83 protein-coding genes, 1 tRNA gene and 1 pseudogene are annotated in these 95,192 nt (G+C 59.1%); 46 read left to right on the top strand and 39 right to left on the bottom strand.

The genetic code is table 11. From position 1 onward, the window contains the following. Positions 1-273 (top strand): annotated as a pseudogene (locus NIT7645_RS01075) (hypothetical protein); the annotation flags it as partial. A gap of 220 nt (positions 274-493) precedes the next feature. On the opposite strand, the gene NIT7645_RS01070 reads toward NIT7645_RS01075, so the two are convergent. Beyond that, on the bottom strand, positions 494-2,794 hold the full coding sequence (locus NIT7645_RS01070) for an adenosylcobalamin-dependent ribonucleoside-diphosphate reductase (protein ID WP_008561663.1): 2,301 nt from the start codon (positions 2,792-2,794) through the stop codon (positions 494-496). A 177-nt stretch (positions 2,795-2,971) separates the two neighbouring features. On the opposite strand from NIT7645_RS01070, the gene NIT7645_RS01065 reads away from it, so the two are divergent. Continuing rightward, on the top strand, positions 2,972-3,403 hold the full coding sequence (locus NIT7645_RS01065) for a DUF1489 family protein (protein WP_037302698.1): 432 nt from the start codon (positions 2,972-2,974) through the stop codon (positions 3,401-3,403). Between the two features lie 121 nt (positions 3,404-3,524). Here the strand turns inward: NIT7645_RS01065 and NIT7645_RS01060 are convergent, their stop codons facing one another. Together NIT7645_RS01060 and NIT7645_RS01055 are read right to left on the bottom strand one after the other, a co-directional pair. After that, on the bottom strand, positions 3,525-3,842 hold the full coding sequence (locus NIT7645_RS01060; protein ID WP_008561405.1) for a DUF1244 domain-containing protein: 318 nt from the start codon (positions 3,840-3,842) through the stop codon (positions 3,525-3,527). Positions 3,843-3,964: 122 nt separating this feature from the next. Next, complete coding sequence (locus NIT7645_RS01055; RefSeq protein WP_037302699.1) at positions 3,965-4,702, bottom strand: N-formylglutamate amidohydrolase; 738 nt, start codon at positions 4,700-4,702, stop codon at positions 3,965-3,967. 120 nt (positions 4,703-4,822) lie between these two features. Here NIT7645_RS01055 and pyk point away from each other — a divergent pair, with 120 nt between their 5' ends. The 7 genes from pyk (at position 4,823) to pheT (ending at position 12,041) form a co-directional block, all read left to right on the top strand. Beyond that, positions 4,823-6,268 carry a pyruvate kinase gene (gene pyk, locus NIT7645_RS01050; RefSeq protein WP_037302701.1) on the top strand — a complete coding sequence of 482 codons (1,446 nt, stop codon included), beginning with the start codon at positions 4,823-4,825 and terminating at the stop codon, positions 6,266-6,268. Positions 6,269-6,304: 36 nt separating this feature from the next. Beyond that, entirely contained in the window at positions 6,305-6,526 is a 222-nt protein-coding gene (locus NIT7645_RS01045) for a hypothetical protein (RefSeq protein ID WP_008562350.1), read from the top strand. A gap of 177 nt (positions 6,527-6,703) precedes the next feature. Beyond that, entirely contained in the window at positions 6,704-6,904 is a 201-nt protein-coding gene (gene rpmI / locus NIT7645_RS01040; RefSeq protein ID WP_008560811.1) for a 50S ribosomal protein L35, read from the top strand. 15 nt (positions 6,905-6,919) lie between these two features. Then, the gene (gene rplT / locus NIT7645_RS01035) at positions 6,920-7,285 is read left to right on the top strand and encodes a 50S ribosomal protein L20 (RefSeq protein ID WP_008559944.1); all 366 of its coding nucleotides are present in this window, start codon (positions 6,920-6,922) and stop codon (positions 7,283-7,285) included. Positions 7,286-7,516: 231 nt separating this feature from the next. Next, entirely contained in the window at positions 7,517-8,590 is a 1,074-nt protein-coding gene (pheS, locus tag NIT7645_RS01030) for a phenylalanine--tRNA ligase subunit alpha (RefSeq protein WP_008562877.1), read from the top strand. A gap of 146 nt (positions 8,591-8,736) precedes the next feature. Beyond that, complete coding sequence (locus tag NIT7645_RS01025; RefSeq protein ID WP_037302703.1) at positions 8,737-9,555, top strand: CE1 family esterase; 819 nt, start codon at positions 8,737-8,739, stop codon at positions 9,553-9,555. An 89-nt stretch (positions 9,556-9,644) separates the two neighbouring features. Beyond that, complete coding sequence (gene pheT, locus NIT7645_RS01020; RefSeq protein WP_008562662.1) at positions 9,645-12,041, top strand: phenylalanine--tRNA ligase subunit beta; 2,397 nt, start codon at positions 9,645-9,647, stop codon at positions 12,039-12,041. A gap of 65 nt (positions 12,042-12,106) precedes the next feature. Here the strand turns inward: pheT and NIT7645_RS01015 are convergent, their stop codons facing one another. Continuing rightward, positions 12,107-12,985 (bottom strand): LysR family transcriptional regulator, encoded by an 879-nt coding sequence (locus tag NIT7645_RS01015; RefSeq protein WP_008560950.1) that lies wholly within the window; start codon positions 12,983-12,985, stop codon positions 12,107-12,109. Positions 12,986-13,071: 86 nt separating this feature from the next. Between NIT7645_RS01015 and NIT7645_RS01010 the strand changes: the two genes are divergently transcribed. The 4 genes from NIT7645_RS01010 to NIT7645_RS00995 all read left to right on the top strand — a co-directional run bounded on the left by NIT7645_RS01010 (position 13,072) and on the right by NIT7645_RS00995 (position 15,484). Beyond that, positions 13,072-13,710 (top strand): class I SAM-dependent methyltransferase, encoded by a 639-nt coding sequence (locus tag NIT7645_RS01010; protein WP_008562318.1) that lies wholly within the window; start codon positions 13,072-13,074, stop codon positions 13,708-13,710. Between the two features lie 112 nt (positions 13,711-13,822). Further along, complete coding sequence (locus tag NIT7645_RS01005; protein WP_008559067.1) at positions 13,823-14,272, top strand: YtoQ family protein; 450 nt, start codon at positions 13,823-13,825, stop codon at positions 14,270-14,272. A gap of 44 nt (positions 14,273-14,316) precedes the next feature. Beyond that, positions 14,317-14,814 carry a GNAT family N-acetyltransferase gene (locus NIT7645_RS01000; protein WP_008562586.1) on the top strand — a complete coding sequence of 166 codons (498 nt, stop codon included), beginning with the start codon at positions 14,317-14,319 and terminating at the stop codon, positions 14,812-14,814. A gap of 133 nt (positions 14,815-14,947) precedes the next feature. After that, positions 14,948-15,484 (top strand): hypothetical protein, encoded by a 537-nt coding sequence (locus tag NIT7645_RS00995; RefSeq protein ID WP_008559359.1) that lies wholly within the window; start codon positions 14,948-14,950, stop codon positions 15,482-15,484. Between the two features lie 111 nt (positions 15,485-15,595). On the opposite strand, the gene NIT7645_RS00990 is transcribed toward NIT7645_RS00995, so the two are convergent. The 10 genes from NIT7645_RS00990 to iolD form a co-directional block, all read right to left on the bottom strand. Beyond that, the gene (locus NIT7645_RS00990; RefSeq protein WP_008561950.1) at positions 15,596-16,402 is read right to left on the bottom strand and encodes a mechanosensitive ion channel family protein; all 807 of its coding nucleotides are present in this window, start codon (positions 16,400-16,402) and stop codon (positions 15,596-15,598) included. 119 nt (positions 16,403-16,521) lie between these two features. Beyond that, complete coding sequence (gene mscL, locus NIT7645_RS00985; RefSeq protein WP_008562256.1) at positions 16,522-16,956, bottom strand: large conductance mechanosensitive channel protein MscL; 435 nt, start codon at positions 16,954-16,956, stop codon at positions 16,522-16,524. Between the two features lie 277 nt (positions 16,957-17,233). Next, positions 17,234-18,778 (bottom strand): alanine/glycine:cation symporter family protein, encoded by a 1,545-nt coding sequence (locus NIT7645_RS00980; RefSeq protein WP_008563175.1) that lies wholly within the window; start codon positions 18,776-18,778, stop codon positions 17,234-17,236. Positions 18,779-18,795: 17 nt separating this feature from the next. Then, positions 18,796-19,230, bottom strand: a complete 435-nt coding sequence (locus NIT7645_RS00975; protein WP_008562617.1) for a universal stress protein — start codon at positions 19,228-19,230, stop codon at positions 18,796-18,798. A gap of 261 nt (positions 19,231-19,491) precedes the next feature. Beyond that, positions 19,492-20,502: an NAD(P)-dependent oxidoreductase gene (locus NIT7645_RS00970; protein WP_008562005.1), complete on the bottom strand. Its 1,011-nt coding sequence runs from the start codon at positions 20,500-20,502 to the stop codon at positions 19,492-19,494. 208 nt (positions 20,503-20,710) lie between these two features. Beyond that, complete coding sequence (gene iolG, locus NIT7645_RS00965) at positions 20,711-21,697, bottom strand: inositol 2-dehydrogenase (protein WP_008562863.1); 987 nt, start codon at positions 21,695-21,697, stop codon at positions 20,711-20,713. After that, complete coding sequence (locus tag NIT7645_RS00960; protein WP_008562356.1) at positions 21,691-22,530, bottom strand: class II fructose-bisphosphate aldolase; 840 nt, start codon at positions 22,528-22,530, stop codon at positions 21,691-21,693. The genes iolG and NIT7645_RS00960 overlap by 7 nt, the downstream gene beginning before the upstream one ends. Further along, a complete protein-coding gene (locus NIT7645_RS00955) occupies positions 22,527-23,384 on the bottom strand; it encodes a 5-deoxy-glucuronate isomerase (protein WP_008560734.1) in 858 nt (285 codons plus the stop codon). Before NIT7645_RS00955 ends, NIT7645_RS00960 begins: the two co-directional genes overlap by 4 nt. Positions 23,385-23,394: 10 nt before the next feature. Further along, entirely contained in the window at positions 23,395-24,378 is a 984-nt protein-coding gene (gene iolC, locus NIT7645_RS00950; protein ID WP_008559210.1) for a 5-dehydro-2-deoxygluconokinase, read from the bottom strand. Beyond that, the gene (gene iolD / locus NIT7645_RS00945) at positions 24,378-26,252 is read right to left on the bottom strand and encodes a 3D-(3,5/4)-trihydroxycyclohexane-1,2-dione acylhydrolase (decyclizing) (protein ID WP_008562457.1); all 1,875 of its coding nucleotides are present in this window, start codon (positions 26,250-26,252) and stop codon (positions 24,378-24,380) included. Before iolD ends, iolC begins: the two co-directional genes overlap by 1 nt. A 120-nt stretch (positions 26,253-26,372) precedes the next feature. Between iolD and NIT7645_RS00940 the strand changes: the two genes are divergently transcribed. Genes NIT7645_RS00940 through NIT7645_RS00930 form a run of 3 tightly spaced genes read left to right on the top strand, consistent with a single transcriptional unit; the run spans position 26,373 to position 29,562 of the window. Further along, complete coding sequence (locus NIT7645_RS00940; RefSeq protein ID WP_207509041.1) at positions 26,373-27,476, top strand: Gfo/Idh/MocA family protein; 1,104 nt, start codon at positions 26,373-26,375, stop codon at positions 27,474-27,476. Positions 27,477-27,499: 23 nt separating this feature from the next. Then, positions 27,500-28,393: a TIM barrel protein gene (locus NIT7645_RS00935; protein WP_008560991.1), complete on the top strand. Its 894-nt coding sequence runs from the start codon at positions 27,500-27,502 to the stop codon at positions 28,391-28,393. Positions 28,394-28,404: 11 nt separating this feature from the next. Next, positions 28,405-29,562, top strand: coding sequence for a Gfo/Idh/MocA family protein (locus NIT7645_RS00930; RefSeq protein ID WP_008559258.1), 1,158 nt, complete (start codon positions 28,405-28,407; stop codon positions 29,560-29,562). Positions 29,563-29,625: 63 nt separating this feature from the next. On the opposite strand, the gene NIT7645_RS00925 is transcribed toward NIT7645_RS00930, so the two are convergent. Then, on the bottom strand, positions 29,626-30,630 hold the full coding sequence (locus NIT7645_RS00925; RefSeq protein WP_008559904.1) for a LacI family DNA-binding transcriptional regulator: 1,005 nt from the start codon (positions 30,628-30,630) through the stop codon (positions 29,626-29,628). A 229-nt stretch (positions 30,631-30,859) separates the two neighbouring features. Between NIT7645_RS00925 and NIT7645_RS00920 the strand changes: the two genes are divergently transcribed. The 3 genes from NIT7645_RS00920 to NIT7645_RS00910 all read left to right on the top strand — a co-directional run bounded on the left by NIT7645_RS00920 (position 30,860) and on the right by NIT7645_RS00910 (position 33,780). Next, complete coding sequence (locus NIT7645_RS00920) at positions 30,860-31,810, top strand: sugar ABC transporter substrate-binding protein (protein WP_008562773.1); 951 nt, start codon at positions 30,860-30,862, stop codon at positions 31,808-31,810. Positions 31,811-31,871: 61 nt separating this feature from the next. Continuing rightward, positions 31,872-32,993, top strand: coding sequence for an ABC transporter permease (locus tag NIT7645_RS00915; RefSeq protein ID WP_008560969.1), 1,122 nt, complete (start codon positions 31,872-31,874; stop codon positions 32,991-32,993). 1 nt (position 32,994) lies between these two features. Beyond that, entirely contained in the window at positions 32,995-33,780 is a 786-nt protein-coding gene (locus NIT7645_RS00910; RefSeq protein WP_008559754.1) for an ATP-binding cassette domain-containing protein, read from the top strand. 59 nt (positions 33,781-33,839) lie between these two features. On the opposite strand, the gene NIT7645_RS00905 is transcribed toward NIT7645_RS00910, so the two are convergent. The 10 genes from NIT7645_RS00905 to NIT7645_RS00860 all read right to left on the bottom strand — a co-directional run bounded on the left by NIT7645_RS00905 (position 33,840) and on the right by NIT7645_RS00860 (position 45,990). After that, the gene (locus NIT7645_RS00905) at positions 33,840-35,756 is read right to left on the bottom strand and encodes a beta-galactosidase (protein ID WP_008560655.1); all 1,917 of its coding nucleotides are present in this window, start codon (positions 35,754-35,756) and stop codon (positions 33,840-33,842) included. Positions 35,757-35,764: 8 nt separating this feature from the next. Then, complete coding sequence (locus tag NIT7645_RS00900) at positions 35,765-36,637, bottom strand: SMP-30/gluconolactonase/LRE family protein (RefSeq protein WP_008562853.1); 873 nt, start codon at positions 36,635-36,637, stop codon at positions 35,765-35,767. Then, positions 36,627-37,238, bottom strand: coding sequence for a 2-dehydro-3-deoxy-6-phosphogalactonate aldolase (locus tag NIT7645_RS00895; RefSeq protein ID WP_008560283.1), 612 nt, complete (start codon positions 37,236-37,238; stop codon positions 36,627-36,629). Before NIT7645_RS00895 ends, NIT7645_RS00900 begins: the two co-directional genes overlap by 11 nt. After that, complete coding sequence (locus tag NIT7645_RS00890; RefSeq protein ID WP_008559259.1) at positions 37,235-38,203, bottom strand: 2-dehydro-3-deoxygalactonokinase; 969 nt, start codon at positions 38,201-38,203, stop codon at positions 37,235-37,237. The genes NIT7645_RS00895 and NIT7645_RS00890 overlap by 4 nt, the downstream gene beginning before the upstream one ends. After that, positions 38,200-38,970 (bottom strand): SDR family NAD(P)-dependent oxidoreductase, encoded by a 771-nt coding sequence (locus NIT7645_RS00885; RefSeq protein WP_008560725.1) that lies wholly within the window; start codon positions 38,968-38,970, stop codon positions 38,200-38,202. The genes NIT7645_RS00890 and NIT7645_RS00885 overlap by 4 nt, the downstream gene beginning before the upstream one ends. Next, positions 38,970-40,685 (bottom strand): IlvD/Edd family dehydratase, encoded by a 1,716-nt coding sequence (locus tag NIT7645_RS00880; RefSeq protein ID WP_008562609.1) that lies wholly within the window; start codon positions 40,683-40,685, stop codon positions 38,970-38,972. The genes NIT7645_RS00885 and NIT7645_RS00880 overlap by 1 nt, the downstream gene beginning before the upstream one ends. Continuing rightward, the gene (locus NIT7645_RS00875; protein WP_008561822.1) at positions 40,682-42,781 is read right to left on the bottom strand and encodes an alpha-galactosidase; all 2,100 of its coding nucleotides are present in this window, start codon (positions 42,779-42,781) and stop codon (positions 40,682-40,684) included. Before NIT7645_RS00875 ends, NIT7645_RS00880 begins: the two co-directional genes overlap by 4 nt. Further along, a complete protein-coding gene (locus tag NIT7645_RS00870) occupies positions 42,778-43,626 on the bottom strand; it encodes a carbohydrate ABC transporter permease (protein ID WP_008562517.1) in 849 nt (282 codons plus the stop codon). The genes NIT7645_RS00875 and NIT7645_RS00870 overlap by 4 nt, the downstream gene beginning before the upstream one ends. After that, complete coding sequence (locus tag NIT7645_RS00865) at positions 43,626-44,576, bottom strand: carbohydrate ABC transporter permease (RefSeq protein WP_008560057.1); 951 nt, start codon at positions 44,574-44,576, stop codon at positions 43,626-43,628. Before NIT7645_RS00865 ends, NIT7645_RS00870 begins: the two co-directional genes overlap by 1 nt. 163 nt (positions 44,577-44,739) lie before the next feature. Further along, on the bottom strand, positions 44,740-45,990 hold the full coding sequence (locus NIT7645_RS00860) for an ABC transporter substrate-binding protein (protein ID WP_008561523.1): 1,251 nt from the start codon (positions 45,988-45,990) through the stop codon (positions 44,740-44,742). Between the two features lie 134 nt (positions 45,991-46,124). Between NIT7645_RS00860 and NIT7645_RS00855 the strand changes: the two genes are divergently transcribed. The 4 genes from NIT7645_RS00855 to NIT7645_RS00840 all read left to right on the top strand — a co-directional run bounded on the left by NIT7645_RS00855 (position 46,125) and on the right by NIT7645_RS00840 (position 49,752). Next, positions 46,125-46,916, top strand: a complete 792-nt coding sequence (locus tag NIT7645_RS00855) for an IclR family transcriptional regulator (protein WP_008560140.1) — start codon at positions 46,125-46,127, stop codon at positions 46,914-46,916. A 17-nt stretch (positions 46,917-46,933) separates the two neighbouring features. After that, positions 46,934-47,995 (top strand): ABC transporter ATP-binding protein, encoded by a 1,062-nt coding sequence (locus NIT7645_RS00850; protein ID WP_008560301.1) that lies wholly within the window; start codon positions 46,934-46,936, stop codon positions 47,993-47,995. Between the two features lie 164 nt (positions 47,996-48,159). Beyond that, entirely contained in the window at positions 48,160-48,429 is a 270-nt protein-coding gene (locus NIT7645_RS00845) for a DksA/TraR family C4-type zinc finger protein (protein WP_008560034.1), read from the top strand. A 201-nt stretch (positions 48,430-48,630) separates the two neighbouring features. Next, a complete protein-coding gene (locus NIT7645_RS00840) occupies positions 48,631-49,752 on the top strand; it encodes a serine/threonine protein kinase (protein ID WP_008560358.1) in 1,122 nt (373 codons plus the stop codon). An 82-nt stretch (positions 49,753-49,834) separates the two neighbouring features. Here NIT7645_RS00840 and NIT7645_RS00835 read toward each other — a convergent pair whose 3' ends face one another. From NIT7645_RS00835 to NIT7645_RS00825, 3 genes are all read right to left on the bottom strand, one after another. Continuing rightward, on the bottom strand, positions 49,835-51,679 hold the full coding sequence (locus NIT7645_RS00835) for a M3 family oligoendopeptidase (RefSeq protein WP_008562336.1): 1,845 nt from the start codon (positions 51,677-51,679) through the stop codon (positions 49,835-49,837). Between the two features lie 106 nt (positions 51,680-51,785). Continuing rightward, positions 51,786-52,748, bottom strand: coding sequence for an alpha/beta fold hydrolase (locus NIT7645_RS00830; RefSeq protein WP_050685795.1), 963 nt, complete (start codon positions 52,746-52,748; stop codon positions 51,786-51,788). Further along, positions 52,748-53,035: an SCP2 sterol-binding domain-containing protein gene (locus NIT7645_RS00825; protein ID WP_008560314.1), complete on the bottom strand. Its 288-nt coding sequence runs from the start codon at positions 53,033-53,035 to the stop codon at positions 52,748-52,750. Before NIT7645_RS00825 ends, NIT7645_RS00830 begins: the two co-directional genes overlap by 1 nt. Before the next feature lie 98 nt (positions 53,036-53,133). On the opposite strand from NIT7645_RS00825, the gene NIT7645_RS00820 reads away from it, so the two are divergent. From NIT7645_RS00820 to NIT7645_RS00800, 5 genes are all read left to right on the top strand, one after another. Further along, positions 53,134-53,703, top strand: coding sequence for a tetratricopeptide repeat protein (locus NIT7645_RS00820; RefSeq protein WP_008560897.1), 570 nt, complete (start codon positions 53,134-53,136; stop codon positions 53,701-53,703). A gap of 38 nt (positions 53,704-53,741) precedes the next feature. Beyond that, a complete protein-coding gene (locus NIT7645_RS00815; protein WP_008558922.1) occupies positions 53,742-56,753 on the top strand; it encodes a helicase-related protein in 3,012 nt (1,003 codons plus the stop codon). A gap of 6 nt (positions 56,754-56,759) precedes the next feature. Beyond that, positions 56,760-57,134, top strand: a complete 375-nt coding sequence (locus tag NIT7645_RS00810) for an RNA-binding S4 domain-containing protein (protein WP_008562310.1) — start codon at positions 56,760-56,762, stop codon at positions 57,132-57,134. Positions 57,135-57,197: 63 nt separating this feature from the next. Next, positions 57,198-57,536 (top strand): ferredoxin FdxA, encoded by a 339-nt coding sequence (gene fdxA / locus NIT7645_RS00805; RefSeq protein WP_008559821.1) that lies wholly within the window; start codon positions 57,198-57,200, stop codon positions 57,534-57,536. Positions 57,537-57,955: 419 nt separating this feature from the next. Further along, positions 57,956-58,465 (top strand): CarD family transcriptional regulator, encoded by a 510-nt coding sequence (locus tag NIT7645_RS00800; protein WP_008561409.1) that lies wholly within the window; start codon positions 57,956-57,958, stop codon positions 58,463-58,465. Between the two features lie 75 nt (positions 58,466-58,540). Here the strand turns inward: NIT7645_RS00800 and cobS are convergent, their stop codons facing one another. Further along, entirely contained in the window at positions 58,541-59,299 is a 759-nt protein-coding gene (gene cobS, locus NIT7645_RS00795; RefSeq protein WP_008562376.1) for an adenosylcobinamide-GDP ribazoletransferase, read from the bottom strand. Between the two features lie 100 nt (positions 59,300-59,399). On the opposite strand from cobS, the gene cobT reads away from it, so the two are divergent. Beyond that, on the top strand, positions 59,400-60,416 hold the full coding sequence (gene cobT / locus NIT7645_RS00790) for a nicotinate-nucleotide--dimethylbenzimidazole phosphoribosyltransferase (protein WP_008562906.1): 1,017 nt from the start codon (positions 59,400-59,402) through the stop codon (positions 60,414-60,416). An 81-nt stretch (positions 60,417-60,497) separates the two neighbouring features. Here cobT and NIT7645_RS00785 read toward each other — a convergent pair whose 3' ends face one another. From NIT7645_RS00785 to NIT7645_RS00775, 3 genes are all read right to left on the bottom strand, one after another. Beyond that, positions 60,498-62,387, bottom strand: a complete 1,890-nt coding sequence (locus tag NIT7645_RS00785) for a monovalent cation:proton antiporter-2 (CPA2) family protein (RefSeq protein WP_050685794.1) — start codon at positions 62,385-62,387, stop codon at positions 60,498-60,500. 165 nt (positions 62,388-62,552) lie between these two features. After that, positions 62,553-63,773, bottom strand: coding sequence for a PAS domain-containing protein (locus NIT7645_RS00780; protein ID WP_050685791.1), 1,221 nt, complete (start codon positions 63,771-63,773; stop codon positions 62,553-62,555). 61 nt (positions 63,774-63,834) lie between these two features. Continuing rightward, a complete protein-coding gene (locus NIT7645_RS00775; protein ID WP_008562107.1) occupies positions 63,835-64,290 on the bottom strand; it encodes an Lrp/AsnC family transcriptional regulator in 456 nt (151 codons plus the stop codon). 144 nt (positions 64,291-64,434) lie between these two features. On the opposite strand from NIT7645_RS00775, the gene hppD reads away from it, so the two are divergent. Continuing rightward, complete coding sequence (gene hppD, locus NIT7645_RS00770) at positions 64,435-65,535, top strand: 4-hydroxyphenylpyruvate dioxygenase (RefSeq protein WP_008560374.1); 1,101 nt, start codon at positions 64,435-64,437, stop codon at positions 65,533-65,535. 72 nt (positions 65,536-65,607) lie between these two features. On the opposite strand, the gene NIT7645_RS00765 is transcribed toward hppD, so the two are convergent. After that, a complete protein-coding gene (locus tag NIT7645_RS00765; RefSeq protein WP_050685789.1) occupies positions 65,608-68,274 on the bottom strand; it encodes a hypothetical protein in 2,667 nt (888 codons plus the stop codon). A gap of 169 nt (positions 68,275-68,443) precedes the next feature. Here NIT7645_RS00765 and NIT7645_RS00760 point away from each other — a divergent pair, with 169 nt between their 5' ends. Continuing rightward, positions 68,444-69,163, top strand: a complete 720-nt coding sequence (locus NIT7645_RS00760; RefSeq protein WP_050685788.1) for an SIMPL domain-containing protein — start codon at positions 68,444-68,446, stop codon at positions 69,161-69,163. Positions 69,164-69,226: 63 nt separating this feature from the next. Here the strand turns inward: NIT7645_RS00760 and NIT7645_RS00755 are convergent, their stop codons facing one another. The 3 genes from NIT7645_RS00755 to NIT7645_RS00745 form a co-directional block, all read right to left on the bottom strand. After that, complete coding sequence (locus tag NIT7645_RS00755; RefSeq protein ID WP_050685787.1) at positions 69,227-70,519, bottom strand: O-acetylhomoserine aminocarboxypropyltransferase/cysteine synthase family protein; 1,293 nt, start codon at positions 70,517-70,519, stop codon at positions 69,227-69,229. Positions 70,520-70,647: 128 nt separating this feature from the next. Then, the gene (locus tag NIT7645_RS00750) at positions 70,648-71,637 is read right to left on the bottom strand and encodes a GT-B fold glycosyltransferase domain-containing protein (RefSeq protein ID WP_050685786.1); all 990 of its coding nucleotides are present in this window, start codon (positions 71,635-71,637) and stop codon (positions 70,648-70,650) included. Between the two features lie 35 nt (positions 71,638-71,672). Further along, a complete protein-coding gene (locus NIT7645_RS00745) occupies positions 71,673-72,548 on the bottom strand; it encodes a hypothetical protein (RefSeq protein WP_050685785.1) in 876 nt (291 codons plus the stop codon). A 199-nt stretch (positions 72,549-72,747) separates the two neighbouring features. Between NIT7645_RS00745 and NIT7645_RS00740 the strand changes: the two genes are divergently transcribed. The 8 genes from NIT7645_RS00740 (at position 72,748) to NIT7645_RS00700 (ending at position 81,047) form a co-directional block, all read left to right on the top strand. Beyond that, positions 72,748-72,823: transfer RNA gene (locus NIT7645_RS00740), tRNA-Thr, on the top strand. Between the two features lie 397 nt (positions 72,824-73,220). After that, positions 73,221-74,570 carry an ABC transporter substrate-binding protein gene (locus NIT7645_RS00730; RefSeq protein ID WP_008560794.1) on the top strand — a complete coding sequence of 450 codons (1,350 nt, stop codon included), beginning with the start codon at positions 73,221-73,223 and terminating at the stop codon, positions 74,568-74,570. 62 nt (positions 74,571-74,632) lie between these two features. Beyond that, the gene (locus tag NIT7645_RS00725; protein WP_008559814.1) at positions 74,633-75,934 is read left to right on the top strand and encodes a carbohydrate ABC transporter permease; all 1,302 of its coding nucleotides are present in this window, start codon (positions 74,633-74,635) and stop codon (positions 75,932-75,934) included. 12 nt (positions 75,935-75,946) lie between these two features. Then, positions 75,947-76,774 (top strand): carbohydrate ABC transporter permease, encoded by an 828-nt coding sequence (locus tag NIT7645_RS00720; RefSeq protein WP_008559423.1) that lies wholly within the window; start codon positions 75,947-75,949, stop codon positions 76,772-76,774. Continuing rightward, entirely contained in the window at positions 76,774-77,823 is a 1,050-nt protein-coding gene (locus NIT7645_RS00715) for an ABC transporter ATP-binding protein (RefSeq protein ID WP_008558738.1), read from the top strand. Before NIT7645_RS00720 ends, NIT7645_RS00715 begins: the two co-directional genes overlap by 1 nt. Next, positions 77,820-79,250: a glycerophosphodiester phosphodiesterase family protein gene (locus NIT7645_RS00710; protein ID WP_008562555.1), complete on the top strand. Its 1,431-nt coding sequence runs from the start codon at positions 77,820-77,822 to the stop codon at positions 79,248-79,250. The genes NIT7645_RS00715 and NIT7645_RS00710 overlap by 4 nt, the downstream gene beginning before the upstream one ends. Continuing rightward, positions 79,240-80,256, top strand: coding sequence for a LacI family DNA-binding transcriptional regulator (locus NIT7645_RS00705; RefSeq protein WP_008559780.1), 1,017 nt, complete (start codon positions 79,240-79,242; stop codon positions 80,254-80,256). Before NIT7645_RS00710 ends, NIT7645_RS00705 begins: the two co-directional genes overlap by 11 nt. Beyond that, complete coding sequence (locus tag NIT7645_RS00700) at positions 80,253-81,047, top strand: inositol monophosphatase family protein (RefSeq protein WP_008559539.1); 795 nt, start codon at positions 80,253-80,255, stop codon at positions 81,045-81,047. The genes NIT7645_RS00705 and NIT7645_RS00700 overlap by 4 nt, the downstream gene beginning before the upstream one ends. Positions 81,048-81,119: 72 nt before the next feature. On the opposite strand, the gene NIT7645_RS00695 is transcribed toward NIT7645_RS00700, so the two are convergent. After that, entirely contained in the window at positions 81,120-82,958 is a 1,839-nt protein-coding gene (locus tag NIT7645_RS00695; RefSeq protein WP_008558986.1) for a methyl-accepting chemotaxis protein, read from the bottom strand. 929 nt (positions 82,959-83,887) lie between these two features. On the opposite strand from NIT7645_RS00695, the gene NIT7645_RS00690 reads away from it, so the two are divergent. The 4 genes from NIT7645_RS00690 to fdhF all read left to right on the top strand — a co-directional run bounded on the left by NIT7645_RS00690 (position 83,888) and on the right by fdhF (position 89,977). Beyond that, positions 83,888-84,349, top strand: coding sequence for a winged helix DNA-binding protein (locus NIT7645_RS00690; protein ID WP_224834257.1), 462 nt, complete (start codon positions 83,888-83,890; stop codon positions 84,347-84,349). 168 nt (positions 84,350-84,517) lie between these two features. Next, the gene (locus tag NIT7645_RS00685) at positions 84,518-85,417 is read left to right on the top strand and encodes a LysR family transcriptional regulator (protein ID WP_008559894.1); all 900 of its coding nucleotides are present in this window, start codon (positions 84,518-84,520) and stop codon (positions 85,415-85,417) included. 51 nt (positions 85,418-85,468) lie between these two features. Next, positions 85,469-87,199 (top strand): NAD(P)H-dependent oxidoreductase subunit E, encoded by a 1,731-nt coding sequence (locus NIT7645_RS00680; protein ID WP_008561949.1) that lies wholly within the window; start codon positions 85,469-85,471, stop codon positions 87,197-87,199. A gap of 3 nt (positions 87,200-87,202) precedes the next feature. Continuing rightward, complete coding sequence (gene fdhF / locus NIT7645_RS00675; protein ID WP_050685781.1) at positions 87,203-89,977, top strand: formate dehydrogenase subunit alpha; 2,775 nt, start codon at positions 87,203-87,205, stop codon at positions 89,975-89,977. A 62-nt stretch (positions 89,978-90,039) separates the two neighbouring features. Here fdhF and NIT7645_RS00670 read toward each other — a convergent pair whose 3' ends face one another. Next, positions 90,040-90,321, bottom strand: coding sequence for a DUF1330 domain-containing protein (locus tag NIT7645_RS00670; protein ID WP_008559855.1), 282 nt, complete (start codon positions 90,319-90,321; stop codon positions 90,040-90,042). A 105-nt stretch (positions 90,322-90,426) separates the two neighbouring features. Here NIT7645_RS00670 and NIT7645_RS00665 point away from each other — a divergent pair, with 105 nt between their 5' ends. Further along, positions 90,427-91,308 (top strand): LysR family transcriptional regulator, encoded by an 882-nt coding sequence (locus NIT7645_RS00665; RefSeq protein WP_050685779.1) that lies wholly within the window; start codon positions 90,427-90,429, stop codon positions 91,306-91,308. Here the strand turns inward: NIT7645_RS00665 and NIT7645_RS00660 are convergent. After that, positions 91,289-91,948 (bottom strand): TetR/AcrR family transcriptional regulator, encoded by a 660-nt coding sequence (locus NIT7645_RS00660; RefSeq protein ID WP_050685777.1) that lies wholly within the window; start codon positions 91,946-91,948, stop codon positions 91,289-91,291. The two genes, NIT7645_RS00665 and NIT7645_RS00660, sit on opposite strands and share 20 nt — an antisense overlap. A 157-nt stretch (positions 91,949-92,105) precedes the next feature. Between NIT7645_RS00660 and NIT7645_RS00655 the strand changes: the two genes are divergently transcribed. Further along, a complete protein-coding gene (locus NIT7645_RS00655) occupies positions 92,106-94,169 on the top strand; it encodes an NADH:flavin oxidoreductase (protein WP_050685775.1) in 2,064 nt (687 codons plus the stop codon). 1 nt (position 94,170) lies between these two features. Further along, on the top strand, positions 94,171-94,902 hold the full coding sequence (locus tag NIT7645_RS00650) for an NAD(P)-binding domain-containing protein (protein WP_008559432.1): 732 nt from the start codon (positions 94,171-94,173) through the stop codon (positions 94,900-94,902). Positions 94,903-95,192: the final 290 nt, after the last annotated feature.

Genomic DNA, 95,192 nt, shown 5'->3' with positions numbered 1-95,192 from the left:
GCTACCCCACTGGATTCAAACAGTGAATCCATCTCACCATTTGTGCAACAAAGCCAGTTCAAGGGACAAAGCATGGTCGTTTCCGTTTTTGAAGCCCTTCAATCCGACCCAAAGCGCTTGCTACCGACAGACACGTTCAAAAAGTATGAAGCAGAAGGCGATGGCCTGAGGGTGATATGTGACTTTGTAGCAGGCATGACCGACGCCTATTTGTTGAAAACTTATGAGCGATTGTTCGCTCCTCGGCTTGGATCGGTGTTTGATAAACTCTGAAGCAACGCTTCAACTATCTGAGTTTAGCTGAGCCTTGCGAGGCTACGAAGACTTGATGTGAAGCCACTCAACTCATCACGACACATCCCAAAAAATAGAGAGCCACCGCCCCTTTGAGGGCGGTGGCAAACTTTTAGTGGTCAAAATTGCAGTTTAAGCTGGTCAAATTTCAAACTGATGCGAGCTTTCACACGACAGTGCACCTGATTGTCCCGAAGGATCAGCCGCATTTGGAGTGGCCGCAGCTGCGGCAGGTCATGCAGCCTTCGACCATTTGCATGTCGAACTGACCACAGCTCGGGCAGGGTTTGCCGCGCGGTGTGTTCAGGGAGACAACGGCTGCTTTGGGGTCCGATTTCAGACCCATCCCTTCGCCTTCAAGGAAGCCCGTCGCCACCATGTGGGTTTCGATCACGCCACCAATCGCGGCCAGGATGGAGGGGATGTATTTACCCTGCACCCAAGCACCACCACGGGGATCAAAGACCGCTTTCAGCTCTTCGACCACGAAGGAGACATCGCCACCGCGGCGGAACACGGCGGAAATCATCCGTGTGAGGGCCAGCGTCCAAGCGTAGTGCTCCATGTTCTTGGAGTTGATGAACACCTCGAAGGGACGACGATGACCATTGATGATGATGTCGTTGATGGTGAGGTAAATCGCGTGTTCGCTGTCGGGCCACTTCAGTTTGTAGGTATGACCTTCCAGCGACTGGGGACGATCCAGCGGCTCTGACATGTACACGACCTCGGCCGCACCGGTTTCGCTGACATCTGCCTCATGCGGGGCATCGGCGGTTTCACCAGGTGCAGTGTCCGCGCTTTCGCTCACGGAAAGGACAGATCCGGTCACGTCGTTCGGGCGGTAGGTGGTGCAGCCTTTGCAGCCAAGATCCCAGGCCTGCATGTAGACATCCTTGAAGCTGTCAAAGGAAATGTCTTCGGGGCAGTTGATGGTCTTGGAGATCGACGAGTCGATCCATTTCTGTGCGGCTGCCTGCATTTTGACATGCTCTGCCGGGGTCAGCGTCTGCGCGTTCACGAAGTAGTCGGGCAGCTCAGCATCCGCGCCGAATTTCTCGCGGTACATCTGCACTGCGTAGTCGACGACTTCTTCCTCGGTGCGGCTGCCGTCTTTTTGCAGGACCTTGCGGGTGTAGGCGTAGGCAAAGACCGGTTCGATGCCGGACGACACGTTGCCTGCATACAGGGAAATCGTGCCGGTGGGTGCGATGGAGGTCAGCAGCGCGTTGCGGATCCCGTGTTCGCGGATGGCGTCGCGCACGTCCTCGTCCATGTTCATCATGTTGCCGGACGCCAGATAGGCTTCGGCATCAAACAATGGGAACGCCCCTTTTTCCTTGGCGAGCTCCACCGACGCCAGATAGGCCGCGCGGGCGATCGCGTGCAGCCACTCCTCGGTCTGACGCGCGGCTTCGTCCGAACCATAACGCAGGCCAAGCATCAGCAGCGCATCCGCCAGACCCGTCACCCCAAGACCGATACGGCGCTTGTTCTGCGCTTCCTGCGCTTGGGCTTCGAGTGGGAATTTGGACACGTCAACAACATTGTCCATCATCCGCACGGCGGTGGCGACCAGCTCTTTCAGGCCTTCCGGGTCCAGCTCGGACTCTTTCTCGAACGGGTTCTTGACCAGACGCGCCAGGTTGATGGAGCCCAGAAGACACGCGCCATACGGGGGCAGGGGCTGTTCGCCACAAGGGTTGGTGGCTGCGATCTGTTCCACGTAGGACAGGTTGTTGGCCTTGTTGATGCGATCGATAAAGATCACGCCCGGTTCGGCATAATCATAGGTCGCCTGCATGATCTTGTTCCACAGGTCACGCGCCTGCACGGTCTGATAGACCTTGCCGTCAAAGATCAGCTCCCAGGAGCCATCCGCCTTCACGGCTTCCATGAAGGGGTCGGTGACCAGAACAGACATGTTGAACATGCGCAGGCGGGCGGGATCGGATTTTGCGGTGATGAAGGCTTCGATATCGGGGTGATCGCAGCGCATTGTCGCCATCATCGCACCGCGGCGGGAGCCTGCGGACATGATGGTGCGGCACATGGCGTCCCAGACATCCATAAAGGACAAGGGGCCGGAGGCGTCAGCGGCGACGCCCTTCACATCTGCGCCACGCGGGCGGATGGTAGAGAAGTCATAGCCGATTCCGCCGCCTTGCTGCATGGTCAGCGCGGCCTCTTTCAGCATGTCGAAGATGCCCGACATGCTGTCCGGCACTGTGCCCATGACGAAACAGTTGAACAGCGTGACCTGACGCGCGGTTCCGGCACCTGCGGTAATGCGGCCTGCGGGCAGATATTTGAAGTCTTCCAACGCGTTGAAGAACGTCTCTTCCCAGGCGTCCTGGTCTTTTTCAGCCCGTGCCAGATCGCGCGCGATACGGCGCCAGCTGTCCTCGACCGTCTGGTCGATGGGGGTTCCGTCCGCCTGCTTGAAGCGGTATTTCATGTCCCAGATCTGTTCGGCAATCGGGGCGGCAAAACGGCTCATCTGTCGAATCCCTCGTGTCTTGAGTGGCGGCCTGACTACACCAGGGCCGACCGGATCCTCAACGCGTTTTCCGCGCCGAGATCGAATTTTTTCGTCACTCTACCACAAGACCTTGTCGTCGGGCTAGTTCGACCTACAATATAAGGTTGAAGATCTGGACGACTCTGTGGATGCATTGTGGATAAGTATATCAACCTCGTGAAGCTTTCTGTTGGCACAGAAACAGTTGAAGGGCTGGAGGCCTGGCAGGCGGAGTACCGCAAGCAACTGCCCGAAGGTCTGCCGCGCCACGTGACACGCATGTGGCCCAAGCGTGAGGCCGAGATTTTGAATGGTGGGTCGATCTATTGGGTGATCAAGGGGCAAATCCAGTGCCGCCAGCGGATTTTGCGTCTTGATGAGGTGATCGGTGGTGACGGTGTGCGTCGCTGCGCCATTGTTCTGGAGCCTGAAATCATCCGCACTCAGGTCGCGCTGCGCCGTCCGTTTCAGGGCTGGCGCTATCTCAAAGTCGAGGACACTCCGCCAGATCTGCCAAAGGGAAGAGAGGCCGAAAAGCCACTGCCGCCAGAGCTCTCGCAGGCCCTGGCCGAGATCGGGGTAATCTGAACGCAACAGGTGCAGGCTGGAGCTGCGCGTTTTGCGCAATGAAATCTGCTAACCTGACGCGGACAAGAAAGGCGCCGTCTGATCCTCAGATCGGCGCCTCTGTTTTTTGTGGGGCTATTGGTCAGCCGTTTTGCTTGCCCACGTTTTCCTCAAAGGCGACCTGGAAAGCGGCTTGTTTCTCGGCGGAGGCCTCGGTCTGATAATTCGCCTTCCACTCGTCCATGGTCATTCCGTAAAAGATCTCGCGTGCTTCGGCTTTGCCCATGTCGATGCCGCGTTCGTTTGCGGCTTCCTGATACCAGCGAGACAGGCAGTTCCGGCAAAAGCCCGTGAGGTTCATCATGTCGATGTTCTGCACATCGGTGCGGTCTTCCATCAGATGCTTGCGCAGGCGGCGAAAAGCGGCGGCTTCGAGTTCGATTTGGGTCTGGCTGTCCATGTGTTCTGCTCCCTGACTAATGTTGTGCCATGCCTAGCAGGCCGGCCATCCGGCAGCAATTGTGCCGCCCCGGTCACCCCTGCGACTGCAGGCTGCTGCGACCTTTGTGATCTGAGGTGGGGCTAGAGCCCCGAATTTTCCAGTGCGCGCGGCAGGATGTCTGCCAATCGTTCGGCCCAGGCCTCTTGCTGGTGGGCGTCCTCGATCAGATCATTGCGCAACTCGATCAACGTGTTCGGATAGCCATTGGTGGTTGCATGTTTGTCGATGCTGTCACCCGGCAGATAGCCAGTGTAGGGTTCATTGATCCCGACGCAGAGGTCGCGGTCCTGTTGCAGCTCTTGGATGATATGGGGCGACAGGGGTTCGTCCTCCGGCGCGAGAATGCCGATTTGCCAGGGGCGGGGCGCACGACCACGCAGCTGCGGCGTAAAGGAATGGACTGACACCAATATGGGGTCAGGGCGGTTCAGCAATCCGGCCAGCGCAGTGTGGTAAGGGGTGTAACATGCCTCCATCCGGGCCGCACGCTCGGCTGCATCGGCGTGGCGGTTTGCCGGAATGATCGAACCGTCGTACAGTTTCATAAGGAGGGTCGGATCATCCGCACCACGGTTGGGGTCGATCACCAGTCGCGAGAAATTGGAGGCAACCACTGGTGCATTCAGCAGCCGCGCCAGATGGCGTGCTACGCCGTATGCTCCGATGTCATAGGCAATGTGACGGTTCATGTCCTCCGACGGCAGGCCCAGATCTCCGCCGTTCACGAAAGGGGGCACGAAATTGGTGGCATGGTCGCAGCTGATCACCCAGCGCGCAGGGCGCTCAGCGCCTTCCAAGAAAAAGGGTAAATATGTCATCAGTCCGTCGCGTTTTGGTGATGAATGTTTAGGGGAGTTGCGGTGAAATGGGAATTAGGCGATAAGCGCCGCAGCAAATGTTTGCGATAACAGTTTCTGACGACGAAGAGGATGACCCCCATGAGAAGAACGCGCAATGTTAAGATCGTTGCCACCTTGGGGCCGGCATCGGAGACATACGAGACCATTCGTGCCCTGCACGAGGCAGGCGCCGATGTGTTCCGTTTGAACATGTCGCACGGCAGCCATGAGGAAATCGCGGAAAAGCACCGGATTATCCGCAAGGTCGAAGCCGATCTCGACAGCTCCATTGCAATCCTCGCGGATCTTCAGGGTCCGAAACTGCGCGTTGGAGTTTTTGCCAACGGGTTCGAAGAGCTGGTGGAAGGCGCGAAATTCCGTCTCGACCTCGACACGGCAGAGGGTGATCTGAACCGCGTCTGTCTGCCCCATCCTGAGATTTTTGAGGCGCTGGAACCCGGCGCGCATCTTCTGGTCAACGACGGCAAGATCCGCCTTCGCGTGGAAACCTGCGGTGAGGATTTTGCAAATTGCGTCGTGACCACTGGTGGCACCATTTCCAACCGCAAGGGCGTGAATGTCCCCGATGTGGTCCTGCCGCTCGCCGCGCTGTCCGACAAGGATCGCAAAGATCTGGAATTCGTCTGCGGCTTGGGCGTCGACTGGCTGGCACTGTCGTTTGTGCAGCGCGCCAAAGACGTGTTTGAGGCCCGTGGCCTGGCGGATGGTCGTGCGGCTGTTCTGTCCAAGATCGAAAAACCGGCAGCGGTCGACAACTTCGAAGAGATCCTGGACGCATCCGACGGGATCATGGTTGCCCGCGGCGACTTGGGTGTCGAGCTGCCCGTATCGGCAGTTCCACCAATCCAGAAGCGGCTGGTGCGTCGTTGCCGGGCTGCAGCAAAACCTGTGATCGTGGCCACCCAGATGTTGGAAAGCATGATCGAAAGCCCGATGCCGACCCGCGCGGAAGTGTCGGATGTGGCGACTGCGATCTATGAAGGTGCGGACGCCATCATGCTGTCGGCGGAATCTGCCGCGGGCCAATACCCGATCGAAGCGGTCCAGACGATGGACAATGTTGCGACCGAGGTTGAGGTCGATCCGACCTACGTGCAGATCATCGCAGCATCGCGTTCTGCCAAAGGGGATACGGTTGCCGATGCCATTGTGGCGGCTGCTCGCGAGATCGCTGAAAAGACCGAGATCAAGGCGATTTGCTGCTACACCCAAAGCGGCACCACTGCGCTTTTGACCGCGCGCGAACGTCCTGGTGTGCCTATCATTGCGCTCACTCCGCTGGCGCGTACTGCTCGACGTCTCGCACTGAGCTGGGGGTGCAACTGTGTCGTGACCACCGATCAGGATCGCTTTAAGGGGGCTGTTGTCGGTGCGGCCCGCGCCGCCCGTTCCGGTGGCTTTGCGGGAGAGACTGACCAGATCGTCGTGACCGCGGGCGTGCCGTTCAACGTACCCGGAACCACCAACATTCTGCGGGTGGCTCCCTGTGACGAACGTTTGATCTACAGCACCGATCCGGAGTAAGCTGCCCTAAGGCTTTCTGATGAAAGGGGGCAGGTGATGGATACGGATCTGGCATTGGTTCTTGGACTTGTGCTCGGGTTTCTTGCGATCCCCTCTCTTGTCTCTGCAGCAAGTGACCGCCGCACCCCACGGGTGTCGGCGGTTTTTCTTTTGCTTGCCCTTGGGCTTGTGATTTATGCGTTTAGTGCCAAGCCTGGCGGCTATCAGCTGGATGATATCCCCCAAGCCATTTTCAGGGTTATTGGGCGGTTTACCTGAATTGGACCTGCCATTCGCAAGTTGACAGCCCGAAACAGGGCGTCTTGCGGCATTTCCGGACAGAATCTGCTTGCCCTTGGTGGCGGGCTTGCGTAAACGGCAGCCCTGTTCGCGTGGCCGGCCCGATGTGGCATGCCGAGTCGCGCATACACCGAACCCGCATTGAAGGAGACGGAAATGCCCAAAATGAAGACAAAGTCGAGCGCCAAGAAGCGCTTCAAAGTGACCGCGACCGGTAAGGTTCTCGCAGGTCAGGCCGGCAAGCGCCACGGCATGATCAAGCGTCACAAGAAGTTCATCCGCGACGCTCGCGGCACCACCACCCTGTCCGCACCGGACGCAAAGATCGTCAAGGGCTTCATGCCCTACGACCGCTAAGAGGAGATCTGAGATATGTCCCGCGTAAAAGGTGGTACCACAACTCACGCCCGCCACAAGAAGGTCATCAAGGCAGCTAAAGGTTACTACGGCCGCCGCAAGAACACCTTCAAGGTTGCCCGTCAGGCCGTCGACAAGGCGAACCAGTACGCAACCCGTGACCGTAAGAACCGTAAGCGCAATTTCCGCGCGCTGTGGATCCAGCGTATCAACGCTGCTGTCCGTGCGCACGACGAAGCGCTGACATACTCCCGCTTCATCAACGGCCTGAACCTGGCCGGTATCGAAGTGGACCGTAAGGTTCTGGCCGACCTGGCCGTGCACGAGCCCGAAGCATTCGGTGCAATCGTGAAGCAGGCACAGGACGCTCTGGCTGCATAAGCCCAGCATCGCCAAAGTTTCCGGACGGGCCGCTCAATCGAGCGGCCCGTTTTCGTTTGCCAGTTTCGTCTGCCAGAGGGATCACCGTGCCAAATGCCTGCCATCTGCCTGGTCGTACGCGCGCGGCGCGGGGGACGCGGTTGGTGCCGGAATGTCACGCAGGTGCGGCAAACGCTTGCTTTCAGATGCTGCTGTGGTAGCAGAGCCTAAGCTCAAATTCAGGGGACCGTCATGGACGATCTTAAAGCAAAATATCTGGGTCAGATTGCAGACGCCGCCGACGAATCCGCGCTGGAGACCATCCGGGTCGCCGCAGTGGGCAAGAAGGGCGAGGTCGCGCTGAAAATGCGTGAGCTTGGCAAGATGACACCGGAAGAGCGTCAGGTTGCAGGCCCGGCGCTGAATGCGTTGAAAGATGAAATCAACTCTGCACTTGCGGCCAAGAAGGCAGCGCTTGCAGATGCCGCGCTGGATGCGCGTCTGCGGACCGAATGGCTGGATGTGACCCTGCCGTCGCGTCCGACCCGCACGGGGACGCTGCACCCGATCAGCCAGGCCAGCGAAGAGCTGACGGCGATCTTTGCCGAAATGGGGTTCTCGGTCGCGGAAGGCCCGCGCATCGATACCGATTGGTACAACTTCGATGCCCTGAACATCCCCGGCCACCACCCGGCTCGCGCCGAAATGGATACGTTCTATATGCACCGAGCCGAGGGTGACAATCGCCCGCCGCATGTGTTGCGCACGCATACCTCGCCGGTCCAGATCCGCTCTATGGAAAAGATGGGCGCACCGCTGCGCATCATCTGCCCGGGCGGTGTGTATCGCGCGGACTACGACCAGACCCATACGCCGATGTTCCATCAGGTGGAGGGCCTCGCGCTCGACAAGAACATTTCCATGGCGAACCTGAAGTGGGTGCTGGAAGAGTTTGTGAAGTCCTTCTTTGAGGTCGACGAGGTCGAACTGCGGTTCCGCGCTTCGCATTTCCCCTTCACCGAACCCTCGGCAGAGGTGGATATTCGCTGCTCCTGGAAAGATGGTACGCTGAAGATCGGCGAAGGCGACGACTGGCTTGAAATCCTCGGGTCCGGCATGGTCCATCCAAAGGTGATTGCGGCTGGCGGGATCGATCCGGAGGTCTATCAGGGTTTTGCCTTTGGCATTGGTATCGACCGTCTGGCGATGCTGAAATATGGCATCCCCGATCTGCGGGCGTTCTTTGACAGCGACCTGCGCTGGCTGCGCCACTACGGTTTCCAGTGCCTCGACGTGCCCACGCTGCATGGCGGTTTGAGCCGCTAAGCCAAAGGCATAGTCAAAAACACCAGCGCCCGCCTGTTTCAGGTGGGCGTTTTGCATTTTGGTCCAGCGGCGACGTGCGCTGGATCACCACTTGGCCCACAAACATGTGACGTGACAGGGCGGAGGGCTTGGCTAGTGTCAGGGGCATGATGCGTTTTGTACTGACTGTTGCCGTGGCTCTGGCGGCCACATCTGGGCTGGCGATGGGGCCGTGGAAAGGCAATGCCGCCCCGTGTGAGGGGGATGTCGCCTGCGAACTGGGGGAGCGTTCTTACCACGTGATGACGCCTGATGGCTGGGATGGCGAAACACTGTTGCCGGTGCTTTTGCATTTTCATGGCTGGTCCCGCACCGGTGTCCATGCCCAGCGGTCTGAGCGCGTCGGCGCCTCGGCTCGGCGGCGTGGTGTTTTGCTGGTGACGCCAAACGGCCGCGGCAAAAGCTGGAACTTCTGGAATGACAGCACAGAGGATGTCCCCTTTACCGATGCGGTCCTTGCGGATGTCGCGCAGCGGTTTCCTGTTGATCCGGAGCGAATTTATGTGTCGGGCTATTCCTATGGATCCGCGATGGCCTGGCGCTATGTCTGCCAAAGCGGGAGCGACGTCGCCGCGTTGCTGGCAGTCGCGGGCAGCATCGACCAGCGCGAAGCCTGCCCTGAGGCCCCGCAAGAGGTGCGTCATGTGCATGGGTTGGCGGATACAGTCATGGATTTTCCGATGGGGCCGGGGGGTGATGTGACTTACCCGGTTGCGCTCTGGCGGCGGGCATTTGACTGCAATGGCGAGGGCAGGGCAGAAGGTGAGTGGCAGGCCCGCAGTTTTCTGACCTTTTCCCGCACTGGCTGGAGTTGCGCGGGGAAGGACGTGATACTTGACCTGCATCCGGGCGGGCATTTCATTCCACATGGTTGGATTGGTCGGCAGCTGGATGAGCTTTTGGGTCTCACCCCGAGTTATCCTTAGGCCCGGAGGGGTGGCAAGGCTTGCACATGGGGGCAATCTTTGTCATTGCCTGCTGCAACATGCATGGCTTGCCATAGGAAACCGGACCGATGAAATTCACTCTTTCTTGGCTGAAAGATCACCTCGAGACCGACGCATCGGTCGAGGAAATCACTGAAACCCTGACCGACCTCGGCCTTGAGGTTGAGGGCGTGTCCAATCCCGCCGACCGGCTCAAGGAGTTTACTCTGGGCTATGTGAAGCACGCGGAAAAACACCCTGACGCGGACAAGCTGCGCGTCTGTAAGGTGGACACCGACGAAGGTGAAATGCAGATCATCTGTGGCGCACCCAATGCGCGCGAAGGCATCACCGTCGTCGTGTGTAAGCCGGGGATGTACGTGCCCGGGCTGGACATCACGATCGGTGTCGGCAAGATCCGCGGCGTCGAGAGCTTTGGCATGATGGCATCCGAGCGCGAGCTGGAGCTGTCGGACGAGCACGATGGGATCATCGAACTGCCGTCGGGCGAGGTTGGTGACCGTTTTGTGGATTGGCTGGCGGCAAACGACCCCTCCAAGGTCGATCCGATGATTGAAATCGCAATCACGCCGAACCGGCCTGATGCCCTGGGCGTGCGTGGCATTGCGCGCGACCTCGCGGCACGCGGTCTTGGCACGCTCAAGCCGCTGACGGTTGATCCTGTCGAGGGCGGCTACGAGAGCCCGATCAAGGTCGAGATTGCAGAGGATACGCTGGATGGCTGCCCGCTGTTCACCGGTCGCCTGATCCGTGGCGTGAAAAACGGGCAGAGCCCGAAATGGCTGCAGGATCGACTGACCGCGATTGGTCTGCGTCCGATCTCTGCTTTGGTGGATATTACCAACTACTTCACCTTTGACCTGAACCGCCCGTTGCACGTGTTCGATGCAGCCAAGGTGGCAGGCAACCTGCGTGTCCATCGTGCTGCTGGCGGCGAGACCCTGGTCGCACTGGACGAGAAGGAATACACGCTCTCTGCAGGTCAGATGGTGATTTCCGATGACAACGGTGCAGAGAGCATCGCAGGTATCATGGGCGGCGCCGAGACCGGCTGCACCGATGAGACTGTCGATGTCTTCCTCGAAAGCGCGTTCTGGGACCATGTTCAGATCGCGACCACGGGCCGGGCGCTGAAAATCAACTCGGACGCGCGCTACCGCTTTGAGCGCGGCGTGGACCCGGAGTTCACCCGTGATGGTCTTGACCTAGCGACCCGCATGATCCTGGATCTCTGTGGTGGTGAGCCATCGAACGTCGTGGTTGCCGGGGCGGTGCCTGATCATTCGCGCGCTTACAAGCTGAACCCGGAGCGGGTGCAGTCCCTGGTTGGCATGGAAATCCCCGAGGCCGAGCAGCGCCAGACGCTGACCCGCCTTGGCTTCCGTCTTGAAGGCAACATGGCCCATGTTCCGAGTTGGCGTCCCGACGTGCTTGGCGAAGCGGATCTGGTCGAAGAAGTCGCGCGGATTGCCTCGTTGACCAAACTGCAGGGCAAACCACTGCCGCGTCTCACGGATGGGATTCCCGCGCCGGTGATGACACCGCAGCAGCGCCGCCAGCAGATCGCGCGCCGCACCTGCGCAAGCCTCGGCTACAATGAAATCGTCAGCTACACCTTCATCGATCAGGCCTCTGCGGCACTGTTTGGTGGTGGCGATGACGCAACCATGCTTGCCAACCCGATTTCATCGGAAATGTCGCATATGCGTCCGGCCTTGTTGCCGGGTCTCTTGCAGGCGGCAGCGCGCAACCAGGCGCGTGGTTTTGCCGACATGGCGCTGTTTGAGGTGGGACCTGCGTTCCACGGCGGTGAGCCGGGGGAACAGCACAACCTGATTTCCGGTCTTCTGGTGGGGCGTACCGGCCCGAAAGACGTGCATGGTGCAAGCCGCGCTGTGGACACTTTTGATGCCAAAGCCGATATCGAAGCGGTGCTTGCGGCCATCGGTGCGCCTGCCAAAGTCCAGATCCTGCGCGGCGCAGAGCCCTGGTGGCATCCGGGTCGCCACGGCAAGATCTGCCTCGGCCCGAAGAAGGTGTTGGGCGTCTTTGGCGAACTGCACCCCAAGGTTCTGAGCGAAATGGGGATCAAAGGGGCTGCCGTCGCCTTCACCATCTGGCCGGACGAAGTGCCAATGCCGCGCAAGTCAGGTGCAAGCCGTGGCGCGCTGGTTCAGAGCGACCTGCAGGCCGTCGAGCGCGACTTTGCTTTTGTTGTCGATGACACCGTAGAGGCGCTCACTCTCGTGAATGCGGCTGCTGGGGCGGATAAAGCGCTCATCGAAGATGTCCGCGTCTTTGACGAGTTCATCGGCGGTAGCCTTGGCGAAGGCAAAAAATCCCTTGCGATCACAGCGCGGCTTCAGCCGACGGACAAGACGCTCACCGAAAAGGATATCGAAGCGGTGAGCGACAAGATCGTGGCCAAGGTCACCAAAGCGACCGGCGGCACCCTTCGCGGCTAATCGCATCTGCCAGCTGGCGGTGGACAAACGAAGAAACGCGCCCCCGGTCGGGAGGCGCGTTTTTGCTATTTCGCGGCAAAGAACTCTGCCAGCATGTCATAGACCAACCTGATGCGTCTGCTGGTATGCAGCTCTCTGTGGGTGGTCAGCCAAATGGGAAACGTGATCGGTCCGGCATCCTGAAGCACGCGCTCGACCTCCGGGCACTTTGCGGCAACATCATCTGACATCGGCGTAATGCCAAAGCCCTGTTTCACCAGCTCCCACGCGACAAGCCCGCTGCTGGATCCGATGCGAAACTGCTCAGCCGTGACCGGAATGCCCATGGGAACGAGATATTCAATCATTCTGTCTGTATCGCCAAAGCTGACAAAGTCGTGGTCGGCGAGATCGCTGTAACGCTCTGGTCGGCCCCGTTTGTCGAGATAGCCGCGGGAGGCGTAGAAATGGCCAGAGGCCTCTTGCACCAGACGGGCGATCAGATCTGGTTGGTCAGGTCGAACATGGCGGATGGCGATGTCGGCCTCTCGGCGCATCAAGTCACGGATGTCATTGGTGGCGACCACATCGATGGTCAGCCGCGGGGCGCGACGCTGCAGCTGTTGCAGCACCTCGGGCAGTACGTACGCCGACATCATATCGCTCGCCGTGATCCGGATCGTCCCGTCGATAGACTGGGCTTGGCCGGTTGCGGAAAGGGACAGGGCCTGTGCTGCCTGCCCCATGGTCCGGCTGTGATCGAGCAATTCGCGTCCGGCCTGTGTCAGCTCCAGTGACCGGCCGACACGTTCAAACAACAGCAGCCCCAGCTCTGTCTCGAGCGCGGCGACCTGGCGCGACAAGGTCGGTTGCGTCAGGCCGAGTTTGCGCGCGGCCGCCGATAGCGACCCGGAGTCGGCTGTAGCAAGAAACGCGCGGATATGGTTCCAGTCAGGGCTATTCATGCAGATATGTATATCAACCCTGCGAATTTGGGCAATTTCCCATTGGTTTGCGCATGGCTAATCTCGGGCCAGTTAGGAGAGTTGAGATGACAAGTGACGCCCGCTTTTGGAACAAGATAGCCGCGAAATACGCCAAGTCGCCGATCCGCGACGAAGCTGCCTATCGCTATACGTTGGAGCGGACACGCTCTTATCTGAAGGACGGGGACACCGTCGCGGAACTGGGCTGTGGGACAGGGTCGACTGCGATTGAACTTGCTCCGGCTGTGTCCCGGATGGTGGCCACTGATCTGTCCAGCGCGATGTTGGATGTCGGAAAGGAGCGGGCCTGGGATGCGGGGGTAAGCAACATAGAGTTCCACTGTGCCCCAGCCGAACAGATCCCGGATGGCCCTTATGATGCGATCCTTGCTCATAACCTGCTCCATCTGTTGCCCAATACGGACGAGGTTTTGCAATCTGTCGCCGCTGCATTGCGCCCCGGTGGCTTGTTCATCTCCAAGACGCCCTGCCTGGGAGAGGCGCGTGGGAGCCTGAAATACTATCTCTTCAAGATTGCGATCCCTCTGATGCAACTTGTTGGCAAAGCCCCCAGCAATGTTGAGTTCACCCGGATTGCCGACCTTGAGGCCGCGATCCAGAAGGCGGGGTTTGAGATCATCGAGACCGGGAATTATCCGGTGGATGTGCCCAGCCGTTATCTGGTTGCGCGCAAGCGGGCCTGAAGGGCGCGATCATGTGGTGGACGGCAGAGGCTGGCTGGTGAATACTCTGCCCAACTCCATCTGATGAAGCCCTGCAGACACTGATCTGCGAAGCGGCTGGAAAGGACACGACATGACATTCAAGGTTTATCTCTCTGGCGAAATCCACACCGACTGGCGCGAGCAGATCCGCGATGGCGCGGCAGGGCTTGATGTGGAATTTGACAGCCCGGTAACCGATCACGATGCGAGCGACGACTGCGGTGTGGCCATTCTTGGGGCTGAGCCGAATAAATTCTGGCATGACCACAAAGGTGCGAAAATCAACGCGATCCGGACCCGTAAGGGCATCGAAGAGGCCGATGTCGTCGTGGTGCGCTTTGGCGAGAAGTACAAGCAGTGGAATGCCGCCTTTGACGCGGGCTATGCTGCCGCTTTGGGGAAATCCCTCATTGTGCTGTCCCAGGACGAGCATCAACACGCCCTGAAAGAGGTCCACGCCGCCGCACTGGCCGTCGCGCAAGAGCCCGGTCAGGTCGTGGACATTCTGCGGTACGTTCTGACTGGTCACCTGCCAAAGTGAGGGAGACACAGCATCGGGACGCCCCGCGGCTTGAAACAGCCAGATTGATCCTGCGCGCGCATGTTGTCGATGATTTCGAGGATGTGGCAGCGATGTGGGGCGATCCGGAGGTGGTTCGCCATATCACCGGCACGGCCGCTGATCGAGAGGCCAGTTGGGCGCGTTTGCTGCGTTATATCGGGCATTGGAACGCGCTGGGATTTGGGTACTGGGCTGTCGAGCGCAAGGAGGACGGGCGTTACCTCGGCTCTGTTGGTTTTGCAGACTACCAGCGCAGCCTGGAGCCTGTCATTGAGCCCGTTCCAGAGGCTGGCTGGGGTTTTGTGACCGATGCCCAAGGTCAGGGATATGGGCTCGAAGCCGTTCAGCGAATGCACGATTGGGCCAGCTGCGAGACGAACTGGAGTGCCACGGTTTGCATCATGGCGCCGGATCACGACGCCTCTCGCAGATTGGCAGAAAAAGTTGGCTATCGCCCTCATGGGCAGACCACCTACAAGGGTGATCCTACCTTTGTTATGTGGCGCGACGTCAACCGATAGTCGACCTTTTTTTGTGGGCGGGACACGACTTGCAGCGCGCGCCCGCAAGCGACTGTTAACTTCTTCTCCGGTATTCTTGGCGGTGTTGAATTGCGACCATTTCCGCTTTGCTTGGTCGGGACCAGAGAGACCAATGACAAATCGGCGCAGACCACCTTCAGAAATCACACCTCTGATCGAGGATACCGGGCTGTTCAAGCGCGAGGTGCGCGATGTTGTGGTCGAGCTCATTCCGGTCACGAACCGCAGTAGTCGCGGTGACCTGATTGTTCAGGGCATTGTGCGCCCGGAAGCCGAGATTGAGGTCGTCTTTGCCGGTCGTCGCCTGAACGAGGCGGTTGCGCTGGTCGAGAGGATGAAAGTGCTGCGAGCCCAAGCCGTGCGGACCGCAACGAACGGGCATGAAGCGATGGCCAACATCCGGCGTATGCGTTTGCCTGTGCAGGTCCGTGGCGCATGGCGGTTGCGGTTTGAGCGTGATGATTCCGGTTGGGAAGTGAAGAGCTATCAGCTCCTTGCGGCGCAATGGGCATTCACCGATCTTGATGGCTACAAACGAACATGTGGTTGGCCACCGGTCGAGGTTGAAGATCGCGGATTGGAGCGCGAGCGACTGGCCCGCGCCCGGCTCGCGAGCAATCGCACCAGCCAATCCGCTCGTCCTGATTAGCGGGCTGGTTAGCGGGCTGGTGCCCGAGTTGCAGAAATGACAAACGCCCCGCATGACCTGCGGAGCGCCTGAGTGTTTTTGGGACGTATGCGTTTGCTGCGCGCCCTGTGATCAGCCGGCTTTCTTGATTTCCACGCTGTGCGGGTAGGGGATGGAAATGCCTTCTTTGTCGAACGCTTCTTTCACCGCCTGCGTCATGGCGAATTTCAGTTCCCAGTAATCCGCAGCGTTGCACCACAGGCGCGTGGTGATGTCGACGGAACTGTCACCCAGGTTGGTGACACGCACCCACGGGGCCGGATCCGGCAGTACCCGCTCGTCGGCCTCGGCCAGACGCAGGATCACGGCCTTGGCGGTTTCGATGTCGTCGCCATAGTCGATGCCGAACACGATATCCACGCGACGGGTGCTGTGGGCGGAGAAGTTGGTGATGATCGCGCCCCAGGCCTGACCGTTGGGAACGATGATCTGTACGTTGTCGGCAGTGACCAGTTCGGTGAAAAACAGGTTCAGATCCTTGACCGTGCCGGATGTGCCGCCGATGTCGACAAACTGGCCAAGCTTGTAAGGACGAAAGAGCACCAGCATGAAACCCGCTGCCAGGTCGCTTAGCGTACCCTGCAGAGCGAGGCCGATAGCCAGGGTCGCAGCGCCAAGCATCGCGACAAGGCTGGTTGCCTGGATGCCAAAGATGCCCAGTACAGCAACCAGTACAATCGCCAGCAGAACCCAGCGTACGGCGCTGGCGGCGAAGTTACCCAGGGTTTGATCCAGTTGCGGGGTTGCATTGATCCGACGACGAACGGCGCCGCTGATAACGCCGGTGGCAATCCAGCCGATTACCAGAACAACCAGTGCCTTTGTTGCCGTGATGGCAAGCGGCCAGAGCAGGCCGGCCTGTGCGATCAAATCTTCCATGATCCGTAAATTTCCTTGTCAGTGTCGTTTTGCTGGCCTTGCGAGACAAACAGGCCTGTGATCCCCGCGGCTTAGTCCGACTGGCCGCGAGGGAAAAGGGCTCTTCCGAAGAGCGTCAATCAACGGCGCAAAGAGTCACGGATTTCCAACAGCACATCCAGTTCCGTCGGACCTGCGGGTTTTTCTTCGGCGGGCAGCTCTGCCTCCTTTTTGACCGCAGCGTCTTTGATGTTGTTGACGGCCTTGACCAGCATGAACACCACAAAGGCGATGATGAGAAAGTTGATGACGGCCATGATGAAGGCACCGTGGGCAAACACGGCAGCGCCGGCCTCGCGGGCGGCTTCGAGGCTGGCGCCTGCGGGCACTTCACCTGCGAGGACGAGATATGAGTTGGTGAAATCTACCCCACCGGTAAAGAGACCGATGATGGGGTTGATCAGATCGCTCACCATGCTTTTGACAATGGCCGTGAAGGCTGCACCGATAATGATGCCGACAGCCATATCCATGACGTTGCCCTTGGCGATGAAATTCTTGAATTCCTGAATCATGTTTTCTGTCCCTGTTGGTGTGTTGGGTGCGCACAGGAATGCCCGGTCGCAGCCAGTCCAGTTTAGCCGCAGGTCTTGTGCACAGGTCACGGTTTTTTTGCGCTGACTTGACGCATTTTCGCGAACTGCGCAGGACTGGCCTGCGCAGGACTGGCCGGTGGCGCAGTAAGGCAAGCGATTGAATGTCCGGGGGATGGGCCCGCTGCGGGAATGCGCGATTTCGCGTGACTGGGCAGGCGGGGTCTCCCGGCGGCAATGACCGCCAGGAGATGTTTTTTTATTGGAACTTCTGGATTTCGCCCGATTTCAGGCGCGCCAGGTAGCTGTTCAACTCTGCCTTCACGATTGGCATCAGGAAGTAGAGCGCGACGATGTTGACCACCGCCATCGCAAAGATGGCCGCGTCAGAAAAGTCGATCACAGGGCCCAGGCTTGCTGCGGCGCCGACGACCACAAAGAAGCAGAAGATGAGCTTGAAGATCAGCTCAGTCGTCTTGCCTTCGCCAAAGAGGAACGTCCATGCCTTCAGCCCGTAGTAGGACCAGGAGATCATGGTGGAAAAGGCGAACAAGATCACCGCGACAGCCAGCACGTAGCGGAACCAGCCAAAGGCAGAGGAGAAGGCCGCAGACGTCAGCGCAACGCCGGAGTTGCCGTCAACAGTCTGGATTGCACTGCCGGATTCGTTCAGCAGATACAGGCCGGTTTCCGGATCGGCGATCAGCTGGCCGGTGATGATAATCACCAATGCGGTCATCGTGCAGATAACGACGGTGTCGATGAACGGCTCCAGCAAGGACACAAAGCCCTCTGTGATCGGCTCTTTGGTACGCACCGCAGAGTGTGCAATCGCTGCAGAGCCAACGCCGGCCTCGTTTGAGAACGCTGCCCGTTTGAAGCCCTGGATCAGGGCACCTACCATGCCGCCTGCGACGCCCAGCCCGGTGAAGGCCCCGTCAAAGATCTGACCAAAGGCCCAGCCGATCTTGTCAGCGTTCATCGCAAGAATGACAAGCGCAGTCAGCACATAGAGGACACCCATGAAAGGCACGACCTTTTCGGTGACGCGCGCGATGGATTTCAGGCCGCCCACAATCACGGCAAACACGATGGTTGCAAAGATGATACCCGTGATCCAGCCCGGATAGTCACCCAGAACATTGGTCAGCTGCGCATGTGCCTGGTTGGCCTGGAACATGTTGCCGCCGCCAAATGCGCCGAGGATGCAGAAAATCGCGAACATAACCGCAAGGAACTTGCCACCGGGCAGGCCGCGCGCGGCAAAGCCCTTGGTCATATAGTACATCGGACCACCGGAGACGGTGCCGTCGTCGTATTCGTTGCGATATTTTACGCCAAGCGTACATTCCGTGAATTTCGATGCCATGCCCATCAGGCCGGCAAGGATCATCCAGAAGGTTGCCCCAGGACCACCGATGCTGACGGCAACCGCCACACCCGCAATATTCCCAAGGCCGACAGTGCCAGAGAGCGCCGTTGCCAGGGCCTGAAAATGGCTGACTTCGCCCGCGTCATTGGGATCGGAATAGTCCCCTTTGACCAGCGCAATCGAATGCGGGAAGGCGCGGAACTGGATCAGCCCGAAGTACAGCGTGAAAATGGTTGCCGCAATCACCAGCCAGGCGACGATCCAGGGAAAGCTGGTGCCGGGGAAGGGGCTGAAGATGAAGTTGACGAACCAGCCGGTGGAGCTGGCAAACAGCTCGTTCACTTGTTGGTCGATGGACTGGGCCATCAGCGGGCCGGATGCTGCAAGCAAACCCGGCACGGCCAATGTGGCCGATTTGGTAAAAGTACCCATGTTGAACCCTGACAATGTTATGGAACGATGGTGACGGGAACCGGAGCCGCTTGCGCCAGCGTCCCCGCAACCGAACCGAACAGCCGCGATGAAAGTGCGGAGTGGCCTGTGCGGCCGATCACAATCAGATCGGCGTTTTCGGATTTGGCGATTTTCACCAGCACCTCTGCGATGTTGCCGTATTTTACCTCGGCGGTCACATCGACACCGCTTGTTTCCATGTCTTTCAACAGCGGTTTGATGAGTGCCTGCTCTGCGCGCTCAAGTTCTTCGCTGCGCCGCTTGTGGCGTTCAGCCAGCTCTTCAGCAGACAGAAACGAATAAGGCGACCATTCCAGAACATGCGCAACGACAATGCTGCCGCCCTGTGCCCGTGCCACATTCAGCGCAAAGTCCAGCGCAGAGCGCGCACTTGTGCTGCCGTCGTAGCCAACTACGATTTTTGAGGCCATGTGCCCCTCCCATTGTTGCGTCACCCCTGTGACGAAGTGTCCCAGAAGTATATCACAGCGGGTAAGGAGGCATCCCGAAAGGCTTATGTTTCCGAAGAATTAACCATGCACAAATCGCATAATTTGCGGGTCAGGACGGAAAATTACCCGTCTCCTGCAGGCTGGCGACAGGATATTTCGCGCGATTCGGGGAACCTCCGAATCGATTCGGAGGTGATGTTGGATGATTCGTCGGTTGCGGATCCGATGCGGGGCCGCGGCCTAGCTGCCGCGCCCGGCGGGTACGATCTCGTACCCTGGCTCTTCCGGTTCATCATCTGTCATCTCGGCCGGGAAACCGGGCGCACGAATGTCGAGGCCGGTTGCCTCCTCCAGACGTTTGATGATGTTGGGAGACAGTTCCCGACTACCAAACCGGGCTTCACCGTCTTTGAAAATGTCGATCATCAACGGGTTCATCTCAAGCGGGACGTTGTGGCGATCGGCCACTGCCTGAAACAGGCCGATATCCTTGGACACGAGGTCCATGGTGAAAGAGATGTCGCGCGAGCCATTCAAAATCACCTGGCTTTCCGTCTCATGAACAAAGGATGTCCCGGATGAAATCTTGATCGCCTCATATGTGGTGTTGAGATCCATGCCCGCGGCTTTTGCCGTGACCAAGGCCTCGCAGCACGTGATCAGATTTGCGGTTGCCAAGTAGTTGGTGATCACTTTCAGAACCGAAGCAGAGCCCATCTCTCCTGTGTGCAGGATACGGCGGCCCATTTTGGTCAAGAGGGGCAGGATGCGTTCGAAGGTGGGGCGATCACAGCCTGCAAAGATTGAGATGTTGCCGGTGTCGGCACGGTGGCAGCCGCCGGACACCGGGCAGTCCACCGCTGCGCCGCCAGCGGCCAGAACCAACGCTCCAAGTCGCTTGATCTCGGCCTCATCCGTGGTCGACATCTCCATCCAGATCTTGCCCTCGCGCACCTCTGGCAGCATCATCTGCATGACCTGATCAGAGGCGGCAGGTGAGGGCAGGCAGGTGATGACAGCATCACAGTCGCGCATCAATTCAGCAGGACTGCTGGCTGCCGTGGCGCCCCGCTCTGCAAAGCTGGCAACCAAGTCCGGATTGAGGTCATAGACACTCAGCTCCACTCCATTGCGCAAGAGACTGCCGCTCAGCTTGCCGCCGACATTGCCCAGGCCGATAAATCCAACTTTCATGCCGCTCTCCCTGCTGGCTGTTTTTGAAAGGCTTTCCAAGATCGCCTTGGAAGGCAAAGGAAATCGACGCTGATGCACGGAAGAATCTGGTTACACGTGTGACAGGGCAGGCGGCGAAACTTGTTGCGCTGCAGCAAAAGCGTACAAGCGACAGGAAAGGTGGGATTGTCGCCAAGGCATGCTGTCTGTTTCTTGTGTCCTTGCAGTGCGGGGCAGGGCGAACCAGCTGAGTCGCGCAGTCGATCAACCTCTCAGGCGGTCTTGATCAGACCCTGACAGGCGCGCCTGTTTCCAGCGATTTTGCCGCCGCATCCGCGAGGACCTGTGCCCGCAACCCGTCATCGATGCTGGGAGAGAGCGGGGTTCCTGATGTCACGGCCTGCGCGAAGGTTGCCATTTCGATACGGTAAGCGGCCTCGTACCGTTCGAGAAAGAAATGCTGCGCCGGGGCTGTGGTAAAGCCGCTGCTGCCTGCGCTTTCCACGGTGTTTTCCAGCAGGTTCGCTGCCCGCAGCATCCCTTTGGAGCCGTGAACCTCGATCCGCTGGTCGTAGCCATATGTGGCTCTGCGGGAGTTTGAAATCTGACAAATCTTGCCGCTGGCCGTGGTGAGAGTGACCGCTGCGGTGTCCACGTCCCCGGCTGCGCCAATCGCAGGGTCAACCAATGCCGCACCTACCGCAAACACCAGTACGGGCTCTTCATCCAGCAGAAACCGCGCCATATCAAGGTCATGGATCATCATGTCGCGAAACAGGCCGCCTGATGTCTTGATATAGCTGATCGGTGGCGGGGCAGGGTCGCGCGACAGGATCGAGACGATCTCGACATCTCCGATTTCGCCTGCTCGTAGGCGTTTCTGCAAGTTGGAGAAGCTGGGATCAAAACGACGGTTGAGCGCGGTCAGAAAGGGCACGCCTGCCTTGGCAACCGCCTTTTGGCAATCGCGAATGCGGTCGGCGGACATGTCCACGGGTTTCTCGCAAAAGATCGCCTTGCCGGCTGCCGCTGCCTTGTGGATCAGGTCATAGTGGGTATCCGTTGGCGTCCCGATTACAATTGCATCGACATCCTCGCTCGCAATCACGGCGTCGCTGCTGCGCACCTCGGCTCCGGTCTTGAGCGCGAGCGCCTGTGCCGCTTCGGGGTTGGCATCGCTCAGGGCTGTGATGCGCACGTCATCCAGCTGTCCAACCGAGCGGGCATGAACCTGCCCGATCCGCCCGCAGCCAAGAAGTCCAATCTTCAGCATGGTGTTTCTCCCTTGAAGGCCTTCAGAACCTTGCGGGTCGCAGAGACGAGGGGGGCATGCGTTTCAGACAGGATACTGACCCTGTCAAACCGCGCGGGATCTTTGTTCACGGCCTGCCGCAGAGCGGCGCCAAATGCCATGCGCAGCTCGGTCCCGATGTTGAACTTACAGATCTTTGAGTGTTGAGCCAGCATCATACGCTGCGCGATCGGAACGCCGGACCCGCCGTGAATGACCAGTGGTGTATCCGTCACGGCCTCGATGGCGCGGATGCGGTCAATGTCCAGCCCGCCTTCCTTGTCCTGTTGCAGATGGACATTGCCAACCGAAATCGCCATCGCATCGACGCCTGTTTCTGCTGCAAACCTGCGGGCTTCCTCTGGATCGGTGCCCGCTGATCCTTCACCACCAGAATAGCCGACAAATCCGATTTCTCCCTCGCAGGACACGCCAGCGGCCTTCGCCATTTCGACGATTGCAGCGGTTTCGTCGATGTTTTCAGCCAGCGGTTTGCGCGAGCCGTCATACATAACCGAGGTAAAGCCGCTGTCGATTGCGATGCGGCAGTCCTCGACGGTGTAGCCGTGGTCGAGGTGGGCGACCACCGGAACGGATGCGGCCTCTGCCAGATGTGTGAACATCTTGCCAAGGATCGGAAGGGGCGTGTGGAGACGACAGGAGGGGCCTGCCTGCAGGATCACCGGAACGTTCTCTTCCTCCGCGGCGGTGACATAGGCGCGCATGTCCTCCCAGCCAAGGGTGACGAGACCTGCCACCGCATAGCCGCCCTTCAAGGCGGGCTGGAGGACATCCGAAAGCGTCGCGAGGGTCATTTGAACTTTGCCACCATGTCCTTGATGCCGGGAATAGTCTCCACCTGATAGGCGTGGGTGGGCTGGAAAAACTGGACAAGGCTGCGCTGGCTCAGCCCACCAAGAATGGTAAAATAGTACATCTCATAGCCGGGCATGACCACGCAGGGGTGATAGCCTTTGTCGATCACCATGGTTGAGCCATCCATGAGCTGATAGGCATCGCCGGGTTTGCCTTCTTCTCTTTGCAAGACCTGCACCGCAGAGCCATGGTTGGGGCGAAAGCGAAAGTTGTAGGTTTCGTCATGGCGGGTTTCGATAATCGTGCCATCGGGATCTGTCCGGTCGGTGTCGTGCTTGTGGGGGGGGAAACCAGACCAGCCCCCCTGACCGACTGTAAACAGTTCCGACACCAGAAGACGCCCCACCTTGTCGTGCTGCTTCTGGCCAAGGATATGTTTGATCTTTCGGTGGGTTTTGGTGTCGTCAGAACCGTATTGTACCAGATCAATACCGTCGGCCCGCACCTCAAACGGTGTCAGTACCTTGTCATAGCGCGCGCCGGCCACAAAGGTCTCTGTGCTGTCTGAGAGGCAGGTGATGGTCACCTTTGCACCGACGGGAATGTAGACGCCTTCTGGCTCGCCGTCCCAGACGTCTGCGCCGCGGTTGCCAAGATTGGCGTAAGTCAGGCCTTCGACCTCAACCGTGACCGTGCCGGTTGCGGGCACGATGCATGTTTCATAGCCCGGCACCTGATATTCAAAACTCTGGTCCTTTGTCAGTTTGACGATGTTGAAATAATTGAGCGGGACCCGAGCGTCATCCGCATCAACAATGGGTTTGTTCAGATTGTCATGGGGAGCGATGTGCATTGCGGTCCTCTTAGGTTTCTGTGGGCCCCGGGTGCGTTTTGAGAAACGCCTCCAAGGTGGCGGTGTCTGGCATCGCTGGGGCGCAACCCGGTTTTGAAACAACAATCGAGGCGCAGGCGGAGCCGCGCAGGATCGCGTCCTTCATGTCTCGCCCCTCTGCCAGCCCGGCGAGAAATCCCGCCATGAAACTGTCGCCTGCGCCGGTTGGCTTCAGCGCCTCAACTGGGAAGATGCCGGTCGAGATCTCGGCCTCTCCCGCAAAGGTGACCGCGCCCTTGTGGCCCATTTTGTAGACAACAATGGCTGCGCTCTCGTGTGCGAGTGCGCGGGCTTTGCCCAATCCCCGATCGTAGGCGCCAGCCATGAAGCCGAACTCTTCGTCGTTGCCCACGATGATGTCTGCCATTGCGCCTGCGCGCGACAACACATCGGCAGCGACCTCTGCGGAGGGCCAACTATAGGGGCGGTAATCGACATCGAAGATCACTGGCATCCCTGCGTCGCGTGCGCGTTCAAACGCCCGGAAGGCCGCGCCGCGTGACGGCTCTGCGGCAAATACCGTGCCAGCGGTGACCAGGGCGTCGAATGGGGAAAGATCAATTGCGTCGATGTCTTCCACCGTCATCTGAAAATCGGCGGCATTGTTGCGGTAGATGACGCTTTGGTGGTTCTCTACGCGGGTTTCATAGACCGCAAGGGATGTCCGGTGCTCGCCTGTGATGCGTTTCACGTGGCGGCGGTCAACGCCGTAGCGATCCAGCTGAGTCAGGCAGTACCAGCCAACTGCATCGTCAGAAACGCTTGTGACCAACGCTGTGCGACACCCCAGCTTTACTAGACCGGCCGCGATATTTGCACTGCTGCCACCCATTGCGACCATCATCTCTGTGGCGTCTTCGGTCGCGGTTCCCGGCGGTGTCGGAGACAGATCCATCCCGACCCTGCCAATAACCAGAATATTACGTGCGTTCAGCATCAGGGAGCTATCAGCCATCACACCCCCCGCCGCTGACGGCTGCGACCTGCTTCCCAGTCCAGATGGGCAGCCTCCACGTTCTTATCGTCGGTGATATGCGGGGTGCCGACCTCCCACCAGGCGTGACCCTCGGTGGTCCAGCCTTCGTAGGCGTCAACCCGCATGACGATGACAGATGTCCGCTCGCACGCTTGCGCGCGCTGGAACGCTGCTGCCAGCTCTGTCGGGTTGGCAACCGTTTCCGTTTCTGCACCCATCGCTTGGGCGTGGGAGGCAAAATCGACACCAAAAGGATCCGGGATCGTGGGGCAGTCGGACAGCAAGTTGTTGAAGCTCGCATTGCCGGTGTTGTTCTGAAGCTTGTTGATGACGGCGAATCCGCCGTTATCCAGCACCAGAACGATCAGTTTCTTTTGGCTCAGAACGCTTGAGTAGATGTCGGAATTCATCAGCATGTAGGATCCGTCACCAACAAAAACGATGGTGTCATTCTCAGGCTCTTGTTCGCACTGCGCGATGCGGGCGCCCCAGGCCCCGGCAATTTCATAGCCCATACAGGAAAAACCGAATTCCACATCCACAGTGCCAGGGGACAGCGTGCGCCAGTTGGCCGTGACCTCAGCGGGCAGCCCGCCAGCGGCGGCGACGATCCGGTCGCGCGGATCGCACAAGGCATTCACGACCCCAATGGCCTGCGCATAGGAATTGGGGCGGTTGTCCCCATAGCTGACGTTTTCGGCAACATAGGCTGACCATTTGCGTCGCTCTTGCCGCGCGAGCTGTACCCAATTCTCTGGTGTGCGGTAGTCCCCCAGATTGGCTGCGAGGGCACGTATCGCGCATTTGGCGTCACCGACAACCGGCAAAGCGCGGTGCTTGCCCGCGTCATGACGTGCGGCATTCACCGAGATAAAGCGCGCGTCCTGAGCAAATGCAGTCCACGACCCGGTGGTGAAATCCTGCAGGCGTGTGCCGACGGCCAGGATGACATCCGCCTGCGCTGCGATCGCGTTGGCGCTGTCTGAACCGGTGACGCCGATGGGACCGATGTTGAGCGGGTGATCATTGGTGAGATTGGCGCGCCCCGCGATGGTTTCAACCACGGGGATCTGATGGTCTTCGGCAAACTTGGTCAGCTCTTGCACTGCGCGGCTGTATTGAACGCCTCCGCCGGCAATGATCATGGGGCGCTGGGCGGATCGCAGCAGGGCAACCGCGTCGTCTATCTCGGCTGCATCTGGTGTTGTGCGCCGGATGCGATGTACTTTCTTTTCAAAGAACACAGCCGGATAATCGTAGGTCCAGCCCTGTACGTCCTGCGGCAACCCCAGAAAGGCAGGGCCGCAGTCACCGGGATCCAGCATGGTCGCCACTGCTGCGGGCAGAGACTGTATGACCTGGGCAGGGTGCGTAATCCGGTCCCAGTAGCGTGAGACCGGTTTGAAGGCATCGTTGACGCCAAAGGTCGGGTCGCCGAAATTCTCCATCTGCTGCAGCACAGGATCCGGAAGCCGGGTCAGAAATGCATCCCCGCAGAGCATGAGCATCGGCAGACGGTTGGCATGGGCGAGGGCGGCCGAGGTCAACAGGTTCGATGTGCCCGGCCCGGCGCTGGCTGTGCAGAACATGAACCGTTGCCGCAACCACTGTTTGGCATATCCGGCAGCCGCAAATCCCATGCTCTGCTCGTTTTGGCCGCGATAGAGGGGCAGGGCATCTTGCGCCTGGTACAGCGCTTCGCCGAGGCAGGTCACATTGCCGTGGCCAAAGATGCCAAAGCCGCCACCACACAGGCGATATTCTTCGCCGTCGATGTCGATGAACTGGTTGGAAAGCCAGCGGATAATGGCCTGTGCGGTCGTCAATCTGAGTGTTTCGGGCGGCGGCGTCATTCGAAAGTGTCCCTGCAGGTGATCCGTGCTCGCGACGATTTCGTCTTGCGAGATTTCGAATCCCAAGATACAAGTTTTGCAACCGGTTGCAAATTGAATTTCAAACAGGGAGAGGCAAGGATGACCGAGATCGGCATCGGAATTCTTGGTGGCGGCTATATGGGCAAGGCCCATGCTGTGGCCATGTCGGCCGTTGGTGCCGTGTTCAACACGGCACTGCGCCCGCGGTTGGAAATGGTCTGTGCCTCCAGCCCTGAGAGCGCCGAGAAATACAGACTGGCCTATGGATTTTCTCGTGCAACTGACCGCTGGCAGGCATTGGTTGAGGATCCGAAGGTTGAGGCAATCGTGATTGCAACGCCGCAGGAAACCCATAGGCAGGTCGCCGAAGCGGCCTTTGCGCTTGGCAAGCCGGTGTTCTGCGAAAAACCGCTGGGGGCGTCGCTAGAGGACAGCCGCGCAATGGTGGCCGCCGCAACCGTATCTGGTTGCCCCAACATGGTTGGGTTCAACTATATCCGCACTCCCGCCAGCCAGTATGCCCGTTATCTGATCGCGCAGGGGGCGATCGGCGACATCACCTGGTTCAGGGGCGAGCATACCGAGGATTTCTATGCCGATCCGGACGCTCCGGCGACTTGGCGCACGCAAGGAGACGCCAACGGCACGATGGGCGATCTGGCGCCCCATATGATCAATGGTGCAATGGCGTTGATTGGGCCGATTGCTGAGGTGATCGCCGAAATCGAGACGGTTCACCACGAACGGCCCGGCGGGTCGGTCACAAATGACGACCAGGGACAGATGATGTGTCGTTTCGCCAATGGCGCAATGGGCCAGATGTTCTTCAGCCGGATCGCGACCGGTCGCAAGATGGGATATGCCTATGAGATCACCGGCACCAAGGGGGCCATTCGGTTCGATCAGGAAGATCAGAATGCGATTTGGCTCTATCTCGCCGAGGGCGATGAAGCGCAGCGCGGCTTTCGCAAGATTCTGACAGGCCCGTCGCATCCCGACTACCTGCCGTTTTGTCAGGGACCGGGGCATGGGACGGGTTATCAGGACCAGATCCTGATTGAAGCGCGGGATTTCCTCAGGGCGATTGAGACAAGACAACCGATTTGGCCGACCTTTGAAGATGGTATGGCGGTTAATCAGGTCATCACGGCGGCCATGACCGCATCCAGAACGCGCGCCTGGCAGGCCGTATCAGATTTCTGAAATTTCCGAGAAAGATCACCGAAATGACTATCAGAATTGGCAATGCGCCCTGTTCCTGGGGGGTGGAGTTTGCTCAGGATCCGCGCAATCCGTCTTGGCAAACCGTGCTGAAGCAATGTGCTGCGGCTGGCTACAAGGGAATTGAGCTTGGGCCTGTCGGCTTTATGCCCGAAGATCCCGCAGTGCTCTCAGAGGCGCTCGCGGAGAATGGTCTGGAGCTGATTGGCGGCGTGGTGTTTCGCCCGTTCCATGATCCTGCGAAATGGGACGAGGTTCTGGATGCGGCCCATCGGACGTGCGCCGCGCTTAGGGCGCACGGTGCAGAGCATCTGGTGCTGATCGACTCTATTTCAGAGCGGCGCGCGCCAACTGCTGGCCGCGCGTCTGAGGCTGAGCAGATGGACAATGCCGAATGGAGCGCCTTTCGTGATCGCCTGGCAACCATCGCCCGGATCGGATCAGGGGACTATGGGCTGACGGTTGGGATACATGCTCATGCTGCGGGCTTTATGGATTTCGAACCGGAGTTGGAGCGGTTGCTGGACGAGGTCGATGAAGACATCCTGAAGATCTGTTTTGACACGGGTCATCATTCCTATGCGGGGTTTGATCCGGTCGCCTTTATGAAACGGCATATCGGGCGGATCAGCTATATGCATTTCAAGGACATCGATCCCAAGGTGAAGGCCGATGTGATCGACAAGCGGACAGGGTTTTATGATGCCTGCGGGCAGGGGATATTCTGCAATCTCGGGCAGGGGGATGTTGATTTCGCTGCCGTTCGTGATGTGCTTGTCGGGGCGGAGTTCTCTGGCTGGTGTACGGTTGAACAGGATTGCGATCCAACGCTTGATCCTGATCCTTTGGGTGATGCGCGCCTGAACCGTGAATATCTTGAATCTATTGGCTTTAATTGAGGGAGGCGATCATGGCGAAACTGAAATGGGGCATGATCGGCGGCGGAGAGGGGAGCCAGATCGGCCCGGCTCATCGCCTGGGTGCTGGCTTGGATGGTGCGTTTGAATTCGCTGCGGCGGCCTTGGATCATCGCCCTGATGAAGGGCGCGCGTACGGCCAGCGGTTGGGACTGGCAGCGGATCGGGCCTATGGCAGCTGGCAAGAAATGCTCGCAGGAGAGCGCGGTCGCGAGGATCGTGTCGACCTCGTGACGGTGGCGACACCAAACGCCACCCATTTCGAAATAACCAAGGCCTTTCTCGAAGCGGGCTTTCACGTGCTGTGCGAAAAGCCGATGACGATGACCGTGGAAGAAGGCGAAGACATTGTTCGCATCGCGCAGGCCACGGGCAAGATTTGCGCAGTGAACTATGGCTATAGCGGCTACTCCCTTGTGCGGCACATGAAAGCGATGGTCGCGCGGGGAGATCTGGGAAAGATCCGCATGGTCAAGGCTGAATTCGCTCACGGCCACCATGCTGATGCGGAAGATGCAGACAATCCTCGTGTGCGCTGGCGGTATGATCCGGCTCAGGCTGGGGTGTCGGCACAGTTTGCCGATTGCGGAATACATTCCCTGCACATGGCGAGTTTTGTGATTGGTCAGGAGGCAGAGCGCCTGTCTGCCGATACCGTAAGCTGCATTGCCAGCCGTGAACTGGAAGACGACGCGATGGTCAATCTGCGTTTCGATGGTGGCGCGGTTGGCAGGCTCTGGACCTCTTCGATTGCGATTGGCCGTCAGCACGGCCTGACTTTGCAGGTCTTTGGAGAAAAGGGGGGGCTGCGGTGGGCGCAAGAGCAACCCAACCAGCTTTATTGGATGCCCCTTGGGGAGCGGTTGCAGGTGATCGAACGTGGAGAGGCCGGGCTGAGCCCCGAAGCCGACCGCACCACCCGCGTGACCATCGGCCATGCCGAGGGCATGCCGCTTGCCTTCGCCAATATCTATAGTGATCTGGCCGAGGCAATCCGCGCTGATAAAGAGGGGCGTGCGATGGATCCGGCTGCGGATCTCTATCCGCGTGCCGTTGACGGGCTACGGTCTATGGCTGCGGTATTTGCCGTTGCTGAAAGCGGCAAGGCAGATGGCGATTGGGTTGATGCCCGCCCACCGATGTTCCGCTGACCTGATCCGTGCCGGGGGTAGTGTTGAGCTGCCCCCACCCGGCATCTGGATCGGCTTTCCAGCTTAGCTAGAGGGCAACGGGCGCAGGGTGCTGCGCTCAACCACCCGGCAGGGAAAAATCCGCGCCTCGGGGTAGCGATCAGGTTCGTCGAGCATGGCTACGACCAGTTCGATGGATGAGTTGACGATCTGTTCAATCGGCTGGTGAATGGTGGTGAGGCTGTTGCTCTCCCAACGGGCCATTTCCATGTCATTTAGCCCGATGATGCCAATGTCTTCGGGCACCTTCAGGCCACGGTCTTTGATGGCGCTCAGCGCGCCAAGGGACAGAACATCGTCGCCGCAGAAATAGGCCTGGGCTGGCTTGTGTTCCAATAGGCGCAGCATTTCCTTGCGGCCGGCCTCAAACGAATAGGCATCCGCAAAGCTGTGGCTGTGTTTCAGATCCGGGTGTTTCGCCATCTCGGCGCAAAACCCTTCAAAACGGTCCTGGGTAGAGGTCGCATTTTGCGGCCCACCCATGAATGCAACCTCTATGTAGCCGCGCGCCACAAGCGTCTGCGCGGCCATCCGGCCGCTTTCGACGTTGTCGATGCCCACAACATGCACCTGCGGACTGGATGAAGCCCGGCCAAAGCTGTGCACAACAGGGACGCCGGCGTCGCGAAATGCCTTGGCAAAGCCCGTTGGCAGGGTTGACGAGGCAACGACCACGCCATCTACAGAATACTGCCGCAACATCCGAACGGAGTTTTCCGGGTCGGTTTCGTCGCTGAGATTGACCAGAAGCGGGCGCAGCCCCTTGTCCTGCAGGCGACGGGTGAACCGGTCAAAGACCTCCAGAAAAATTGGGTTGTGGAAGTTGTTGGAGACCAGCCCGATTAGTTTTGTCCGCCCGGTTGTTAGCGAGGATGCCAGAGCATTTGGGCTATAGCCCAGCTCCTGCGCGGCTTTCTCGACCTTGCGTCGCATTTTTTCAGAAACCGATGCCCCGTCTGTGAAGGTGCGCGAAACCGCTGACCGCGATACCTTGGCCCGTTCTGCAACATCTTTCAGCGTGACCGCCATTGCTCTGACTTCCTCTTGCTGCGGCCCGACGTCCCGGCGGGCCAGCGCCTTTTTGATCTTCTCAGATTCTGAGATCAGGTTGTTTATCGCGGATCTGCAGTGATTTCAGCAGGAAAATCTTGGCACATTTTGCAACCGGTTGCAAATTTTTGCGATTCGTGTTTTGGTTATCGCTGACGCGCGGGGAACGGCCCGATGCGATCGTGACGAAAAACTTTGGGAGGAAAGAATGACGTCCGTAATCAAGACATTTGTGATGGCCACCGCCGTTGCCGCAGCGCCGCTGATGGCCGCGACGGCTGCTTCTGCGGAGGGTGAGAAATACATCCTTGTGAGCCATGCGCCCGACAGTGACAGCTGGTGGAACACCATCAAGAACGGCATCGCGCTCGCCGGAGAGCAGATGAATGTTGAGGTGGAGTACCGCAATCCGCCGACGGGTGACCTTGCTGACATGGCCCGCATCATCGAACAGGCCGCAGCCTCTGGCCCGAATGGGATCATCACGACGCTGTCCGACTATGATGTCCTGTCCGGCCCGATCAAGGCGGCTGTCGACAGCGGCGTGGACGTGATCATCATGAACTCAGGCACCCCGGATCAGGCCCGTGAAGTTGGGGCGCTCATGTACGTGGGTCAGCCCGAATATGACGCGGGCTATGCCGCGGGTGTGCGTGCAAAGGGTGACGGAGTCGGCAGCTTTCTTTGTGTGAACCACTACATCAGCTCGCCCTCTTCGACAGAGCGGTGCCAGGGCTTTGCCGATGGGCTTGGCATCGAACTTGGCGATCAGATGATCGACAGCGGACAGGATCCGGCAGAGATCAAGAACCGCGTTTTGGCCTATCTCAACACCAATCCGGAAACTGACGCGATCCTGACGCTTGGCCCGACCTCGGCGGATCCGACCATGTTGGCGTTGGAAGAAAACGGTATGGCCGGTGACATTTACTTTGGCACCTTCGACCTGGGTGAAGAGATCGTCAAAGGACTGAAATCCGGTGTGATCAACTGGGGCATCGATCAGCAGCCGTTCCTGCAGGCCTATCTGCCGGTTGTGGTTTTGACCAACTACCACCGCTATGGCGTGCTGCCCGGCAACAACATCAACTCCGGCCCCGGTTTCGTGACAAAGGACGGCCTGGAAAAGGTTGAACAATTCGCGGGCGAATACCGCTGATCACCTGTCTTTTGTTTGGGCGGCCGATTCCGATTGGCCGCCTTTTTTCAGAGAGATTACCATGACTGACGTACAAACTCAGGTCGCGGGAGACGAGCGGATCAAACATCGTTCCCGCTTTCGCGAAGCCCTGATCCGCCCAGAGCTGGGCGGGATCATCGGCACCATCCTCGTCTTTGCCATGTTTCTGATTTTCGCTGGGGACAGCGGAATGTTCAACAGCCAGGGGGTGCTGAACTGGGGGCAGATTTCGGCACAATTCATGATTATCGCGGTGGGCGCCTGTCTGCTGATGATCGCCGGAGAGTTTGATCTGTCGGTCGGCTCCATGATCGGCTTTGCAGGTATGCTGATTGCGATCTTCAGCGTGACGCTTGGTTGGCCTGTCTGGATGGCCATCATCGTTACCTTTGTGATCGCACTCGCGATCGGGGCACTCAACGGTTACATCGTTGTGCGCACAGGTCTGCCCAGTTTTATCGTGACGCTTGCGTTTTTGTTCATCCTGCGGGGCTTTGCGATCTATCTGCCACAGACCATCGAACGCAAAACCATCATCGGTGGCGTGTCCGACGCAGCCCAAGGGGATTGGCTGGCGGCAGTGTTCGGCGGCAAGATCCTGACGGGGCTGTTTCAGTGGCTTGGTGACAACGGCTGGATCGCGGTCTTTGAGCGGGGAACACGCAAGGGGCAGCCTGTCGTCGACGGCCTGCCGATGCTGGTTGTCTGGGCAATTGTTCTGGTCATTGTCGGTCACGTGATCCTGACCAAAACCCGGTTCGGGAACTGGATTTTTGCGGCAGGCGGTGATGCAGAGGCGGCGCGCAATTCGGGTGTACCGGTCAACCGCGTCAAGATCCTCATGTTCATGTTCACAGCTTTCTGCGCCACGGTGTTTGCAGCCTGTCAGGTGATGGAGTTTGGCGGGGCCGGCTCTGATCGTGGGTTGTTGAAGGAATTCGAGGCGATCATCGCCGTGGTTATCGGGGGGGCCTTGCTGACAGGCGGCTATGGCTCTGTCATCGGAGCGGCCTTGGGGGCGCTGATTTTTGGCGTGGTGCAGCAGGGTCTGTTCTTTGCCGGTGTCGAAAGCTCGCTGTTTCGGGTCTTTCTTGGTCTGATCCTGCTGTTTGCCGTGATCCTGAACACCTACATCCGCCGCATCATCACGGGAGAGCGCTGATATGACGTCGTCTCAACCTTTGATCCGGATGCAGAACATCGAAAAACACTTCGGCAGCGTCATTGCGCTGGCGGGGGTCTCAGTCGATATCTATCCGGGGGAATGCCACTGTCTCTTGGGGGACAACGGGGCGGGGAAATCAACCTTCATCAAGACCATGTCCGGGGTTCACAAACCAACAAAAGGGGACATCCTTTTTGAAGGCCAGCCCATGTATTTTGCCGATCCGCGCGATGCAATTGCGGCAGGAATTGCAACAGTGCATCAGCACCTTGCGATGATCCCCCTGATGTCGGTGAGCCGGAACTTCTTTATGGGGAACGAACCCCTGCGCAAGATCGGCCCGTTTCGGTTCTTTGACCACGATTACGCAAATCGTGTGACGATGGAAGAAATGCGCAAGATGGGCATCAATCTGAGGGGGCCGGAACAGGCGGTCGGCACATTGTCTGGTGGTGAGCGTCAGACCGTTGCGATTGCGCGTGCGGTGCATTTTGGGGCCAAGGTTCTGATCCTGGATGAGCCGACATCTGCCCTTGGCGTGCGCCAAACGGCCAATGTCCTTGCCACTATCGACAAGGTGCGCAAGCAGGGGGTTGCGGTGGTTTTCATCACCCACAACGTCCGCCATGCGCTTGCTGTTGGGGATCGTTTCACTGTGTTGAATCGGGGTCAGACCCTCGGAACGGCAAAGCGCGGCGAAATCTCGGCTGAGGAGTTGCAGGACATGATGGCTGGCGGACAAGAGCTGGCCACGCTTGAAGGAAGCCTGGGCGGTACAGTCTGAGGCCAGACCATATTTATTGAAACAAGCCGCCAGAGCGCAGGCTCTGGCGGTTTTTGCGTTCAGCTTTTTCGCGGGCGTCTAAAGACCCCGGCAGGGGGCAGTGTGCCCACCTCGGTGTCAACCGGTTCCGCAAGATGATTGAACCAGAACTCTTCTGTAGCGGTCTGTCGACGCCGCACGCCCTCGGGCATCTTGCAAATCCCAAGACCCGCGCGTGCACAGAATGTCGCAACGAGATGATCAAGGCCGTCGCCATCAAGCCAACCCGCGCAATAGACTTGGTTGGCTGCGGCAACAGCGACGGGTTGACCTGCTGCGGTTTCAACCAGCACCTCTGCCGCGGTTTCCAGTGTTTCCAGATACCCGGTGACTGCCCCGTCTACGTTGGCAAGGGGCAGGGGCATATCAGGGCGTATGCTCTCTACGGCTGCGACAACAACCTCCAGCCCATCCAGTGCAGGGGGGAGGGGGCTGGTCGGGATCTTGAAATCTGCATCGCGCGCACCGGTGCGTGGACCGTAAAGCACCTGACCTTCGGCCTTGGCCAAGGCTTGGCGCAGACTGTCCGTCAGATGCATCAGCCCCGGCGCAAGGATCAGCGCATATCCGGAAAAATCGCTTTGGGTTGGCGCGACGATGTCCACCGACAAACCGGCGCGACGCAGAGCGCGGTAATGTTCTAGGACAAGATCGAAATAGCTAAGCCCGTGACCATGCGGTTGCACCTGCCAGGCCCATTCTGCATCGTAGTCAAAGACTAGCGCGACCGGGGCCTGCGATGGGGCAACGTCCCCCGCATTGGCCAGTTCCTCAGCAACCTGGCGGGCCTCGACGATAGCAGGTGCTTCGGCGCTGTCCGGGCGCAGCATCCCTGCGTGGAGTTGCTCCTGCGCAAACGGCGCTTGCCGCCAGCGGAAATAGCAGACTGCCTCTGCCCCGTGGGCAAAGGCCTCCCAAGTCCAGAAACGCACCATGCCGGGCAAGGGGGCAGGGTTGTAAGGGGCCCAATTTACCGGGCCGGGCTGTTGTTCCATCACCCACCAGCGACCGCGTCCGACCGCGCGATAGAGGTCGTGGTGAAAGGCCTGAAAATCTGGATCGCCCTGCCGCGCGTAGCGGCGCTGCTTCTCTGGGCTGGCCCCGACCCTGTCCTCTAGAAAGCCCAAGGGGTAGCTGTCCCAACTGGCGATTTCGAGATCCTCGCCAACCTTGTAGTGATCGAAATCAGTCACCCGCCCCATGTAGTTATGGGCAATTGGTGCATCAGAATGGGCGCGCAGGATCTCAACCTGATCGCGGTTGAAGCTCACGACCTGATCTGAGGAAAACCGCCGGAACGCCTGTACATGGGCCGGGTTCGGCTCTGTCACCGTGAGATTGGGCAGGCCGATCTGTTCGAAGCGATTGTAGTCCATCGACCAAAAGACATTGCCCCAAGCCGCGTTCAACGCGCCTATGTCGCCGCCGTACCGTGTTTCCAACCACCGCACGAACGCTGCGCGGGCGGCATCGGAATAGCTGACCGTGGTGTCGTGGCAGCCATATTCGTTGTCGGTCTGCCAGGCGGCGATCCGATCGCCCGGTCCATAGCGTTCCGCCATAAGGGTGACGATGCGTCGGGCCTCCTTGCGGTAGCCCTGGTGACTGAAACAATAGTGGCGGCGGGATCCAAATCCCCGGGGTTTGCCGTCTTGATCAAGCGCAAACATATCCGGATGCCGGTCTACCATCCAGCGCGGCGGCGTTGCGGTTGGTGTGCCAAGCACCACTTTCAGCCCTGCTGAGACCAGGGTGTCGATAGCCCGATCCAGCCAGTCCCATTGCAGATCGCCGGGGGTTGGTTCGATCCGGGACCACGAAAATTCACCAATCCGCACCCAAGTGAGGCCAGCCGCAACCATGCGCGCGGCGTCTTGCTGCCAGATGTCTTCGGGCCAATGTTCGGGATAATAGCAGGTGCCAAGTGTGCGCTGCATAGATGTCCTCAGAGAATGACGCGATGTTCGCGTTGGCCTTTGGCCCGTGTTTCAATGCGATAGGTTTTTCCCGCAGCCGGATCATCCAGCCCGTCGGCAGCGGTGGTCACAAACAGATCCGACAGGTCTTTGCCCCCAAAGGCAGGGCAGGAGGCCTGCGCCGTCGGGAGGGGGTAGATCTCGGTCAAGTCACCTGAGGGCGTATAAACCGCGACGCGGCTTGCCCCCCATTGGGCGTTCCAGAACCGACCTGTGGCATCGACAACCGCGCCATCGGGGCCAAAGTCTTCGCTGCTGAGATCAAGAAAGACAGAGGGTGCGCCAATCGGCCATCCGTCGTCTTTCGCCAGCGGCTGGCGCATGATTTTGCCAGTGGCCGTATCCGTAAAATAGGCGCAGGACCCATCCGGAGAAAAGCAGATCGCGTTTGTGATGGTCTGGGAATGAACCAGTTTGCGCAGCTCGCCCCGGAAGTAGCGATATATGGCCCCAAGCCCGGTTTCGGCGTTGTAGCCCATGGTTCCAATCCAGAAACCGCCCCAAGGATCCGCGCGCCCGTCATTTGAACGGGTTAGAGGCTTGTCCGCCTCTAGGTCTATCAGATGCGACCGCACACCGGCTTCGATGTCAAAACGCCAAAGCGCGCTGGCGCTGGCCATGATGAGGGTATGGTCATCGACCCAACCGGCGGCTGAAACGCAGTCATCAAACTGCCAGCGGATCTCTTTACCATTTGCAACACTGAACAATTGCTGTCCGAGGATGTCGAACCAGAACAGCTGCTGGCGGGTTGGGTGCCACAGCGGACCTTCACCCAACGTGCAGCGGGTTTCGCTGAAAATCTCCGCCGTGGAGGGGTGAGTGGTCACGTCACTGGCCATCAAACGCCTCGTCGTAGGCTGCGACCGTCTCTGCGGCAAGGCGGGCAACCTCTTTGGCCGAATGACCGGGTTTATAAAGAGAAGAGCCCATGCCAAAACCGGTGATGCCCGCTTTCTGCCAGTCCGCGAAGTCCGCTGGTCCGACGCCGCCAACAGCATAGGTTTCTGCATCTTTTGGCAAAACGGCCTTCAGCGCTGAGAACCCGTCGAGCCCCAGCTTGAATGCGGGAAAAAACTTCAACCCGTCCGCGCCAGCGCGGAGTGCAGAGAAGCACTCTGACGCGGTGAAGACCCCCGGATAGGACAACATGCCAGCGGATTTTGTGGCACGGATCACATCCGGGTTGCAGTCGGGGGAGACGACCATCTGTGCCCTGATTGCAGATAGCTGAGCCACTGTCTCGGGGCTCAAAACGGTCCCCGCGCCGACTGTCGCGCGCCCTTGGGCCTGATCCAGCATCGTGGCAATACTGTCGAAGGGCTGTGGTGAGTTCAGCGGGACTTCGATCTTGGTGATGCCCGCATCAATCAGGGCATCGGTCATGTCACGCGCCTCTTCCGGGCGCAGACCACGCAGGATGGCAATGATGTTTCGGCTCATGGCGTTTGGCTCTTTTTCAATTGGTCATATGCGGCTGTGAGGCCTGCAAGCGTCAGGGTTTCGGCGTCAACGCGGCGGGCGGTGCACCCCTGTGTAGACAGGGCCGTTTCATAACGACGGGCAAGCTGGTCCGCGCCCAGCAGGGTGACGTGTTGCTCTGACCAGTCGTCTTGCGTCGCTGCGAGCTCAACCCCGATCAGAAGCCCTGACAGGCGAGCACGTCCGGTTTCGGGGCTTTGCCCAGACAAAAGCGCATCTGCACGCAGGCGAAACAGTTGGGCGGCGATCGCAGCTGGATTGGCAAGCGCCTCACAGACGGCCTGTTCAAATGCGGTCTCGTCCCAGCCCTCCTCTGACACGCAGTGCTGCAGGACGGATTGGCCCTGAAGAAGGGCGAACAGCTCTCCTGTCATGAAGGTCGAAAAGCTGGTGACTTCTCCCTGATCAAGTCTGGCCCATTTGCTGTGGGTGCCAGGCAAGCAGATGACTTGCGAGGCGGCAGGGTCTCTGTCTTGTGCGAGGTAGCCCGCAATCTGGGTCTCTTCCCCCCGCATGACATCTGCTGGATCCGTGGTTTTGATGCCGGGCAGCAGATAGACCGCGAGACGTGGATCTTTGGTCGCTGGCTGGGTGGCCTCTGCAATGCCTGGTGGCGGGCAGGGGGTGCTGGCATAGGGGGCCTCGGCCCAGCCCTGACGTGAGCCTGCCATTCCGCAGCAGATAACCGGAAGCGGGCTGTTTCCGCCCGTTGGGAGATGATCGCCCAAGAGGTCCAGAAGGGTGGGCTCATAGTCCTGCGGGCTCAGTCGGGACATGCCCCGATCCGAGGTTATCCGGTCGATCACGGTATCCTCGCGATCCATCACCCACAGGCGCAGTTGACTGGTGCCCCAGTCCGCCGCAATCCACGCAGGCACGGAGGCGCCGGGCATCGTGTCAGGGGAAAGATTGGGATGCGCCGTCATCCTGTCACCACAACCCCGCCATCCACAACCAGCGTTTGCCCAGTGATCATGCGGCTGGTCGCCGAGGCGAGAAAGAGCGTTGAGCCTACGATGTCCTGTGGCGCGAGATGGTCCTTCAGGCATTGCCGTTCCAGATGAGCCGCAAGCGCCTCCGGCGTTGCCCATTTGTCGAGTTGCTTATCCGTCAGTACCCACCCCGGCGCCAGCGCGTTGACCCGGATCCGATCTGCCCCGAACTCACGTGCGAGGCTTCGTGTCATGCCGTTGATGCCTGCATTTGCTGTCGTGTAGGCGGGATAGCCGCTGTTGCCCATCATGTAACTGATGGAGGTGAAGTTGACGATCGAACCACCACCGGCAGCCTGCATCCCCGGCAACACCGCCTGACAGGCAAAGAAATAGGCCTTGAGATTGATCGCCTGCGCCCAGTCCCAAAATTCCTCGTCCACATCCAATGTCGCGTGGCGCTGATCATTGGCAGCGTTGTTCACCAGCGTGGTGATTGGGCCATGCGCCTCTGCCGCCTGCTCAATCGCGGACTTCAGGGCAGGGATATCGGTGATGTCGCATTGGATGAACAAGGGACGGTTGCCTGTCTCAGCCTCCATGCGCGCAGCAAAAGCAGAGGCATCAGACCGTCCGACAAACGCGACCTTGGCGCCCTGACGCAGGAATCCCTCGCTCAGCGCGGCACCAATGCCGGAACCGCCGCCGGTGATGAAAACCGAAGCCCCCTTCAGGTCCGGAAAGATTGCAGTGTCGCTCATCAGTGGCTCTCCCGTGTTACGGGGCGGGTATCTTTGCCCACGAGGAAATCAAGATCAGCCCCTTTCTCTGCCTGAAGGACGCTGTCGACGTAGAGTTTGGCGTAGCCGCGTGTGTAATGCGGCGGCTCTGGCTGCCAGGCCTCACGACGTGCTGTCAGCTCTTCCTGTGAAACCAGCAGATCAAGGGTGCCGTTCTTTGCGCTGACCCGGATGCGGTCGCCGGTCTGGACCAGACCAAGGGGGCCACCGGCCTGGGATTCAGGTGAAACATGCAGGATCACGGTGCCAAAAGCCGTCCCGGACATGCGGCCATCAGAGATGCGGATCATATCTCGCACCCCTTCGCGGACCAGTTTGCGGGGGATCGGCATATTGCCGACCTCCGGCATGCCGGGATAGCCCTTGGGCCCAACACCCTTCAGCACCAGAATGGTGTCCTTCGTGACGGGCAGATCATCGCGATCGATATTGGCTTTCAGATCTTCAATCGTCTCAAAGACATGTGCAACGCCTTCGTGTTCCAGAAGATGGTCGGTCGCGGCCGATGGTTTGACGATGGCACCGTTGGGCGCAAGATTGCCGCGCAGAACACGCAGGCCGGCTGCAGGTTTTACCGGGTTATCAAAGCTCTTGATGACGTCATCGTTGAAACATTCCGCACCCTCGGCATAGGCCGTGATGTCACCGCCCAAAACAGTGGTGTTGCTGCGCAGGTGTCCATTGTCAGCAAGTCGCTTCAACACGACAGGCATACCGCCGGCATAGCAAAAATCTTCCATCAGGTATTTCCCTGAGGGCATGCAGTTGACCAGAAGCGGGATGTCACTGCCAAGGCCGAAATCATCCAGAGACAGGTCAACCCCGACACGCCCGGCGAGGGCCAGAAGGTGCACCACCGCATTGGTGGATCCCCCGACAGCTGCGTTGGCCATGATCGCATTGATGAAAGCGTCGCGGGTCAGAATGTCCGAGGGTTTGAGGTCTTCCTCAACCATCTCGACGATCCGCTTGCCGGTCAGATGCGCCAGAGCCATGCGGCGGGCATCCACTGCGGGCAGGGCGGCATTGGTTGGCAGGCTCATCCCCATCGCCTCAACGAGGGACGCCATAGTGGAGGCCGTGCCCATGGTCATGCACACGCCCTTGGACCGGCTCATGCCGGATTCAGCCGCCATGAAATCCTGCAGCGTCATCTCACCGGCGCGCACCGCTTCCGAGAACTTCCAGACGTCAGTACCTGAGCCGATATCCTTGCCCTGCCACTTGCCGTTCAGCATCGGGCCCGAGCTGACGACGATGGCCGGCAGATCAACAGAGGCAGCCCCCATCAACTGGCCCGGTGTGGTCTTGTCACAACCGCCAAGCAGGACAACGCCGTCAATTCCATAGGCCCGTATCGATTCCTCTACGTCCATCGCGAGGAGATTGCGAAACAGCATCGCCGTGGGCTTCATCTGGGTCTCACCCAGCGACATGACCGGGAATTCCACGGGAAATCCACCTGCCTCCCAGACGCCGCGCTTTACCCCCTCGGCGAGATCGCGCAGGCCAGAGTTGCAGGGCGTCAGCTCTGACCAGGTGTTGCAGATCCCGATGATTGGCCGACCGTCAAAGGCATGGTCCGGAAATCCCTGGTTTTTCATCCAGCTGCGGTGGATGAAGCCGTCTTTGTCCAATTTGCCATACCAGGCGCGATTTCGTCTGTCTTTGGTCATAGGCGTGTTCCTTCAATCACCCAGATCGACTGTGGGAATGTCCAGGGCAGGGTGATCCCTTGGTGCATCAGATATTGGCCGCTGAGTGTCGCGGTCCCGGTTTTCAAAAGAGGCGATCCGCGCGAAAGACCTGGGGCGTCCTCGCGGTTCAGCAAGCGGATTTCATAGTGGGCGTCAGGCTCCAGCCCAGCAAGGCGCAGGGGGCGCGGCAGGATTTGCGCGCTTGGCTCGCGCAGGCCGGAAAAGGCGACAAAGCGGCTGCCATCTTCTGCGCGCTGCAGCTCTGCGATGACGGCAGGGTCATCGCTGTCGAGCCGCAGAATATCCGCCCGCTCCGTCCAGTGGCGGTTGTCTTTCCACCAACGGGTAACCTGGCGCAGAATGTCTGCTTCTTCTTCTGTCAGCTCGCGCGGGTCCATTTCAAACCCCATGTGACGCTGGGCCGCGACCCAGGCACGCAGCCGGATATCTGTCACCCGACCAGAGGTGTGGCAGGTGCGCGGACCAACATGGCTGCCAGTGACAACCATCGGCAGGAAAAGCGCGGCTTCATGCTGGATCCGCAGCCGCTCTATCGGGTCATTGCTATCTGAAAGCCAGACCCGATGGGTGCGCGACAGGATGCCAAAGTCAATGCGCCCACCCCCAGAAGAACAGCTCTCGAATTCCACTTGCGGGAAATCTGCGCGCAGCCGGTCAAACAGCGAATAAACCGCCTCGGCCTGCGCGCTGTCCGGTTCCGGCAGCACGCGGTTATGGTCCCATTTGACATAGTCGATCGGATGATCTGACAGCACGGCTGCGATGTGATCGTAGAGATAGGCCTGAACCTCAGGCAGGGCGATATTCAGAACCATTTGCTGTCGGCCAAGCACCTGATCCCGATCGCCCAGCACCCAGTCTGGGTGGGCGCGAAACAGATCGCTGTCCGGGTTGATCATTTCCGGTTCAAACCAGATGCCGAATGTCATGCCTTCTGCATGAATATGGTTGATCAGCGGCATCAGCCCATCGGGATATTTGCGCGCGTCGATTGCCCAGTCGCCAAGGGAACTGGTGTCGTCATCCCGCCTGCCAAACCAACCATCGTCCAGCACGAACCGTTCGGCTCCCAGTGCTGCGGCCCGGCTTGCAATATCGCAGAGCGTGGCGTGGTCGTGATCGAAATAGACCGCCTCCCAACAGTTGTAGTGCACCGGTCGCGGGCGCGCGGGTGCAGGGGGGCGCAGGATCTCATCGCGCAGGTGGCGCTGGAAGGTGACAGCGCAGCCATTGGTTCCCTGATCCGAGAACACGGCGTAGAGCGGTGCAGTTTCAAATCTGGTGCCTGGATTGCGGCGGCTGCCGGTTGCATGGCCCCATTGGATTTGGCGACGCCCGTCTGGCAGCTCTTCCGCCAGCATTTTGTGGCCGCCTGACCAGCCGTAGTGAAAGGCGTAGGCGGAACCCTGGGTGTTTGTGGCGCCCGTACAGGGTAGGATCAAACCCGGGAAATACTCATGCCCGGTGCGTCCTGTGGGATTGTCCCTGAGACGCGCGCCAGCGCTCCACGGTGTGCGGCTGGTTTGAAACTCCCCGATCCAGCGGCCATGAAAGTCGATCATGTCCTGCCCGTTCTGAGGTGCGGGAAAGACCGGTGCAGACAGCCAGTTCACGCTGATCGGCCGCTCAGAAATGAGCGAGGCCTGCGCACGGATCATGCCGGTTTTGCGTGTCAGCTCGAATTGCGCCTGATAGCGAAGACCGTGTTCCGCATCGCGGTAGTGCAGGCTGAGCGCCTGATCGCTTTCCTCCACGCGATCAAAGGTAAAACGGGGCAGTAGCGCCTTGCCCGTAGCATCTGCAAGCGACAGACCGGGCTGTCCGGGAAAGGTGCGGCGGGCCTCGGGGCAGATCGACAGTGGCGGCACGGCATCCAGCATGCCCCCCGTGACGTCCATGCGCGAGGCTGCGGCGATCATCTCCAGGTCGCTCCCTTGCGGAAGCCGCGGGCCCCAGTAGACGATCTCGGCCAGATCATCCCCGTGGGCGGCAAGGATCAGGCTTTGGCTCTGACCCTCAAGTGCCCAGCAGCGGGTATCTTCGCGTCTGCTCACTTCACCGCCCCCAATGTCAGGCCGGCGATGAAATGGCGTTGCATCAGGAAGAACATGGCAACCGGCGGCAGTGCCGCGACAATGCTGCCTGCGCTCATCAGGTGGTAAGCCGCCCGGTATTGCGCGTTGAACGATGTGATGCCTGCTGTCACCGGTTGGCTCTCGGCGCCCTGTGTCAGGACCACGGCCCAGAAATAATCATTCCAGATGAAGGTGAAGATCAGCACGCTCAGCGCGGCAATCGCAGGTTTCATCAGCGGCAAAACCACGAACCAGAAAATCCGCCACTCCGCGACCCCTTCGACGCGGGCCGCTTCGATCAATTCAAAAGGTAGGGCGCGGATGAAGTTGCGCATGAACAGCGTGCAGAAGCCGGTCTGAAAGGCGATGTGAAACAGAACCAGGCCGGTTTTGGTGTTATAGAGCCCCATGTCCAATGTCAGATCGCGCACCGGGACCATCAGGATCTGGAACGGGACGAAGTTGCCTGCAACAAACATGAAGAACAGCAACAGGTTGCCGCGGAATTTATAAACGCCGAGCGCGAAGCCCGTCATGCAGGACAGCGCGACCGCGCCAATCACCGTGGGCACGGTAATCAGGACGGAGTTCAGCAGATAGCGCGGCATGTCCGAGCCGAAGAAGACCCGGCCGTAGTTGCTGAACCCTTCAAAGGATGACGGCACCCCCCAGTAGTTGCCCGTGGTGAAATCCGCCTCAGGTTTGATCGAGAAGATCGCCACCGCGATCAGTGGCAATAACCACATCACCAGCGCCGCCGGAACCAGTGCCTGATAGGTTGTCTGCCACGCACGCGAGCTGTTTTGGATAGGTTTGGGAAACATCAGCGGCCCCCTTTGTCGTCTTGGTACATGGACCACAGGAAATAGGCGATGAAGCACAGCATGATCAGGAATAGCACCACCGCGATAGCCGCGCCATAGCCCATGCGGAAGCCATATTCGGAAAGTGCCTTCTCAAACATGTAGAACGACAGCACCCGGCTTGAGCCGAACGGGCCGCCGTTGGTCATGATCGAGATGAGGTCAAAACTGCGCAGTGCGCCGATGATCGTCACCACAAAGGCCACAAAGGTCGCCGGGCGCAGCTGCGGGATGATGACATACCACAGCATCTTTGCCCCTTTCGCCCCATCCAGGCGCGCGGCCTCGACCTGTTCGGGGTCAACCGCGTTGAGACCTGTAAGATAGAGGATCATGCAATAAGCCGTCTGTGGCCAGAGGCCCGCAGCAATGATGCCGTATGTCACAAGGGTCGGATCCCCCAGCACATTCAATGGCCCAAGACCGACCCATCCAAGCACTTGGTTGAGAAGGCCGAAAGTCGGGTCGTAGAACCAGCTGAAAACCAGGCCGACGACGACCTGACTGATGACAAATGGGAAGAAGAACAGCGACTTGTAAAGGCGAATGCCAGTCACCGTCTGATTGAGAAACAGCGCGATGAACAAACCTGCCGGGATCGCCAGAAGATACAGCAGAAGCCATTTCAGGTTGTTCCAGAGCGAAACTTCAAACGCACGGTCATCCATCAGCTCTCGGTAGTTCTCCATCCCGATGAACTGCGGATCCCCCAAACCGTCCCAGCGATAGAACGACAGGTTAAAGCTCTGCAGGATCGGAAAGATCACGTAGAACAGGAAAAAGATGACACCGGGAGCAAGGAACAAGAGCGGCGCCAGCGTCTGCCTGTTGCGGCGCAACCAGCTGTCCTGACTGCTGCGCAGGGCGGTTGCGGATCCGGTTTCGGGCCCGTTTCCGGGGGCGAGTTTCATCTCAGCCACGACAGGTCTCCGTCTGTTTGTGCGATTGCGGGATCGCAAGGGCTATAAGGGGTCGGTCCGGCGGTTTTGACGGCACGCGGAACCAGAACCCAAAAGGCAATGCGCGGGGCCGGGCCGATTGGCCGACCCCGCGCAGTTCGTCAGACGCTTGGGGTCAGTAGACCCGCTCGCGTGTTTTTTCCAAACGGTTCAGGATGTCGTCCAGATTGTCCGGGAACACCATGAATTCCTGGAACCCTTCCATCGCAACAGAGGCCATTTCTGCCGGGGCGTCGCGATCAAAGAACTGCGCGATGCCGCCGGGCGCGTTCGAGGACAGCATCTCGAAACCCTGGTTGAGCATCTCGTCGTCATCCACGGAAGAGTTGGAGTTCACCGGCAACTGGCCCAAGGCCGCCCCGCTGTTGATTTTGGTCTGATTGTCAGCCGAAACGACAAAGCGCAGGAATTCGCGAGCGGCTTCCTTGTTCTGGGCGCCAGACGGAATGTGGAAGGTGTCTGTTGGCGCGTCTTCGGCCAGTTCAACATCGGGATTGATGGTCGGGAACTGATAGAAGTCCAGTTGGTCGGTGCCTAGACCTGCTTCACGCAGCGGTGCCACCGCGAAGTTGCCCATCAGATAGGCCGCGGCCTCACCTTTGACCATGAACGGCAGGGCCTCCTGCCAGCTGTAGGACTGGTGGTTGTCGATGAAAGCGCCCATGTCGATCAGTTCGCGCCAGTTGGCAAAGGTCTGCTTTACGCGGTCATCCGTCCAGGCGATTTCGCCATTGGTCAGCGCCATGTGGAAGTCATAACCATTCGTGCGCATGTTGAGGTAGTCAAACCAGCCACCTGCGGTCCACAGGAACTTGGTGCCGATGGTAAAGCACTTGCGGCCAGAATCGAGAATCTTCTGGCAGTTGGATTTGAAGGTTTCCCAGTCCTTGGGCTCTTCCAGGCCGAGTTCATTGTAGATGTCTTCCCGGTAGTAGACGCCCCACTGGTAGTAGGTATAGGGCACGCCCCACTGTTTGCCGTCGAGCGTCATGGCGCCCTTGGTCGAGGCCAGCGCGTCGGCGATTTCGGGCTCGGCCCACAGGTCGGAGATGTCTTCAAACAGACCTGCCGACACATAGGGCCGCATGCGATTGGCTGCATACCAGTTTGCCACGTCCGGGGCGTTGGCCGTCAGGAAGTTGCGGATCTGCGTCTTGTAGGCCTCACGGTCGATTACGGTCAGCTCGACAGTCAGGTTCGGGTGCATGGCGTCGAACTCGGCAGCCATTCCCTCCATCACTGCGCGCGGCGCAGGATTGGACATGTCCGAGAAAATCTTGAGCGTGCCGCTCAGCTCGGCCTGTGCTGCCGTTGCCAGCCCAAGGCTGAGAGCAAGGCTCGCAACTGTTCCTTTCAAAGTCTTCATGACGTCCTCCCTGTTGACGTGTGTCTTTTGGTTTCATATAGTGGAACCAAATTCCAACTATTGAAACTATGAACGCGCTCGGCTAAGGATGTCAACAGTTACGTCGGCCGGGTTCGGTCAGAGAAAGGACACTGATGACGAAACCTGCGCCCCAAACGCGAGACTCTGACGGGACAGTTGGCAAGGCGCTGGCAGTGCTGGATCAGATCGCGGAAGCAGGCCGCCCTGTGCGGTTCGGCGAAGTGCTGGCCGCGTCCAATCACCCCAAGGCGACGCTTTATCGGTTGGTGCAGACGCTGACCAATCAGGGGATGCTGTCTTATGACGAAACCCATCAGACCTATGCGCCTGGTCTGCGCCTTGTGCGCTTGGCGCATGCGGCCTGGCGGCAAAGTGCCTTGGCACCGGTTGCGCGCCCCTTTCTGGATCAGTTGTCGGCGGACGTGGGGGAGACCATTCACTTGGCGCAGCTTGACCGCGGACAAGTGCTTTATGTTGATAAACGCAATGCTGCCACCCCGATTGAAATGTTCAGTCAGGCCGGAAAAATTGGTCCCGGCTACTGCACGGGCGTCGGCAAGGCGATGATTGCCCACCTCTCGCAAGACGCGCAGGAGGATGCGATCCGCCGACAGGCGTTTTTTGCACACACACCGAACACGCTCGCCACACCTGAGGCGTTGTTGGCTGAGCTGGCAGAGATCCGGGCAGATGGCGTGGCATTTGACCGAGAAGAGCACGAGCCAGGGATCATCTGCATCGCCGTTCCGATTCTGTCGGAGGCGGGCAAGGTCATGGGGGGGCTGTCGATCACGTCATCCGTGCAGCGCCAGTCACTGGAGGAGCTGGATGCCCTGCGTCCGGCACTGTTGAAAACCGCCAAGGAGATCGCGGCAGCCGCCGAGACCTGGCAATTTCCGAGTTAATCTGAGGGAGAAGACGTATGACTGGGGTCACATTGGCCAAGGCCGTCAAGAAATATGGTGACGTGCAGGTGATCCACGATGTGGATCTCACCATCGAGGACGGCGAGTTCTGCGTCTTTGTTGGCCCGTCAGGCTGTGGCAAGTCCACGCTTTTGCGGATGATAGCAGGGCTCGAGGAAACCTCGGGCGGGCAAATTCATATCGGGGCGCGGGATGTCACCGATCTCGATGCTGCTGACCGCGGCGTGGCGATGGTGTTCCAATCCTATGCGCTCTACCCGCATATGACGGTTGAGGAAAACATGGGGTTCGGTCTCAAGATGAACGGCCATCCCAAGAGTGAGATCAAGGAAAAGGTGGCCGAGGCCAGCCGGATCCTGAAGCTGGACCAGTACCTCAAGCGCAAGCCCAAGGCGCTATCGGGCGGGCAGCGTCAGCGAGTTGCGATTGGTCGCGCAATTGTGCGGGGGCCGGAGGTGTTTTTGTTCGATGAACCGCTCTCCAACCTCGATGCGGAACTGCGGGTGGACATGCGGGTCGAAATCGCCCGGCTTCACAAGGAAATTGGGGCGACCATGATCTACGTCACCCACGATCAGGTCGAGGCGATGACCCTTGCCGACAAGATTGTGGTGCTGCGCGCCGGGCGGGTGGAGCAGGTCGGCAGTCCAATGGATCTCTATTCAGATCCGGACAACCGTTTTGTAGCTGGATTTATCGGCTCACCCAGCATGAACTTTCTTGAAGGTACAGTGCAGGGTGGCGGTGTGGTTGTGCCCGCCCTTGAAAATCGCCGTGTGGGGACATCCGTTTCCTTGCCTGCAGAGGGCAGCAAAGTGCTGGTGGGTTTGCGTCCCCAGCATCTGAGTGTCGTTGCGGCAGATAGCAGCCTGATCTTGGATCTACGAGAGCGCCTGGGCGGAGTGTCTTACGACTATCTGACCACACCTACCGGCGAAAAGCTGATCGTCGAAACCCGTGGCGATGAGGCGCTGCCCGAAGGTACCGCGGTTGCAATCAATTTCGATGATGCGGATGCGTATTTCTTTGACGGCGCAACCGAACAACGGCTGCGCTGATGGTGGCGCCGGAACGGTTGAGGTGACCTCCGTCTGTTCCTGTGCCCGGCCAAGTGGGCGGTTTTCCCGGCACGATGTCGGAACAGAGACGATGATGTCGGCGTTTGTCTCCTGTGGATTTGAGCGGCGTGCTATGCTGCTTGCTTAGAAGCAGGAGACAGATCATGGCCGGAGGATGGGCCCGAGACGGGGCAGTCAGCGAACAAATCGAAGCATCCATTGGCGATGAACTCGCCCGGATGAAAGCACGCCGGGCCCCTCAGGGAGAGAGCCGCACTCATTGCGCAGATTGCGACGAGCCGATCCCGGAACCCCGCCGCAAGGCTGTGCCCGGTGTGAAACTCTGCATTGAATGCCAACAAGATCGCGACAGCGCCTTTCAAGCGCGCGGTGGTATCAACCGCCGCGGCTCCAAGGATAGTCAGTTGAAATAATCGCCATCGGAGCTGTGCATATCACTGATGCAAAACATCTTCCCCGGTATCGGGGCGGGTGCTATACCGCTTGCGGGCACATGGGCGATGGCGTCGCCGTAGATAGATCTAACTGCCTCTGAACACGATCCTGTACGCCGGGACTTTCAATCGGGAGATTGAAGGCCCCGCCTTGGTCTCCCCCGACAAGAGGGTGCCAAGATGGCCTGGTCGCCGGAAAAAACTGAAGTCAAAAGCTGGAACGAATGGGACACGCTGCGCCACGTCATCGTGGGGCGTGCCGACGACTGTCACATTCCGCCCGAAGAACCTGCGCTGGACGCGAAGGTGCCGGAAGACAGCGATATGCGCGGCCAGTGGGGCCGCCGCCCGCAGGAAACCATCGACCGTGCGAATGAGCTGTTGGACAATTTCGCCGACCAGCTGCGGGGGCGCGGTATCCGGGTGGATCGTCCGGTCTCCATCGATCATTCGCAGCCCGTGACCACCCCGGATTTCCATACCGACAGCCAGTTCGGCTGCATGCCGCCGCGCGATGTGCTGTTGACCGTCGGCCATGAAATGCTCGAAGCCACCATGTCCTATCGTTGCCGGTGGTTTGAATATCTGAATTACCGCCCGTTGCTGAAGCAGTACTGGGAGGAAGATCCGAATTTCCGCCACGAGGCAGCGCCCAAACCGCGCCTGACGGATGCAGATTATCATCCCGATTATCTCAGCGACAAAATCGGCGAGGCCAAGCGGCTGGAATGGGCCGCAGAGAAGTTTTTCGTCACCACCGAGGAAGAGCCCCTGTTTGACGCAGCCGATGTGCTGCGTTTTGGCAAGGATCTGGTGGTGCAACACGGGTTTACCACCAATCTCAAAGGCATCGAATGGCTGCGCCGCCACTTCCCGGACCACCGTGTCCACACGGTGAATTTTCCGGGCGATCCCTATCCGATCCACATCGACGCCACGTTCACCCCACTGCGTCCGGGGCTGATCCTGAACAACCCGCAGCGCCGCCTGCCGGAGGAGCAGCGCAAGATGTTCAACAAAAACGGCTGGGAGATCGTGGACGCAGCCCAGCCCGCCCACAACACCCCGCCGCCGCTGTGCTATTCCTCGACCTGGCTGTCGATGAACGTACTGGTGTTGGATCCCAAAACCGTCTGCGTTGAGAAATCCGAGGTCTATCAGGCCGAGCAGATGGACAAACTGGGGATGGAAGTGGTCGAGGTCGAGCTGCGTGACGCCTATGCGTTCGGCGGCGGTCTGCACTGCTGCACTGCGGATGTGTACCGTGACGGCGACTGCGAGGATTATTTCCCCAAACAGTGAGCGCCATGCTCTGAGCCATGTGCAGAAAACAAAACGGCCGGGAAGGAAACTTCCCGGCCGTTTTTTGATGGATGTAAAGGAGTTAGCTTTCCATCGCCTCCAGTTCGTCGATCATGTCGGAGATCATGGAAAGGCCCTTGTCCCAGAATGTCGGGTCAGAGGCATCAAGCCCGAAGGGGGCCAGCAATTCCTTGTGGTGTTTGGATCCACCGGCCTTCAACATGTCAAAGTACTTGTCTTCAAAGCCTTCGGCCCCCTCGGCGTAGACCGAATAGAGGGCATTCACCAGCCCGTCGCCGAATGCGTAGGCGTAGACATAGAAGGGGGAGTGCACGAAGTGGGGGATATAGGCCCAGAAGGTTTCATAGCCTTCCATGAAGTCAAAGGCTTCGCCCAGTGACTCTGCCTGAACAGACATCCACAGCGCGTTGATGTCATCGGGGGTCAGCTCTCCCTCGGCGCGGGCAGCGTGCAGTTTGCACTCAAAGTCATAAAACGCGATCTGACGCACGACCGTGTTGATCATGTCTTCGACCTTGCCAGCCAGCAGGATCTTGCGCTCGTTCTGGTCTTTTGCCTTTTCCAGCATTTTCCGGAAGGTCAGCATTTCACCAAAGACAGATGCGGTTTCAGCAAGAGTGAGGGGTGTCGAGGACAGCATCTCGCCCTGTTCCGCCGCCAGTACCTGATGCACGCCGTGGCCAAGCTCGTGCGCGAGGGTCATGACGTCTCGCGGCTTGCCGAGGTAGTTCAGCATCACGTAGGGGTGCACGTCGGTCACCGTAGGGTGGGCAAAAGCACCTGGTGCCTTGCCGGGTTTCACGCCTGCATCAATCCAGCCTTTGTTGAAGAAGGGATCAGCGATCTCACCCATGCGCGGATCAAAGGCGTTGTAGGCCTCCATGACGATGTCGCGAGCTTCCGTCCAGTTGACCACCCGGCTGGTTTCCATCGGCAAGGGGGCATTTCGGTCCCAGACCTGCATGCGATCAAGGCCGAGCCATTTGCGCTTTAGCTCATAGTAGCGGTGCGACAGTTTGGGATAGGCCGCAACAACTGCTTCGCGGAGCGCCTCGACAACTTCGGGCTCGACATGGTTGGACAGATGGCGCCCCATCTGTGGTGACGGCATCCCGCGCCAGCGATCCAGGATCTCTTTTTCCTTGGCCTGGGTGTTGTGAACGCGGGCAAAGATCTTGATGTTGTCCGCAAATACATGCGCCAACTCGCGCGCTGCCGCCTCGCGTTTGCTGCGGTCCTGTTCGGTCAAGAGGTTCAGCGTGCCTTCGATGTTGAGCTCTTCGCCATCCACGGTGAAGGACAGGCCGGCGATGGTTTCATCAAACAGCCGTTCCCACGCATCTCCGACCACGCCGAGATCATGCAGAAATTTCTCCAACTCATCGGACAGCTGGTAAGGCTTCATCGCGCGAATGCGGTCAAAAACCGGCTTGTAGCGGGCCAGGTCACTGTTGGCGGCGAAATGCGCCTCCAGCTGGTTGTCTTCGATCCGGTTGATTTCAAGAGTGAAAAAGACAAGCGGCGTGGTGAAGATCGTGATCTTCTCCTGCATGTCAGACATGAATTTGGCCCGGCCCGCATCAGTGGTCAGCTGATAGTAGCGCAGGCCCGCGAACGACATGATCCGCCCGGCAATCGCGTTGATCTTTTCGTTGCGCAGCACACAGGACAGCAGACCGTCAGCGTCGAGCTCTGCCAGCTTGCCCTCGTAATCTGCTGCAAAGGCTGCGCATTCTTTTTCGAGCCACGCGAGATCGCGGACCAGCTCTGCCGCGTCTTCAGAGGTGTAGAGATCGCTCAGATCCCATTCAGGCAGGTTGCCCAGCCCATCCGGTCCGGCCCCGCCTGCGGCATTGGCGTTTGCGTCTCGCAGAAGGTCGCGGTCAAGGAAGGGGGCTTTGAACATCTGAGCACCTCGATTGTTTCTGTTTATGGCAGAACATCTAAGGCCCGTTCAGACGGATCACAAGCGAGCCACGGCGCGCGATGGCGGTTTTCTGGAATGAGAAAGGTCAGCCTGGGTATTGGTCAAACAGCCGAACCATCCTGTCAAAGACCTCTCTGCGGATGTCTGGGCCTTCCATCATCACCTCATGCTGTGCGGTATCCACCATCACCAGTTCGCCGCCAGGCCAGCGGGCCATGCGGTCGTGGATGGCGGCAGTGTTCACGATCTGCTCGTTGGTGCCGAGAAAGGTAACGCAGGGCAGGGCGGGCGAGGCATTGGCAGCCAGGCTTGCGCATTCGGCCATGCTTTCCGTGAGCCACTGAACGGTTGGCCCACCCAGCGACAGATCCGGCTGCGCCGCAAGCTGATCCTGCATCATGCGGTACATATCCGGATCATTGGTCAGCGTGTTGTCTTCAAAGGGGCTGGCTTGGACATAGGCCTCAACCGTCGTTGTCGGGGTGCGCAGCTTTGCCAGCCCGAACCGAGGACCTAGCGCGCCGAGAACCCGGGCAACGGGGCGCAACGCGGCGGGGATCTGAATGCCCCACATGGGGGCCGAAAAGGCGCAGGCATTGACCGGCAAACCGTTGATTGCCGCCCGCAGCCCGATAGCGCCGCCCATCGAATGACCAAGAAGATACCAGGGTTTGGGCAGGGCGAGCCGCTCAGCGAGGCGGACCGCGGCCTCCACATCTTTCTGAAAGTCGAGAAAGGCCTCGACGTGGCCGAGCAGTCGATCGGGCAGCATCCGATCCGCGAGCCCTTGGCCGCGCCAATCAACGCTAAGTGTGGCATAGCCGCGTTCGGCCAAGTCGGCGGCGGCGGGCCCGTATTTCTCTATGTATTCCGTGCGTCCGGGAAACAGCAGGACTGTGCCCTTTGTTGTCGCGTTAGAACGCCAATGGCCCACACGTATCCGCAGGCCATCGCTTGTTCTTACCCAATGGGCCGCTCCACCGGCCGGGCCCTGCGCGATGTCGGCAAAGAACGGGGCGGGGGTCGGCTCCATCAGGGGGGCGTCCATCAGGCCATCGCCGACGCCAGCTTCATCGCGGTGCCCATGTCACCGTCGATGGTAAGCTTGCCGCTCATGAAGGCGGCGGTCGGGTTCAGTTCGCCCTCGATGATGGCCTGAAAGGTTTCCGCATCCGCGGTCATGGTGACATCCGCGTCGTCATCGCCCACCCGCGCGCCGTTCTGGTCCAACACGATGGAACCCATTTCGGTGATCTCGAATTTGGCGGAGCCGTCAAAGCCGCCGTCCATCTTTGCATTCAGCGTTTCTGCTGCTTGTGTCAGCGTGTCGCTCATTGGTCGTCCTCAATTTTGGATCGCAGCCCGCAATTTTATGTGAGGGAAGGGCCCTCTGCTCTGGAAAACGCCGGCTGCGCGGTTACACTCAATGCATCATGGTTGCAAAACTCTCCAAGCTCAAAGCTATCGTGGCGGCAACGTGTTTGACAGCCCTCATTTCGCTTGCGCCGCAAGTTGAGGCCCAAGTCGCGAAAACCGAAACTGATCTGCTTGCCCAGTTGGCAGACGCTGACCCGAAGGACGCGGTTGCAATCGACCGCGCATTGCAGGCCATCTGGCGCAAAAGTGGATCGCCGGCGATGGATTTCCTGCTGCAGCGCGGGCTTGATGCGCTGGAGCGGGGAGAGCCTCAGATGGCGGTGGAGCATCTGACCGCACTAACGGACCACGCGCCGGATTTCGCCAAAGGCTGGTATGAACGCGCACGTGCCTATTTCTCTGTGGGGTTATTTGGTCCTGCAGTGGCGGATCTGGAGCGTGCGCTGACCCTCAACCCAGATGACTACAACGCCATCTTTGCCTTGGGGACGATGTTTGAACAGTTCAACGACCCCGACCGGGCCTATGAGGCCTATCAACGTGCGCAGGCTATACATCCGCACCACGAGCAGATAACCAGCGCCCTTGAGCGGTTGAAAGATACCGTCGAAGGCAAGGAACTTTGAGGCCGGACAGCGGTTCGGCCCGGGTGTGAGGATAAGACATGACAGGCGCGCAGATTTCCGGTGACCGCCGCATTGTTGCGGTGCTGGGGCCAACCAACACCGGCAAGACCCACTACGCGATCGAGCGCATGTTGGGTTATCGCACCGGGATTATGGGCTTTCCCCTGCGGCTCCTGGCGAGGGAGGTCTATGACAAGGTTGTCGCCGCACGGGGGCCTTCGGTTGTGGCGCTGGTCACCGGCGAAGAGCGGATCGTCCCGCCCCGCGCTCAGTACTGGATCTGTACCGTCGAAGCGATGCCTGAAGGCATGGGGTGCGATTTTCTGGCAATCGACGAAATTCAACTCTGCGCCGACCCAGAGCGCGGCCATGTGTTCACGGATCGCCTGCTGCGGGCGCGTGGCACCCGTGAGACGTTGTTCCTGGGCGCTGATACCATGCGCGGGCCGATCTCTGCGCTTGTGCCTGGCGTGCAGTTCATGCGCCGCGAACGGATGTCGGATCTGGTCTATTCGGGATCCAAGAAAATCAGCCGAATGCCGCCGCGCACCGCGATCGTTGGTTTCTCCATCGACAATGTCTACGCCATCGCGGAGCTGATCCGCCGCCAGAAAGGTGGGGCTGCGGTCGTGATGGGGGCGCTGAGCCCCAGAACGCGCAACGCGCAGGTCGCCATGTACCAGAATGGTGAGGTTGATTATCTGGTGGCGACAGATGCCATCGGAATGGGGCTGAACCTGGATATCGATCATGTGGCGTTCTCTTCGCTGAGCAAGTTCGATGGCCGCCGGATGCGTCAGCTCGCCCCCAATGAACTGGCGCAGATTGCCGGACGGGCCGGTCGTGGCATGAGCCATGGCAGTTTCGGGGTAACAGGTGACGCCCCGCCGCTTGATGATGGCGTGGCCCAAGCCATCATGGAGCATCGGTTTACCCCGCTCAAAAAACTCAACTGGCGCAACTCGGCGCTCCAGTTTGGCACCGTAGAGGCGCTGATCCGTTCGCTCGAATCACCGCCGCAGGACGAAACGCTGGTGCGCGCCCGTGAGGCGGATGATTTGATCGCTCTCAAATCCCTTTCTCAGCAGGATGAGATTCTGGCGCGCACAACCAACGCGCAGTCGGTCCGCTTGCTGTGGGATGTTTGCCGTGTTCCGGACTTTCGCGGCATTTCCCAGTCGGAACACTCTGGTCTTTTGGGTGTTCTATTCCAATATCTGCATGGGTCTGGGGTTGTTCCTGACGATTGGCTGGCCCGCCAGATCAAGCGGATTGACCGCGTTGATGGTGACATTGACGCATTGTCGAAACGTTTGGCCTTTATTCGAACTTGGACTTATGTTGCGCAACGCAACGGGTGGGTTCGTGATGAAAGTCATTGGCGTGGCGAAACCCGCGCTGTAGAAGACAGGTTGTCGGACGCCTTGCACGAACGTCTGACTCAGCGATTTGTGGACCGGCGCACATCCGTGCTTTTGCGCCGGCTCAAACAGAAGGAGGCCCTTTTGGCCGAAGTAAATGACAAGGGTGAAGTGACCGTCGAAGGTGAATTCGTTGGTCGTCTCGAAGGGTTCCGGTTCTCGCCGGACAAAGGCGCCCAAGGCGCCGAAGCCAAGGCGCTGAAGTCCGCGTCCATGCAGGCGCTCGCACCGCAATTCCATCTGCGCGCCGATCGTTTTTACAACGCTCCCGATACCGAAATCGACTTTACCGATCAGGGTGGCCTGATGTGGGGTGAACATGCGGTCGGCAAATTGGTTGCCGGCGCAGACCCGCTGAACCCGCAGATCGAAGTCTTCGTGGACGAGGCCGCAGGCCCTGACGTTGCCCAAAAGGTCGAACGCCGCCTTCAGCATTTTATTTCCCGCAAGGTCAATGCGCTGTTTGAGCCGCTTTTGAACCTGCAGCGCGATGAAGAACTGACCGGGCTTGCCCGTGGTTTCGCCTTCCGCATGGTCGAGGCACTGGGCATCCTGCCGCGCGCTGCCGTCGCGCAGGAAGTCAAGGATCTGGATCAGGACGCCCGTGGTGCGCTGCGCAAGCATGGCATTCGCTTTGGCCAGTTCACGATCTTCATGCCGCTTCTGCTCAAGCCCGCTCCAACGCGTCTGCGTCTGGTGCTTTGGGCGCTGTCGCAGGGCCTGAGCGAGTTCCCCGACTCGCCGCCCGCTGGTCTGGTGACAGTTCCCGTGAACGCCGATGCGCCCGAGGGCTATGATACCATGTGCGGGTATCGCAATGCTGGCGAACGGATGATCCGCATCGACATGCTGGAGCGCCTCGCAGACATGCTGCGCAATGAAGACAGCCGTGGCGGTTTCGAAGCGAAGCCCGACATGCTGTCGATCACTGGCATGACGCTGGAGCAGTTCGCAGACCTGATGCAGGGGCTGGGTTATAACGCTGACAAAGGTGAGCGGATCAAAGCCAAGCCCGTTGATGCGGTTGTCACCGAAACGGGTACCCCTGCTGCAGATGTTCCGGTCATGGACGCCGCGCAGCAGGCGGAAAACACACCCGCAGCGGCTCCTGATGAAACCGATACTGCAGCAGTCACGGAAGATAACGCTGTTGCAGGTGTGACCCCGGCCGATGTTCCGGCAGAGGTCGCCAACATCGCTGATGCTGGCGCTGCTCCGGTTGCGGAAACACTTGCCGATGCTGCCGCCTCAGATCCGATCCCGGAAACTGCGGAAATCGAAACCCCTGTGGGTGACGCGGCAGACGCCAAGGTCGAAGAGCAGGAGATGGAAGTCTTCTACACCTTCACCTGGGGCCGTGCTCGCAATGCCAAAGGTGGCCAGCGTGGCGCAGGTCGTCGCGGTCAGCAGGCAGGCGACGGCGAAGGCCGCGGTGGCGCAAAGCGTGGCGGTGACGGCCCTCGTGGCAAAGGTGGAAAACCGCGCGGCGGCAAGCCTGGCAAGAAGGGCGGTCCGCGTCAGGATCAGGGAAGCAAGACCTATTCGGCCCGTCCGCCGAAGAAGGAAAAGCAGATCGATCCGGACAACCCCTTTGCAGCGGCTCTCATGGGGCTGAAGCAAGGCGACTGATCGCTCATGACGCCGCCGTCTGAAAAGATCAGGATCGACAAATGGCTGTGGCAGGCCCGGTTCTTCAAGACCCGGAGCCTGTCCTCGAAACTGGTCAGCGGCGGCCATTTGCGTCTGAATGGCGCGAAGATCTCAAAACCGGCTCAGAACGTCACCATCGGTGATGTTCTGACCTTTCCGCAGGGCAACATCATCCGTACCGTCCGCGTTGAGGCCTTGGGAACACGTCGTGGGCCCGCCCCAGAGGCCCAGGGGCTGTACTTTGATTTGACTGAAAAGCAGGATCCTGTGCCGCGAAATCCGCGATACGAGGGAAAAGGTCGCCCAGACAAGAAAGAGCGCAGGGCGCTTGATCTTAGTCGCAAAGATACAGCGTTTTGACACCTTGAAGCCGGGCGACTTGTGAATTAGCTATTCGCGAAACAGCTACGGGACTCGCCCACCATGACCTACGTCGTTACGGACAACTGCATCGCCTGCAAATACACAGACTGTGTCGAAGTCTGCCCGGTGGATTGTTTCTACGAGGGTGAGAACACGCTGGTCATCCATCCGGATGAATGCATCGACTGTGGCGTCTGTGAGCCAGAATGCCCGGCAGATGCGATCCGTCCTGACACAGAGCCGGATATGGACAAGTGGGTTGAATTCAACCGCAAATATTCCGAGATGTGGCCTGTCATCGTGTCCAAGAAAGACCCGCTTCCCGACGCAGAAGAGCGTGATGGCGAAGAAGGTAAACTGGAGAAATACTTCTCCGAGGCACCTGGCGAAGGCGGATAATCAAAAAATGTTCCGGACCACCCAATCGGGTGGTCTTTGCCATTCCGGCACCGTGTTCGGTGGCTGATCGCTGTGATCAGCCGAGTCGTTTGCGGTGCTGTCTGTCGCTCAGATATCGCGCAATTGGGCAGAAACCTGCCCGATCTGCCCTAAAAACAGGAATTTGCTCCTTGGTTTCGGGGCTGCGTGGCTGGTGTTGGCCGGGCACTGTCTTTTTTCAGGGCGAAAAATGTGATATGGTGATTTCATAATTGAGCAATCAACGGATGCCCGCCTCGGCTGTGCGCGCTGTGCTGCACGGTCTTGTTGGCGGCTTTTCTGCGACATCTCGAACGACGCGGATCGCGTGATCTACGCGCCGTGAGAGCTGTTGTGGCCTTGTCGGCAGGAGAGCCGACACATAGCGAGGAAAGACCTGTATGACCAAATCGAAGAAGCCAGAGTTTCGGCCTGACGACTATGTTGTGTATCCGGCCCACGGTGTTGGCCAGATCATTTCGATCGAAGAACAGGAAGTGGCCGGTTTCAAGCTGGAGCTTTTCGTAATCACCTTCGAAAAGGACAAGATGACCCTGCGGGTGCCGACGCACAAGGCAACCGAAATCGGGATGCGTTCGCTCAGCTCGCCTGACGTGATCGCCAAAGCCATGACGACCCTCAAGGGGAAAGCCAAGGTCAAGCGCGCCATGTGGTCCCGTCGTGCGCAGGAATATGAGCAGAAGATCAACTCTGGTGATCTGATCTCGATTGCTGAGGTGGTGCGCGATTTGCACCGCACGGATGACCAGCGTGAGCAAAGCTACTCTGAGCGCCAGCTGTATGAAGCCGCGTTGGAGCGTCTGACCCGCGAAGTGGCAGCCGTGTCCGGTGGTGACGAGATTTCGGCAGCCAAGCAGGTGGATGAGGTTCTGACCTCCCGCGCTGCCTGATTTCCGTATCAGCCAACGAAAAAGGGTCGCGCCAGACGGTGCGACCCTTTTTTCATGCGCGAGATGTGTCTTGCGTCAGGAGCATATGGCAACCAGGGCAAGCAGCCCTGCAATCTCGCTGATCTGTTGCGTCGCCCCCAGGACATCACCAGTTTGCCCGCCGATCTTCCGCTTTGCGAGGGCGACAATGCCCCAGGTCGCAACAGCCATGACCAGCAGCACCAGCCACGTCGCCCAGCCTGCAACAAACAGTCCGACGAACAGGGCGCTCAGGACGCCGATCACAGCGGGCGCCTTTTGTGGGCGACCGACAGATTGCGACAGGCCATGTCCGCGCGCATTGGGCAGCGCTGTCATCACAACTGGCATCATTGATCGGCTCAACATGGCCAGGGGGACAAGCACCCAGATGCCCGGGCCAGCAATCAGCGTGCCTAGCGCGGTCCAACGCAGTCCAATGCCAAGGATAAGCGCAAGAACGCCGTAAGTGCCGATCTGGCTGTCCTTCATGATCTCAAGTCTGCGCGCCCGCTCAAATCCGCCCCAGAACCCATCAGCGGTATCGGCAAGCCCGTCCTCATGCATCGCGCCAGTCAGGAGGATCTGCACACCGATGGCAATTCCCGCTGAAATCGCGGGGCTTAGCCCCGCCCAGACGGCCACTGACACTGCGAGACAAGCCGCCAGCGCAACCGCAAAACCGGCAATAGGGAAGGCCCATACAGCCTTGGATTGTCTGGCAAAGTCGGTTTTGTTCAAGTGCGGCAGGGGAAGCCGGGTCAACAAAACCAGTGAGAGCAGGATATCTGTAATCAGGATGTCGTTTTTTCGCATAAGCAGGGCTCTGGCAGGACTTGCGGTATGAGGGGTTCCGGGTACATACGGTTAAACCGCTTTACCTGCGACGACCCCTTCGATGCAATGAGGCTTTGCAATGCTGTCACCGCTCTTTTCACTTGATCAATTTCGGGCCCAGTTGGCCGAGACACCTGGCGTTGACGCGCAGGCTGAAACTGCTGCCGCCGAACGCAACGGTCAGCTGACCAAACCACCGGGTTCTTTGGGCCGCCTTGAAGATCTGGCGATCTGGTACAGCAGTTGGCGTGGCAATCCCCGTCCAACGATCAGCGCGCCGCAGGTTATCATCTTTGCTGGCAATCATGGTGTTGTGGCCCAGGGGGTTTCGGCCTTTCCGGGTGAGGTGACGGCGCAGATGGTTGGGAACTTCCAGAACGGTGGCGCTGCGATCAACCAGCTGTCCAAGCTGGCAGGCGCGCGTTTGGATGTGCACAGCCTGGATCTGGATCGCCCGACCAAGGATTTCACCAAAGACGCAGCCATGTCTGAGGAGGAGCTTTTGGCCGCGCTGCAGACCGGCTGGAACGCGGTTGACCCGCAAGCCGATCTGCTGGTCGTTGGTGAGATGGGCATCGGCAATACCACTCCGGCGGCGGCACTGGCCTGCGCGCTGTTTGGCGGAGAGGCAGCCGATTGGACGGGCCGTGGAACCGGCGTGGACGATGCGGGCCTGGCAATCAAGACGCGGGTTGTTGCCGAGGGGGTGGCCCTTCATGACGACCATATCACGGATGGGATCGAGGCGCTGCGCCGTTTGGGCGGGCGTGAGATCGCGGCGATGGCTGGCGCGATGGTTGCGGCGCGGATGCTGCGCATTCCTGTTATTCTGGATGGCTTCATCTGCTGTGCTGCCGCGGCCTGCCTGATGAAAACCCACCCTGATGCGCTTGATCATGCTGTCGCGGGACACCAGAGCGCTGAAGGTGCACATGCGGCCCTTCTGAAAGAACTGGGCAAACCGCCGTTCCTGTCCCTTGATCTGCGCTTGGGCGAAGGCTCTGGCGCGGCTCTGGCAATCCAGATCGTTCGTGGTGCAATTGCGTGCCACAGCGGCATGGCGACATTTGCCGAAGCAGGTGTTGCAGACGGCTGATCTGCCGATCTGAATACGTATGATCCAAACCAAAAAGGGCAGCTTCGGGCTGCCCTTTTTTGTGTTTTCTGAGTACTGCCTTTACGCCGATTTGTCCTTCGCGGTGCGCGCCTCGATCATTTCAAGGACCGCAGTTTCGAGGTCTTTTTCAAGATTGCGAGCCTTGGCAATGTATTCGGGATTGTCAGCTGTCGGCACACCCGGTTTCCAGACGCCTGCCAGCTCGCGCACAGCCTGACGGTCGTGGGCATAGAAAGTCTGTTCCGCTTCTGCCGCCTCGTATTCGCTGAGCCCTATGTTCTCCAGCACATAGCGTCCGGCACGCAGCGAGGCATCAAAGACCTCGCGGACGATATCATTGGCCCCAGCCTGATAAAGCGCATAGACATGATTGCGGTCATAGGCACGCGCGACGATATGAAGGTCTGGATGGCCGCGGCGGGCGTGCGCCACCAGCCTCAGCGCGGCCTCTTTGTCATCAAGGGCGACAACCAGAACACGGGCCTTGGAGATGCCCGCCGCCTTTAGCAGTTCGGGGCGGGTGGGATCGCCCAGGAAACTCTTCACGCCGAAGCGGCGCATCAGCTGGACGGATTCCATGTTGCTGTCCAGAACAACCGTATTGAACCCGCTTGCGCGCACCAGCCGGTTGACGATCTGCCCAAAGCGGCCAATGCCTGCGATGATAACGGGGCCTTCCTCGTCGATCTCGTCTGCCTCATGCTCCTTCGGGGCGTCTTTGCTGTATTTCGACAGGAGATCATAGAGGATGAACAGAAGCGGCGTGATCAGCATCGACAGGGCGATGATCAGCAGAAGTTTTTCCGACAGGGCAGGCGGGACGACATTCAGCTGGCGGGAGAAGGCCAGCAGGACAAATCCAAACTCACCGGCCTGCGCGAGCCCAAACGTGAACAGCCAGTGATCGCGTTTCTTGAGGCCAAAGGATTTCCCAACAAAGTAAAGCACGACCCCCTTTGCCACGATCACAAGAAGGGCAAGACCGATCAGATCACCGGGTTCTGCAAGAAAGAGCCGATAGTTGATACCAGCGCCGACGGTGATGAAGAACAGGCCAAGCAGGAGCCCCTTGAAGGGATTGAGGTCGCTTTCCAGCTCGTGCCGGAATTCGCTGTTGGCAAGCACAACACCGGCAAGGAACGCCCCCAGTGCGGGGGAGAGCCCAACCAGCGTCATCAGAAAGGAAATCCCGACAACGATCATCAGCGCCAGCGCAGTGTACATTTCCCGCAGATTTGAGGCGTGAATGAAGCGGAAGACGGGGCGGGTCAGGTAAACACCGGCCAGAATGATCGCGCCGACGGCCGCGATGGTCACCAACGTAACCCCCCACCCTGGCAGGCCTTCGACCAGTGACAGGGTGGCGTGGCCGTGGGCGCCATGACCGTCTTCGGCAGCGCGGGTGATTGACCCGTCGCCATTGAACTGCGCCGCATTTTTGACGGCCAGAAGGGGCAAAAGCGCAAGTATCGGGATCACCGCGATATCCTGGGTCAGCAACACCGAAAAGGTCGCCCGCCCGCCTCCTGTTCGCATCAATCCCTTTTCAGATAGGGTTTGAAGCACGATCGCTGTCGAAGACAGAGAGAGGGCCAGACCGATGGCCAGACCGACCTGCCAGGTCTCACCTGCCAGCATCGCGGCGCCCATCAGGGCAATTGTACTGAGAAGGATTTGAAGTCCGCCAAGCCCGATGAGCTTGTGCCGCATGGCCCATAGCGCGCGTGGTTCCAGCTCCAGGCCGATCAGGAAAAGCATCATCACCACGCCGAATTCGGCGAAGTGGCGAAGGTCTTCTGTTTCGCTTCCGACCAGCCCCAGAACCGGGCCAATGATGATGCCAGCGGCCAGATACCCAAGAACAGAACCCAGCCCCAAGCGCGCGGCAATGGGGACGGCGATTACAGCGGCGGCGAGGTAAATTGTCGCCTGATAGAGAAAAGCATCCATGGTGCCATGATATCGCAAGCAGATTGCGGGATGGCAACTTTTAACATCTTAAACTGGCAGTGGTTACAGGTCTTGCGAGATGGCGAGCCCTGCATTTGTCATATGCCCGAAAAAGTTGCGCCGCCCGACCACAGGTTTGATCCGGCGGATGGCGGCGCAGCTGTTCTAGTGTTCCAGAGCCCGGATTTCAGTGCTCAGCTTGGCGATCTTTTCCAGGCGATGTGAAATACGTTCCTGGAAGACACCAAGCTGGTCGATGATATCGGCCAGTGTATCCCCAGATTCCGGCAGACGGGCGCTCTCGATCTTGCACAGGACGCGGGTGGAGCTGAGGCCGAGGAAATGACGGTGCATGACCTGACAGGCATTTGTGATGCGCATCGCTTCCCGTTCCACTTGGTCCAGGCCTTTGCGCGCACCGTCGAGCTGTTGCTTGACCAGATCAGCGAGCACCTGGCGCTCTGATTCCATGTCGATCTCGCCAAGGCCACGGCGTTCCTTTTGAAGCTGGATATCGCATTCCTTGAGAATGCGCGCCATGCAGTCAACAAAGAGAGAGTTGTTTACCGCGGCTTCGATAACGGCAAAGTTGCTGTCCTTGCCCATCACATGGGCCTCAAACCAGTCGGACATTGCCCGTGACATGGAGCCGTAGTTCTGGGAGAGAACCGTGACAGGGCCACCTGCCGGTTCAATGCGCGACGCAATCACACGCAAGTTGTGCGGGATGGTGTGCATGGCGTCAAAGTCGCGGATCAGACCTTCGGTTTCTTTGACAAGGGTCTTTGCGTTTTCCTGCATCTTGCGCAGGCCTGCAATTTTCCGGTCGGGTTCGTTTTTCAGACCGATGTCGCGCGACAGGAGTTCCTCGCTCAACGCGTGGGTTGAAAACTGCGTGTAGTCGTCAAATCCCAGATCCTGGATCATCTGGGTGAGCCGCTCGGCGCTCTCTTCGGGAGAGAGATCTTCATTCTGCTCGGCGGATAGAAGGTCGGCGTAGACCTTGCGTACCGTGTCAAAAACGGCGCTTGTCGGTTTGATGCGGGCCGACAGGTAGCCATCACCGCAAGGGACAACGACCGCATAAACCCAATAATACAGACCGTCCTTGGACTTGTTCTTGACGTAGGCGCCGATGGTTTTGCCGCTTTTGATGGTGTCCCAGAATACCTGAAATACACCTTTCGGCATATCCTGGTGCCTTATAATTTTATGTGGTGCGCCAAGCAGCTCGTCCCATTCGTAATGGGCAACCCGGCGGAACACATAGTTCCCGGTCACGATCACGCCGCGGCTGTCTGTCCGCGAAAAGAATACTTCATTCAGCGCAAACGGTGCCTCCCCCCGGGAAGGGCGGCTTTCAATTCGGCGATCTACAAAGGACACGGTTTTATCCTATTTCAAAGTCAGTGCCCTCTGAAACTACAGGATGTTCCTTCACGGACTCTTAAGTCGGAAGCGGCGCGTCGCTTTTTAATTGATCCATGACAATCTGGCTCTGAACCCGCGCGACGGTCGGATGGGGGAGGAGAACCTCGTGGAGGAGGCGGTTTAACTCCCCCAAATCGCTGCAGAAAACCCGCAGCAGATAGTCAGCTTCGCCAGTCATCGTCCAGGCGGAAGTGATCTCGGGTCGGGTGCGGACAAGTCGTGAAAATTGTTCTGATTGTTCAGGTCCGTGGCTACCAAGGTGGACCTGGACGAATCCTTGCACGCTCAACCCCAACTTGTTTGGGTCCAGTCGTGCGGCATAGCCTTTGATATAGCCTTCAGTCTCAAGCCGTTGTCTGCGTCGTCCTGCTTGGCTGGGGGAAAGGTTGAGCAAGTCCCCCAGCTGTTGCGCGGTGAGATGCGCGTCCTTTTGCAGGGCAGAGAGCAGCATTTGATCCGTTGCATCCAGCATATGCGTGATTTTCCCCAAAATTACGCCCAATGCGCGTGAACTGCGCGGGGTTTCGTTATTATGCACTGTAGTATGCGCAAAACAAGCATGGGATATGCGGTATTTTGGATGCAGCTAAACAGTCATCCAATTGGAGGAAGCCAGATGGGTCCTTTCCCGCATAACGCACCAAAGTCCGTGATCAGCGCTGAAAATCCGGCCGGAACCGATGGGTTCGAATTCGTGGAATTTGCCCATCCGGAGCCGCAGGAGCTGCGCGATCTCTTCACCCGCATGGGTTACGAGATGGTTGCACGCCACAAGGCAAAACCAGGGATCGAACTGTGGCAGCAGGGCGATATCACCTATATTCTGAACGCTGAGGCGGGCAGCTTTGCCGAGAAGTTCGTCGCCGAACACGGCCCCTGTGCCCCGTCGATGGGCTGGCGGGTTGTCGATGCGCAAAAGGCTTACGAGCATGCGATTGCGAAAGGTGCCGAAGCCTATGATGGCGATGACAAGACGATGGATGTGCCCGCCATCAAGGGGATCGGTGGCTCGCTCATCTACTTCATCGACCAGTATTATGACACCTCGCCCTATAACGAGGAGTTCGAGTGGCTGAAGCAGTCCAAGCCGCGCGGTGTGGGCTTTTACTATCTCGATCACCTCACCCACAATGTCTACAAAGGCAACATGGACAAGTGGTTCAAGTTCTATGGTGAGCTGTTCAACTTCAAGGAAATCCGCTTCTTCGACATCGAGGGCAAGTTCACAGGTCTGCTCAGCCGCGCGCTGACCTCGCCCTGCGGTCGCATCCGGATCCCGATCAACGAAGATCGTGGTGAGACCGGGCAGATTGTGTCCTACCTCAAGAAGTACAAGGGCGAGGGCATTCAGCATATCGCGGTTGGCACCGAAGATATTTATGATTCCACCGACGAGATTTCTGATCGCGGCATCAAGTTCATGCCGGCGCCTCCGGCCGCGTACTACGAGATGAGCCACGAGCGCGTTGTTGGCCACGAAGAACCCCTGGAGCGCATGCAGAAGCATGGGATTCTGATTGATGGCGAGGGCGTTGTGGATGGCGGAGAAACCAAGATCCTGCTGCAGATCTTCTCTAAAACCGTGATCGGGCCGATCTTTTTTGAGTTCATCCAGCGCAAAGGTGACGACGGCTTTGGCGAAGGAAACTTCAAAGCCCTGTTCGAATCCATCGAGCGTGAGCAGATCGCAAACGGAGAGATCCAGGCGGCTGAGTAATGCCATCAAACGGACAAAACAAAAAACCGGGCCACTTGGCCCGGTTTTTTTATGTCACGAAGCGTTTGCAAATCACCCGCTTGGGATCTTAAGCGTGTGATTGCGATTGCCCTTTTGATATTGCAGCTGGCTGTCTCCGATCGCAACGACGCGGCCGCCATCGATACGATCACCGACCTTCACCTTTTTGTAGCGGCCATTTGGCATCAGGACCAAGGCACGGCGGTTCGAAGGAGTGCCATAGACCCCGATCAGGTTCATGCGGCGCAGGTTGATGGCGTTATCAAGCGTGGCCTGTCGTGCAACTGAAGCGCTGGAGGGGATGTTGGGCGTAACGGTGCGGGGGGCAACCGTGGCGACGGCTTCGGAAATGCTTGCTGTGGCGTTGCGCTGGCTGTTGCGTTTCGCGCGGTCTACGATGTTGGCGAAATTTGCTGGTCTGGCCCGCGGCATGACCGATAGCGCGACCGCTTGGGCGGTGGCAGGCAGGCTGTTTTCTTCAGCGGGCTTCAGGCCTGCGGGGCGCAGCTTGGGTCGAAGGGCACCCAATTCAGCACGGCTCAGCCCACCAAGTTGCGCGCGTTCGTTCTGTTCGACCAGATCTGTGGGGCGGTTGCGGGGGCGCAATTCGGACAGGGCAGCAAGGCGCGCTGCCTCTGCCGCGATTTCAGCCTGATCGGGGCGGTTTGGTGTCGGCGGCGGAACCTTGTCTGGACGGCCCAGGAACACCATCACCCCCTCAGGGCTGAGCGTTCCTTCGGGTGTGGCGCGGACAAGTCCCCGCTCATCAAGGTCAAATTGCTGACCTGCAGCGGTCGGGTTGCTGACCACATCCAGTTCGAGGTCGGTGCGAAATCGATCGGCATCGGGCAGGGCGATCGCGTCTTCTGACAGATCTGTGGAATCGATCGAGGCCACATAGAGATCATCAAGCGCATTTGCGAATGGTGTTTCAGGCACGGCCGGGGCGTCCTGCCAGATTCCGGTTGCAGCATATTGGGCGGCGCGTGCCAGCGGGTCATCAGCTGGTGGCTCTGCGGCCAAGTCCTCCGGCCCTTCGTCCGAGAGTTCGGCGGCATCAGGGCCATTTGCAGCGTCCGCTGTCTCTGGCTCGGCCAAGGTGTCATCGGATGTCTCTTGCGTGTCGCGCAGGGCATCAAGAACAGCGGTGTCGGTGCTGGACAGCGTATCCGTGAGCGGTTCTGAGGGGTCTTCGGTTGGCAGAATATCACCATCAGCGAGCTGTGGGATCACGCTGACCTGCGGCGCGATCTCGACCGCATCGTCTGCTGCTGGTGCCTGTTCTGTTCCATCTTCAAGGAGGGCAACAGCCTCCTGCGGCTGGTCTTCGGCCGTGGGCTGCGCGGTGTTATCAGCGTCTTCGATCCCGGACACCGCCATGGCCCAGACGGCGACGATGGCCATGAAGAGCAGCAGTGCCCCCATCAGCATCAAGCCAAGAAAGCGGGGTTTGCCACCTACTTTGCCTTGAGAAACGCCAGCCAGAAGCTTGGCTTTGCCTGCTTCGTGGAGGGATTTCTTGTCCTTCGGTGCGTCGCTCAGGTCCAGAGCATCGCCTTCGTCCCGTGGCAGGACCGGCGTCGGAGCGGGGGCTTGCGGTGCACGGGGGATCTTGATGGGTGCGGGGCTGGAAGGCGAAGGGGCCTTTTGGGGGCTAGCCGCTTTTGCGTCTGCGCTTGTGCTCTCAGACAATGGGATCGCGCCAAAGGCCGCATGTGGGACAACAGGCGCGCTGGTCGCGGCCTTCGCAGGCTCTGGCGGGGCAATCTTCTGCGCTTTCGCCGCCTTTCCCTTGTCACCTGCTGCGCCGAGCTTTGGTGCAAGGCCCTCTGCCGGTGGGGTCGGTGTCAGGCTCGCGGATGCGCCAGTATCCTTGCGCCGACGGGTGGAGAAACCGGCGCTGGCTGTGAGTTTCGGCTCGGCTGAGGCGTCGCCCTTTGCCTCGGTCTCCGCTGGTTCTGCGTCTGGAAGCGCTTTGTCAGGGGCGTCGCCATCACCGGCATCAGGCTTGTCCTTGGCCGTGACGGCGGTGGTCTGCGTTGCCGCTTCTGCTGTAGGCTCGGAGAGATCCTTAGCTTCCTCAGCCGTCGGCAAATCCGGCACTGATGTCTCGTTGCTCGCGGCTTCGCTTATGCTCGCGTCGGGCTTTCGATCCGGGGCTTCGCTTTGGGGGGCTGCGGCTGGGCCGATGTTCACGACAGCAATGCCATCCGGCTCCACCGTGTCCTCACCAGATGAGACAAGCGTCTGTGAGGGGCCGAAAAACGGTTCTCCCAAAAAGGGCATGTCATCCGGGACTGCAACGAAACTGACAGGCAGGAAGCCGTGCATGACAGCAAAATCTTCAGCTTCCTGCAGGGTTTCGCGGGCAACGGCCGCTACATGCGTGCGCTCAGCCTCATCGCTCAGATCAAAGACCAGCTCATCCACGCGGTAAGGGGTTGCGCCATCCAGTGCGATTTCAGCTGCAGCACGTCTGTCGGCCTCTGATCCCGAGGCATCGAGCGACAGATATCTTATCTGATCATTGGGGATGACGACCTTGCAGGCAATCGGGCCGTTGGCGTGCCGCTCACCGGTTTCACGAAGCTCTGTCAAGGCTGCCGCGAGATCGTCGACATCCAAAGAGACAAACCCAACCTCGTGCCATCCGCCCGCTGCCCGCTGCAGCAGGGTAACGCCAAGGGAGGAAAGTGAGAGTGCAAACCCCGGTTTCATGATGCAAACGCGCCTTCAACTCGATTTTGCCTGCGCCTGTTCCCTGCGCTGAGGCTTTGGTGCAGACCATACGGCAGACAGTTGCCGAGTGAAAGGAAAAGACGGTTATTCCCCCTTGCAGGCAGGGTTTTGCCATCCCCATGTTGCCATTTAGAAAAGGAGCATTTCGATGAAAGCAAAACATTTCCTTGCGGCGGTCATGGCAATGGCTGTGTCCGCAGGTGTTGCACGAGCGGATGAAACCCGGATTGATCGTCAGATTTCTGTTTCTGGGCAGGCCCAGATCTCGGTGGCGCCAACCCTTGCGACCATCGTTTTGGGGGTGAGCGAAGAGGCCGAGGAGGCCAGCCTTGCGATGCGGGCAGTTTCGACCAAGATGGTTGAGGTGATCGATGCTTTGCGTGCGGCTGGCATTGCGGCTGAGGACATGCAGACGCAGCAGGTCTCGCTGAACCCGGTTTGGTCTCAGAACCGGAACTACGAGGACGGGCGCAGCCGCATCACCGGTTTTGCGGCCTCCAACACGCTGTCCTTGCGCATTCGCGATCTGGACCGCGTCGGCGAGGTGCTGGATCAGGTGCTGAAGGTGGGCGCCAACGAATTCCGTGGTCTCAGCTTTGGGGTCGAAAACCCCTCTGAGGTGCAGGACCAGATCCGTGGCGCGGCCGTCAAGGATGCACGGCGCAAGGCGGAACAGCTGGCAGAGGCGGCAGGCGTGGTGCTTGGCCCGGTGCGGGTCATCAGCGACCGAGATGGCGGGGGCGGATATCCCAAGATGGCGATGGAGATGGCGCGCGCGGATGTCGCGATGCCGATTGAGGCGGGCGAGCTGAGCTTTAGCCACAGCGTCTCGGTTGTTTACGATATCGTTTTGCCAGACGCTGACTAAGTCTCTGGGGGCAAATAAAAAAGGCCGGGAACATCCCGGCCTTTTTGTTCACGCTTATTCGTTTCAGGCCGTGGCCTTGCTCAGCGCCTGATCCAAATCCGCGATCAGATCTTCGGCGTTCTCGATGCCGATGGAGACGCGCACGACATTTGCACCGGCGCCTGCGGCTTCCTGTTGCTCTGGTGTCAGCTGGCGGTGGGTGGTCGATGCAGAGTGGATGATGAGAGAGCGCGTGTCGCCAAGGTTGGCGACATGGCTGAAGATTTCCAGCGCGTTTACCAGTTTGACGCAGGCGTCGTAGCCACCCTTGACGGCAAAAGTGAACAGACCGCCCGTGCCCTTGGGGTATTGCGCCTCTGCGCGATCAAAATAGGGCGAGGACGGCAGGCCGGCGTAGGTGACATAGTCCACGCGCTCGTCCTGCTCCAGCCAGGCCGCAACCTTTTTGGCGTTCTCGCAATGACGCTCCATCCGCAGGGACAGGGTTTCGATCCCCATCAGCGTGTAATGCGCTGCCTGCGGGTTCATCGTCATGCCGAGGTCGCGCAGACCGATCGCAATACCGTGGAAGGTGAAGGCCAGGGCGCCAAAGGTCTCGTGGAACTTGAGGCCGTGATAGGCGGGTTCGGGTTGGGATAGGGACGGGAACTTGTCATTGGCCGACCAGTCGAACTTGCCGGAATCGACAATCACGCCACCGGTCACGGTGCCATTGCCGGTCAGGTATTTGGTGGTCGAGTGGACAACCAACGTCGCCCCATGGGCGATTGGATTGCAAAGATAGGGCGTGGCCGAGGTATTATCGATGATCAGCGGCACACCTGCTGCGTCCGCAACATCCGCAATCGAGCGGATGTCGGTCACATAGCCGCCGGGGTTTGCGACCGACTCGCCAAATACGGCACGGGTGTTTTCATCAATGGCAGCTGCAACCGCCTCGGGGTCGTCAAAATCGACAAATTTTGCGGACCAGCCAAAGCGCTTGATGGTCTGGCTGAATTGCGTGACCGTCCCGCCGTAAAGACGGGTCGATGCAACCACATTGCAACCCGGTCCCATCAGCGGAAACAACGCCATGATTTGAGCCGCGTGACCAGAGGAGCAGCACACGGCGCCAACACCCCCTTCGAGCGTCGCGATGCGCTCTTGCAGGACGGCAACTGTCGGGTTGGTCAGGCGCGAGTAGATGAACCCAACTTCCTGCAGGTTGAACAGCGCAGCGGCGTGATCTGCATCGCGGAATACATATGCCGTTGTCTGATAAATGGGGGTCTGGCGAGCGCCGGTTGCCGGGTCTGGCTTGGCGCCAGCATGGATTTGGAGGGTGTCGAACCCGTAGTTTGCCGCTTCAGACATGGTGATGCTCCCTGAGTGGTCTAAATTCGTCGCCAGACAGAACACTCTGCCACGGCACGTAAGGCAAGGCGCAATTTGTCCATCCTTGTCTTTCCTGCTTGTCTTCTGCGTCGGCAGGCGTGCGGCGCTTAGCGCATCCAGAAACCGGCTGACTTGATCTTGTTGCGCAATGCCTGTTCGCGCCTTGGCAGGTTGTCACGATCAAACAGGGCCCGGACCTTTGCGCCACGGCCCTGATAGATCATCCGCTTCATTGGCTCGTACTGTTTCAGGACCTTCTTGATCTTGTTTGGCGCGGTGACCTCCTCAAGTGCGGCGACTACGGCGTCGCTTTCACGGGCGTAAAGCAGAGGGAAGCTGCGGTAGTGGCAGCTGATATCCCCGTCCAGCTGCCCCTCGGGCAATACATCCCGCGCACCGCCAAAGCTGTGAATGACGAGAGGCAAGGCAATCTGATCCAGCCATGGATCAAGGCTCTGGCCAATCAGGGCAGGGGGCAGATCATCGCGGATCGATACGGCATATTCCAGGAAACGCTGTCCAAATGCCCGGGGACAAGCCCCAAAAAAGAAACCCGCGTTGAAATAGAGGTATCGCTTCCAGTAGTTTTCCGGCTGGGTCGTGTCCTGGCTTGTCTCGAAATCAAGCCCGAAGCGATCGTAAAGCGCGCGCCAGATGCCTGCCATGTCCGGCCCATACAGCGTCGGCTTGGGCCAGGTGCCCTCGCGCCGAAGAGAGGCAGAGGGGCGGTGAAATTCAAACGGCACCTGATCAATCGGGCCGGTGATCAGTGTGTCGGTGTCGAAAAAGACAAATCGCTCTCCCTCTGGCATCGCCAGCAAGGCTTCGATCTTGTTGCCATAGGGGTAGCTTTGCCCAAAAGCCCGGGATTCAAACGGCAGGATCTCTGCGTCAAGATCGCTCAGCGCTTGTAAAACAGACTGGTTGCGAAGGCTGGGATCTTTGTCCCAGTTCGTGCCGGGTTGGGGGGTTGCAACAAACAGGCGCCCCGAAAAATCCGGGGCGAACCGGCGCAGAGAGGCTGCGAACAGAACCGCCTCATATTGCAGGCGCCCGGACTGGCCGACGATCATGATGTTGAAGGGCTGGTGGGCCATGCGCGGGTCTCCCCTCTTGCGTCGGAAACCTGAGATCAGAGAGACAGCAGGGTCACGCCATCCATCTGCGAAATACGGGCGACGTCCTGATCGTACATTTCGGTGGCTTGTTCCAGCATCTCTTCGGTCCAGCCAGGCATGTCTACTTCCTCGACCAGTTCGTCCTCCAAGGCGTATTTGTCGAGAAAGGCAACAAAGATGCGCTGCCTGTGGGCTTCGCTCAGTTCATCGTATTGTGCCAGATACTGACGCAGTCGACGCATGCCCTCACTGGACATGATAGAGGCCAGAAGATCCATGCCGCCACTGATCCGTGCGCCATCTTCCAGACCGGCCATGCTGCGCAGGATTCGGCCCCATAGAATCGGCATGTCCTCATAGCACCAGGTGGTGATCGCAACCTCCGGGGCTGCCTGTCTCAGCCGTTCGAACAGGTCGGACCAACGCAGACATTGCGGAGAGATTTCGGTCGCAATGGTATTGATGCGGTCGGGGCCTGCGTTTTCCAACAGGCCGGGCACGAACCCGCCCGGATCGCGGATCGCGATATGCAGCTCCAGTTGATCGGCGGGAAACAAGGCCTGCAACGCCCGCACACGGGCCTCGGCCTCTGGGTACAATATATGCCCGTCGAGCGCGCGGCGCTGCGAGCCAAAGAAATGTGGGTTGGACAGAATCACACGCTCTGCGGCACGATCATCCAGGATCTGATCCCACAGAGCCGCCGCCGAAATTGGGGTGCCAGGCTGTTCCAGCAGCCGCGCCATGCCATCTTTCAGCAGGTTTCGGTACTGGCTGGGGCCGGGAACTGCGACCCCCTCGTCCCCAAAGCGGTCGACGTTGCGCAGCAAGGTCTTCAGCAATCGGTCCTCCTCGGTGGAGTGCGCGCCGCAATGAAGGATAACCTGCATGACACTTGTGTCCCTGAATAACCTGCAACCTCCTGAAATGTTTAAAGGGCCAGAGTGAAGAGGTCAAATGACCGACCGGGAGAAACAGTCGCGGAAACGTGGCAGGACCACGCATTCGAACATTCTGCAAAACATGTTGCCCAAGAACGCATTTTTCGTCTTGCACCCAAATATCAGAGCGGCTATCTCCACCTCCAGTGCCCCTATAGCTCAGCTGGTAGAGCAACTGATTTGTAATCAGTAGGTCCGCGGTTCGAGTCCGTGTGGGGGCACCACTTCACCAATCAAAAACATTTTGCTCCAGTCTTTTGCATGCGCATAAAGCTGTGGGCCATGTCGTTTGCTTTCATTTTCTGGACGGCAGTTCTCTTTGGTTCCGGCTGCATCCCTGGTGACGTGGCGGAGGATCCTGCGATTTTGCGGGTTCTGATTTTCCATTGTTTTCCTGAGACTTGCGATGGCTTTGATAGGGCGGTCGATGTGGCGGCATCTCTACAGGCTTGACTGAAATCACGAATCGCATACCGTAGAGCGCACACGTGTTCGGTAATTTTGCAGCACGGATTGTCACGGAAATGTTGCGTTATTTCCCTGGATCCGATTCTGCACGGGGCAGGCGTCAAATGATCTGCGCACACGTGTTCTGTGGTCTGACGAATAGGGAGACTTTGCATGACCAAGAAGTTTACTGGCGCACTTGCCGCCTTGATGATGTCGGTTGCTGCCGTTCCGGCGGTTGCTGAGGATGTGACCATCACGGTCTGGGCTGGAGGGTCCAATGACAGCGACGCCTATCGCATCGACGCGATCGCGATGGCGGCCGATATGCTGGAGCGCGAGGCTGCAATCCGCGGCGAGGACCTGAACATCACCGTCGAGGGCAAGCGTGATTTCGGCGGCTGGGAGGAGTTCAAACAGGGGGTGACCCTGGCAGCCGAAGCGGGCACGGCCCCCAATATCGTGGTGACCTCGCATCTCGACATCGCGCCGTGGAGCCAGGCAGGTTACATCGTGCCCGTTGAGGACTATCTCGATTTTGATGCCTGGCCGCTCAATGACATCTACCCCAACCTGCTGGAAATTGCGGCCTACAATGACGTGCAATGGGGCCTGCCGCAGGATGCGGAAAGCCGTCCGTTCTTTTTCTGGAAGGACACCATGCGCGCCATCGGATATTCGGATGAGGAGATCGCAGCCCTGCCGGGGCGGGTCGCCTCTGGTGACTATACGCTGCAGAACGTTCTTGAGGACGGCAAGAAAGCTGTCGACATGGGGATCGTAGAGAAGGGATATGGCTTTTATCCGCGCCCCTCAAACGGTCCGGATTGGGGGCAATTCTATCAATCCTTCGGGGGTGTCCTGCAAGATCCCGAGACGGGCAAACTGGTGCTCGACAAAGCTGCGATGCAGGCGTTCTATCAGTTTTTTGCCGACGCGGTTGAGGCAGGTCTGACCCGCAAGAACCATATCGGCACCGATTGGGGGCAGTGGTATTCCGAGGTGGCCAACGGCAAAGCTGCCTTGTGGCACGGCGGCACCTGGCACTACGGACGCTACACCAAGAAAGAAGGCAACCAGGACTTCTTTGGGACGATCGAATTCTCTCTGATCCCGGCGGGTGGCGAAAATGGCCGCCCCAATACAATCACGCACCCGCTGGTCTATCTGGTGACTGATCAGGCCAATGACGACCATGAAGAGATCGCAGCTCAGTTGATCAAAATCGCCTCCGAGCCGCGCCTGAACTCGCTGCATGCGATCAAGTCCGCGCATCTGGGGATCTCTGCTCAGCAATCCAACATCGAGCTTTACGCCGATGACCGCTGGGCGTCTGAGGCGACTGAGCGGCTTTTGGGGGAGGCTAACGCACAGCCTAACCATCTGAGCTATGGTGTCTTTTCGGAGGCAATGTGGTCCGGGCTCGAAGCGACCTGGACAGGTGTTAAGTCGGCGGAAGATGCCGTTGCCGAGCTGGAGGCAGAGCTCACTGCCAAGCTGGGTGATGAGCTGATCATTCGCTGACTGACCAGCCGGGAGGGTGCTCCCATACTCTCCCGGCTCCCAATACTGACTGGACCAAACTCATGAACAGACGAACCGCATTGGGCTTCGGCTTCCTTGCGCCTGCGCTGCTGGTGGTGATCCTCTTCTTTCTGGCCCCGGTTGTTCTGACGGTTTTCTTCGCCTTCACGAATATGTCGACCTCGACCGGGATCCGGGGGGGGGAGTATCTGCTGAACCAATCCATCTTGCGCAGCATCCCTGAGGATGCAATTTCCACGGAAACCCGCAACACCTTGGAAAACGCAGGCTATCAGGTGAACGACCAGGGCCTTGCCAAGCTTGCAGAAACTGTGAGCCCGGCAACCGCCGATGAGCTGCGCAGCCTGCATGGCGGGGCGCGTTTTGACAGCCGTCGCGACATGGAACGCGCGCTCAAAGATCTGCGCGAAAACCGCATCCGCTCCACCCGCGACCGCAAGGCAGCGGCGGATCTGTTCAACACCAGCATCCTGAACACCCGGTACAATACAGAAGACGCCTTTCGTGCGGCTTTGGCAGGGACAAATGTCCCGGTTGGGGATCATGACGCGCTAACCAGCTTTGCCTACACCGGATGGAGCTGGACAACCGAGAACATGAAACTTCTGTTCTCGCTGGATTCTTCCTATCGCTACGCTGCGAACACCGCGCTTTATGTTGCGCTGACCCTTGCCTTCAATGTCGGCTTTGGCCTGTTTCTCGCGATTTCGACATTCTATCTGCCACCTGTCCTGGCCTCTACATTTCGCACGATCTGGTTTCTCCCCCGGATCCTGCCTCCGGTTCTTTATGTGCTGATGTGGAAGTGGTTCACTTGGGATACCGGTTTCCTTGCAACGATGACGGGATACCTTGGTATCGCGCCCCGCAACTGGATGCTGGATACTGCGACCAATGCGTGGGTGTTTGTTGTACTCATCAATGGCTGCGTCGGTGCCTCGCTTGGCATGATCCTGTTTTCGTCTGCGATCAAGGCGATCCCGACGTCGATGCTTTATGCATCAGAGGTGGATGGCGCCAGCCGCTGGCAGCAGGTCCGCTATATCATCTTGCCGCAACTGCGCTGGCCTATTCTCTTTACGACGTCCTACCAGACGCTTTCGTTGCTCACCTCGTTTGAATACATTCTGCTGTCGACAGAAGGCGGACCTGGGCGGGCCACAGAGGTTTGGGCGTTGGCCGCTTATCATACCGCGCTCAGCAACTACGGCGGCAACCTGCAATATGGTCTTGGTGCGGCCTATGCGCTGATCCTTGTGGTGATCGGCATTATCGCAAGCCTGCTCTACCTGCGGTTCTTCAACTTCAAAGAGCTCGTCTCCAAACCCCGGATCGAGCAGTAAGAGGCGCCAATCATGAAGTCTAATTTCAAATCCTGGCCCGTGATTGTCGTGCTGACGCTGGTGTCCTTGCCACTGCTGATCATGTTCACGTTCCAGTTGGTCGATACGTTCACCAATCCGATTCCGGGCAGCATCTGGCCCGAGAGCTTTACCGTCGAGCACTGGCGCTTTCTTTGGGAAGAGCCGGAGCTGGGGCGCTCCAGCATCTGGGTTGTCACGTGGAACACCTTTGTCTTTGCGGCAACAACGGCAGTCGCCGTGACCACGATTTCGCTGACTGCGGCTTATGCGCTGTCGCGGTTGAACTTTCCTGCACGGCGCTTCTTTCTGGGCGGATTGATCATTCTGCACGCCTTTCCCACAATCACACTGATCATCGCGATCTTCCTGATCCTTCAGTTTCTCGGGCTGTACAACTCGCTCATTGGTGTGATCCTTGTGAAATCCGCGCTTGAATTGCCATTTGGCATCTGGATCATGAAGGGGTTCTACGACACCGTTCCCTGGGAAATCGAAATGGCCGGGGTGCAGGATGGAGCAAGCCGCTTTACCGTATGGTGGAAGTTGGTCCTGCCGCAGGTCCAGCCTGGTCTCTCGGCGCTGCTGATTTTCTCGTTCCTATCGGGGTGGAGCGAATTTGTGCTGCCGCTGGTTTTGGCCCCCGGCAACGAGGCGCAGGTTCTGTCGACTTATCTTTCGGCGCTGATCCTTGATGACACGAAACCCGACTTCAACCTCTTCAAGTCGGTTGGCATGTTCTACGCCATCCCCGTTATCGCGATCTATCTGATCTTCCAGAAGAAACTCATGAACATCTATGGCGGAGGCTCAAAGGGCTAATGCGTATCGAACTCAAAAACTTCACCAAGACCTTTGGCGAGCTGACGGTTATCGACCGGCTGAACCTGACCGTGGAAAGCGGTGAGATGATCGCGCTCCTCGGCCCGTCCGGTTGCGGTAAGTCGACAACCTTGTTCACGATCTGCGGCATTCATCGGATGAACGGTGGCAGCCTGCATTTCGGGGATCGTGATGTCTCTGATCTGCCGTCACAAAAGCGCAATGTGGGGGTGGTTTTCCAGAACTATGCTCTCTATCCGCACATGAGCATTCGCGACAATATTGCCTTCCCTTTGAAGGTGCAGAAAGAAGACGCCGCAACGATTGCGCGCAAAGTCGACGAGATTGCCGAGCTGGTGCACATCCCGGAATTGCTGGAGCGCAAGCCAGCCCAATTGTCGGGTGGCCAGCAGCAAAGGGTCGCCCTGGCACGGGCACTGGTGCGCAAGCCCGACGTGCTTTTGCTGGATGAGCCGCTGGCGAACCTTGATGCGAAACTGCGCCTGGAGATGCGTTCGGAAATTCGTCGAATTCAGTTGGAAACTGGCATTACGGCCATCCTGGTGACACACGACCAAATCGAAGCCATGTCCATGTGCGACCGGATCGCGCTAATGAAGGGCGGCAAGATCGTTCAGCTGGACAAGCCCGATGAGATGTATGCAAACCCCGCCGACCAATTTGTGGCAGGGTTTCTGGGCAATCCGCCGATCTCGTTTGTTGATGCTTCCGTGGTGGGGGACACGTTCGTTTTGGGCGCCGGTGAGATCGCAGTGTCTGCGAACCTCATGGGGCGGGTGCCGTCGCAGCTTCAGCTTGGCGTCAGGCCCGAGTATTTCGGACCTCAATTCGGATCAGGCGTTGCTGGCAAGATCACCTTTGTTGAAACACAGGGCCGCGAGAACCTCTATGATGTGACATTGCAGAACGGAACGGTCATTCGGTCCATCCAACCCAGTGGCCAATCCTTTGCGCTGGGCGATCAGGTTTCTTGGGGGATTGATACGGACAATGTGTTGGCCTTCAGCGCCAATGGAGACCGAATTTGAACACCTGGCTCAATCCTGAGCGTCCGCTGTCCATCGCGCATCGCGGTGCGAGCGCCTATGCCGCGCCAAATAGCCTGCAGGCATTTGAATTTGCGGCGGCGCTTGGGGCGGACATGATCGAGGTGGATCTGCACCTGACGCGCGATGGACATGTCGTCGTGACCCATGATGCAACACTGTCAGGGGGGGAGGCGATTGCAGACCTTACCCTGGTAGAGCTGCACAACAGGGTATCGCCGCGCGATGTACCGACCCTTGCATCGGTGCTGGACCTCGCGCAGGTCCATGATCTTGGGATCTATGCCGACATAAAAGCAGCGAATGCGGCCAACCCGACCTGTGAACTGCTGCAGCAGTATGGCGTGCAGCGCGCCATATTGGGGGCGTTTGATCCTGCGATCATTTCGGTTCTTGAGCAGGCCAATCCTGGATATCCCAGGGCTCAATTGGTTCCGATGGGGGTTGATCCGTTTGAGATCGCCGCGACCGCGGAGATCATTCACCTGTGCTGGGAGGCAATGGAAGATCCTGTTGCGCCGCTGAATGACGCATTTTTTGCCCGCTGTCAGCGAGAGGGCAAGCAAGTTGTCCTTTGGCATGAGGAGGACAAAGAGCGAATGGCGCGCCTTCGGGTTTTGCCAGTCCTCGGCATCTGTTCGGACATGCCGGAATTGGTCAACCCGGTTGAGCCACCGTCCGATTGGCCTGTTCAGATCGTGTGCCATCGCGGGGCCAACGCAGTCGCGCCGGAAAACACGCTCGCTGCGGCCCGGGCCTGCTATGCGGCCGGCTTCAGCCATGTCGAGATCGATGTCCATGCCACATCGGACGGTGAATTGGTGGTGCTGCACGATCCAACACTCGAGCGCACGACGGACGGTGTTGGGCGCGTCAATGACGCTGCGCTTGCCGATTTGCGCGGGCTAAGCGCCGGTGCTTGGTTTTCAGATCACCATGCAGCTGAGAAAGTCCCGACGCTGGATGACGTGCTGGCTTTGGCAAAACTCTGGCACGGTAAACTTTATGTTGAACTAAAGACAGCACCCGCCGCCCAAGTCTGGGAGCGGGTCTGTGCCTTTGGGCTGCAAGAGGTCTGTTTCTTCTGGTCGTTCGACCATAGCCTCCTTGAGGACATGCGCGCCGTCAGTGATAAGGCCCACTTGATGATGCGGCGCCAGGATTTCGCGAGCCTTGAGGAAACCCTGGGCAGCCTTGACCCGTCACTGGTCGAATTTACGACACAGGATGATCTCTCAGGCGTCGCGCAGCTGAAAGGGTCTGGGGTTTGTTCCATGATTGCCTACAATGGCAACAACCCCGAAGTGTTCCGGCAGATCGCGCAATTGCGTCCTGATCTGGTGAACCTTCATCAGCCCTTTGAATTTGTACGAGTGATACAGGCAGGAGACAGTGTGAATGGCGCATAAGGGCCGCAAAGCAGTCACGTCATTTGATGTCGCTGAACGGGCAGGGGTGTCACGATCGATGGTATCGCGTGCCTTTTCGAACAGTCCCGAGATTTCAAAGGAATCCCGCGACAAGGTCATCGCCGCTGCCAAGGAACTGGGCTACCGGGTGAATTATCTTGCCCGTGGATTGCAAACCAAACAGTCTGATTTGGTGGGCATTGTTGTATCAGCCTTGGACACGCCCTACCGGTCGCGCCAGGTCAAAGTGACTGCCAGCGAATGTATCAAGCTTGGCTATCGCCCGATCCTGCTGACAGCTGAAACACAGGGTGAGGTGGAAACCCTGGTGGCCATGCTGTTCAACTATAATGTCGCAGGCATGATCATTACCTCCGCGGCGCCCTCGTCAGAGATCATCAACGAAGCCAGAAGTCTCTCCGTGCCTGTTGTGCTCATCAACCGCGATAGCAGCGAGGCGGGCGCGGACACCGTGCAGACCGATCTGGAACAGATTGGCCGCCTTGCGTTTGACATGTTGTCCCGCTCTGGTGGCAAACGGTTTGCCGTGATCGAGCCAGAGACGCCGTCGTATTCCGTGACCGGGAGGGCGGCATCCTTTCGGGATGTGTGCGCTGCGGCTGGCCAGCCAGCCCAGACCTTTGTCGCGCCTTCGCAGTCATATGATGCAGGCTACGACATCGGCGGCACCATTGGTCTGTCGCTTGCGGATCTGGACGGCATCTTCTGCTCAACCGATCTTCTTGCGCTTGGGGTCATGGACCGTCTGCGTCATGACTGGAACGCACGCATTCCCGAAGATCTCGAGGTGGTGGGCTTTGACGACATCGAACAGGCCGCCTGGAAAAGCTATGATCTGACGACGATCCGCCAGGACGCCGATGAACAGGCCAGGCTGGCGGTGAGGGTCATGAGTGAGCGGATCACCGACCCCGATCGTGAACCCAGTCACGTCAGCCAGATCGTGACGCCGATTTTCAGAAATACAACGAGACGAAATCAATGACAGATACCATTGCGCCGCGGTTGGCGCTTGCCAAGGAACTTGCGCAGGAGGCCGGGCAGCTTGCACAGCGCATGAGGGCGCAACAAGACGGCAGCTTCTCTCGCGAAAAAGGCCATCAGGATTTTGTCACCGAGGCGGATGTAGCCGTTGAAACGCTGATCCGCCAGCGCATTGCTGCAACCTTTGCAGACGATGGGCTGCTTGGCGAAGAGGAGGGGCACTCCGGTTCCGGTAATGCGCTGTGGGTTGTGGACCCGATCGATGGCACCACAAACTACATGCGGGGCCTTGCGGATTGGGGGGTTTCCATCGCGTTCTGCCGCGATGGGCGGGTGGAGCTGGGGGTGATCTATGCACCAGATCTCGACCTGTTGGTCTGGGCGCGGCGGGAGCAGGGGGCCTACATTGGGGAGAACCCCGCCAGAACGGCCGAAGGAACACCGTTGGATCAAGCCGTGTTGCTGCTAGGCCGGTCTGCCCGTACGTCAGTTGACGACTACCTTTCGCTGTTGAAGCGCCTGATTGAAAGCGGGCTGGAGTATCGCCGCAACGGCTCTGCCGCGATCAGCCTTGCGGCGGTGGCGCTTGGTCAGGTCGACGGGTTTTACGAGGCCCACCTGAACGCCTGGGATGCGGCCGCGGGTCTGTTGATCGTGGAAGAAGCGGGCGGGCGTTCCGATTGTGGGGACCTGGACGCGTTTCTGTCAGGTGGCGGGCCGGTCTTTGCCAGCGCGGCAGGTCTGCATCACGAGATCGGAGCACTGCTGTCGGTCGGTGCAGAGGCTGATTAGACGTCGCCATATCTTGATGCAGAAAACGGCGCGGGTTTCCGCGCCGTTTTCTTGTTGGAATGTTGCGGGATCCTAGAAATCTTCCCAACCGACAGCTGCGCTGCTGGGTTCGGCGTCGAAGAAGTCATCGCCATGTGCAGAAGGTGCCGGGCTTGCCGCGACGGCGCGCGCCGGTGCCGGGGCTGCGGACATGGAGACCACGTTGCCAGCCGATTTTCTGGTCCGGAAGACCGAGACCTGCTGCGCCAGTTCATTGGCATCATTGCGCAGGATCTGGCTCGCGGCGGTGGATTCCTCGACCATAGCGGCGTTGTGCTGTGTCACCTGGTCAAGCTGGGTGACGCCCGTGTTGATTTCGGCAAGGGTTGTTGACTGCTCTTGCGCGCCGGTTGCGATGCCGGACACATGGCCAGAAATCGTCGCGACCCGCTCAATGATCTGTTGCAGTTCCTGACCGGCGCGACCAACCAGATCCACACCATCGCCGACGTGGCTGGTGCTTTCGGTGATCAACTGCTTGATCTCCTGAGCCGCGTCAGACGAGCGCTGCGCCAGCGCACGCACCTCGGAGGCCACAACCGCGAACCCGCGGCCAGCCTCGCCCGCGCGCGCGGCCTCGACCCCGGCGTTCAACGCCAAGAGGTTGGTCTGGAACGAAATGTCGTCAATGACAGAGATGATCTGCGAGATTTTCTCGGACGACTTCTCGATCTTGGACATCGCATCGACCGCACGTGTGACAACCTCTCCGCTGTTGATCGCGGTGTCCTTGGCTTCGGACACGATGCCTTCGACCTCACGCGCGCCATCAGCTGCAGAGCGCACGCTGACAGTCAGTTCTTCCATCGCGGCCGCTGTTTCCTCGAGCGTGGCCGCCTGGCTTTCCGTCCGGCTGGACAGATCGCCGGAGGACTGGCTGATTTCTTCGGAACTTGCGCGGATGCGATCGGTGCTTTCGATCACGGCGTCGATGATGCCGACCATCTTTTCAACGGTGTTGTTGAAGTTCTGGCGCAGGCTTTCGTAGTCCTCTGAGAAGGCCTCATCGATTGTGCGCGACAGATCCCCATCAGCCAGCTGGGCCAGCCCCTGATTGAGGCGTTCGACCACTTTCTTCTGCACTTCCTGTGCAAGCTGACGTTCTGCCTCAACCGCGCGAGCGGCGGCAAGCTGGGTTTTCAGCGCCTCGGTCTGGCGGGCAATCTGACCAATTTCATCCCCCCGGTTCTGATAGCCGGTCGGGTGGTCATAGTCGCCTTCGGCAAGATGATTGATGGCCTGACCCACATCGCTCAGTGGGCGCGACATCATCGAACGAAGCGCAAAAACAGACAAGGTGAGCATCACGATGAATGCGCCAGCTGCCAGGATAAACGCGCGGATCTGGCTGGGTGCGACCTCTGCCAGTGCCACGTCGGGTGACCAAGACATGCCAACCGCACCCACGATAACGGTGCCTGCCGCCCCTGCCGCAGCGGGTGCGGCAACGAAATAGCCATTCTCGCTGAACTCCATCTGCCCGGATTCCATCGCCTTCTGGGCGACGGCGGTCAGCTCTGTGATTTCACTTTCGGTGCCGGTGCCTGTTGATGCAACGGTCTTGCCCTTGGAGTTGATTGCAAGGCCGTGAACAGCACGACCATTTGACATCTCAATCAGTGAGTTCAGATCCGTTTCCAGCCGCTCAGCATCGCCAAAACGGATGGCACCGCCGCTTCGTGCGGCAACGGTTGCTGTCACGCCCTCGGCCAGGGTGTTGACGCCACTGTTGACAGCTTCCCCCAGAATTTTCTGATTTTCCCAGGTCAGGAACACGGTCACAACCAGCGTTGATACGGCGATCAACAGACTGCACTTTGCAAAGACAGACAGCCGGTTCAATACCGCCTTGAATGGATTTCGGAGTTTCATTTCAGCACCTTTCAGTCACCAGTCCGCCAGTTTGGAAGACGGTCGATCAATATGTCGGCTGGGCAGCCAACGTCCCCCAGGGGCGCAGAGGCATAAATGTTCTGCGCCATCGTTTGTGTTGTCCCCGAAGCGCGAGGCGGGGGCCCCGACCATGGAATAATTTCCGTTCCGCCCCAGGCGGACGCGGGGAGACGCAGACGATGGAACTCGTGCCACTGGGGTGATTTGAACGGGGCTGGGCGTGACGCAGCTGAGGTGGGCCGCGAAAAGACGATCCATCCGACGGATCAGATCGCTCGCAGCACCGAGTGCCGTGTTAAGTGTTCGCCTTGCTTCCAATTCACACACCTTCTCTGGGAATGCTCGTCTGCAAACATTCGCCAGCTAGAATAGGAATCAGGGCTTACTGCACTCTTAACACTGCGCAGGCAGGTCTAACTGTATGCTTTCAATTGCAACTATCGGTCTCGCGCTGTCGCCGTATCCTAAAGGTCAAGCTCGCGCAGTCGGTTTTGCGATTCTTTTACGTTGGCGGGGTAGGGGGATCATGCACGGCAGAGGGAAATCTGGGCCTGGGGGAACGTCAACTTTAACTATGATGACATGCTTTATCTATTAAGTGTTGCCACCATGTGTTATTTAAAGGTTGAGTTGATTTTTATTTTTCCCTTATTGTACAATGCCTTGGTCGAGATATGTCGGAAATGGACTGAAAATTGGTGCACGGACGGGTTGAAAGATATCTGTGCATAATTACTAAGAGGGGAGAGGTGTGGGGAGTTTTTAGGAAACAGACCGAGTGGTCCTCCGTTTTGACGAAGAGCGGCGGCCCGCAACGGACTAAGGAGAATTCTGTGGACACATTTTCTGGTTCTTCACATTCGAAAGCGCCTGAAGACCTGGGTAAGCGACAAGGCGTGGAAGAAGATTTGAGTGACTTCGAATTTGCCCTGATGCGGACCTTTGAAGGTTTCGCGCGCTGGCAGTCGGAGTGTTTTGGCCTGGTTTCCAATCTGTCGGCCTCGGGACCTGAGATCACGCTATTGAACGTGATCCGCATGAATGACCGGCCCAAGACCATCAAGGAACTGGCCCGCGTGACCAATCGCGATGACGTGCCCAATATCCAGTATTCTTTGCGCAAGCTCGCGTCTGCGGGGCTGATCCGCAAGATGGGGTCCGGTCGCGGCGGGGTGACGTATTCTGTCACCGACGAAGGCCTGAAGGTTACAGCCGATTTTGATGCTGAACGCCGTCAGTTGCTGCTGGATGCGATGGCACAGGTACCCGGTCTGGCAGAGCGTGTCGCAGAGGCCAATCGCGTGATGGACGTGATGACAGGGATCTATGATGGGATTTCCCGCTCCGCGACAGCACGCCGCCAGATCTGAGCTGATACATTAAGGCAGTGCCGCCCACGGGCGGGTCTGTCTGCTCGGTCGGCCCTCGACACCTCCGTTTGATCTGTGCAGATTGGCACGGCTGCGCTGATGTTTGGTGCCCGACCGGGTAGGAAGCGGAACCGACGTGGCGTGACCTGCTTAATGGAGCCATCGGCCGTGATCGAACTCAAGGATCTCAAGCTACTCAGCGCGCTTGCGCGGCACCGCCATTTTGCGAAGGCCGCGCAGGAAAGCGGCATGTCCCAGCCTGCGTTTTCCATGCGTATTCGTAATCTGGAAGACCGGCTTGGCGTCTCTATCGTGCGTCGCGGCAACCGGTTTCAGGGCCTCACGGAAGAGGGGCTCATGATCGTGCGCCGGGCGCGCGGCATCCTCGACGACGCCAAAGCGCTGGAGCAAGAGGTTGCAGCCGCTCGGGGAGAGGTGACGGGCACATTGGTGCTGGGGGTGGTCCCGACGGCGACAGCCTATGCAGCCCAAATGGTGGACCGGTTGCACCTGACCCACAAACGGGTGCTGGCCCGCATTGAGGTGCTCAGTTCGCTCATGATCCAGCAGCGCCTGTTTGACGGCACAATTGATGCGGGCGTGACCTATCATGACAGTATGGGCGCCGATCAGGTCATCATCCAGCCGCTTTATGAGGAAAGCTATGTTCTGGTCGCGCCGGATGCGATGCTGGCAGAGCGGCTGGGCGAGGGGAGCGAAAGCATCACATGGGCCGAGGCCGCAGAGCTGCCGTTGAGTCTGTTGGAGCCGCAGATGCAGAACCGCCGCATTCTGGACCGTATTTTCGAAGAGCAGGGCCTGCGCCCTGTTGTTCGATCTGATTCCGGGGGCTTCATGGCTGCGATGGTCATGGCGCGGGCTGGATCGGTGGCGACGATCCTTCCGCAGGCGCTTGTTGACGCGCTGGGACCGCTGGAAGGCACCACGGTGCTGCCGCTGGTAGACCCCGCGCCAAGCAAACCAATTTCGATGGTGACTCTTGATCGCCAGCCCGCGCTGACGACTGTGCAGGCCCTTCGCGAGGTGGTTGCCGATTTCGTGCAATAAGCGTTCGTTATCGTACCTTCGAAAATTACGATTTGACGATAGGCTTCTTCAATGGAATGCCGCCATTTGTGGCAGCACGAAGTGGAGGTCATCGTGGCACCGTTGGACAATAGCAAAGGCGTTTGGAAATCCGGCAAGGGCAAGGGGCGCAAAACCCCCAAAGGCCGTCAGCTGGAAGATCAGGCGCATAGCGAGGTTCTGGAACTTCTCGGCGACCGGCCCCGCAATCGGGACTTGTTGATCGAATTCCTGCATCTCATTCAGGATAAATTCGGTCATCTGAGCGCTGCGCATATTCGCGCGCTTGCCGAAGAACTGCGCACAGGTCAGGCAGAGATCTATGAAGTTGCGAGCTTTTACGCCCACTTTGATGTGGTGCGCGAAGGCGAGACACCGCCGCCTGCTCTGACCATCCGGGTCTGCGACTCGCTGTCTTGCGAACTCGCAGGAGCTCAGCAGCTGCAAAAGGCGCTGGAAGACGGTCTGGATGCCTCTCAGGTTCGTGTGCTGCGCGCGCCCTGCATGGGCCGCTGCGACACCGCGCCAGTGCTGGAAATCGGCCACAATCACATCGACCACGCGACCGTCGAGAAGGTCGAAGCGGCGATTGCAGCAGATGACACCCACGCCCATGTGCCGGACTATGAAACCTTCGCCGCCTATGAAGCGGACGGTGGCTATGCCACGCTGAAGGACCTGCGCGCAAATGGCGACTGGGAAGCGGTTCAGGCAAAAGTCAAAGAAGCCGGCCTTCGCGGCCTGGGTGGCGCTGGCTTCCCTTCCGGCACCAAATGGGGTTTCGTGCGCGCCAATGAAGGGCCGCGTTACCTCGCCGTGAATGGCGATGAAGGCGAGCCTGGCACCTTCAAGGACCGCTATTACCTGGAGCGCACCCCGCATGTCTTCCTTGAGGGGATGCTGATCGCGGCATGGGCGGTCGAAGCGGAGAAAGCTTTCATCTACATGCGCGACGAATATCCGGCAGTGCTGGAAATCCTGCGCCGCGAGATCAAGGCGCTGGAAGACGCCGGCATCGTCGAGGCAGGCTACATCGACCTGCGCCGCGGGGCAGGGGCCTATATCTGCGGTGAAGAAAGCGCCATGATTGAATCGATCGAGGGCAAACGCGGCGAGCCGCGCCACCGTCCGCCATTTGTGGCGCAGGTGGGGATCTTTGGCCGTCCGACCCTCGTCCACAATGTCGAAACCCTTTACTGGGTCTGCAAAATCAATCGCGAAGGGCCGGAATGCCTGAACTCGGTTGAGAAGAACGGCCGCAAGGGACTGCGTAGCTATTCGGTGTCCGGCCGGGTGAAGAACCCGGGCGTGCATCTGCTGCCCGCCGGCTCCACCATCACCGATATTATCGAAGCCTGCGGCGGAATGCTGGAAGGTCACACTTTCAAGGCGTATCAGCCGGGCGGTCCGTCCTCGGGCCTGTTGCCTGCGTCGATGCATGACGTTCCGCTCGACTTCGACACGCTGCAGCCGCATGGCACCTTTATCGGGTCCGCTGCGGTGGTGGTCCTGTCCGATCAGGACTCTGCTCGCGACGCGGCGCTGAACATGCTGCGCTTCTTTGAAGATGAAAGCTGCGGCCAGTGCACCCCCTGCCGGGTCGGCTGTGAGAAAGCCGTCAAGCTGATGAGCGAAAAGAAGTGGGATCAGGGCCTGCTGGAAGAGCTGAGCACCGCAATGGTCGACGCCTCGATCTGCGGCCTTGGCCAAGCTGCGCCGAACCCGATCCGTCTGACCATGAAACACTTCCCCGAGGAGGTCTGAGCCATGAGCGATAAAGTTACATTCACACTCGATGGCGAACAGGTCACGGCCGAGAAGGGCCTGACCATCTGGGAAGTCGCCAATGGCCGCGGGCTGAAAATCCCGCACCTGTGCCACAAGCCGCAGCCGGGCTACCGCCCGGACGGCAACTGCCGCGCCTGCATGGTGGAGATCGAGGGCGAGCGCACGCTGGCTGCCTCCTGTATCCGTGAACCCGCCGAGGGCATGGTTGTGACCACCAACAATGCGCGCGCCGAGAACGCCCGCAAGATGGTGATGGAACTGCTGGTGGCTGACCAGCCCAAGCGGGAAGAGGCACGCGATAAGTCCTCTCATCTGTGGGATATGGCGGAGCTGAACGGGGTTTCAGAGTCACGTTTTCCCAAGCTGGAAAAGGACCGCATCCCGCTGCTGGATGACAGCCATGTGGCGATGAAGGTCAATCTGGACGCCTGTATTTCCTGCAATCTCTGTGTTCGCGCATGTCGCGAAGTGCAGGTCAACGACGTGATCGGTATGGCCGGGCGCGGCCACGATGCCTATCCGGTGTTTGATATCGCGGACCCGATGGGTCAGTCCTCTTGTGTGGCCTGTGGCGAATGCGTGCAGGCCTGCCCGACCGGCGCCCTGATGCCCGCCACGGTGATGGATGACAATCAGGTTGGTGACAGCAAGGACTACGACAGCGAGACCGAAAGCGTCTGCCCGTTCTGCGGTGTCGGCTGTAAGGTGTCGCTGAAGGTCAAGGACGGCAAGGTCAAGCACGTCGAGGGCATCAATGGCCCGGCGAACGAAGGTCGCCTGTGTGTCAAGGGCCGCTTCGGCTTTGACTACATCCACCACCCGCACCGCCTGACCAAGCCGCTGATCCGCCGCGACGACGCGCCTGCAAAAGGCCTGAACGTCGATCCGGGCAACCTGTCGACCCACTTCCGCGAGGCGACTTGGGAAGAGGCGATGGATCTGGCCGCCAAGGGCCTGATGAAGCTGCGCGATGAGAACCCGAAATCGGTGGCGGGCTTCGGCTCGGCGAAATGCACCAACGAAGAGGCCTATCTCTTCCAGAAGTTCATCCGTCAGGGTTTCAAGCACAACAACGTCGACCACTGCACCCGTCTGTGCCACGCCTCATCTGTTGCGGCCCTGATCGAAAACGTGGGTTCCGGCGCTGTGACCGCGACCTTCAACGAGATCGAAAACGCGGATGTGGCGATCGTCATCGGCTCCAACCCGATCGAGAACCACCCGGTGGCTGCGACCTATTTCAAACAGTTCACCAAGCGCGGCGGCAAGCTGATCGTGATGGATCCGCGCGGCGTCGGCCTGCGCCGGTTTGCCACTGAAATGGTCCAGTTCCGCCCCGGCGCAGACGTGTCGATGCTGAACGCGATCATGAGCGTGATTGTCGAGGAAGGCCTGTACGATCAGGAATACATCGACAAATACACCGAGAACTGGGAAGCGGAAAAACAGCATCTGGCGCAATTCACGCCTGAGAAGATGTCGGAAATCTGTGGTGTCAGCCCTGAGCAGCTGCGAAGCGTTGCGCGCATCTTTGCGGGCGGCAAGGCAGGCCTGATTTTCTGGGGCATGGGCGTGTCCCAGCACATCCACGGCACTGACAACTCGCGCTGCCTGATCTCGCTGGCTCTGATGACCGGCAACGTGGGCAAACCCGGTGCTGGCCTGCATCCGCTGCGCGGCCAGAACAACGTGCAGGGCGCGTCTGACGCGGGCCTCATCCCGATGTTCCTGCCGGACTATCAGACCGTGACCTCGGATGATGTCCGCAAGAGCTTTACCGATGTTTGGGGCGGCGGCGACTTCTCGAACGAGAAGGGCCTGACCGTGACCGAGATCGTGGACGAGGCTTACGCAGGCAACATCAAGGGCATGTATATCCAGGGTGAAAACCCGGCGATGTCCGACCCGGATGCCGACCACGCGCGCGATGCCTTTGCCAAGCTGGAACTGATGATCGTTCAGGACATCTTCCTGACCGAGACGGCGAACTATGCCGACATCATCCTGCCGGCTTCGGCGCTTTATGAAAAGAACGGTACCGTGTCGAACACCAACCGCCAGGTGCAGCGGGTGCGCCCCGCGGTGGCTCCTCCGGGTGAAGCGCGTGAGGATTGGCAGGTCACTGTCGAACTGGCGCAGCGCATCGGCCTGCCGTGGGACTACAAGGATGTCAGCGAAGTCTTTGCCGAGATGAAGCTGAACATGAAGTCGCTGAACAACATCACCTGGGAGCGGCTGGAAACCGAGACCATCACCTACCCGTCGCTGCATGAGACCGATCCCGGTCAGGCGATTGTGTTCGGTGACGGCTTCCCGCGTGCTGATGGCCGGGCCCGCTTTACCCCGGCTTCCGTCATCCCGCCGGATGAGGCGCCGGATGCAGAGTATCCGATGATCATGACCACCGGCCGCCAGCTGGAACACTGGCACACCGGCTCGATGACCCGCCGCTCCAAGGTTCTGGATGCGGTGGAGCCGGAGGCGAACTGCTCGCTCAACCCCAAGACGCTGCGTGCGATGGGTGTAGAGCCGGGTGACATGGTTCGCCTGACGACCCGGCGTGGTTCGATCGAAATCATGGCGCGGGCCGACCGGGCCATTGCCGAGGATATGGTGTTTGTGCCCTTTGCCTATGTGGAAGCTGCCGCAAACATTCTGACCAACCCCGCGATTGACCCTTATGGCAAGATTCCGGAGTTCAAATTCTCTGCTGTTCGGGTGGAAAAGGTCGAAAGCCAGATCGCGGCAGAATAAGCCGGGACAAGTAACATCAAGGAGAGCGCGGCGCCCATGGCGTCGCGCTTTTTTGTTTGCCGTCAGGCGAGCAGTGTAATTGCACAGTCGCCGGCAGCGCGGCGCAGCGCGTGGGTGGCAGCAAGTTCAGGATCTGAGATCCATGCCTGCGCGGCGTCGACAGTTGGAAATTCCAGGATGACACCAATTCCCGTTTCGTCCCGCTGGCCTTCGATGACAGTCTGCTGAGGGCTGGAAACCAGCGGCTTGGCACCATGTTTGGCAAGGGCGGCCCCGGCCTTTTGGCGGTAGGCGGCCATTTTTTCGGCATCTTTCAGGACGAGGTTTACGTAGACATAGGCCATTTCGGCGCTCCTCTTTCGTTTGGTTTTTCGATGCTTCTGAGATGGCTTGGCGCGGCCCAAGAGAAAACACATGCTTTTGCCTGATTGATGTGCGAAAACGCATGTATGCAGATCAACTGGGATGACATGCGCACGATCCTTGCCCTTGTAAGGGCCGGGTCGCTGGCTGGGGCGGCAGAGATTTTGGCCGTCAGCTACACGACAGTGGCCCGAAGGGTGCAGCGGGCGGAGGAAATGCTGGGCCAAACCCTGTTCGAGCGGCGCCCGGAAGGATACTCGCCGACGACAGAGGCCCGAAACCTGGCTGCGGCAGCAGAGCGGATGGAGGCGGTAGAGCAGGATGCGCTGAGGCAGATTGCCGGCAACGACCGGGACATGACTGGTCCATTTGTTCTGACCGCGCCTCAATTGTTGATCGACACGCATCTTGCGCCGTTCCTCAAGACGTTTTGTGATGACTACCCGCAGATCGACCTCACGGTGCGGGCTACCAACACCATTCTCGATCTCACCCGGAGAGAGGCGGATGTTGCGATCCGCATTTCTTCTTTGCCGGGGGATAATCTGGTCGGACTACGGCTTGCAGATCAAAAGACCGCCTGTTTTGGTCATCCAGACCTGATCAGCGCAGCAGAGGCGGACCCGTCGGCGCGTCTGGATTGGGTGATCTATTCTGGCTACGACGCGCCACCAAAGATTGCCCTGGCAAAATATCCCAACTACCGCATAAGGGCGCGGTTTGATGAAATGACATCACTGATTGCGGCTGCGCGGGCGGGGATGGGCGTGGTCAGGATGCCGGTCTATCTGGGGCAATACTCGCCGGATTTCGTCGCGCTGCCCGGGGTGCCCGCGCAGGACTATGCCCCGATCTGGGTTCTGAGCCATCCTGATCTTCAGCGTTCGAGCAAGATCGCTGTTTTCAAATCGGCGCTAAAGGGGTTCTTTCGCGACCGGCAGGCCGACTTTACCCGACTTTTGCCTTAGGCCACTGCTGAGGATCCGGCAGGCGCCAGGCGTGGCGGGTCATGAAGCGATCGATGTCTCTCTGGGTCGGGTGCACGCCGCTGAAAATATGGATATACGTGGGCATCTGCGCGATCCTGCGGTCGTCCTGTTCGCATACCTGCATGGAGAGATAGCCGATCTGGGTATAGATCACGGTTCTCGCACGAATGCGCGCATCGTCAGGCGAAAATCCGTGACGGACAAACATATCCGCAATGGCTTGTTCGCGGCGCTCGTCAGCAAGGTCAAGGCGGTCCTGCAACCCGGCGTCGGTGCGGGCCCAATTGCGGATCGCCAGATCCAGTCGGCCATCAAACAACTCCGGATCAAGCCAGCAGTCGAACAGATTGAACAATGCCTCTGCGATGCCCTCCGCGTAGGCTTCGGTCCGGGTCACGAGATTGCCGGTGTTGCGCTCTTCCCAGCGTCTGACCATCGCTTCCAAGAGTTCGTCCCGGTCCTTGAAGTGCCAGTAAAACCCGGTGCGCGCGACGCCGAGACGTTTGGCCAACGGCATGACCTTGACCGCATCGACACCGCTGTCCGTGAGGACGTCATAGGCAGTGTCCAGCCAGGCCTCGGCGGATGGGGTCGGGCGGGAGAGTGGGGCATCTGTCATATGTGTGGCCTATCAATCGCGTCGCTCGGCAGCAAGATTCTTGACAGATTTGGCGATTTACTTGACACATATGTCAAGTGGGGTGATGCACCAACAGTCGCGCCGTCGCCTCGCGTTGCCCAGAGACCAGACCGCACGGTCACTTCAGGAGACTACCATGTCCAAAGATCCGCTGCTGCAACCCTACCAGCTGAAACATCTCACCCTGCGCAACCGGATCATGACAACCAGTCACGAACCAGCTTATCCCGAGGACGGTATGCCCAAAGAGCGCTATGCCGCCTATCACGCGGAACGGGCCAAGGCGGGGGTGGCGCTGGCGATGACGGCAGGCTCTGCGGCGGTTTCCCGTGACAGCCCGCCCGTCTTCAACAACATCCTTGCTTACAAGGACGAGGTTGTGCCGTGGATCCGCAACCTGACGGATCAACTTCATGAACACGGCTGTGCGGCGATGATCCAACTCACCCATCTTGGTCGACGCACCGCCTGGAACAAAGGCGACTGGCTCCCATCGCTCAGCTCATCCCGTCACCGCGAGCCGGCCCATCGTGCGTTTCCGAAGCTGGCGGAGGACTGGGATATTGCGCGTATCATTTCCGACTTTGCCGACGCGGCCGAGCGGATGAAAGAGGGGGGGATGGATGGGATCGAACTGCAGGTCTACGGCCACCTGTTGGATCAGTTCTGGTCCCCTCTGACCAACGATCTGGATGGCCCTTATGGTGGCCAGACCCTCGACAGTCGCATGAAGCTGCCGATGGATGTCTTGCGCGCCGTCCGCGAGAGGGTGGGAGAGGCGTTTATCGTCGGCCTGCGCTACACGGCTGATGAGGCAGAGGCAGGCGGTATTTCCCCCGACGAAGGAATTGAGATCTCCAAACGGCTGGCGGCCAGCGGCATGGTGGATTTCCTCAATGTGATCCGCGGGCGGATCCATACGGACCCGGCCATGACAGATGTGATCCCGGTGCAAGGCATGCCTTCTGCCCCGCATCTTGATTTCGCGGGCGAGGTCAAGCGGGCAACGGGATTGCCAACTTTCCACGCGGCGCGCATTCCGGATGTTGCGACTGCGCGCCATGCAATTGCCGAGGGGCATCTGGACATGGTCGGCATGACGCGGGTCCATATGGCGGACCCGCATATCGTGCAAAAGATCCTGACCGGGCGTGAAGAGGATATTCGCCCCTGTGTGGGCGCCACCTATTGTCTGGACCGGATCTATCAGGCGGGGGATGCACTGTGCATTCACAACGCGGCAACGGGTCGGGAACTGACCATGCCCCATACCATCAGTCGCGCACAGCACGCCAAGCGGGTGGTGGTGGTCGGCGCAGGACCTGCGGGCCTGGAGGCGGCACGGGTCGCCGCAGAACGCGGCCATGAGGTGACGGTAATTGAAGCTGCACCGGATCCAGGCGGGCAGGTCCGCCTCACGGCGCAGTCCGCACGGCGGCGCGAGATGATCGGCATCATCGACTGGCGAATGGCACAATGTGCGGCGATGGATGTGCGTTTCAACTTCAACACCTGGGCAGAGCCTGAGGACGTCACTTCCCTCGACCCAGATGTTGTCATCATCGCAACGGGCGGCCTGCCAAACCTCCATCTCTTTGAAACAAAGAGCGAAGCGGCGCATGTGGTTTCGAGCTGGGACATCATCTCTGGCGATGTGACACCGGCGGGTTCAATTTTGATCTACGACGAAAGCGGCGACCATCCTGCCCTGCAGGCCGCAGAAGTCGCGGTTCAGGCCGGGGCACAGGTTGAAGTCATGACACCGGACAGGATGGTGTCACCAGAGATCATGGCGATGAACCTCGTCCCCTATATGCGCAGCCTGCAAGACAAGGACGTTACATTCACCGTGGCCCGCCGCTTGCTCGGAGTGGAGCGGGAGGGAAACCGGCTCAGCGCGGAGATCGGAACCGACTACAGCGCCCATCGACAGCGCAAGAGCTACGATCAGGTCGTGGTGAACTACGGAACCCTTCCATTGGATGATCTGTATTTCGACCTGAAACCGTTGAGCATCAACAAAGGCGCAGTCGATCAGTCCGCATTGATTGCCGGGCGTCCCCAGCCAACGACCGCTGGCGCGCATTCGGGGGCGGCCCCCACGGGCGGTTTTCAGCTGTTTCGCATTGGCGATGCGGTCTCTGCCCGCAATACGCATGCGGCCATCTATGATGCGTTGCGTTTGATGAAGGATATCTGACATGCGCCTTGGCTTTCTTGGATGTGGCACGATTGCCGCGGCGGTTGTGCACGGGCTTGCGGGCAGGGGACACGACATAACCGTGTCAGAGCGCAGCGAGGCGACATCGACGACCCTGGTGTCTCTCTATCCGGAGGTCAGCAGAGCCCCCAATCGACAGGTGATCGACCAAAGTGATGTCATCTTTCTGGGTCTGATGGCCGAAGGGGCCGGGCAAACCCTGCAGCAACTGCGCTTTCGCGAAGGTCAGCAGGTTGTGTCCTTCATGGCGGGCATGGGCCTTGAGGATCTCACGGATCTCGTCCGCCCCGCAGCAGCGCAGGCTGTCATGATGCCTTTTCCCGGTATCGCGCAGGGGGGCTCTCCCATCATGGCGCTCGGTGATATTGCGCTCCTGTCGGCGATCTTTGAACCGCAGAACCGGATCTTTCCCCTTTCTGATCAGGCCGAGCTGGAGGCCTATCTGGCTGCTCAGGCCGTTTTGTCCCCTGTTGCGCGTCTGATTGCAGATGCGGCCTCCTGGCTGGCCCCGCAGGTCGACGATCCACAGGCGGCAGAGGCGTTCTTGCGGATGTTGGTGTCAACCAGCCTGGAGGCCTCCTCCGCAGAGACGCTCATCGAGGCTCTCAATACTCCGGGTGGCTATAACCAGCGCCTGCGTCTTCATATGGAAGGCTGCGGATTGCGCTCTGATCTCGAAACCGGCCTGTCTTCCCTCCACCCAGGTCATTGAGTGGCTGGTTTTTGGTGGTTTGGGGGCTGTGATTTGGGTGACTCGGGTGATTTGGCTGTGGGTAAGTTGGGGTGTGCTGTGGGTAAGTAGTCGGGCGGCGGCCTTTGGGGGGATTTTGGCGGAAAACCGGGTCAGGTTTGCTGACTTTGTTGCCGTGTAACCAATTGTTTTTATTGCATTTTGCATTTTTCTTGACGGAAGGCCGCATTTTCCTACATTTTCGGGTTGCGGGTGTTTGTTGTTTTACTTAGAACCCCCTTCACCGGCGGCGCTGAGGCGCTTGACGGTGT

Origin of the sequence: Phaeobacter italicus, from assembly GCF_001258055.1 — a bacterium.
Classification (GTDB): domain Bacteria; phylum Pseudomonadota; class Alphaproteobacteria; order Rhodobacterales; family Rhodobacteraceae; genus Phaeobacter; species Phaeobacter italicus.
Note: the sequence above shows the minus strand (reverse complement) of the source record. Positions and strands in the feature narration are given on the sequence as shown.

What these genes read in the sequence shown, in the direction of transcription:
- NIT7645_RS01070 (WP_008561663.1), bottom strand. Translation starts at nt 2,794, where the DNA reads ATGAGCCGTTTTGCCGCCCCGATTGCCGAACAGATCTGGGACATGAAA.
- NIT7645_RS01060 (WP_008561405.1), bottom strand. Translation starts at nt 3,842, where the DNA reads ATGGACAGCCAGACCCAAATCGAACTCGAAGCCGCCGCTTTTCGCCGC.
- NIT7645_RS01055 (WP_037302699.1), bottom strand. Translation starts at nt 4,702, where the DNA reads ATGACATATTTACCCTTTTTCTTGGAAGGCGCTGAGCGCCCTGCGCGC.
- pyk (WP_037302701.1), top strand. Translation starts at nt 4,823, where the DNA reads ATGAGAAGAACGCGCAATGTTAAGATCGTTGCCACCTTGGGGCCGGCA.
- NIT7645_RS01045 (WP_008562350.1), top strand. Translation starts at nt 6,305, where the DNA reads ATGGATACGGATCTGGCATTGGTTCTTGGACTTGTGCTCGGGTTTCTT.
- rpmI (WP_008560811.1), top strand. Translation starts at nt 6,704, where the DNA reads ATGCCCAAAATGAAGACAAAGTCGAGCGCCAAGAAGCGCTTCAAAGTG.
- rplT (WP_008559944.1), top strand. Translation starts at nt 6,920, where the DNA reads ATGTCCCGCGTAAAAGGTGGTACCACAACTCACGCCCGCCACAAGAAG.
- pheS (WP_008562877.1), top strand. Translation starts at nt 7,517, where the DNA reads ATGGACGATCTTAAAGCAAAATATCTGGGTCAGATTGCAGACGCCGCC.
- NIT7645_RS01025 (WP_037302703.1), top strand. Translation starts at nt 8,737, where the DNA reads ATGATGCGTTTTGTACTGACTGTTGCCGTGGCTCTGGCGGCCACATCT.
- pheT (WP_008562662.1), top strand. Translation starts at nt 9,645, where the DNA reads ATGAAATTCACTCTTTCTTGGCTGAAAGATCACCTCGAGACCGACGCA.
- NIT7645_RS01015 (WP_008560950.1), bottom strand. Translation starts at nt 12,985, where the DNA reads ATGAATAGCCCTGACTGGAACCATATCCGCGCGTTTCTTGCTACAGCC.
- NIT7645_RS01010 (WP_008562318.1), top strand. Translation starts at nt 13,072, where the DNA reads ATGACAAGTGACGCCCGCTTTTGGAACAAGATAGCCGCGAAATACGCC.
- NIT7645_RS01005 (WP_008559067.1), top strand. Translation starts at nt 13,823, where the DNA reads ATGACATTCAAGGTTTATCTCTCTGGCGAAATCCACACCGACTGGCGC.
- NIT7645_RS00995 (WP_008559359.1), top strand. Translation starts at nt 14,948, where the DNA reads ATGACAAATCGGCGCAGACCACCTTCAGAAATCACACCTCTGATCGAG.
- NIT7645_RS00990 (WP_008561950.1), bottom strand. Translation starts at nt 16,402, where the DNA reads ATGGAAGATTTGATCGCACAGGCCGGCCTGCTCTGGCCGCTTGCCATC.
- mscL (WP_008562256.1), bottom strand. Translation starts at nt 16,956, where the DNA reads ATGATTCAGGAATTCAAGAATTTCATCGCCAAGGGCAACGTCATGGAT.
- NIT7645_RS00980 (WP_008563175.1), bottom strand. Translation starts at nt 18,778, where the DNA reads ATGGGTACTTTTACCAAATCGGCCACATTGGCCGTGCCGGGTTTGCTT.
- NIT7645_RS00975 (WP_008562617.1), bottom strand. Translation starts at nt 19,230, where the DNA reads ATGGCCTCAAAAATCGTAGTTGGCTACGACGGCAGCACAAGTGCGCGC.
- iolG (WP_008562863.1), bottom strand. Translation starts at nt 21,697, where the DNA reads ATGCTGAAGATTGGACTTCTTGGCTGCGGGCGGATCGGGCAGGTTCAT.
- NIT7645_RS00960 (WP_008562356.1), bottom strand. Translation starts at nt 22,530, where the DNA reads ATGACCCTCGCGACGCTTTCGGATGTCCTCCAGCCCGCCTTGAAGGGC.
- NIT7645_RS00955 (WP_008560734.1), bottom strand. Translation starts at nt 23,384, where the DNA reads ATGCACATCGCTCCCCATGACAATCTGAACAAACCCATTGTTGATGCG.
- iolC (WP_008559210.1), bottom strand. Translation starts at nt 24,378, where the DNA reads ATGGCTGATAGCTCCCTGATGCTGAACGCACGTAATATTCTGGTTATT.
- iolD (WP_008562457.1), bottom strand. Translation starts at nt 26,252, where the DNA reads ATGACGCCGCCGCCCGAAACACTCAGATTGACGACCGCACAGGCCATT.
- NIT7645_RS00940 (WP_207509041.1), top strand. Translation starts at nt 26,373, where the DNA reads ATGACCGAGATCGGCATCGGAATTCTTGGTGGCGGCTATATGGGCAAG.
- NIT7645_RS00935 (WP_008560991.1), top strand. Translation starts at nt 27,500, where the DNA reads ATGACTATCAGAATTGGCAATGCGCCCTGTTCCTGGGGGGTGGAGTTT.
- NIT7645_RS00930 (WP_008559258.1), top strand. Translation starts at nt 28,405, where the DNA reads ATGGCGAAACTGAAATGGGGCATGATCGGCGGCGGAGAGGGGAGCCAG.
- NIT7645_RS00925 (WP_008559904.1), bottom strand. Translation starts at nt 30,630, where the DNA reads ATGGCGGTCACGCTGAAAGATGTTGCAGAACGGGCCAAGGTATCGCGG.
- NIT7645_RS00920 (WP_008562773.1), top strand. Translation starts at nt 30,860, where the DNA reads ATGACGTCCGTAATCAAGACATTTGTGATGGCCACCGCCGTTGCCGCA.
- NIT7645_RS00915 (WP_008560969.1), top strand. Translation starts at nt 31,872, where the DNA reads ATGACTGACGTACAAACTCAGGTCGCGGGAGACGAGCGGATCAAACAT.
- NIT7645_RS00910 (WP_008559754.1), top strand. Translation starts at nt 32,995, where the DNA reads ATGACGTCGTCTCAACCTTTGATCCGGATGCAGAACATCGAAAAACAC.
- NIT7645_RS00905 (WP_008560655.1), bottom strand. Translation starts at nt 35,756, where the DNA reads ATGCAGCGCACACTTGGCACCTGCTATTATCCCGAACATTGGCCCGAA.
- NIT7645_RS00900 (WP_008562853.1), bottom strand. Translation starts at nt 36,637, where the DNA reads ATGGCCAGTGACGTGACCACTCACCCCTCCACGGCGGAGATTTTCAGC.
- NIT7645_RS00895 (WP_008560283.1), bottom strand. Translation starts at nt 37,238, where the DNA reads ATGAGCCGAAACATCATTGCCATCCTGCGTGGTCTGCGCCCGGAAGAG.
- NIT7645_RS00890 (WP_008559259.1), bottom strand. Translation starts at nt 38,203, where the DNA reads ATGACGGCGCATCCCAATCTTTCCCCTGACACGATGCCCGGCGCCTCC.
- NIT7645_RS00885 (WP_008560725.1), bottom strand. Translation starts at nt 38,970, where the DNA reads ATGAGCGACACTGCAATCTTTCCGGACCTGAAGGGGGCTTCGGTTTTC.
- NIT7645_RS00880 (WP_008562609.1), bottom strand. Translation starts at nt 40,685, where the DNA reads ATGACCAAAGACAGACGAAATCGCGCCTGGTATGGCAAATTGGACAAA.
- NIT7645_RS00870 (WP_008562517.1), bottom strand. Translation starts at nt 43,626, where the DNA reads ATGTTTCCCAAACCTATCCAAAACAGCTCGCGTGCGTGGCAGACAACC.
- NIT7645_RS00865 (WP_008560057.1), bottom strand. Translation starts at nt 44,576, where the DNA reads ATGAAACTCGCCCCCGGAAACGGGCCCGAAACCGGATCCGCAACCGCC.
- NIT7645_RS00860 (WP_008561523.1), bottom strand. Translation starts at nt 45,990, where the DNA reads ATGAAGACTTTGAAAGGAACAGTTGCGAGCCTTGCTCTCAGCCTTGGG.
- NIT7645_RS00855 (WP_008560140.1), top strand. Translation starts at nt 46,125, where the DNA reads ATGACGAAACCTGCGCCCCAAACGCGAGACTCTGACGGGACAGTTGGC.
- NIT7645_RS00850 (WP_008560301.1), top strand. Translation starts at nt 46,934, where the DNA reads ATGACTGGGGTCACATTGGCCAAGGCCGTCAAGAAATATGGTGACGTG.
- NIT7645_RS00845 (WP_008560034.1), top strand. Translation starts at nt 48,160, where the DNA reads ATGGCCGGAGGATGGGCCCGAGACGGGGCAGTCAGCGAACAAATCGAA.
- NIT7645_RS00840 (WP_008560358.1), top strand. Translation starts at nt 48,631, where the DNA reads ATGGCCTGGTCGCCGGAAAAAACTGAAGTCAAAAGCTGGAACGAATGG.
- NIT7645_RS00835 (WP_008562336.1), bottom strand. Translation starts at nt 51,679, where the DNA reads ATGTTCAAAGCCCCCTTCCTTGACCGCGACCTTCTGCGAGACGCAAAC.
- NIT7645_RS00830 (WP_050685795.1), bottom strand. Translation starts at nt 52,748, where the DNA reads ATGGACGCCCCCCTGATGGAGCCGACCCCCGCCCCGTTCTTTGCCGAC.
- NIT7645_RS00825 (WP_008560314.1), bottom strand. Translation starts at nt 53,035, where the DNA reads ATGAGCGACACGCTGACACAAGCAGCAGAAACGCTGAATGCAAAGATG.
- NIT7645_RS00820 (WP_008560897.1), top strand. Translation starts at nt 53,134, where the DNA reads ATGGTTGCAAAACTCTCCAAGCTCAAAGCTATCGTGGCGGCAACGTGT.
- NIT7645_RS00815 (WP_008558922.1), top strand. Translation starts at nt 53,742, where the DNA reads ATGACAGGCGCGCAGATTTCCGGTGACCGCCGCATTGTTGCGGTGCTG.
- NIT7645_RS00810 (WP_008562310.1), top strand. Translation starts at nt 56,760, where the DNA reads ATGACGCCGCCGTCTGAAAAGATCAGGATCGACAAATGGCTGTGGCAG.
- fdxA (WP_008559821.1), top strand. Translation starts at nt 57,198, where the DNA reads ATGACCTACGTCGTTACGGACAACTGCATCGCCTGCAAATACACAGAC.
- NIT7645_RS00800 (WP_008561409.1), top strand. Translation starts at nt 57,956, where the DNA reads ATGACCAAATCGAAGAAGCCAGAGTTTCGGCCTGACGACTATGTTGTG.
- cobS (WP_008562376.1), bottom strand. Translation starts at nt 59,299, where the DNA reads ATGCGAAAAAACGACATCCTGATTACAGATATCCTGCTCTCACTGGTT.
- cobT (WP_008562906.1), top strand. Translation starts at nt 59,400, where the DNA reads ATGCTGTCACCGCTCTTTTCACTTGATCAATTTCGGGCCCAGTTGGCC.
- NIT7645_RS00785 (WP_050685794.1), bottom strand. Translation starts at nt 62,387, where the DNA reads ATGGATGCTTTTCTCTATCAGGCGACAATTTACCTCGCCGCCGCTGTA.
- NIT7645_RS00775 (WP_008562107.1), bottom strand. Translation starts at nt 64,290, where the DNA reads ATGCTGGATGCAACGGATCAAATGCTGCTCTCTGCCCTGCAAAAGGAC.
- hppD (WP_008560374.1), top strand. Translation starts at nt 64,435, where the DNA reads ATGGGTCCTTTCCCGCATAACGCACCAAAGTCCGTGATCAGCGCTGAA.
- NIT7645_RS00765 (WP_050685789.1), bottom strand. Translation starts at nt 68,274, where the DNA reads ATGAAACCGGGGTTTGCACTCTCACTTTCCTCCCTTGGCGTTACCCTG.
- NIT7645_RS00760 (WP_050685788.1), top strand. Translation starts at nt 68,444, where the DNA reads ATGAAAGCAAAACATTTCCTTGCGGCGGTCATGGCAATGGCTGTGTCC.
- NIT7645_RS00755 (WP_050685787.1), bottom strand. Translation starts at nt 70,519, where the DNA reads ATGTCTGAAGCGGCAAACTACGGGTTCGACACCCTCCAAATCCATGCT.
- NIT7645_RS00750 (WP_050685786.1), bottom strand. Translation starts at nt 71,637, where the DNA reads ATGGCCCACCAGCCCTTCAACATCATGATCGTCGGCCAGTCCGGGCGC.
- NIT7645_RS00745 (WP_050685785.1), bottom strand. Translation starts at nt 72,548, where the DNA reads ATGCAGGTTATCCTTCATTGCGGCGCGCACTCCACCGAGGAGGACCGA.
- NIT7645_RS00730 (WP_008560794.1), top strand. Translation starts at nt 73,221, where the DNA reads ATGACCAAGAAGTTTACTGGCGCACTTGCCGCCTTGATGATGTCGGTT.
- NIT7645_RS00725 (WP_008559814.1), top strand. Translation starts at nt 74,633, where the DNA reads ATGAACAGACGAACCGCATTGGGCTTCGGCTTCCTTGCGCCTGCGCTG.
- NIT7645_RS00720 (WP_008559423.1), top strand. Translation starts at nt 75,947, where the DNA reads ATGAAGTCTAATTTCAAATCCTGGCCCGTGATTGTCGTGCTGACGCTG.
- NIT7645_RS00715 (WP_008558738.1), top strand. Translation starts at nt 76,774, where the DNA reads ATGCGTATCGAACTCAAAAACTTCACCAAGACCTTTGGCGAGCTGACG.
- NIT7645_RS00705 (WP_008559780.1), top strand. Translation starts at nt 79,240, where the DNA reads ATGGCGCATAAGGGCCGCAAAGCAGTCACGTCATTTGATGTCGCTGAA.
- NIT7645_RS00700 (WP_008559539.1), top strand. Translation starts at nt 80,253, where the DNA reads ATGACAGATACCATTGCGCCGCGGTTGGCGCTTGCCAAGGAACTTGCG.
- NIT7645_RS00695 (WP_008558986.1), bottom strand. Translation starts at nt 82,958, where the DNA reads ATGAAACTCCGAAATCCATTCAAGGCGGTATTGAACCGGCTGTCTGTC.
- NIT7645_RS00680 (WP_008561949.1), top strand. Translation starts at nt 85,469, where the DNA reads ATGGAATGCCGCCATTTGTGGCAGCACGAAGTGGAGGTCATCGTGGCA.
- fdhF (WP_050685781.1), top strand. Translation starts at nt 87,203, where the DNA reads ATGAGCGATAAAGTTACATTCACACTCGATGGCGAACAGGTCACGGCC.
- NIT7645_RS00670 (WP_008559855.1), bottom strand. Translation starts at nt 90,321, where the DNA reads ATGGCCTATGTCTACGTAAACCTCGTCCTGAAAGATGCCGAAAAAATG.
- NIT7645_RS00665 (WP_050685779.1), top strand. Translation starts at nt 90,427, where the DNA reads ATGCAGATCAACTGGGATGACATGCGCACGATCCTTGCCCTTGTAAGG.
- NIT7645_RS00660 (WP_050685777.1), bottom strand. Translation starts at nt 91,948, where the DNA reads ATGACAGATGCCCCACTCTCCCGCCCGACCCCATCCGCCGAGGCCTGG.
- NIT7645_RS00655 (WP_050685775.1), top strand. Translation starts at nt 92,106, where the DNA reads ATGTCCAAAGATCCGCTGCTGCAACCCTACCAGCTGAAACATCTCACC.
- NIT7645_RS00650 (WP_008559432.1), top strand. Translation starts at nt 94,171, where the DNA reads ATGCGCCTTGGCTTTCTTGGATGTGGCACGATTGCCGCGGCGGTTGTG.